This is a genomic window from Methylobacterium sp. Leaf466, from assembly GCF_001425565.1.
Lineage (GTDB): Bacteria > Pseudomonadota > Alphaproteobacteria > Rhizobiales > Beijerinckiaceae > Methylobacterium.
In genome coordinates this window covers 169,796-285,138 of the sequence record NZ_LMRC01000001.1, presented here as the reverse complement: position 1 = coordinate 285,138, position 115,343 = coordinate 169,796, and the positions used below count along the sequence as shown (strand labels likewise).

The window sequence follows — 115,343 nt, the reverse complement described above, 5'->3', positions numbered from 1 at the left end:
GGCGCGGGCGAAGCGGCGGGCCGGGGTGAAGTCGGGACGGTCTCTTCACCTTCGGGCGCCGCACGGGTCGACACCGACGATCCCGAGGGTCAGAGCAGCGGGTCGAGGATGAAGGGGTCCTTCGGGATCGTATAGCCGCGTTTGGCGCCCCGCGACGTGGTCAACGGCGTGTCGAAGCCACCGCCCGCCACCGCTGCCGGGCTCAGCTCGTCGCCGTCCTGAACCGCGGTGGGCACGGCGACGGCAGCGGCGGGAAGGGCGCGGCTGGTCGCCGGGCCGGGGGGCGCGGAGCCGTTCGGCGGCGCTTCAAGGCCGCCGCGTCGCCCGCAGGCCGAAACGGCGAGGGCGACGAAGCCGAGCGCGACGAGAGGGGTCAACGGGCGGAAACGAAGAGGCATCGACGACGGGGTCCGGCAGTGACAGGCGAACACCTTAGCCGTTGCCGGGCCGCGAGGCGAGGACGACGACCCGGCTTTGCGATGGCCGGACGTCCCGGCGCGGGAGAAACCGGGGATGAGCCCGTCGCGCCCGCGTCATCGCCGCCGAGCCGAGGGCCGTCGCGACCGGAACCGCCCGTGAGTCAGCCCTTCTTCTCGGCGCCCTTCTTGTCGCCGCCCTTCTGGTAGGCGTCGATGGCGCGGCGGCAGTTCTCGCTCAGCTTCGTCCAGTTGGTCTGGAAGCACTTGTCCATGGCCGGGTCGTCCGGGGACAGGTTGCCGCAATAGCTCAGGTAGTCGCCGGTGCAGTATTTCTTGAGGGTCTCGTTACCGCGCTTGGTCTGCGGAGCCGCCTGGGCCATCGCCTGGACGGCGGGCAGGGACAATCCGGCAGCGAGGATCACGGCGAGCGATGTCAGCTTCAGGGACATATGAGGTCGGATCCGTCTCGAAAGGGCGTGGCTGATGATCGTGGGCCTGCGCGACCCGATGATGGGCCGTCATGGTCGAAACAAGGCGCCGGGGTGGTGATGCCGTGAACTGGCGGCCTTCTACGCCGCGACCCCCGGTCGCCGCAACGGTCCGATCCGATCAGGGCGGTGACGATCGGGTCGCCGGGCCGGGCATGGTGAACGCCGCCACGGAGGGCAGGCGTTCGGAGCGGACCAGGGCCTCGGCCACCGCCACGATGCTCTCGCGCAGCGCCGCGTTCTGTGCCTCGATTCCCGTTCCGGCATGGCGCGTGGCCGCTTCGGCGACGGCCAGGCGCGCACGCAGGGCCTCGCACTCGGCCGCGAGTTCCGCGATCCGCATCTGCGGGTCGGTCGCCGGTTCGAGGGTCGCGACGGGGAAGGGCCCGTAGGATCTGGCCGTCGCATCCCGGTTCGTCGCAGGCGCTTCAAGATCCTGCGCCTCGTGATCCTGGGCGTCGGAATCCTGCGGCTGCGGGCGACGGCGGCTCAGGAGGAGTTCGTCCAGCAGCGTGCGATGGGCCTCCTCGAGGATGCCGAGGGTCGCGACGCCGACGGCGAGATCGGAGCGGGAGGTGGCCAGATCGCCCGCGATGCCGTCGCGCTCGCTCCGGACGGCGGCGATCTCGCCCTCCCTGACGGTGATAAGGGCCTCGCGCTCCGAGATGGTCCTGGCCAGCGCCGCGGCCTCCAGGGTGCGCACGCCGATGGTCGCCATGTCGGCGTGCTTGGTGGCCCCCACCGCCTGCATGCGCTGCTCCATCCGCGTCCGCTCGACGGCGAACTGCGCGCGCAGGTAGTCCTTCTCGGCGGCGGCCTCGACGCCGGTGAGCGGGAACAGCGTCGCCATCCGGCGCCGGGCGAGCCGCCCGGCCCGGGCATTCACCGCAGGCAGCAGGAGGAGCGCGGTCAGGCTTGCCAGGAGGAAGCCGAACGCGAAGATCAGGATGGTTTCGATCACGCGGAAACGCTCATCACACCCGTGCTGGTGACCATCGGCCGACGCGACGCCCGACGCGCCCGGACGATCCTTAATTCACGTCGGCGCGCGGCGGGCAAGTCGGCCGGCCACACGACCCATTCCGACCTCGGCGGGTTCGCGTCGGCACGCCAACGCTTTACCTTGCTGGGATCCGTGTTCTGTCGCAGGTCTTCGCCGCAAGACCGGTGACCGCTTTTGCGCAACCCGCTTCGTGCTCAGAACGGGTTCCAGGTCGGCCGGCTCGTGAACTTGAGATAGCCGATGTTGATGCCGAAGCGGGCGCCGACACCCGTCCGGATCGGCACGACGATGATCCCGTCCGAGGTGGTGGCGCTCATGCCGATCCCGCCGACGAGGAAGGCCGAGCCGTCGACCCCTCCGAAGCGGCGGTAGAGCTTCGCCACCGACGGCAGGTTGTAGATCAGCATCATCGTCCGGTCGCCGTCGCCGCCGACGTCGAAGCCGATGCTAGGACCCTGCCAGTAGATCCGGCGCTGGCCGGCGTTGCGGGTGTAGAGCGTCCCCTCGCCGTAGCGGACACCGCCGACGATGGCGCCGGAGGCCTCCTGCCCGAGAATGTAGCCGTTGGGCTCGCCCCACCGCTTCGTCGCCTCCTCAACCGCGCGTCCGAGGCCGCGCGACACCGAGCCGAAGAACCGGTGGCCGGAGTCGACGATCTCGCGGGGGCGGAACGAGCCCGGGTCGCCGTCGTCCGCCGGCTGTGCGGCCACGGCTCCGGCGCCGTAGAGATAGGCCGCGGCGGCGAGCAGGGGCAGGCCCAGGAGGCGACGCCGTCCGCGATCGAGTGGGGCAGGGCAGGTCCGTTGATCCGACATCGGTCTCGTCATCCGCGCTGGGGACCGTTCCGAACGGGCAGGGTCCGCGTCACAAGGGCCACGTGAAGGGTATCTCGCCGGTGAGGTCTGAGGGATACGCCCGGCGGGGCGTCGAACCGGCGGGTCCGCCATCGGACCCCACTCTGAATTGATGACTCGGGACTCGGCAAGATGTGGTTAACAAGGCGTGGTTGCATGGGGCTGTTCGGCGCCGCGGCGTGGCCGCTCCGGCCTTCGGACGGCCATTCCGCGTCGCCGCCCGTCGCCCCGGCCGATCTCCTCGCCCTGCGCGGGTTCGACGTGGTGACCTATTTCCTCGACGGGGCGGCGCCGAGGCCCGGACGGCCCGATCTCGAGTTGGCCTGGAAGGGGCGCGCCTGGCGTTTCGTCAGCGCCGCCAACCGCACCGTGTTTCGCGAGGCTCCGGCCACCTATGCCCCGCGCCTCGACGGGTTCGACCCGGTGGCGATGGCCCAGGGGCGCCTCGTCGAGGCCGACCCGCTGGTGTTCGCACGCCTGCCCTTCGGCGCAGCAGAGCCGCTCTACCTGTTCCGCCACGACGCCAACCGTGCCGCCGCCCGGCAACAGCCGGGCATCGTCGCCGAGGCCGAGGCGCGCTGGCCGTCCCTGCTGCGCGGCCTCACCGACCTTCGGTTCCCCGACTGACCGATCCCACCCGTCCTCAGACCATCTGCTTGCGGGCGAAGACCGAGAGCGAGAAGGCGATCCCGGCGCCGGCGACGATGAGGCTGGTCATGAGGAGGCGGCGCGGCTGCTGGGCGGACTGGGCCATCACCGGCTCGACGACGGTGGTGAAGAACTCCACCTGCCGCGACGCGACGATGCGGGAGCGCTCATAGGCCGCCAGCACCTTCGCGTAATACTTTTCGGCATCCTTGCGGTCGTTGTCCAAGGCCTCGAAGCGCGTCAGGGCATCGGCCAGGATTCGGCGGCGCTCGGGCGCGACGCTGGTCGACTGCTGCTCGATGCGGGCGATGTTGTCGTCGAGGTCCCTGATCTGGGACTTGATGTCCTGGATGCGGCGCGATTCCGGCCCGAGGTCGCGTTGGCCGAGGCTGAGCTGTACCGCGAGGTTGATGCGGGCCGTGCGCAGATCGCCGATGACCTTGAGGTTGGCCTCGTTGGTCTTCTGCGCATCGAGCACGCCCTCTCGGTTTCGCAGGGCGGCGACCTCGATGCGGATCTTCGTCATGCGCTCCTCGGCGAGCTTCAGCTCGCGGGCGCTCTCGGCGACGGCATCCTCCCGCGCCTTGACGCTCAGCGCGTTCACCATGCGCTCGCTCTCCGCGAGGATCGCCTGCGTCAGCGCCAGCGATTCGGCGGCGTCGAAGGCCGTCACCGACAAGGCGAGAATGCCGGAATTGGTCTCGATCTCGATCTCGACGCGCCGGTTCCAGTACTTGAGGAATCTCTCGATCGGCTTGTCGATGTTGAAGCGCGACAGGTAGTCGATGTCGTCGCGGGCGAACATCTGGCGCACGGGCAGGGTGGCTTCGAGGGCCTCGATCATCGGGCGGCTGCTGATGTAGTTCATCACCAGCAGGCTGTCCTGGACGACCATCAGGGACGAACTGGTCCCGTTGTTGGTGCCGACCTGGTCGGGACTGGCCTTCTCCACGTTGCCGAGCGCGGGGCGCAGGGCGAAGCGGGCATGGGTCTCGTATTGATCCGAGGCGATGACGCCATAATAGAGCGCCCCGAGGACGGCGGGGATCAGGAACACGAACACGAACAGGATCGGGATGACCACGTCGCGCTTGACGTGGGTCTGGTAGGACCGGATGCCCTTCTTGCGGTCGACGAAGCGGGAGACCCGGGCGACCTGCTTGAGCGATTCGGCGACCGCGTTCGAGCGGTCGGCGGTGCTCAGCGGCTGCCCCTGGGGGTTGCGGATGTCGATGGTCATGAACCCCGGTCTTCCGATCTGTTGGTCACGGGCAGGGTCTCCGCGTCAGGCTCGCGCTGCACGCCCGGCACGTTCGGCCTCGCGAGGCCACCGAGCGTCGCCGCAGCCTCCGCCTAGGGGCAGCACGCGGCAAAACCATGGCCGGATCGCGGCCGGCCGGGCGGTCAGGCGTTCAAGCGCCGGTAGACCTCGACCGCGTCGTTGATGTCCTCGTAGACGATCGCCCGCCCGTTGATGATCACGATGCCCTGGGTGCACCATTCCCGCAGGGTCTCCATGGAGTGCGAGACCATGATCACGTCCGCGTTCTGTCGACGGGCGGCGAAGGCCTCGGTGCAGCGCCGCTGGAATCGGGAATCGCCTACGGCCGTGACCTCGTCGATGAGATAGCAATCGAACGGGATCGCCATGCTCATGCCGAACGCGAGGCGCGAGCCCATGCCTGAGGAATAGGTCTTGATCGGTACGTCGAGGTAGCTGCCGAGCTCGGAGAAATCCTCGACGAACTCGAGCACCTTCCTCGGGTCCTCGCCGTAGATCCTAGCGACGAAGATGACGTTCTCGCGGCCCGTCATGGCGGGATGGAACCCACCGGCGAACCCGAGCGGCCAAGACACCCTCAGGTTGCGATGGATCTTCCCCCGCGTCGCGTCCTCCGTACCGGAGATCAGCCGCATGGTGGTGGACTTGCCGGCACCGTTGATGCCCAAAATGCCGTAGCTGGTTCCGGGCCGAAGGGTGAAGGACGCTCGCTCCAGGATGGTGCGGCGATGGCCGTTGGTCCGGTAGATCTTGGTGACGTTCTCGAAGCGGATCACCGTCGGATATGCTCCTGAAGGCGACGCGGCTCACCGGAGTCGGATCGCGTGGCAGACTCATGCTGCGATGAAAGCGGCGATTCTGAGAATGTCCGGTCCGCCCCTCGGCTTGGACGATCGGCTCCGGTCGCTGGCGTCTCTTGCTCGCGAGCGCCTTGCACCAGAGCGCCGCGCCTTGTACAGCACGCCACCCGATGCCGAGGCGTCGCCGCTGCGACGCGGCGGTCGCATCCCGCATAGGGCCCGGAGGGGTGGCCGAGTGGTTGAAGGCGCACGCCTGGAAAGTGTGTATACCGGAAACGGTATCGCGGGTTCGAATCCCGCTCCCTCCGCCAAGTGGCTATAAACCACTGTCAATAGCCGTCCTTTAGCGCCCGACCTCGACCCACGCGCCGACACGGTGTCACCTTGGCCGTCGGGAGCGATGCCAACGGTGCCTTCGCCGATTATCTGCGATGTCGCTGGGCCGTCCGCCTGCGGGTTCCCACTCATCTCGTAGCTCACCGTGGGGCAGCAGCACCTCGTCAGAGCCCTCGACACCGCCAGCGAAGCGGTAGCGCGCCAGCGACGCCGGATTGCGCTCTCATCACTGTGGGATTGGAGCAGCGCTCAGACCGTCTGACACCGTTTCAGGTTGATGAGTTCGGCCTGGCAGGCCGTGGCCACCGGCGGACGAGTGTGGTGGCTCTCACGGTGTCTGGCTGAGCTCCGAGGTCGCGGCAATGTTGCTCGATGCGGTCTTGGATCTCGGTGAGGCGGTCGAAATACCGGTTGACGATGGGTTCGTCGCCGAGCCGCCAGAAGTGCTTTGCCGGCTGGAATTCGGGCGTGCAGGGCGGCAGGGAGGCGAACCGCAGACCTTTCCACGCGCGGTCCGGGTTCAGTGTCCCAGCCGGCATCATCGAGCGGCAGGGTGATGGTGCGTCGTGGATCTGCGCCGGCCTCGCGGGCGAACAATGCCGACAGGCGCTCGACGACCGGCTTGGTGACGCCGTTGCCGAAGCCAGCGCGACACGCAACCGGTCACGGCGGCCACCTCCGGCATCGTCTGTCCCCGGACCCCGGAAGCCAGATCGCCTGGTCGTGCAGCGCCGCGCACGCGTCCTTATTCGTACGCGCCCGCCGGCCCGATTCCTCGACGCTCGGATGGTCGACGATGTGAGCCTTGTCCGCCTCCGCAAGACAATGCCGAGGCTAGATCCATGATCCCCTGAAGAGGAATCCCACCCGGATCAATCCGCCGAAACCAGTGTCATTCCCACTCGATCGTGCCGGGGGGCTTCGAGGTGATGTCGTAGGTCACCCGGTTGATGCCCTTGACCTCGTTGATGATCCGGGTGGCGACCCGGCCGAGGAAGGCCATGTCGAAGGGATAGAAATCCGCCGTCATGCCGTCGACGGAGGTGACCGCGCGGAGCGCACAGACGTGGTCGTAGGTGCGGCCGTCGCCCATCACGCCCACCGTCTTGACCGGCAGGATCACCGCGAAGGCCTGCCAGATGGTGTCGTAGAGGCCGGCCTTGCGGATCTCGTCGAGATAGATCGCGTCGGCCTTGCGCAGGGCGTCGAGCTTCTCGCCCGTGATGACGCCGGGGCAGCGGATGGCCAGCCCCGGGCCGGGGAAGGGGTGGCGGCCGACGAAGGCCTCGGGCAGCCCGAGTTCCTTGCCGAGCACCCGGACCTCGTCCTTGAACAATTCACGCAGGGGCTCGACGAGCTGCATGTTCATGCGCTCGGGCAGGCCGCCGACGTTGTGGTGGCTCTTGATGGTGACGCTGGGGCCGCCGGTGAACGAGACGCTCTCGATCACGTCGGGGTAGAGGGTGCCCTGGGCGAGGAAGCGGGCGCCGCCGATCTTCTTCGCTTCGGCGTCGAACACGTCGATGAACAGGCGCCCGATGGTCTTGCGCTTGATCTCGGGGTCGCTGACGCCCTCCAGCTCGCCCAGGAACAGGTCCTGCGCCTGCACATGCACGAGCGGGATGTTGTAGTGGTCGCGAAACAGTCGCACGACCTCCTCGGCCTCGCCCATGCGCAGCAGGCCGTGGTCCACGAACACGCAGGTGAGCTGGTCGCCGATGGCCTCATGGATCAGGACCGCCGCCACCGAGGAATCGACGCCTCCCGAGAGGCCGCAGATGACCTTCTCCGTGCCCACCTGCTCGCGAATCTTGGCGATCGCCTCCTCGCGGTAGACGCCCATGGTCCAGTCGCCCGAGCAGCCGGCGATGTCGCGCACGAAGTTGCGAATCAGGAGCGCCCCGTGGGGCGTGTGCGCCACCTCCGGGTGGAACTGGACCGCGTAGTAGTTCCGCGCCTCGTCCGCGACGGCGGCGAAGGGCGCGTTCTTCGACATGGCGACGGTGGTGAAGCCGTCGGGCAGCTTGGTGACGCGGTCGCCGTGGCTCATCCAGACGGGGTAGTGCTCGCCAACGTGCCAGACGCCCTTGAACAGGGGGCAATCCGACAGGATCTCGATCTCGGCGCGGCCGAATTCGGCATGGTGCCCGGCCTCGACCTCGCCGCCGAGCTGGGCCGCCATGGTCTGCTGGCCGTAGCAGATTCCGAACACCGGCACGCCCGAATCGAAGATGACCTGCGGCGTGCGGGGTGAGGCGTCCGTCGTCACCGATTCCGGCCCGCCCGACAGGATCACGCCCTTGGGGATCGCATCCGCGAAGGCTTCGGCCGCTTTCGTGAAGGGCACGATCTCGCAATAGACGCCCTCCTCGCGCACCCGCCGCGCGATGAGCTGCGTCACCTGGGAGCCGAAGTCGACGATGAGGATCTTGTCGTGGTCGGTATTCATGGACCCGGAGTTAGACGAGGCGCCTCGCGGGTGCAACGCGCCCGCTCACGTCCGCGCGACCGAGCCCGAGGATTAATCGGGCGTTCATGCCCGGTCGGCGAAACGGCGCCCCCCAGCAACGAACAGGAGCCTCAGTCCATGAGAGCAACCATCCTCGGGATCGCCGCCATCGCCCTCGCCGGTCTCGCCATGCCGGCCCAGGCCGCGCCCTTGAGCGTCGGCACCGGGTTCGCGCCGGACAATGCCATCGAACAGGCCCGGGTCGTGCGGCGCACCGTGGTGCGTGGTCCCCGCTGCAAGACGGTGATTACCAAGCGTCGCGGGCCGCTCGGCCGCGTCACGGTGGTGCGCAAGCGCCAGTGCTTCTAATCGATGCGGCGCCGTCCCGAATGACGGCGCCCCACCCATGACGAGGATGGTCCCGTCACCACGGGGCCATCCGATCCGGCCCGGGCGGATGTCCCTCAGGCGGAGTCCGACACCCGCCGCGACGGCGTCTCCGGCGCGGCCTTGGACTTGAACAGCCCCATCACCTTAGCGGCCACCGGCACGATCAGGTACTGGGCGACCGGGATCGTCGCCGCCCCGATGGCGAGCCCGAGCACCCCCGACAGGGCGGCCGTGACGAGCCATTCCACGACCGCGGCCATGGCCGGGACCAGGCCCGCCGCCCACAGGGCCGCCGCGTGGACGATGTGGCTCGGCCCCTTCACGCCGTAGTCCTCGAGGCCGTGCAGGATGATGCCGCCGCCGACCCAGAGCATCGCCGCCGTGCCCACGATGGCGAGGACGGTGAGGAAATACGGCATGGCGACCACGAGGCCGCGCCCGAACCCTCGGGTGATCGGCGCCAGGCCGCGATCGGCTCCCGAGGGAGCGGCCGTGACCGGAACGGTCCGCAGGCCGAGCAGGCTCGAGGCCGGACGGTCGTTCACGGCCAGCGCCATCCCGGCGTCGTCGGCCTTCACGATGAGGGCCACGAACCCGTAGACGAGGAGGGTCACGCCCAGCGCCACGACGGCGAGGATGGTCGCCTGCATCGTCACGGACGTCGTGCCGAGGGAGGCGAGCGTCAGGGCCATGACCTCGGCCGAGAGGATGAAATCGGTCTGGATGGCGCTGCGGACGCGCTGGTCCTCCTGGGCCTTGGCGTCCTCCTTGGAGGCGCCGATCGCCGTCTCGTGGCGTTCGGCCTGATGCGGCATGACGGCGTGCAGCACCTTCTCCGCGCCCTCGTAGCAGAGGTAGATGCCGCCGAGCATGAGCAGGGGCGTGATCGCCCAGGGCGCGAAGAAGCTCAGCGCCAGGGCGCCGGGAAGCAGGAACAGGAACTTGTTCTTCAGCGATCCCATCGCGATCCGGCCGACGATCGGCACCTCGCGGGCGGCGGCGAAGCCGACGACGTAGCGCGGCGTGACGGCGGCGTCGTCGATGACGATGCCCAGCGCCTTGGTCCCGGCCTTGGCCGATTGCGCGGCGACGTCGTCCAGGGAGGCGGCGGCGACCTTGGCCAGCGCCACCACGTCGTCGATGATTGCGATCAGCCCGATACTCAACGGCGTTGTCCTTCAAATCTGTCTGCGGCCGGCCGGCGGCCGCCCGGTGCGCACGAACAACGAGACAGGCCGCCGAAAGATCGATGGCGTCATGGTCTTCGTTGTCCGCTCGTCTGCATAGCCCCTTATCGCAACGTCGGGAGGGTCGTCGCGATCAGAACGAAGCCCGAGGCGGTCAGGAGCGACAGGATCACGGTGCGAAAGGTCTCCTCGCTGAAGCGGCGGTAGAGCCGGGCACCCACGAGGGCGGGACACAGTACGGCGAGGGCGACGGCCGGGAACAGCGCGAAGGCCTCGGCCGGCACGGCATCGACCGCGACGTAGGTCGTCAGGGTGACGGCGTGCATCACCAGGTTGAACCCCTGGAAGACACCGCGCTGCGTGTCGCGGTCCCAACCGCGCAGGGTCGCCCAGAGCGTCGGAGCCGGCCCGGTGAGGCCGCCGAGGCCACCCATGATGCCGCCGACGACACCCACCGCACTGTCCGCGATGCGACCGCCCCAGGCGATGCGGGGCAGGTCCCGCGCAAACAGCATGATCGGGCACCAGACCGCCAGGAGGATGCCGATGGCGAGCTTGAAATGGCGCGGGTCGACCACCTGCAACAGGGCGACGCCGATGGGGACGCCGAGGATGCCGCCCGCCACGAAGGGCAGGAGGCGCTTCGGATCGAGACTCCGCCGGATCGCCCCGAGCGAGAGGAGCTGGCCGATCAGCGAGCCGAACACCACCAGGGGCCCGGTCAGCACCGGATCGAGGGACCACGCCCAGACCGCCATCGTCACGAGCCCGAACGAGGTTCCCGACAGGCCCTGGACGAAGCCGCCGGCGGCGGCCCCCAGCATCACGATGCCTGTCTGCGGGTCCATCGGGTCTCCTCGACATGGGCGTAACGCGTGCGGCAGGGGGCGTCGGCGGCCTGTGTCGCGCGATTCCACATCCTCACGCGCGTAAGAATCCGCGTCGGCGCATCCAGGTGAGGAACAGCCCCGGCCAGGCCGCCGCCGGCGAGCCCGGCACGCCGAGGCCGTAGCCGTGGCCGCCCCGTTCGAACAGGTGCAGTTCGACGGGGACGAGGGCGCGGCGCAGGGCCGAGAACATCACGAGGGAGTTGTCGACGACCGCGATCGGGTCGTCGGCCGATTGGGACAGGAAGATCGGCGGACCACGCTCGCGCACGTGGCTGTCGACGGAATGCGCCGCAGCCTCTTCCAATGTTGGGGACTCGCCGACGAGGACGCGGCGCGTCGAGGTGCGGTCGAAGGGCGGCCTCAGGGTGATGACCGGGTAGATGAGGCCGGCCAGATCGGGCCGGGGCGAAACGTCGTCCCGCGCATCCACGGCGGCGTAGAGGGCATCCGCCGAGCGGACCGCGGCCTCTCCCATCAGGTGGCCGCCCGCCGAGAAGCCGAGCACGCCGATCCGCTGCGGGTCGACGGCAAAGCGGGAAGCCTCGGACCGCACGAAGCGCAGGGCCCGCTGCACGTCCTGGATCGGCGCGACCGGCCCCGCCGCCCAGCCCTCGCCCGGCAGCCGGTAGATCAGGACGAACGCGGTGACGCCGGAGGCGGCCAGCCAATTGGCCACGGGAACACCCTCGTTGCCGATGTCGATGCGGCGGTAGCCGCCGCCGGCGGCCACCAGCATCGCCGCGCCGTTGGGTCTGGCCGCCCGCATCACCAGGAGGCAGGGGCGGGTCACGTTGGTGATCACGCCCTCGCGGGTCTCGTCGAAGCGTCCGTCGGCGGCAACGGGGCCGCCGCCGCCGGGGGGCGGGCCGGGCCAGAGGTCGAGGATCTCGAGGTCGGCACCGGGGGAGGCCAGGACGCCCGATCGCGGTGGGACGGGGGACGGCGCCTGAGCCTGCGCTTCCCGGGTCGTCGACAGGGCCGCGGCCAGGCCGGTGATGACGTCGCGACGGGCGAGCCTCATGCGGGTTCGCGCGATGTCGGATGGGCGGATGAAAGGCACGGGAGCGGACGCTCGGGGGGCCGGGAGTCTCCGCGCCGCACCTCCCGCATCAGCGCACCCGCTCGAGGGTGGCGACGTAGAAGCCGTCTGTTCCCGTCAGGCCCGGGCTCATCTGAAGCCCGAAAGTCGTCAGCCTGACGGCAGGACGAAGCGCGTCCCCGACGATGCCGGCGGCGGGGACGATGGCGAAGGCGTCGTCGTGTCGCCCGAGGAAGCCGGCGATGGCGCCGTCGTTCTCGGCCGGGAACAGCGAGCAGGTCACGTAGGTGATGCGCCCGCCCGGCCGTACCAGCCGCGCCGCCCGGTCGAGGACGCCGGCCTGGTCCTGGAGGCGGGCGGCCAGGGCGCCGGGCCTGACGCGCCACTTGGCGTCCGGATTGCGCCGCCAGGTGCCCGAGCCGGTGCAAGGCGCATCCACGAGTACGCGGTCGACCTCACCGTCGAGGTCGCCGAGGACGTCGGCGCGGGCGCGCCCGGCGCGCGGCGTCCTCACCTCGGCGACGGCGCCGGAGCGGCGCAGGCGCTCGTGGATCGGGGCGAGCCGGCGGGGATCGTCGTCGCTGGCGATGAGCCGGCCGGCATTGCCCATGGCGGCGGCCAGCGCCAGGGTCTTGCCGCCGCCGCCGGCACACAGATCGACCACCGTCTCGCCGGCCCTGGCGCCACAGAGGAGCCCGGCGAGCTGCGAGCCTTCGTCCTGGATCTCGTACCAGCCGTCGAGAAACTCAGGCTCCACGTGGAGGGCCGGCCCGCGCCCGTCCTCGCCCAGCGGGATGCGCAGGCCGTGGGGGGCATGCGGTGTCGGCTGGGCGGCCAGATGCGAAAGACCCGCCAGCGCCTCCCCGCGGCTGCGCTGAAGCGTGTTGATCCTGATATCGAGTGGCGCACGTCGGCCGAGCGCCCGCAATTCGTCGTGGAGCGCGTCGCCGAACACGTCCGTGAGGGCCGGCAGCACCCACTCCGGCACGTCGCCGGCGATGGCCGGAGGGGCCTCGGCCAACGAACCTTCGGTGAGGGCCCGGCGCTCGTCCGTCGTCAGGGGAGGGGGGGCGAAACGCTCACCCGAGAACAGGCCGGCGATGATCGGTTCGGCGAGCCCGTACTGAAGCCGCAGCATGCCGGCGACGACGGCGCGCGGCGTGTCCGCCCCCATGATCCAGGCGGCCGAGGCGCGCCGGCGCAGGGCGTCGTAGACGAGGCTGGCGATGGCGGCCCGGTCGCCGGAGCCGGCGAAACGGTGGCCGAGCCCCCAATCCTTGAGGGCGTCGGCGGCAGGGCGGCGGCGGTCGGCGATATCCGCCAGGATGTCGATGGCGGCGGACAGGCGGGCGGGTGGGGTCAGCGGTCGATCCTCGAAACGGCGTCGTCTGCCGCGATACGGCCACGCTTACGCCCAAAGCCCAGCATAGGCCGTCCTGGTGTCCGGTGCGAACCGCGATCGGACGCGGGGCCGTTTTTGCCTGTGACCATCCGGAGCTGCGAAGCCACCATGCCGTCCGTCATCCTGCCGCCCGTCGTCAAACTCACCGTCGCGAGCCTCGCCCTGGTCGCGCTCGCCGCCTGCGCCAGCGCGCCGCCGCCGGACCTGACCCCGCCCCCGGCCAAGCCCTACGACGCCAAGACCCAGCTCGAATACGGCGGACCGCGCAGTCCGCGCTCCTGAGCCTCAGGCCTTCGCGCGCTCGCGGCGGCGCTCGTAGGCCTTGAGATGGGTATAGGCCTGCCCCAGGAGGGGGCAGGCGGCGGGATCTGCCGCCCGGGCGATCAGGTCGCCGACGATGTGGTCGGCCTCGATTCTGGCCCCGTTCTCGATATCGCGCAGCATCGAGGCGGTGAAGGCCGAGCCCTCCGCCGTGAGGATGCCGCGCCCGCTGCGCACGGGCTTCTCGCGTGGGGTCCGGCCGGCGGCGGACGCGATGGCGATGCACTCGTCGTAGAGCCCGTTGACGAAGGCGAGCCCGCCCGGTGCGCCGACGATATCGCCGATGGTGGCGCGCATCAGGCAGGTCGATCCGGCCAGCGTGGCCAGGAAGACCCATTTTTCCCACATCTCCAGCACGATGGTCTCGCTCAGGCGCGGCTGGAAGCGCACGCCCTCCATCAGGGCTTCGACGGCCAGGATGCGCGGCGTGCGAGAGCCGTCGCGCTCGCCGTAGGTCAGGGTATGGAGGTCGTTCATCTGCCGGATCTCGCCGGCCGGTCCGAGCGTCGAGACGATGGCGCATGAACCGCCGAGCACGCGACCCGGCCCGAATGCGGCGTCGAGGGCGTCGAGGTGGCGCATGCCGTTGAGGATCGGCAACACGGCGGTGGCCTCTCCGACCGCCGGCGCGACGTCGGCGATGGCGCCGTCGAGATCGTAGGCCTTGCAGCTCAGGAGGACGAGGTCGAAACCGTCGCCCCGCCCGGCGGCGAGGTCGGCCGCGATGACGGTCTTGGGCGCCGGGATATGGATGTCGCCCACCGGGCTCTTCACGACGAGGCCGTCGGCCGCCAGGACTTCCGCTCGGCGCGGCCGGACCAGGAAGGTGACGTCGCGGCCCGCCTCGGCCAGGCGCGCTCCGAAATATCCACCGGTGGCACCGGCGCCGACAACGAGCACGCGCATGGGAGGCTTTCCGACAAGACCCTGACTGGGCCCTCCTTATCGGAGAAGGCGCGCGGTGTTCCAGGCCGGGCGCTCAGATTCCGGCAGGCGCCAGGACGATTCGGACGGCGAAGACGATCCACATGGCCGCCAGCGCCACGAAACCCGCCAGATAGGCGCGGAAGCGGTGAGGGATGTGGTTCGTGGTGATGTAGACGCCCGCATGGACGACGCGGGTCGCCACGAACACCCACGACAGCACCACGAACAGGAGGTCCGCCTTCTTCGTGAGAATCGCGAGCGGCACCAGCACCAAGAACAGCACCGGGAGCTCGAACTGGTTCGAGAACGCGTTGGCGGCCTGCTGCGCACGGGCCGGCCAGTTGCGCTGGCCGAGACCGACGTCTCCGGCCTCGACCGTGCCGGCCCTGACCTCCGCGAAGCGGACGCGCCCCATCCACAGCAGCAGGGCGAAGATCAGCGCGACCTGAACGAAGACGGGGGCGAGGACGGCCTGGATGGTCATGACCGCATCACGCCCGTCCGGGATAGTTCGGGCTCTCGCGGGTGATCGTCACGTCGTGGACGTGGCTCTCGCGCAAGCCGGCGTTGGTGATGCGCACGAACTGGGCCTTGTCCTGGAACTCGGGGATCGTCGGCGCGCCGACATAGCCCATCGCGGCGCGCAGGCCGCCGGCGAGCTGGTGCAGCACCGCCGCCACGGGGCCCTTGTAGGGCACCTGGCCCTCGATACCCTCCGGCACGAGCTTGTGGGTGTCGCTGACCTCGGCCTGGAAGTAGCGATCGGCGGAACCGCGCGCCATGGCGCCCACCGATCCCATGCCGCGGTAGCTCTTGTAGGAGCGGCCCTGGTGCAGGAACACCTCGCCCGGGGCCTCGTCGGTGCCGGCGAGCAGCGAGCCGAGCATGGCGACGGAGGCGCCCGCCGCGATCGCCTTGGCGAGATCGCCGGAATATTTGATGCCACCGTCGGCGATCACCGGCACGTCGGCGCGGTCGGCGGCCTCCACTGCCTCCATCAGGGCGGTGAGCTGGGGCACGCCGACACCGGCGACGATGCGGGTTGTGCAGATCGAGCCCGGCCCGATGCCGACCTTGATCGCGTCGGCGCCAGCATCGATCAGCGCCTGTGCCCCGTCGCGGGTGGCGACGTTGCCGGCCACGATCTGCACGGTGTTGGAGAGCTGCTTCACCCGGCGCACGGCGTCGAGCACCTTGATCGAGTGGCCGTGTGCGGTGTCGACCACGATCACGTCGCAGCCGGCATCGATCAGGCGTTCCGCCCGCTCGAAACCGTTGTCGCCTGTGGTGGTGGCGGCGGCCACCCGCAGGCGGCCCTGCTCGTCCTTGACCGCGCCCGGGTAGGCGACCTGCTTCTCGATGTCCTTGACGGTGATGAGGCCGATGCAGCGGTAGTGATCGTCAACGACGAGCAGCTTCTCGATCCGGAACTGGTGGAGCAGGCGCTTGGCCTCGTCCTGGTTCACCCCCTCGCGCACTGTGATGAGACGGTCGCGGGTCATCAGCTCGGCCACCGTCTCGGACGGGTTGGTGGCGAAGCGCACGTCGCGGTTGGTGAGGATGCCGACGAGTTTGCCGCGCGAGCCGTTGGGGCCGCGCTCCACCACCGGGATGCCGGAGATGCGGTTGCGCTTCATCAGGGAGAAGGCGTCGGCCAGGGTCTCGTCGGGGTGGATGGTGATGGGGTTGAGCACCATGCCCGACTCGTATTTCTTGACGAGGCGGACCTGCTCGGCCTGCTCGTGCGGCTCGAGGTTGCGGTGGATCACGCCCATGCCGCCGTTCTGGGCCATGGCGATGGCCATCGGCGCCTCGGTGACGGTGTCCATGGCCGAGGCCAGGATCGGCAGGTTGAGGTAGATCGCCCGCGTCAGGCGGGACGCGACGCTGACCTCCGTCGGCATCACCGATGAGGCGGCGGGGCGCAGAAGCACGTCGTCGAAGGTCAGGCCCTCGGTGATCGAGTCTGCTGTGATGCGGGCCATGAACCAACTCCCAAAAGGGTGAGCGACGCCGCCCCGCGCGGGCGGGTCGGCGTGAATGAGTTGGCACGGGGCGATATCATGGCGCCTGCGGCAGCGCAAAGCTCCGAATGTCGCGACGGCACAGGAAAGATGCCCTCGCAGGGCACCCATGCTTCGACCGCTGCATCACCGTCAATCGACGAAGGGCCGTGCGCCCTTGTCGGTCCAGTCGGGCGGTAGGCCGAGATAGTCGCCGATGATGCCGTCGATGCCCGGGGCACGACCGAACCGCTCGCAATCGGGATCGAGGGGGCGTTCGCCGAGCACGGTGACGCGGATGCGGTTGAGGTTCGGGATCGCGTAGGGCGCCTTGAACGGATCGACGCCGGTGGCGAGGAAACCGCCGAAGTCCTGGCCGAACTCGCCGGCCAGATCGTAGGCGTCGCTGGCGGGCGAGAACCGGGCCTGGTTGGTGAAGGCGTTGGCGGCCCCGCCCCAGACCATGGCGGCGCGCTGCTGGTTGCGCCGATCGAGCGCCTCGGCCTCCACGGTGAGGCTGCCCAGGCCGATCGGGATGCGCGGAATCGGCACGCGTCCCACGGAGGTTGCGAAACCGACGCCGAGCTGCGAGGCGACGCTGATCCCCGCCGAGGTGGCGATGGTGGTCCCGGCCGCCGGGACGTTGGTGCTGGCAAAGCGTGTGACCACCGCACGCACGGTGAGGTCGGCCTTCCGGGTGGAGACCACGTCGTAGCGCAGCGAGAGCTCGTAGCAGAGCGCCCGGTCGGCGGCATTGGCGATCAGGCGGCGTTCGACGTCGTCGATGTCCGGCCCCGCGACGGAAACGGGAAACTCGGCGGGAATGATGCGGACGGTGCGGGCCTCGGCCAGCGCCGCGGTGTCGACGTAGAGCCTGGCACGGGTGGTCGATTCCGAACTCGCCTCGAGTCGGTCGTAGCGCGTCAACGATCCGGTCTCGTTGAGGAGGATGGTGCCGCATCCGGCAAGCAGCGCCGTCACGCCGATACCGGCCGCGGCCTTCGCCCATCGCCCACGGCCTTCGAACCTTCGCAACATCCACATACTTTCGCCGGACTCAAGGTCGCTTCGTGGTGTCAGCGGGTGCAATGCGCCATGGCGCAGGGCAACGACCGGACGGCCACGTCGCGTCTTTCCACAATCTATCCACGCCAAGCTTGCGCGGGAAGGTGACCCGACCCCACCCCGGCCCTCCTAGCGCGCGGCTGTGTCCATCGGGCAACGCCATGCCCCCGCACGTCCGGTCGCCCGCGGTCATCCAGGGCAACCGTGAAAGCCCCGTTTTGCGTTAGGAGATCCCCCCGTCCGGCGTCGATCCCGCGACACCGGCGTCCCTGCCTCCGCGAAAGCCGCTTCCCACCGTCCGATGCGAAATTCCCAGATCGTCCCCCTTGTCGTCGCCACCGCCCTGTTCATGGAGAACACCGATTCGACGGTGATCGCCACGGCACTGCCGGCTATCGCCGCGAGCCTCGGGGAGGACCCGATCGCCCTGAAGCTGGCGCTCACCGCCTACCTCGTCAGTCTCGCGATCTTCATCCCGATCAGCGGCTGGATGGCCGACCGCTACGGCGCGCGCACCATCTTCCGGGCGGCCCTCCTGGTGTTCATGGCCGGTTCGCTGGCCTGCGCCGCATCGAACTCCCTGTCCCAGTTCGTGGCCGCGCGGTTCCTGCAAGGGCTCGGCGGGGCGATGATGGTGCCGGTGGGGCGCCTCGTGATCCTGCGCAGCGTGCCCAAGAACGAACTCGTCAGCGCGCTCGCCTACCTCACCATCCCCGCGCTGATCGGCCCGATCATGGGGCCGCCGCTGGGCGGGCTCATCACCACAAGCCTCGACTGGCGCTGGATCTTCTTCATCAACATCCCGATCGGCATCGCCGGGATCGTGCTCGCGAGCCTCTACTTCGAGAACCTGAAGGAGCCCGAGCGTCCGCCCCTCGACGTCGTCGGTTTCCTGCTCTCGGGATTGGGCCTCGCCACGCTCATGCTCGGCATCGCCTCGAGCGGCCGGCACCTCTTGCCGGAGGGCGTGTCCTGGGGCTGCCTCGGTGCCGGCGTCGTCCTGCTGGCGCTCTACCTGCGCCATTCGCGCCGGGTCGCCCATCCGGTGATCCGCCTCGACCTCCTGCGCCATTCGACCTTCCGCGCGGCGGTGACCGGGGGCAGCCTGTTCCGGATCGGCACCGGGGCGATTCCGTTCCTGCTGCCGCTTCTGTTCCAGATCGGGTTCGGCCTCGATGCCCTGCAATCGGGCCTGCTCACCTTCGCGGCGGCGGCCGGTGCGCTCCTGATCAAGCTCATCGGCCCGCGTATCCTGCGGGCCTACGGCTTTCGCCGGGTCATGCTGGTGAACGCGATCCTCGCCTCTGCCTTCCTCGCGGTGAATGGGCTGTTCACGGCGCAGACGCCGCACGGCGTCATCGTCGCCGTTCTTCTCGTGGGCGGCTGCGTGCGGTCGCTGCAGTTCACCTGCGTCAACGCCCTGGCCTACGCCGATCTCGACAACCGCGACATGAGCGCGGCCACCAGTCTCGCCAGCGTCGCCCAGCAGCTGTCCCTGAGCCTCGGCGTCTCCATCGGAGCGCTGGCCCTGGAGGCGGCGGCCGGACGGGACGGACGCACCGCGATCGCGGCGGCTGACTTCTGGCCGGCCTTCGTCACGGTCGCGCTGATCTCGGCGACCTCGTTCCTGTCGTTCCGGCGCCTGTCGGCGGATGCGGGATCCGAGGTCTCGGGCCAGCGTCCCGCTCGCGACCGCGCCTGACTCAGGCGGCGGCTCTCGCGGGCTTTCGGCCGCTCGACGGCGCCCGGGTTCCGCGCCCGGCGGCCTTGGCCGGCACCGCCCGGGCGGCGGGACGCGATTCGCCCGACTCGCGACGGCGCCAGCCCTGCCAACTCCACCCTCCCGGACCGGCGAGGGCATAGAGGAGGAAGCCGCCCGCGAGACCGAGGTCGGCCAGAAACAGGGCGCGTTCGGTGAGGAAGTTGGCGCCCGAGAACTGCCAGAACGGATGCAGGAGCACCGCCATCGCCGCCGCGAAGGCCGCCAGCGCCACGCCGCTGATCGCCGGCAGAACGCCGAGGACGATCGCCAGCGGCCCGAACACCTGGACGATCACGGCGGCCGTGGCGACGCCGTTGGGCATCGGCACCCCGGCCCCGGCCAGCGTCAGGGCGAAACCCGAGACGTTGAGGGCCCGTGCCACCCCGGTCGGCAGCAGGGCGGCGGCCAGCAGCAGCCGCGAGGCGAGCAGCAGGAGGTTGTGGCTGCGACCGGTCACGTGGCGTCTCCGTCGGGGTTTTTCGAGCGGCCGCAGGATCGACGGTTTCCTTGAAGACCGCGTTAAGGATCAGCCCGCGACGCCCCCGCGAAACAGCCGGCCGCGCTCGGTCCAGGCCACCACCGCCAGGGCGAGGCCGCCGAGCACCGCATAACCGATGCCGATCGGCAGGACGCTGCCATCGAAGGCCTGGCCGATCACGAAGCCGCACATGGCACCCAGCAGCGTCGTGTAGAACCCCAGGACCGACGAGGCGGTGCCGGCGATCTCGCCGAGGGGCTGCAGCGCGAGCGCATTGAAGTTCGGCATCGCGAAGCTGATGAGGAACTGGTTGGCGCTCAAGACGGCCAGGAACAGGCCGAGCGGTGGCCTGCCCTGGTAGGCGAGGCCGAGCAGCACCTGGACCACGGCCACGGCCACGAACAGGCCGAGGCCGGCATGCGACAGGGTGCGCATGCCCAGACGCCTGACGATGCGGGCATTGACCAGCGTCGCCGCTCCCATCGCGCCGGCCACCAGCCCGAAGGCGAGGGGGAACAGCCCGCCGAGGTGATAGAGCCCGGTGTCGAACACCTGCTGGGCCGAGCCGACGTAGCCCATGATGCAGCCGGTGAGCAGGCCGAGCGCCGTGGCGTAGCCCACCGCGACGCGGGTACGCAGGGTCAGCCGCACGGCCTCGACCACCGCGGTCAGGGAGAACGGGCGGCGGTGCTGCGGATGCAGCGTCTCGGGCATCCGCATCGAGAACCACAGCGCCAGGATGCCGGCCAGCGCCAGCATCGAGACGAAGACGTAGTGCCACGAGCCGAGCAGGAGCATGGCGCCGCCGATGGCGGGGGCGATCATCGGCACGATCAGGAACACCATCATGATCAGCGACATCACGCTGGCCATCTCGCGGCCCGTGAAGCGGTCGCGCACGATGGCGCTCGAGAGCACCCGCCCCCCGGCCGCACCGATACCCTGGACGACGCGGGCGGCGAGCAGCCATTCGAAGGTCGGCGCCACCATGGCGAGGCCGCAGCCGGCCACGTAGATGACCAGGCTCCCGAGGAGGATCGGCCGGCGCCCGTAGGTGTCCGAGAGCGGCCCGTAGGCCAGTTGCGCCACACCGAACCCGATCATGTAGACGTAGATCAAGAGTTGCAGCCGGTTGGGGTCTGACAGGCCGAAGTGCGACTGCATGGCGGGAAAGGCCGGCAGCAGGTTGTCGATGGAGATCGCGGTCACCGCCATCATCAGCGCGACGATGCCGACGAATTCGCCGAAGCCCGGGCCCCTCCACTCGGGCCGCGTGCGTTCGGGCGCGGATGCCTCGACGATCGCCCGCATCTCGGGCGACGTCGCGACAGGTTCGCTCTGGAGCGAGGCCCCGCGTTCGGGCCGGGCCGCGATGACGGTCACGATGGGGGCGATCCTTTGGGGGCAATCCTTGCGCGGCGGGTCTTCCCCTGGCGCGGCGGTTCTTCGAGGCGAAAAGGTCGAGGCGCCGGCGAAGCGATGCCACGCCGGTCCATCCATCAATTCGGTCGATCGCCTGACGGATGCATCTATGTCCCGGCCCTGCACGGCCGGGTGCGCCCGCGCACAGGAGGTTCGGCTCGTGCTGCGGCTTTCCGGTCTTCTCCAGCCGGCCTTGCCACCTCAGAACGACCGCGCATCGGCCCCCAGGCGATCCGCCGGTCCGTGGACCGTCTGGTCTCACGCGCGCTTCACCCCCTCGGGACAGCCTCACCGCTCGCCGAGAGGCAGCGCCGATAGAGCGTGCTGCGGCTGATCCCGAGACGACGGGCGGCCTGCGAGACGTTGCCGCCACAGGCCGCCAGGGCCGCGCGCATGGCCTCCAAGGCGATACCGTCGAGCTGCCCGGGAGCGGCGGGAGCAGGCGCTTCGGCCTGTCGCTTCAGGTCGGCGGGCAGGGCGTCGCGGGTCAGCGTCTCTCCGGGGTCCGCCAGGGCGCGCAGGGCGCGCAGGGTACCCACGAGCTGGCGGAAGTTGCCGGGCCAGTCGCAGGCCGCGAGCGCCGCCTCGCAGCCCTCGTCGAGGACGACGTCGCCGCCCAGGTTGCTCCAGAGCCGGCGCACGAGGGCCGGGCGGTCGGGATAGGCCCGCAGGGGCGGCAGGCCGACGGTATAGGTGGCGATGCGGAAGTACAGGTCGGCGCGGAAGGCACCTGCCGCGACGAGGTCGGGTAGCCGGCGGTGGGTCGCGCAGATCACGGCCACGTCGAGGGGGATCGGCCGGCTCGCCCCGACCGGCGTCACCTCCCGCTCCTGCAGCACCCGCAGCAGGCGCGACTGCAGGGTGAGGGGCATGTCGCCGATCTCGTCGAGGAAGACGAGGCCGCCCTCGGCTTCGCGCAACAGGCCGCGGGAACCGGCCTTGCGCGCGCCGGTGAAGGCGCCCGCCTCGTAGCCGAACAATTCGGCCTCGATCAGGCTCTCGGGTAGGGCGGCGCAATTCACCGCGACGAAGGGCTTTGCCCCCCTGCGGCTACCGGCGTGGGCGGCACGGGCGAACACCTCCTTGCCGGTGCCGGTCTCGCCCTGGATCAACACCGAGACGCCGGCATCGAGAAGGCGCACCGCCCGCGCGAGATCCCGGCGGGTCTCCGGCGACAGCGCGATGTCGGGATCGGGCACCACGGTCGCCGCCGCCGGGAGATCAGGCCGCGAGAGTCTTCGCGTGGCCGGAGGCTCGCGGTCGATCCGGGCGTGGAATCCGCGCCCGGCCCGGTCGCGCAGCATCGCCACGCCGGCGCCGGGGCGGATGGTGTCGGGAAACAGCGCGGCGAGGGCGAGGTGGTCGAGGCCGGCCCAGTCGAGGCCGAGCAGGCTCAGCCCGTGCCGGTTGGCCGCCACCAGGCGCCGGTCGTCGAACACCAGCACGCCTTCGCGGGGCGTGCCGACGAGCGCCGGGTCGGAATGAAGCCGCAGGATTTCGCAGCCGGGAAACCCGGTCGTGAGGGCGCGATGCTCGACGCCGTCGACGGCGCGTCGCAGCAGCTCCAGGGCGTGCGAGGGATGCGCCGAGGCCGGTCCGGATAGGTCGAGCACGCCCAGCGTGTTGCCGCGCGGACCGAGGATCGGCATGGCGGCGCAGCTCAGGATGCGGTGGCCCTCGAAGTAATGCTCCACGCCGTGCACCGATACGGCCTGGCGCTCGATCAGGGCCGCGCCGATGGCATTGGTGCCCGTGGACGATTCCGACCACGGCACGCCGGGGCGCAGGGCGACCTGCACCGCACGGGCGGCGAAATCCGTGCTGCCGAGACTGTCGAGAATGATTCCGTCGGGATCGGCGAGGACCACGATCCCGCCGCCGGCGACGGCCTCGGCATGCAGGGCCTCGACCTCAGGCCGGCATAGCCGGCGCAGGTCGAAACTGCGTTCCACAACCTGGCGCAAGGCATGGTCGGGCATCGGCTCGAGGGTAGGGCGCACGGCGCTGTCGAGCCCGGCTTCGGCACAGCGCAGCCACGAACGCAGGACCGGTTCCGACGGGCGACGATCGCCGACGAGCGACCGCCGTGCGGCCATCAGCGTTTCCGCGGTCACGGACGGGGATTCTTCCATCGCTCGCGCCGTTCGGGCTCCAGCTGCGACACCCGTCGCAATTTGCGACGGGTGTCGCAGCTGTCGCAGCACAAGTCCAGCGTAAGGGCGTCGAAAGGCCTTTCGCCGTTCCGGCGAGCAAGGATGCCCGCCTGTGGTAGAATGAACAAGTAACGAATATCTTCAACGTCTTACCGCGACGCACAAGAGACGCTCGACCGTACCGGTTTCATTTGGCATGGACCCTGCCATGGCGTATGAGGTCTCAACACAACAACAAGGAGGATTCGCCATGAACAAGCCGGAGTTTCTCGCGTCCAGCCTGAAGGCCCCGTTCTCGGCCCGTTACGACAACTTCATCGGTGGCCAGTGGGTCGCGCCGGTGAACGGCCGCTACTTCGAGAACACCTCTCCCATCAACGGGCGGGTGATCTGCGAGGTCGCCCGGTCGGATGCGCAGGATGTCGACAAGGCCCTCGACGCCGCCCACGCCGCCAAGGACGCCTGGGGCCGCACCTCCGCCGCCGAGCGCGCCCTGATCCTCAACCGGATCGCCGACCGGATGGAGGACAACCTCGACCTGATCGCCCGGGCCGAGACCTGGGACAACGGCAAGCCGATCCGCGAGACGACGCATGCGGACATTCCGCTCGCCATCGACCACTTCCGCTATTTCGCCGGCTGCGTGCGCGCCCAGGAAGGCTCGATCTCCGAGATCGACCACGACACGGTGGCCTACCACTTCCACGAGCCGCTCGGCGTCGTCGGCCAGATCATCCCGTGGAACTTCCCCATCCTGATGGCGGTGTGGAAGCTGGCGCCCGCGCTCGCCGCCGGCAACTGCGTCGTCCTCAAGCCCGCCGAGCAGACCCCCGCCTCGATCCTCGTGGTGGCCGAACTCATCGCCGACCTGCTGCCGCCGGGCGTGCTCAACATCGTCAACGGCTTCGGCCTCGAATGCGGCAAGCCGCTGGCCTCCTCGCCCCGCATCGCCAAGATCGCGTTCACCGGCGAGACGACGACGGGCCGGCTCATCATGCAGTACGCCTCGCAGAACCTGATCCCGGTGACGCTGGAGCTCGGCGGCAAGTCGCCGAACATCTTCTTCGCCGATGTGGCCAACGAGGACGACGATTTCTTCGACAAGGCCCTGGAAGGCTTCACGATGTTCGCCCTCAACCAGGGCGAGGTCTGCACCTGTCCGAGCCGGGCGCTGGTGCACGAGTCGATCTACGACCGCTTCATGGAGCGGGCGATCAAGCGGGTGGAGGCGATCACGCAAGGCTCTCCGCTCGATCCCACCACGATGATCGGCGCCCAGGCCTCCTCCGAGCAGCTGGAGAAGATCCTCAGCTACGTCGATATCGGCAAGCAGGAAGGTGCCGAGTGCCTGACCGGCGGCGAGCGCAATGTGAAGGACGGCGACTTCGCCGAGGGCTTCTACATGAAGCCGACGGTGTTCAAGGGCCACAACAAGATGCGCATCTTCCAGGAGGAGATCTTCGGGCCCGTGCTCTCGGTCACGACCTTCAAGGACGATGCCGAAGCGCTCTCCATCGCCAACGACACCCTCTACGGGCTCGGCGCCGGCGTCTGGACCCGCGACGGCAGCCGCGCCTACCGCTTCGGCCGGGCGATCCAGGCCGGCCGCGTCTGGACCAACTGCTACCACGCCTATCCGGCGCATGCGGCCTTCGGCGGCTACAAGCAGTCCGGCATCGGCCGCGAGAACCACAAGATGATGCTCGACCACTACCAGCAGACCAAGAACATGCTGGTCAGCTACTCGTCCAAGAAGCTCGGGTTCTTCTAGGCCGTCCACGCCTGTCGCGAAGCGCCCCGACCGGACGGGCCGGGGCGTTTCCGCGTGGCATATCTGCGATCGTTCACCTCGCGACCTGATCCTGAGGCAGCGGCGCGAAGCGCGGCCCTTCAGGACGGGCTGGCGTGCTGGTCCGAGGCCGATCTCACCTGAGCGAAAGACGACCGACCATGACCGACCCCAGCACCGCCGACCAAGCCGGCGCCGACGGTACGCCCCTGCGCGTCACCGCGACCCCGGCGGCCGTCGCGTTGATCGACGAACTGCGCGCCGAGCACGGGCCGGTGATGTTCCACCAGTCCGGCGGCTGCTGCGACGGCTCCTCGCCGATGTGCTACCCCGTCGGCGACTTCCTCACCGGTGACAGCGACGTGCACCTCGGCGAGGTGGCCGGTGCCGACTTCTGGATCAGCCGGCCGCAGTTCCAGGTCTGGAAGCACACCCACCTCATCCTCGACGTGGTGCCCGGGCGCGGCGGCATGTTTTCTCTCGAGAACGGTCGCGACAAACGGTTCCTCATCCGCTCGCGGCTGTTCACGCAAGCCGAGAACACCGCCCTGGAGGGCGCCTGCCGGCTCTGATCGCCGTCGCTCAGGTCTCGGTGGCCTCATCGGTCTGGGACGTCGTCCCACGATACCCCGTCGCCAACACGTACAATTCGCTCGAATCGGCCCGGCTCGCGTTCGGCTTGACGTGTCGCACCAGGGCGAAGTCGCGCTTCAAGTCGGCGAGCAGCGTGCCCTCGGTGCCGCCCTGGAACACCTTGGCGAGATAGGCCCCGCCCGGCGCCAGGATCTCGCGGGCGAACTCGGCGGCGGTCTCGGCCAGTCCGATGATGCGCAGGTGGTCGGTCTGCTTGTGGCCGGTGGTGTTGGCGGCCATGTCGGACAGGACGAGGTCGGCCCGGCCGCCGAGGAGCGTGGTCAGGCGTTCGGGCGCGCTCGGATCGAGGAAGTCGAGGGTGATGAACTCGACGCCCGTCATCGGCTCGATCTCGAGAAGGTCGATGCCGACGATGCGCCCTTCCGCGCCCACGATCTTGGCCGCCACCTGCGACCACCCGCCGGGGGCTGCGCCGAGATCGACGATCCGCTGGCCGGGCTTGATGATCTTGAAACGCTCGTCGATCTCGATGAGCTTGAAGGCGGCCCGCGAGCGATATCCCTCACGCTTGGCACGGGCGACGTAGGGATCGTTGAGCTGGCGTTCCAGCCAACGCTTCTGAGACGCCGTGCGGCCTCGCCCCGTCTTCACCCGCTGCTTGAGTTCGCCCCGCAACCCGCCGCTGGCACCGCGCCGATCGGTCAACGGTGGCCCCCGCGGCGCCAGACGCCGTCCTCGCGCATCATGTTCATCAACAGTCCTTCGCGCAGGCCACGGTCGGCGATGCGCAGGCGTTCGGAGGGAAAGGCCCGGCGGATCGCCTCGAGGATGGCGCAGCCCGCCAGCACGAGGTCGGCCCGGTCCCGGCCGATGCAGGGGTTGTCGGCGCGCTGGTCGAGGCGCGTGTCGAGGAGGTCGTCGATGGCGTCGGAGACCTCGCCGTCGCTCATCCAGAGGCCGTCGACCCGGCGGCGCTCGTAGCGCACGAGCCGCAAATGCATGGCCGCCAGCGTCGTCACCGTGCCGGAGGTGCCGAGCAGGTGGAAATGCCGGGCGTTGGCGGCGGGTGCCGCCCGGATCGCGAAGCGGGCGAGGAGGTCGGCGACCTCCTCCACCATGCCCTCGAACATCAGCCGCGTGACCTCCGCCCCGCCATGGCGTTCGGCCAGGGTGACGACACCGACGGGCAGGGAATCCCAGGCGCGGATGCGCAGGGTGGGGTCCGTCGACGGATTGGTGGCCGCCCCGTCGAGCCAGGCGATCTCGGTGGAGCCGCCGCCGATATCGAAGATCACCACCGATTCGGCGTAAGGGTCGGCCAGCGCCGCGCAGCCGGTGACGGCGAGATAGGCCTCGGTCTGCCGGTCGACGATCTCGAGATCGAGTCCGACCTGCGTGCGGACCCGTTCGACGAAGTCGGCGCCGTTCACCGCGAGCCGGCACGCCTCCGTGGCGATGATCTTGGCCCGCACGACGCCGCGGGTCTCCATCTTGGAGCGGCAGATCCGAAGGGCGTCGAGGGTGCGCAGGATCGCCGCTTCGCTGAGGCGGTCGGAGGTGCCGAGCCCCTCGCCGAGGCGTACGATGCGCGAGAAGGCGTCGATGACGCGAAAGCCATGGGAGGCCGCTTCGGCGATCAGCAACCGGCAATTGTTGGTGCCGAGGTCGAGGGCCGCATAGGCGTTGCGGCGTCCGAGCCGGAACGGGGCGGCGGGTGCGGCACTGCGCGAGGTGGACACCCCGTCGATCGCTGGCTGGCCGGCGGGCGGGGCCGGCAGGGTCGCCGCACTCTCTTCCCTCATCGGGGGACACGGTCCTCGGTCGCGGCCGCGGGCATGCCGCCCGGCCATCGTTCACGTCGAAACTACAGGGCTTACGAAGAACTGCAAAGACTTCATCCCGGCCGGTATTCCCCATCCCCCGCCACGTGCGCGGCGCGGCAGCCGAAAGCGCCTTGCCGCAGCGCGAAGGCGTGCCGATCATGGAAAGTTCGCCTCGCTCGAAAGCTGCATCGCGCGATCGTCGGCCGTGGCAACGCCGGATTCCGTTGCCCCACTGCATCGCCTGCGCATCCCATGACCCCGAGACGCTCCCGCCACCTTGCCAAGGTCGGACCGGCCGGGTAACACCGCGCAGTGCCGGCTCGCTCGACGGTCCAGCGCCTGTGCCGCAATAGCTCAGCTGGTAGAGCACCTCATTCGTAATGAGGGGGTCGGGGGTTCGAATCCCTCTTGCGGCACCATTCCCGACCTAGGTTGCAAGCCGTTACTCGACTTTTGCCCGTCTGCGACGGCAGCGGGGGACAGTGTCGTCGAAGCTGACGGTGCGCTGGGCATCCGATCATCGCCCGACTTCACGGATAGGGGGCGCTCGCGTTCTGTTCGGCTTGTTCGGTCGTGAGGTAGCCGAATGGAAGCGTTGCCGTTCGCAGCAACCTGCGATCTCGGCGAACGTGTCGCGTCGGACCTCGTCTCGGGCCGCCCATCGTCGCTGGCTGACGCGTTCGATCTTGAGGATGTGGAGAAAGCATTCCAGCGGGGCGGTGCCGGCGCAACAGCCAGGCTGCCTTTGGCCGCGACGCCATTTCGATCCGCGCTCCCGTGAGGGAGCGACGATGTCGGTGGCGACCTGGCCAACGGTGCGGATGTTTCGATCCACGCTCCCGTGAGGGAGCGACCGACCGCCTTCCCCTAACATGCGACCGGAATTGATGTCTTCAGCCTGTCTGCGCGAACCGTCGGGGGCGAAGGTGTTTGAGGCCGGTGGCGTGAGGGCGTCGGGACGCGAAGGTGTTGTCGGGTAAGGTGTTGTCCGATGTGCGAACCTCTGAACGACGGTCCGTCCGCTCTGGGTTCGCGCGTGCCACTCCGTGCATCGCTGGCGCGACCGTCGAGAACGGCAGCGGATCGGGTCTTCGGCCGGGTAGGCCGCGTGCGAGCCCCAGGCGGAGGGCATCGACGTTCGCCGAACCGGTCACCACGACGAAGCGAGGGGCGGGAGCGGCCGAGTCCGGTCCTACTGGTCTACGCTCACAGGTCCTTCATGAAGCCGGCGAGGCGCATCAGGCCCTCGGGCCAGGGGCCGTGCCCGCTGGCGATGTTGATATGGCCGGAATGTCCGGCATCGACCGTCGTCGCGCCCCAGGCGAGGGCGAAATCCTCGGCGCGCGCGTAGCTGCAATAAGGGTCGTCGCGGCTCGCCACGACCAGGGCCTGGAACGGCAGGGGCCGGCGCGGGATCGGGGCGAACCGTCGGACGGCGTCGGGCAGGTTCGGTGTCGTCTCGACGTCGGGCAGGGCGACGAGAACGGCGCCGCGCACCACGCCGGTCGGGAAGGCGGGAACGGCCAGGATCGTGGCCACGACGCCCAGGCTGTGGGCGATCAGGATCACCGGCCGCGTCGCCTGCGTCACCGCCTCGACGATGCGCCCGCACCAGGCCTCGGGATCGGGATTGTGCCAATCGGCCTGCTCGACGACACGACCCGTCGACAGGCGGGAGGCCCAGCGGACCTGCCAGTGGCCGTCGTCGGAGCCCCCGAGGCCCGGCAGGATCAGGATGTCGCAATCGGCCGTCTTCATGGGCGCGTCGATAGCCAACTCCGGCCGGCCCGTCGAGGGCCGGTGCGCTCATGGGGTCGAGGCGAGGGCGTCGACGGCATCGCCGGCCAGGTTGGCGCCGCCCAGGCATTCGGCCTCTGCGACGGCCACGTCTCGGAGCGACCCCGGCAATGCCGCGATCTCGCGCGACCGGGCGCGAGCGGCCGCCGTCGCCTGGGCGAGATCGACGATGGCGAAGCGGACGGCATCGCCGGGCCGCCGTTGCGCCAGCCGGCGCAGGTCGGCCGAGACGACCGTCGCGATCTTGGGGTATCCGCCGGTGGTCTGCCGGTCCACCATCAGCACGATCGGGTGGCCGTTGCCGGGCAACTGGATCGAGCCGGCCACCGTCCCGTCCGACACGATGTTGTAGCCCTTCCCGCCATGGGCGATCGACGGACCGTCGAGGCGGTATCCCATGCGATCGGCCTGATGCGAGACCGTCAATCCCTCGCCGAGGAACACCGCCCATCCCTCCGGCGAGACGTGGTCGTCCTGTGGACCGAGCATGATGCGGATCGCCCTATGCCCATCGTGTGGGCGCGCAGGCATGGCCCTGTCGATACCGCCCGGATCGGCAGGCACGTCGAGCCGGTCGCCGGGCCGGAGGGGACGTCCGTCGATTCCGCCGATGCCGGCGCGCAGGTGGAGGGCGCGGCTGCCCAGGACGGACGCGCCGCCGATTCCGCCGGCCACGGCCAGATAGCCGAAGACGCCACGATGTGGCGGCGCAATGGTGAGGCATTGGCCCTTCGCGAGAACGAAGGAACGCGCCCCGATCACCGGAGAGCCATCGCATGCGACCATGCCCATGGCACCGGCGACAGCCAGGCGGACGTCGCCGTCCTCAACGCGAAACTCGCCGCCGCCGAGACCGAATTCGATGACGGTTTCATCCGCCTTGTTGCCGACCAGGGTGTTGGCCATCGCCATGGCGAGCGGATCCATCGCACCGGACGGCGACAGGCCGTAGCGCTGATGGCCCCGGCGTCCGCCGTCCTGCAGGCTCGCCAGGCCATGGCAGCGCAGGACGACGAGCGCACATGCTCCGGTCCCGCTCACGCCGAGATCGACTCGGCGACGCAGTCGCCGGCCTCCTCGGCACGGTCGAGGTCGTCCCAACGGTCAGGATCGATCGGTACGAACCGCACCCTGTCTCCGGGTTCGAACAGGAAGATCGGGTCGGCCTCCGGACGAAAGGTCCGCACGGGCGTGCGTCCGAGGAGATGCCAACCGCTGGGCGCCGCGATGCTGGCGACCAGGGCCTGGGCACCACCGATCGAAATCGTGCCGGCCGGTGTTGCGGAGCGTGGATTCTCACGCCGGGGCAGGGCCAGGCGCGGGTCGAGCCCGCTGAGATAGGCATAACCCGGCAGAAAGCCGAGCATCGCGACCCGGTAATCACCGGAGGCATGGCACGCGATCACCGCCTCCGGCGTCAGCCCATGCCGCTGCGCCACGGCGTCGAGGTCCACCCCGAACGCGCCGCCGTAGACCACGGGGATACGCCAGATTCGGGTCGGTCGACTGGCTGTGGTGCACCGTCCGGCCAGGGCGAGCACGTCGGCGGCGAGTCGTGCGGGATCGACGGCGATGGGATCGAGGTGCACCGTCAGGGAACGATAGGTCGGTACGACCTCGACGAGGCCGGGCAGCGCCACCTCCTTCAAGAGGCCATCGAGCGCCAGGACCCGGCTTGTCAGCGCATCGTCGATGCTATCGCCGAACGTGATCGTGAATGCGGTGTCGCCGCACCAGAGAAGCCGCGCGTCGGGTCCTTCCATCTCCCTTCGGCCCATCTCCCTTGGCCCCACGGCACCGGCGACCGCGGTGCGCACGACAAAGCACCGCGTGCAGGACGGGGATCATCGACGAAAAAAGGGCGGTGCCAAGCCCGGCACCGCCCACGTCGTCGTCTACGGAGCTACCGCAACGTCAGTGCGGACGCGGACGGTTCGCGCCGGCGTTCGGCTCGGCGGCCTCGGCGACACGCTGCGCAGCGGCGTTGATCGCCTCGGGGTCGAGGGCGCTCTCAACGAACTCGCGGCCCTTGCTGGTGATGTCGCGTGCATACCGGAGACCCTGGTCGCGTACCTCGTCGGCCCACGGACCCACGGTCTCGTCCTCCTTGCGGGTGCGGGGCAGAAGGGCTCCGAGGAGCAGCCCCGCCGCAACGCCGACGACGCCGACGAGGAGGGGGTTCTCGGACACGAAGGTCTCCACGGCGCTCTTGCCCTCGCGAAGGCGCTCGGCTCCCCGATCCGACAGGTCGGACAGCCGCCGACGCTGGGCCTCACTCTGCTCGCTGGCCCAGTCGCGGGTCTCGTCGTAGGTCCGGCCGGCCCGGTCACGCAGGTCCCGCGCGGTCTCCGCGGCGCGTCCCTTGGCATCGGACGCAGCGGAATAGACCCGCTCCTTCGCCTCGTCGAACGTGTCGGACGCCTGCTCGGCGAGGTGCGCGGCGCGGCTCTTCAGCCCCTCGGCGGTGTCGCGAGCATCGTCGACGGCATCCGCCGTCTCGGCTCGGGCCCGGTGGAGGCCGGCGGCGGTATCTTTGTGCAGGCGATCATGCAGAGAATGCTCGGTGGTCGAGCCGTGAGGCAGGCCGGCCGCGGCCAGGATGTCTTCGGGCGTCGTACCCGGGCCGCCGATGGTGCTCTTGCTGGTGTTCATCTGGCAAACTCCTCGTGCGTTGTGCCGGCTCCTCTCCAGAGAGGAGGCATCGATCTCGACCAATGAGTCCGGATATTCGGGCTCGATAACGGAGGGTGACGAAAGTCGTACCGCGATCGGAGCGGGCGTGTACTGTAGACAGAACTCGTCTTCCGCAGCCGATGGGTCCTGTCGCCGACGATGACGTCTCCGATAGGCTCGCGGGTTCAGATCTGGGTCTCGTCGCCGATCCCATTGACGGAGCGTCGGGTCGGTTGGTCCGGATCGTAGGTCCGATCGGCGCCGTTCTTCAGGACCGGCAGATCCTCGGCCGCCCGCTGGACGCGGCGCCGCTCGGCATCGCGCATGACGTCGCCCGACATCCGGTGCAGCAACCAGCCCACGCCCGCGGTGATCAGCAGAACCGGGACCGGGTTCCGGCGGACAGCTGCGAGAACACCGTCGTAGGCGCCGGACAGTGGCGTCTTGCGAGCGTTCCCGAGCATCTCGTCGACGATGCTCGATACGGTGAGCCGACCCTGGATCTTGTCGATGGTCTCGTCGAGGCGAGCGCGGCTCGCTTCGATGTCCTTCTCGAGGTCGTTGAGCGAACCGGTCATCCCGAAACCCTTTCGGACAATGTACGAGCGTCTTCGCGGACCTGCCGGGTCGTGCGCGTCGGAGCGAGGGTGGAGATCGACATCGCGCTGCGGCCCCACAGCGCGAGGCCGATCGCGACGACGAGCAGGACGCCGCCGACGATGAGGGCGGCCAACGCTTCGGAGTTCACCACCGTCGCCAGCCACTTCACGAGGGCGTCGACGAGGACCAGCATGGCCACGACGCCGAAAACGGCGGCGCCGACGAGCATCGCCATTCCGAGGAACAGCGAGCGGATGTTGCTCGTCATCTCGTTCCGGAAGAGAGCGATCTCCTTGCGCGCCAGCTCGTTGGTCTCACGGAGCGCATCGCCGATGAGCCCCTGGATGCTGGATGGATTGCCGTTCGACATGGGCCCGCGACCTCAGGCGCCATAGCCGTCGTAACGATCGCCCTTCGGCGAAACGCTCGACGACTTGATGAAACGCGCGACCATGAAGCCGGTCACGAAGGTCGCGACGGCCACGGCGACCGGCGCCCGGCGAGCGAAGGCCTCGGCGTCGTCGTAGAAGTCGGCGAAGCTCCGCGACTCGATCGATCCGCCGAGCTGCTCCAAGCCCTCGGCGGCACTGTCGAAGAAAGCCTTGATGTTGGGCTTGTCGTCGAACGTCTTGCTCGAGTCGCGCAGACCCTTGGCGAGGTCGTGGACCGACTGGGCGGCGTCGCCCTTGCGCCGATCGACGTAGTCGGTCACCTGGACCTTGGCGGCTTCCACGAACCCGCGGCCGCGCTCGACGGCGAGGTTGGCAATACCGTCGACGTCGCTGCGCAGGGCCTTGAGATCGGGGGGAGCCGTATTGTCGCCGGACAGGGACTCGTTGGCGTGTTGGCCTGGGGCGTTGATGCCGCTCACGGGTGTCACTCCTTCACTGGCGCGCGCGACGGCCGCAGGGCACGACGGCGTCGCAGGTGCTATGTTGTGGCGGTGTAACATTCCCCGTGGGCGCCGGTTCCTTCTATGGAGCCCGGCGTTTTCCCGCTCGCGCCGGCAGCCGACCGTGAAGCCCGAGAGAGGTGACGCGGGGAAGCCGGTCGGTCCCTGTCGCTCGGGTCGCGATCAGGCTCCGTTCATCGCGCCCAGGGCATGAAAGCCGAGCTTGGCCGGTCAGGACATCGACCCGGTGGACGCTTTTCGGCGGGAGTTGTGTGCCATTCTGCCAAACGATCGGTCCGGCGTCGGCGATGCCTTGACCGACGAGGCTCAAAGGCGCTTGGCTGTAGGCACGGATCACGAACGGTCTTTGCGCGTTCACGTAAGCATTTCATTGATGGCGAAGCGCGGTGGTCGCGCCGAGCCCTGAGGACCGGAGCCCACATTCGTGGCACGCCTTGTCATCGTATCGAACCGCGTCGCGATCCCCGACGAACAGGGCAAGGCGGTGGCAGCCGGCGGATTGGCCGTCGCCGTCAAGGAGGCTTTCACCGCCTACGAAGGGCTCTGGTTCGGCTGGAGCGGAACCGTCACCGAAAACCCGTCGCCCGAACCGACCCTGATCGACCGCGGCCACATCCAATATGCGGTCGTCGATCTGTCTCCCCAGGACCACCGGGAATATTACAGCGGTTTCGCCAATCGCGCCCTCTGGCCGATCATGCATTACCGGCTTGGTCTCGGGTCTTTTTCGCGCTCGGACTACGCGGGTTATCTCCGGGTCAATCGGATTTTCGCGCGTACCCTGGCCAAATTGATCGAGCCGGATGACATCATCTGGGTGCACGACTACCACATGTTGCCGCTGGCCTCCGAGTTGCGTGGCCTCGGCATCGCCAACCCGATTGGTTACTTCCATCACATCCCATGGCCGGCCGCGGACGTGTTCAACACGCTGCCCGCCAGTGGCGAGCTCCTGCGCGCAATCGCCGATTACGACCTCATTGGCCTGCAGACGGACCCGGACGTCCACAACCTCTCGCGCAACCTCATCGACGAGCTGCGGGCGATCCCGCTCGGTGGCGGTTCGCTCATGGTGGAGGGGCGGCGTACCCGCATCCGCAGCTTCCCGATCGGTATCGACGTGGCCGGCTTCAAGGAGGCCGCCGAGAACGCCGGTGCCAACAAGGTCGTGCGCGAGACGTTGTCCGGCCTGCGCACCCGCAAGCTCCTGATCGGTGTCGATCGTCTCGATTACTCGAAGGGCGTGCCGGAGCGGATGGAGGCGGTCGACCGCTTCTTTGCTTCGAATCCCGATCAGCGTGGCAACGTCGTCTACATTCAGATCACCCCGAAATCGCGCACCGAGGTCCCGGAGTACGAGGAGCTCAGCCGCGAGGTGAATCAGACGGTCGGCGAGATCAACGGGTCGCTGGGCGAACCGAACTGGACGCCGATCCAGTACGTCACGAAGGCCTATCCGCGCCCGGTCCTCGCCGGGCTTTATCGTGCCGCCCGGGTCGGGCTGGTGACGCCGATGCGCGACGGCATGAACCTGGTGGCCAAGGAGTTCGTCGTCGCCCAAAGTCCCGAAGACCCTGGCGTCCTCGTGCTGTCGAAATTCGCGGGCGCCGCACGGCAGCTGCCGGAAGCTCTGCTCGTGAATCCCTACGACCGATTCGAGGTCGCCGAGGCGATCAGGACCGCGCTGTACATGCCCCGCGGCGAGCGGCTCGAACGCTGGACCCCCATGGTCGAGCGGATGACCCGCGAGGATGTGGATTGGTGGGCGCGCAACTTCATGACCGAGCTCGAGAATTTCCGTACGATCGAGCGTGAACCGCCCCGCGCCGCGGCGGCCGCGGAATAGCCGAAGGGTACCGTCGGACGCCTTTGCTCCGCAGCGGCGGTAGGACTAAGGTCACGCTTCTTTCCTCGGAGCGTGGACAAGTTTCGGCATGATCGGCATCGATGACGGCGTGCCTGCCCCGCTGGGCGCGCATTTCGATGGCCGCGGCGTCAATTTCGCGGTGTTCTCGGAGCACGCCACGGCCGTGGATCTGTGCCTGTTCGAAGCGGGCGAACGCCACGAACACCAGACGATCCGGCTGCCGTGCCGCACCGACGATGTCTGGCACTGCTACCTGCGCGGCGTGTTCCCCGGCCAACTCTACGGCTACCGCGTCCATGGCCCGTGGGACCCGGCGCAGGGCCACAGGTTCAATCCGGCCAAGCTCCTGCTCGATCCCTATGCCCGCGAGATTCGTGGCCGGCTGCGCTGGCACGACGCGCTCTACGGCCACCGCCGCGCATTGCAGCGCGAGGACCAGATCGATCGGCGCGACAGTGCCATCCACATGCCCAAGGCGGTGGTGACGGCCCCCGATATCGCCGCGCAATCGCACGCCGTGAGCCGTCGCCCGCTCGCCGAGACGGTGATCTACGAGGCACACGTCAAGGCGTTGACCCAGCGCCACCCGGCGGTGCCCGAAGCGGAACGCGGCACCTACGCCGCGCTCGCCCATCCGGCCATCATCGAGCACCTGCTCAAGCTGGGCGTCACGGCCATCGAACTCCTGCCGATCCAGTCGTTCGTCGACGATCGTTTCCTCGTGGAGAAAGGCCTGTGCAATTTCTGGGGCTACTCGCCCCTCAACTATTTCGCGCCGGAGCCACGCTACCTCGGTCCGACCGGCATCGGCGGCTTGAAGGCGGCGATCCGCGAGTTGGCGGCGGCCGAGATCGAGGTCTATCTCGACGTCGTCTACAACCACACGGCCGAAGCGGATCGGCTTGGGCCGACATTGTCGTTTCGCGGCATCGACAACGCCAGCTACTACAAGCTCGACCCCGCCGACCGGCGGCGTGACCTGGATTGTACCGGGTGCGGCAACACCCTCGACCTCGATCATCCCCGCGTGATGCAACTCGTGCTCGATTCCCTGCGGCACTGGGTGACGGCCTATGGAGTTGCGGGTTTCCGGTTCGATCTCGCGACCTGTCTTGGCCGGACACCGCACGATTTCTCGCGCAAGGCGGCCTTCTTCCAGGCGGTGGCGCAGGACCCGGTACTGGCGTCCATCAAGATGATCGCCGAGCCCTGGGACATCGGAGCCGGCGGCTACCAGCTCGGCGGCTATCCGAAGGGCTGGAGCGAATGGAACGACCAGTTCCGCGACAGCGTCCGCGGATTCTGGCGCGGCGATCCGGGGATGCTCGCGAAGGTGACGCAGGGGTTGTCGGGCTCTCGCGAGATCTTCGGGCCCTCAGGCCGGGCGCCCCAGGCGAGCATCAACTACGTGGCGAGCCACGACGGCTACACGCTCGCCGATGTCGTCGCCTACGAGGACAAGCACAATCTGGCCAATGGGGAAGACAACCGCGACGGCCACGGCCACAACCTGTCCCGCAACTATGGGGTCGAAGGCGAGACCGAGGATCCGGCCATCCTCGCCCTTCGCCATCGGCAGAAGCGCAATCTTCTCGCGACAATCCTCCTCGCCCAGGGCGTGCCCATGCTGCTGATGGGCGACGAGCGTTCCCGTAGCCAGAAGGGCAACAACAACGCCTACGCCCAGGACAACGAGACCAATTGGGTCGATTGGGAGAATGATCCCGATCCCGGCCTGGCGAGTTTCGTCGCCAATCTCACCCGCCTGCGGCGCGAGCAGCCGGCACTGCGCCGCCGCGCCTTCCTGACAGGCAACCCGATCGACCCCGACGAGGCCCTGCGCGACGTCCACTGGCTGTCGCCGAACGGCGAGGAAATGGATGCTCGCGATTGGGGGGACGACAACCGCCAGACCTTCGGGATGCAGATCGGCAACGACCTTCCGGAAGCCGACCGGTTGCTGGTGCTCGTGAACGCCGCCGAGGCCGCCTGCGACTTCACCCTGGCTCTCGTCGTCGGCGGTCCCTGGGTGGCCATCTTCGACACCACGCGGCCCATCGGTCAGGTTCAGGGCGCCCAGGCCCTGTTCCTGCCGGGCACCCGCATCCGCCTCGACGGACGCTCGCTTCTCGTCCTGCGCGCCCGCCCCGCGGCGGCCTATGGTGCGGGATTCGCCAGGGGATAGCCGAACCGCCGGGTCGGGACGCTCCGTCCCGCCCGGCGGCTTGGGACGGCGTCGCCCTACGCGGGCACGCGTCCGTCCGGCGTGTACTGGTCGATCGCCTTGGGCAGCTCGCGCGACAGCCGGGAGAGCAGCTCCTCCCGCGACAGGCCCGTCTGCTGCGACAGGGTCGCGAGAACGTCGGGACCGATCGCCTGTTCGAGCTGGGGCGGAGCGATCTCGCGGTTCGGGCCCTGCTTGACCCAGGAGTCCGCGGTCTCGCCCTGGCCGGCCTGCCGGAACCGGTCGACGAGTTCGCCGACGCCGCCGCCGAGGAAGCCGCCGGCTCCCGCGCCGGCCCCGGCACCGCCCAGGGCGCCGGCGATGCTGCCGAGAATTCCGCTCAATCCACCCTGCTCGACCGGCTGTCCCGGCTGCCCTTTGCCGAGGCCGCCGAGCATCTCGGCGATCTTGTCCCTGTTCTGGAAGCCGGCTACCGCCAGCAGGCCCAGCAATGCCGTCATCGACGGATATCCACGGCTCATCGTTCTCTCCCAGGCGCGAGTGGCGCAAGGTAAGAATTCCGGCCGGGCGTGGGTTCCGTGACCGGTCCTGCCTTTGTCGGTTCAGAGCGGCCGGGGCTCGCCCGCCGATCGGCCGGAGGCGGGTGGGCGTCCTCGAAATGCGGTGCAACATTCCGCTGCCCGTGCGGGTTGTCGCGGTGTGGCCACGCCATAGCTCGGATGCGGGAACCAGACCGCGCCGGGCCGCCTTCTCAACCAATCGGTGCTGTGCACGCTCCGGCGCCGACGTTCGGATGCCACAACCATGATGATCGAGGATGCCGCCTGATGCAGCGTGCCCATACGATGCCCTTCGGCGCAGAGACGACCAAGGATGGGACCCGGTTCGCCCTCTGGGCCCCCACCGCCGAGCGGGTCGCCCTCGTGCTCGACGGGGTCGACCACGACGTACCCGATGTCGGCGGCGGGTGGCGCGTCCTGACGGTCCCCGGCATCGGCAGCGGCGCACGCTACGGGTATCGCATCGACGGTGACCTCGTCGTTCCCGATCCGGCTTCGCGTTTCCAGCCCGACGACGTGTCTGGCCTCAGCGAAATCGTGGATGGACACGCTCACGTCTGGACCGATGCCGCCTGGAAGGGCCGGCCGTGGGAAGAGGTCGTGCTCTACGAACTCCACGTCGGCACCGCGACGCCGGAGGGCACCTACGCCGCCCTCGCCGACAAGCTCGAGGATTTGTGCGATCTCGGCGTCACCGCCATCGAATTGCTGCCACTCGCCGACTTCAAGGGCACCCGCAACTGGGGCTACGACGGCGTGCTGCCCTATGCACCCGACGCCGCATACGGCACGCCCGACGATCTCAAGCGCCTCGTCGAACGCGCGCACGGCCTCGGGCTGATGGTCTTCCTCGACGTCGTCTACAATCACTTCGGCCCGGCCGGGAACTATCTCAACGTCTACGCAAAGACCTTCTTCACCGAGCGTCACCAGACACCCTGGGGGGCCGGCATCAACGTCGACGGCCAGGACAGTGGCCGCGTCGTGCGCGACTTCTTCTTCCAGAACGCACTCTACTGGCTGGAGGAATACCACTTCGACGGCCTGCGTTTCGATGCGGTCCACGCGATCCTCGACGATTCCGAGACGCATTTCATCGGTGAGCTTGGCGAGACGATCCGGGCCCGCCTGCCCGGCCGGCAGGTCCATCTGGTGCTCGAGAACGAAGCCAACCAGGCACGCTGGCTCGAACGGGGTGCGGACGGGAAGGCCAGGCAGCACGACGCGCAATGGGCCGACGACCTCCACCACTGCTGGCACGTGCTGCTGACGGGCGAGGACGCCGGCTATTACGCCAGCTTCTCCGACAAGCCCGTCGCGCATCTGGCGCGCTGCCTGTCGGAGGGCTTCGCCTATCAAGGCGAGCCGTTCCCGACCCTCGACAACCATCCGCGCGGCGAACCCTCGGCCCATCTGCCGCCCTCGGCCTTCGTCACCTTCCTCCAGAACCACGATCAGGTCGGGAACCGGGCCCTCGGCGAGCGGCTGAGCGCGCTCAGCGACCCGAAGAAGCTCGCGCTGGCACGGGCAGGGCTGCTGCTCGCGCCGCAGATCCCGATGCTGTGGATGGGCGAAGAATGGTCGGCCACTGCCCCGTTCCTGTTCTTCGTCGATTTCGCGCCCGACCACGACCTCAACAAGGCGGTTCGCGAGGGGCGCCGGCGCGAGTTCAAGAGCTTCGCGGCATTCGCCGACGACACCTCCGTGATCCCCGATCCGACCGAGGAGGCGACGTTCCTCGACTCCAAGATCGACTGGGCCGAGCGTGACCGGCCGGGCCACCGCGAGGTCTGGGCCGATACCCGCAATCTCCTGCAGATCCGCCGCCAGTCGGTGGTGCCGCTGACGAAGTCCCGCTATCTCGGGGCGCAGGTCCACCTGCCGCGGCCCGACGTCGTGGATTGCACTTGGCGATACGAGGCCGGCTCTCTGCGCTTCCTCGCCAATCTCGGCACCGACGACTTCGAGACGCCGTCGGACGGCGGTCACATCATCTGGTCCAGCGACGCTGGCGATTCGACGATACTCCTGCCGTCCTGGACCGGCATCTTCCTGACGAAAGCCGCCCAATGAGCGCCGACCTCGAAAAACTCGCCGATCTCGTCGGCGTCGCGAACGGCTACACCGACGCATTCGGGCAGCCCGTCGAGACCAGCCTCGAGACCCGCCGCGGCATGCTCGCCGCCCTCGGGATCGCGGTCGACGACGACGCGGAGATCGCGGCGAGCCTGTCACGGGTGGAAGACTTGCGGTGCGGCCTGATCCCATCGCTGCTGCCGGTCGAGTCGCGGCGCGCGGCCAGCATCCCGCTGCGGGTGTCGTCGGCATCGGGCCATGTCGCCTGGAAGCTCGTCGACGAGCGCGGTCAGGTCCGCGAGGGCCGCGCCGCCCTCGGCGAAGGCGAGGACGCCACCTTCTCGCTCCCGCCCCTTACGCCGGGCTATCACCGCCTCACCGCGTCCCTCGGTGACCGGCGCGGGCAGGCCTGGGTGATCGCGGCGCCCAAGCGCTGCTGGCGCCCGCGGGCCTATGCCGACGAGGGCGCCCGGGATTGGGGGCTGGCCGCCCAGCTCTACGGGCTGCGCTCGCCGGACAACCTCGGCATCGGCTCCTATGCCGATGCGGGACGCGCCGCCCGCGACGCGGGCCTGCGGGGCGCATCGTTCCTCGGCCTCAGCCCGGTCCATGCCTTGTTCGAGTCGGACCGCAGCAAGATTTCGCCCTATTCACCGTCTTCGCGCCTGTTCCTCGAGACACTGTTCATCGAGCCGGGGACCCTGCCTGGGTTCGCGGGCTCACGCGCCGCGGCACGCCTCGCCGAGATGGCGCCGCGGGTCGAGGCGCTGCGCGAGGCGGCCCTCGTCGACCACGCGGGCATCTGGGCCGTGCTATCGCCCGTGCTGCAGGCCCTGTGGGAGGATTCTCCGGCGCGCAGGGGCCGGGACGCAGACTTCCAGGCCTTTCGCGAGGCCGGCGGCCCCGACCTTGAAGCGCATGGGCGCTTCGAGGCGCTCTCGGCCTTCTATCAGGCCCGCGGCGCCCATTGGGTCGGCGATTGGCCGGAGGAGATGCGGTCCGCCGGCTCCGATGCGGTGGCGGCTTTCGCCCGCGAGAACGCGGAATCGGTCAGCTATCACGTCTGGCTGCAGTACCTCGCCGATGTCCAGCTCGGGGCAGCGTCGCAGGCCGCATTGGGGGCGGGGATGAGGCTCGGCCTCTATCGCGATCTCGCCGTCGGCGCGGATCGCGGCGGCTCCGAGGTCTGGTCGCACCCGGATCGGTTCGCCCTGGGCGTGTCGATCGGCGCTCCGCCCGATCTCCTCGCCCCCAAGGGCCAGGATTGGGGCCTGCCGGCCTTCGATCCCCTGGCCATGGAGCGCGATGGCCTCGCCGCGTTCCGCGCCCTGGTGCAGGCCAACATGCGCCATGCCGGTGCGATCCGCATCGACCACGCCTTCCAGCTCGCCCGCCTCTTCCTGATTCCGTCCAACGGATCGGCCCGCGACGGCGCCTATGTGGCGATGCCCTTCGACGCCATGCTGGCGGTGTTGCGGCTCGAGAGCCACCGCGCCAAGTGCCTCGTCATCGCCGAAGATCTCGGCACCGCGCCTGACGGGTTCTCCGACGCCTTGATGCGTGTCGGCATCCTGAGCTACCGCATCCTCGCGTTCGAGCGTGAGAACGACGGACGCTTCAAGCCGCCGGCCGCCTATCCGCGCGACGCGCTCACCGCCATCACCACCCACGACCTGCCGACCTTCGTCGGCTGGTGGCGGGTGGTCGACACCGACACCCGCCAGGCTCTCGGGCTGTACGATGCCGAGCGGGCCGAGGCCGAGCGCCTCGGCCGCGTCACCGAGCGGGCCAGACTGACGGAGGCCCTGGCGGCAGATCAGCTGTTGCCGAGCTACGATCCGCCCGAGGCGGCTCCCTTCGAGGCCGCCGCTCGCTACCTCGCCCGTGCGCCGTCGATGCTGACGGCGGTGCAATACGAGGACGTGGTCTCCGAACTCAGCCAGGCCAACGTGCCCGGGTCGACGGAGGGCTATCCGAACTGGCGGCGCAAGCTCGACCGCAGCCTCGAGGCCATCGCCGCCCCCGGCGGGCCCCTGGCCAAGCTCGCGGCTTCCCTGTCGGCCGAAGCGCGTGGGCCGCGTTCGGGTGCGGCACGGCTCGCCTCGGCGCCGCCGCGGGCGACCTACCGCCTGCAGTTCCACGAAGGTTTCACCTTCGCGGACGCCGAGCGGATCATTCCGTACCTGGAAAAGCTCGGGATCAGCCACGTCTACGCATCGCCGATCCAGAAGGCGCGGCCGGGCTCGACCCATGGCTACGACATCGCCGACCATGCCACCATCAATCCGGAGCTTGGCGGCGAGGACGCCTTCGTCCGCTTTTCCGAAACGCTGCACGGGCACGGCCTCAAGCTGCTGCTCGATATCGTGCCCAACCACATGGGCGTCGGCGGCGCCGACAATCCATGGTGGCTGTCGGTGCTCGAATGGGGCGGGCTGTCGCCCTTTGCCCATGCCTTCGACATCGACTGGTCGCGGCTCGGCGCCAACAACAAGCTGGTGGTTCCCTTCCTCGGGGACCGCTACGGCGAGGCCCTGGAGAGCGGCAAGCTCGACCTGAAGTTCGACGCCGCCAAAGGCGCCTTCAGCGTCTGGCACTATGAGCACGCCTTTCCGGTCTGCCCGCTGCAGTATCCGTCGATCCTCAACCGCGCACTGGCTGCCCTGAACGAAGTCGGCGACGCCGCCGCCTTCGAGGTCCTCAGCATCTCCGAGCAGTTGCGGCTGATGGGCGAGGAGACGAGCTTCGAGCGTCGGCGCGGTTTCCCGGCCGAGGCGGAAGAGCTCAAGGAGCGCCTGGCGGAGGCGGTGGCGGCGTCCTCCGCCCTCGGTGACGCGATCGAGCGGACCCTGCGGTTGTTCAACGGCGCCGAGGGTTATCCCGACAGCTTCGGCCCCCTCCACAGGTTGCTCGAATTGCAGTCGTACCGTCTCGCCCATTGGCGGGTCGCGGCGAGCGACATCAACTATCGTCGCTTCTTCGACGTGAATTCCCTGGCGGGCCTGCGCGTCGAGAAATCCGACATCTTCCAGCGCTCGCACGAGACCATCTTCCGGCACATCCGCGAGGGCCGCATCGACGGGCTGCGCATCGACCACATCGACGGCCTGGCCGATCCCCTCGGCTACGCCCGCGCGCTGCAGGCGGCGGTCGGCCCCGGCTTCTACGTGGTGGTGGAGAAGATCCTGGAGCCCGGCGAGAAGCTGCGTCCATGGCCTGTCGCCGGCACCACCGGCTACGATGTGCTCAACCAGCTCGACGGCATCCTCGTCGACCAGGGCCGACGCACGGACGTGCGCAAGCTCTACGAGGCGAGCACCGGGTTCGACGAGCCCTACAAGTTCATGCTGCGCGCGGCCAAGGCCGAGATCCTCGAGATCAGCTTCGCCAGCGAGCTCGAGGTGATGACCTCCGACCTGAAGCAGATCGCCGACGCCGACCGTCGCACCCGCGACTTTTCGGTGAACGCCATCCGCCGCGCCTTGATCGAGATCATCGCGCGCTTCCCGACCTACCGCAGCTACCTGCCCGGCGACCTCGACGAAAGCGACGTGGAGGACGAGGACATCCGCCTGATCGAAGGTGCTGTGAAGAAGGCCAAGCGCTGGAGCGCGCTGCCGGATCGGTCGGTTCACGACTTCGCGGCGGACGCGCTGCTCGGACGCATCGACACGGCGGCTCCCGGGCGTCCGGACCCGGCGGTGATCCTGCGCTTCCGTCGTCGCTTCCAGCAGCTCACCGGCCCGGTGATGGCCAAGAGCCTGGAAGATACTCTATTCTATCGCTACGCGGCCCTCCTCGCCCTTAACGAGGTCGGTGGCGATCCGGGCGAGTACGGCCTGTCGGTGGAGCATTTCCACGCGTTGCAGGTGGCGCGCGCCCGCGACTGGCCCAACGCGATGATCACCACGGCGACCCACGATACCAAGCGCGGCGAGGATGCCCGCACCCGACTGCTCGCCCTGTCCGAGATTCCCGAGGAATGGGCGCAGGCCTGGGCGAGCTGGCAGGAGATCGCCGCTTCGCACCTGACCGTCATCGACGACGAGGCCGTGCCTGACGCCAACGACCAGTGGATGTTCTTCCAGGCGATCCTCGGGGCCTGGCCGCTTGAACTGCTTGAGCGCGACGACGAAGCGGCCATCACCGATTTTCGCGAGCGGCTCGGCGCCTATTCGGAGAAGGCGCTGCGCGAGGGCAAGCGCCGGTCGAGCTGGGTCAACGTCGACGAGGCTTACGAGGGCGCGGTCAAGGCGCTGTTCGCCAAGCTGATCGCACCGGGGTCGGACTTCCTCGACCGTCTGCGTCCGTTTGCGCGCCGACTCGCCCACCTCGGCATGATCGCCAGCCTCGGCCGCACCGTCCTAAAGGCGACCCTGCCTGGCCTTCCCGACACCTACCAGGGCACGGAGAACTGGGATTTTTCCTTCGTAGACCCCGACAATCGCCGCCCGGTGGACTATTCGGCGCTGTCACAGGCCCTCTTCGGCGAGGCGGACGTGGCCTCTCTGCTCGGCACCTGGCCGGACGGGCGGGTCAAGCAGGCGACGCTGGCGCGACTTCTCCAGGATCGCGCGGCCCGGCCGTCCTTCTACGCGGACGCCGACTACATCGCCGCTCCCGCGGCCGGTGACATGGCCGGGCACGTCATCGCCTTCACGCGCTCGGCCAGCACCAGTGGCGAGGGTGATCTGATCGTGGCGGTTCCACGTCTCGTATCGGGCTTGCCGGGAGATGGCGTGTGGTCGGCGTCGCGCTTTGCCGGGACCGTTCTCCCGGTGCCGGGTGAGAGCCGGTGGACCGACCTCGTCACCGGACGCGACGTGGCGGTCGGTGACGGCCGGCTCGATGTCGCCGATCTCTTCGCGCAACTGCCATACGCCGTCCTTAAACGGACGGGTTGAGACAATCCGAACCCTTCCCCGACGCAAAGGGGGAGGGTGCCTCGCCGCGGGCGGGGCATGAGGGGGACGCCGACCGGGTCAGAGTGATCGGGTTGGTCACCCTCGAACTCTCAGTGCGCGGCCCCCTCTCTCGCAGAGGCCCGAGGGCGCGCGACGACCGATAGGACGAAGACATGAACGCTCCCAACCCCGCAAGGACCTCCGCGCAGCGGGCCGACGCCGGCCTCGTGGCGCTGCCCGCCACACTGGCGCCCCGGGCCGAGGGGCCGCGGATCTACAACCTTTTCCCGCTCCTGGTTGGGCCCGTCTCCGCCTGGACCGCCGAACTGCCGCGCATCGCCGCGATGGGGTTCGACTGGATCTACCTCAATCCGTTTCACCAGACCGGCGGTTCGCGCAGCCTCTATGCCGTCTCGGACATCGAGCGCCTGGACGAGCGGTTCCGCGACCAGGACGGAACGTCCGACGACGACCAGGTCCGTCGCTTCTGCGCGGCGGCGCAGGAACTCGGTCTCTCGGTGATGACCGATCTCGTCATCAACCACACTGCCAAGGACGGCCCCCTCGCACGCTCGCGGCCGGATCTGTTCGTCCTCGATGAACACGGGCATCCCGAAAGCCCCTATGCGGTCGATCCCGACGACCCGACGATCCGCACCGTCTGGGGCGACCTCGCCGAATTGAATTATCATTCGGAAGCTGCCGCCCATGAGCTGACCAAGCTCTGGGCCGCCTACATCAGCCGCCTGCAGGACCTCGGCGTGAGTGGATTCCGCTGCGACGCCGCCTACAAGGTGCCGCCGGAGGTCTGGCGTGTCCTGATCCAGTCGGCCAAGGCGATCGAGCCGGACTGTTTGTTCGCAGCCGAGACGCTGGGCTGTACCTTCGAGGAGGCGCAGGCCACCGCCGGCTCCGGCTTCGACTACCTCTTCAACTCCTTTGCCTGGTGGGATCTCAAGGCGCCGTGGGCGCTGGAGCAGTACGAGCGCCTGCGCGTCATCGCGCCCTCGATCGCGTTCCCCGAGAACCACGACATGCCGCGCCTCGCGGCGCAGGCGCCGGGCGACGCCGCGGCGATCGCCCGCCATCTCAAGGCCCGCTACACCCTGGCCGCGTTCTTTTCGGCCGGTGTCTTGATGCCGATCGGCTACGAGTGGGGCTACGCGCGTCCGCTGCACGTGGTCGAGACGACGCCTGAGGCACGCGAGACCGCCACGGGGGTGGACATCTCGGCCTCCATCGCCGCCATCAATGCGTTGCGGGCCGAGTTGTCCGCCGCCAACGTCGAGGGCGCCCAGGCGCGGATCTCGGCGCCGGACGCGGCGGTGGTCGCGCTGATCCGCTTCGATACCGGCCACGCCGCCTCGGCCCGCCATGCGGTGCTGGTGCTCCACAACCCCACTGACGCGCCGGCCGTGGTGGAGCCCGGACCTCTTCTGGCCCGTACCGGCGGCATGCTCGGCACCTTCGTCGATCGCACCCCCGAGGTGGAGCCGATCGCTTTCCGGGCCGGTGGGGTCGTCACCCTCTCACCGGGCGAAGTCCGTATCCTGGCGGCCGAGCGACCCAAGGTCTCGCGCTGGCCGACACCGACCAACCCGGACGGTCGCGGCCGCGTCGTCATCGAGGCCGTGAGCCCGGAAATCGACGGCGGCCGTTCCGCGGTCAAGCGCGTGGTCGGCGAGCGCGTGGCGGTGGCCGCCGACGTCTTCAGCGACGGCCACGACATCATCGCCGCCGCGATCCTGTCGCGCCCGGCCGGCGAGACCGAATGGCGCCGCGATCCGATGACCTTCGTCGACAACGACCGCTGGGGAGGGTCCTTCCCGCTGGAGCGCAATGCCCGCTACGTCTTCACCATCGAGGCGTGGCGAGACGGCTTCGCCTCGTGGATGCGCGACACCCTCAAGAAGCGCAACGCCGGCGTCGACGTGCGCCTGGAGACCATCGAGGGCGTCGCCATCGTCCAGGATGCGGCGAGCCGCGCCGAGGAGCCCGATGCCGCAGCACTCGAATCCCTGCTCGTCGCCCTCGACCTGGAGCAGGCGGGGTCGGCGGAGCAGCTCGACCTGATCCTGGCGCCCGAGACCGCCGCTCTCGTTCAGCGCAATGCCGAGCGCCTGAACCTCTCGCGGTATCCCGTCGAGGTTCCGGTGATCGCCGATCGCCTGGCGGCGCGATTCTCGGCCTGGTACGAAATCTTCCCGCGCTCGCAATCGGGCGACGTCAACCGCCACGGCACCTTCGACGACGTCATCGCGCGTCTGCCGCAGATCCGCGAACTCGGCTTCGACGTGCTGTACTTCACGCCGATCCATCCGATCGGGCGCACCAACCGCAAGGGCAAGAACAACACCCTCAAGGCGCTGCCCGGTGACGTGGGCTCGGTCTATGCCGTGGGTGCGGAGGAGGGCGGCCACGATGCGGTCCATCCCGACCTCGGGACGCTCGAGGATTTCTCGCGGCTGGTCGCGGCCAGCCATGCCTACGGCATGGAGATCGCGCTAGACTTCGCGATCCAGTGCTCGCCCGACCACCCCTGGATCAAGACCCACCCGGAATGGTTCGAGTGGCGGCCCGACGGCACCCTGAAGTTCGCCGAGAACCCCCCGAAGAAGTACGAGGACATCTCGAACGTGCATTTCTACGGCGGCGCGCTGCCGTCGCTGTGGATCGAATTGCGCGATATCGTCATGGGCTGGGCCGAGCGCGGCGTTCGCATCTTCCGTGTCGACAACCCCCACACCAAGCCGATCCCGTTCTGGGAATGGATGATCGCCGAGGTCAACGACCGCTATCCCGACGTCATCTTTCTGGCCGAGGCCTTCACGCGGCCCAAGATGATGAAGAAGCTCGCCAAGGCCGGCTACCAGCAGAGCTACACCTACTTCACCTGGCGCGACACCAAGGCCGACCTCATCGCCTATTCCACGGAATTGGCCGGAGAGATGGGCGAGTACTATCGGCCTAATTTCTTCGCCAATACGCCGGACATCAACCCGATCTATCTCCAGACCAGCGGTCGGGCCGGGTTCGTCGTGCGCGCCACGCTGGCGGCGACCCTGTCGTCCGTCTACGGCATCTACAACGGCTTCGAGATGTGCGAAGCCGAGCCCTATCCGGGCAAGGAAGAATATCTGAACTCGGAGAAGTACGAGCTCAAGGCGTGGGATTATCACCGCCCCGGCAATATCCGTGAGCACATCATCAAGCTCAACCGCATCCGTCGCGACAATCCCGCATTGTGGGATTTCCGGAACGTCGTCTTCACGGCTGCGGGCGACGACGAGATCGTGGCCTATGCCAAGACCACGCCGGAAGGCGACAATTGCATCTTCGTGATGGTCAACCTCGATCCGCGCAACCGTCGTGAATGCACCTACGAGGTCCCGCTCTGGCTGCTGGGCCAGCCCGACGACGGCGCGGTCGAGGTAGAGGACCTGTTGCAAGGATACACGTTCGAACTGCGCGGCAAGTCGCACCGCATCGCCCTCGACCCGGCCGAGCGGTCGTGTGTGATCTGGCGCTTGAGGGCACCGCGACGGGTTGCGTGACGGGAATACCCGTGTCAGCGAGGCGAGGCCGTCACGCCGTCGCCAAGATGATGGCGCAAGCCCCCGACGAACCCGGGATCGACGGCTGGCCAACAGGCCGGCCGTCGCGTTCCGCACCGAATTTTCCGCCCGGCGCAACCCACCGGCTCATCGAATCCGTACCGTCACGTCAGGGCTTCGCACGCGAACCCGAATTCCAGGAGCCGCCGATGGCGCGGGCAGGGGACGTCACCCCGCCTCTGGATTTCGGGGTCCGTTGCCGGCCATTCGGGGCGGGGCAAGGACGCGATGACCGGTACGATGATCCGGAACCCTTGAATCAGATCCGCAAGGCAGTGACACGATGATCGATCGTAGCGATCCGCAATGGTACCGCGACGCCATCATCTACCAGATCCACGTCAAGTCGTTCTTCGACGCGAACAACGACGGGATCGGTGATTTCGAGGGGCTGACGCAGAAGCTGGACTACGTCCGCGACCTCGGCGTCACGGCGATCTGGCTGATGCCTTTCTATCCCTCGCCGCTGCGCGACGACGGCTACGACATCGGCGACTACCGCGAGGTGAACCCTTCCTACGGCACGATGGAGGAGTTTCGTCGCTTCGTGGACGCGGCGCACGAGCGCGGCCTGCGCGTCATCACCGAACTCGTGATCAACCACACCAGCGACCAGCACCCCTGGTTCCAGCGCGCCCGCGAGGCGCCGGCCGGCAGCCCCGAGCGCGATTTCTACGTCTGGTCGGACACCGACACCCCGTATTCCGACACGCGCATCATCTTCCTCGACACCGAGACGTCGAACTGGACCTGGGATCCGGTCGCCAAGCAATACTTCTGGCACCGGTTCTACAGCCACCAGCCGGACCTGAACTTCGACAACCCGGCCGTGCTCGCGGCCGTGATCGAGGTGATGCGCTATTGGCTGGACATGGGCGTCGACGGCCTGCGGCTCGACGCGATCCCCTACCTGATCGAGCGCGACGGCACGAACTGCGAGAACCTTCCCGAGACCCACACGGTCATCAAGGCGATCCGTGCGGCGCTCGACGTGAGCTATCCCGACCGGATGCTGCTCGCGGAGGCCAACCAGTGGCCCGAGGAAACCGCGCAGTACTTCGGCGACGGCGACGAATGCCACATGGCGTTCCACTTCCCGCTGATGCCGCGCATGTACATGGCGATCGCCCGGGAAGACCGGCACCCGATCACCGACATCATGCGCCAGACCCCGGAGATCCCGGAGGGCTGCCAATGGGCGATCTTCTTGCGCAACCACGACGAGTTGACGCTCGAAATGGTCACGGCGGAAGAGCGTGACTATCTCTGGTCGTTCTATGCCGCCGAACGCCGCGCCCGGATCAACCTCGGCATCCGTCGCCGCCTCGCGCCGCTGCTGGAGAACGACCGCCGCAAGATCGAGCTGATGAAGTCCCTCGTCCTGTCGATGCCCGGCACGCCGGTCCTCTACTACGGCGACGAGATCGGCATGGGCGACAACATCTACCTCGGCGACCGCGATGGCGTGCGCACCCCCATGCAATGGTCGCCCGACCGCAACGGCGGTTTTTCGCGCGCCAATCCGGCGAAGTTGTTCCTGCCGTCGGTGCAGGACCCGATCTACGGCTTCGACGCCATCAACGTCGAGGCGCAGACCCAGTCGCAGACCAGCCTGCTGAACTGGACCCGGCGCATGATCGCCATCCGCAACAATTCCGTCGCGCTCGGCCGCGGCGCGATCCAGTTCCTGTATCCGTCGAACCGCAAGGTCCTCGCCTGGATCCGCGAGTTCGAGGGCGAGCGGGTCCTGTGCGTCGCCAACCTGTCGCGCGCCCCCCAGGCGGTCCAGCTCGACCTGTCTGAGCTGCGCAGCGCCGTGCCGATCGAACTCACCGGCGGCTCCGAATTCCCGCCGATCGGCGACCTGCCCTACCTGCTGACGCTGCCCTCCTACGGCTTCTACTGGTTCGGGCTGAGCGCGGCCAACGCCGGTTCGATCGGGCCGCAGCCCGAGACGCCCGAACTGTTCACCCTCGTCCTGACCGGCGGCATCGAGACGTTGATGGCCGGGCGCGAGCGCATCGCCTTCGAGCGCACGGTGGCGCCCCGCTTCATCGCCACCCGCCGCTGGTTCGGCGCCAAGGGCTCGCGCATCAAGTCCGTCCAGGTCATCGACAGCGCCATGCTGACCGATGCCGGCGGCGAGGCGAAGTTCCTGCTGCCGCGGGTCGCGGTCCACCTGGCCACCGGCGAGCGCCAGGACTACTTCGTGCCGGTCGCCGTCGACGAGGGCCGCGAGGACGAGACCCTGATGCCGTTCGCGGTGGCGCGGGTGCGCCGCGGTCCCCGCACCGGCCTCCTGTTCGGGGCGGCGGCGGCACCGGCCTTTGCCGTGGCCATCATCGAGGGGATGCGCAACGGCGTCTCGATGCCCAGCGAATCCGGCCGCCTCGAGTTCTCGACCACCTCCGCCTTCGATTCCGAGGTGTCGGTCGACATCGGCGAGGTCCGGCGCCTTTCGGCTGAGCAGAGCAACACCTCCATCGCCATCGGCTCCAAGATGATGCTCAAGCTGCTGCGGCGGCTCCAGACCGGCATCCATCCCGAGATCGAGGTCGGGCGCTTCCTCACGGAAACGGCGCGGTTCGCCAACACGCCCGCCCTGCTCGGCGTGATGGAGCATGTGGCCGCCGACGGCACCCGGACGGCGCTCGCCGTCCTCCAGACCTTCGTACCGAACCAGGGCGACGCCTGGACCCTGATGCTGGAAGGACTGCGGCGCGACTTCGACACGGTGGTGCTGGCGCCCGAGAGCGAGGCGCCGGAGGCCCTCGACACCTTCGCGGATCACCTGCGCTGGGCCATCCTGCTCGGACGGCGCACCGCCGAGATGCATCAGGCCTTCGCCATCGAGACGGACGACGCGGCCTTCGATGCCGAGCCGTTCACCCACGACGACCTGCGTGCGCTCGGCGAGGACACGCGCCTCCAGGGCGAACGTGCCTTCCGCGGCCTGGAATCGCTGGCCGGCCGTCAGGCGAACACGGCGAGCACCGAACTGATCGGCCGGCGTCGCGAGGTCGAGGCGGTGATCGAGGATCTCATCGCCAAGGCGCCCAAGGGGGCCATGAAGACCCGTATCCACGGGGACTACCACCTCGGGCAGGTCCTCGCCTCCGAGGGCGACCTCGTCATCGTGGATTTCGAGGGCGAGCCGTCACGGCCGGCGGACGACCGCCGCCGCAAGGCGACGCCGTTGCGCGACGTCGCGGGCATGCTGCGCTCGTTCGCCTACGGCGCCGAGACCGTAACCCGCGAGATCACCGCCCGCTTTGCCGATTCGCAGGTCCGGGCGCGGCGCGCGGCGGCGGAATGGCGCGGCATGATCGATGCAGCCTTCCTCGACGGATACCGGGAGGCGGTCGCCGACAGCAGGGCCGCCGTGACCGATCCGGAGACGGAAGCGCGCCTCCTCAAGCTCTGCTTGCTGACCAAGGCCCTCTACGAAGTCGATTACGAAGCCAATAACCGTCCGGACTGGATCGAAATCCCCGCGCGAGGGGTTCTGACCATTCTGGACGACATCAAGAGAGGCATTTGAATGACGGATATCGACGAGACGTTCGCGACGCGGACCCCCACATCTTCGGGCATCTCCGGGTCCGCGGACGTCACGCCGGTGGGCGGGACGTCGCCCCGGACCGTCTCGCAGGAGGCCATCGCCGCGATCATGTCGGCGACCCACGGCGACCCCTTCGCCGTCCTGGGCCCGCATGAGGTGTCGCCCGGTGTCTGGGAGGTGCGCGCGGTCCTTCCCGAGGCGAAATCCGCCACGCTGCTCGTGGCCGGAAACCGGGTGGCCTTCGAGCGCCGGCATCCCGAGGGGTTCTACGTCGCGCGCCTCGAGAGCGAGGGGCGTCCGCTCTACGAAATCGCGTACCAGACCTGGGACGGCGTCGAGCACAAGCGCCACGACCCCTACGGCTTCGGCTCGTCGTTGCAACAGGCCGACATCGACGCCCTGCGCGAGGTCGGCAGCGACGTCACCTATCGCGTGCTCGGCGCACAGGCCCGTACCGTCGACGGCATCGAGGGGTTCCGCTTCGCGGTCTGGGCGCCCAATGCGCGCCGGGTCAGCGTCGTCGGCGACTTCAACGATTGGGACGGCCGGCGCCACCCCCTGCGCCTCTGGCAGAACGGCGGCGTCTGGGAGCTGTTCGTTCCGGGCCTGAAGGCCGGCGCCCATTATAAATACGAAATGAGTGGCCCCGACGGCGGGTTGCTGCCGCTCAAGGCCGATCCGGTCGCCTTCGCCGCGCAGCAACCGCCCGAGACCGCCTCTGTCCTCCAGGGCACCAGCGAGCCGGTCTGGAGCGACGAGGCCTGGATGACCACCCGCGGCGCCGTCGATCCGCGGCATGCGCCGATCTCGATCTACGAGGTCCACCTGGGCTCGTGGGCGCGGGTGGCCGAGGAGGGCAACCGCTTCCTCACCTACAAGGAACTCGGCGAGCGCCTGATCCCCTACGTCAAGGAGATGGGCTTCACGCATATCGAGATGCTGCCCATCACGGAGTTCCCGTTCGACGGGTCCTGGGGCTACCAGCCGGTGTCGCTGTTCGCACCCACCAGCCGCTTCGGCAGCCCGGACGACTTCGCAGCCTTCGTCGACACCGCCCACAAGGCCGGCATCGGCGTGATGCTCGATTGGGTGCCCGGCCATTTCCCCCTGGACGCCCACGGCCTGGGCCAGTTCGACGGGACGCATCTCTACGAGCATGCCGACCCGCGCCAGGGCTTCCACCAGGACTGGGGCACCTACATCTACAATTTCGGCCGGGTCGAGGTGGCGACCTTCCTCGCCGCCAATGCGCGCTTCTGGCTCGAGCACTATCATCTCGACGGCCTGCGCGTGGATGCCGTCGCCTCGATGCTCTACCTCGACTATTCGCGCCGGCAGGGCGAGTGGATCCCCAACCAGTACGGCGGCAACGAGAACCTCGACGCGATCCATTTCCTGCGCAAGACCAACGAAGCGACCTACGCCAACGCCCCGGGCACCATCACGATCGCCGAAGAATCGACCTCGTGGCCGGGCGTCTCGCACCCGACCTACACCGGTGGGCTCGGTTTCGGCTTCAAGTGGAACATGGGGTGGATGCACGACACCCTGAACTTCGTCTCGAAGGAGACCATCCACCGCCGCTACCACCACCACGACCTCACCTTCGGTCTCCTCTACGCCTTCAGCGAGAACTTCATCCTGCCGCTGTCCCACGACGAGGTTGTGCACGGCAAAGGTTCGCTGCTGGGCAAGATGCCGGGTGACCGCTGGCAGAAGTTCGCGAATTTGCGCGCTTACTTCGGCTTCATGTGGGGGCACCCGGGCAAGAAGCTGCTGTTCATGGGCGGCGAATTCGGCCAGGAGCGGGAGTGGAACCACAACCAGAGCCTGGACTGGCATCTGCTCGACGATTCCCTTCACGCCGGAGTCAAGGATCTCGTCCGCGACCTCAACCAGCTCTACCTGACCACCCCGGCCCTGCACGCCCGGGACACGGAAGCCGGCGGGTTCCAGTGGCTGGTGGCCGACGACCAGGACAACAGTGTCATCGCCTGGGCCCGGAAGGGCCGCGAGCCAGGCGATGTCGCGGTGGTGGTGTCGAACTTCACGCCGATTCCACGGGACGGCTATCGCATCGGCGTGCCCGAAGCGGGCTTCTACCGCGAGGCGATCAACTCGGACGCGGGCCGCTACGGCGGCTCCAACATCGGCAACATGGGCGGCCTCCAAACGGAAGCCGTCAAAAGCCACGGCCAGCCGTACTCGCTCGTGCTGACGGCGCCGCCGCTGGCGACGACGATCTTCGTGCGAGAGGGGTAAAGACTGACGGCATTAGCCCGTCGTCGGATCGTCGAGGATCCGACGACGGGCTCGTGGCTGTCGCAACGGCGCCAAGTGGCTCGACGCGTCACACCATCCGTGTACGCAGGCTCGAACCGTTGCCTAGCGCGCGCGCGTACAGCGCCGAGTAGTCGACGGCGGCATGGTCCCAGCCGAAGGAACGGGACATGGCGCGCCGCCGCATGGCGTTGAGGCGCTTCTTGGCCCCGAAAGTGTCGAGAGCCCGACGCACCGCTGCGATGAAGGTCTTGGGCGAGGCGTCCCCGAAGGTGAAACCGGTCACCCCATCCTCGACCGTATCGGCAAGCCCGCCGGTGCGGTGCACGATCGGCAGCGAGCCGAACCGCTGGGCGTACATCTGGGCGAGGCCGCATGGCTCGAACCGCGACGGCATCAGCAGGAAGTCGCTGCCCGCGAACATCCTGCGCGCATCCTTCTCGTCGAACCCGACATGGACCCCGACCGCGGAGGGATGCCGCCGCGCGAGCTCGCGCAGCGCGTCCTCGAAGCGGCTCTCGCCCTGACCGATAACCACGAGTTGTCCGCCCTCGGCGACGATCGTCTCGGCCGCCGCCAGGCTGAGATCGATGCCCTTCTGGTGGACCAGCCGCGATACGATGGCGAAGAGTGGTCCGCGCGAGACGGCGAGGCCGAACTGACGGCGGACCATCTCGGCGTTGGCGCGTTTGCCGCGCCAGTCGTCGGCCTCGAACCGCGTCGCGAGATGCGGATCGGTGCGCGGATCCCAGCTCTCGTCGATACCGTTCAGGATGCCGGCGAGCCTGCCTTGCGCGGCGCGGGTGCGCAGCAGCCCGTCGAGGCCGCAGCCGGCCTCCGGCGTCATGATCTCGCGGGCGTAGGTTTGGCTGACCGTGGTGACCTGCGAGGCATAGAACAGGCCGGCCTTGAGGAAGGACAGGTGGCCGTAGAACTCGACCCCGTCCATCTGGAAGGCGGCATCGGGGACGCCGAGGCGCCCGAGGGCTTCCCTGGCAAACAAGCCCTGGTAGGCCAGGTTGTGAATGGTCAGGACGCTCGGAACCCGGCGCCCGGCCCAGGACAGGTAGGCCGGGGCGAGGGCGGTCTGCCAGTCGTTGAGGTGCAGGAGATCGGCGCTCCAGGCCGGATCGGCGCCCCCGGCGATCTCGGCGGCGGCCAGGCTGAGCCGGCCGAACCGGAGGTCGTTGTCGCGAAAGTCGCCTTGGTCGTCGCCGTAGGGCGACCCGTCGCGCTGGTAGAGATCGGCGCTCAAGAGGACATAGACCTGCAGGCCGTCGCCGGTCTCGACGAGGCCGAGGTCGCAGGGGGGAATGCCGGCCCTGCCTTGCAGCCGCGCCACCACGGGAATGTGGTCGAACCGCTCCACCACCTGCCGGTAGCCGGGAATGAGCACACGGACGTCGTAGTGTCGGCGCAACGCGCGGGGCAGGGCCCCGGCCACCTCACCGAGCCCGCCCGTCTTGACGAAATCCGCCATCTCGGGCGTTGCGTAAAGGATGCGCGGCCGTAGCGAACGCCCGGAATCCCTCGTGAAATCGGCCGCCCCGCCAGAATGGACGGCCTGCTTCAGCCCGGTCCGGTCGATGTCGTCCATCGCTGCCATCCCGCTGCTTCGAGGCTGTGCGATCGTGATGGTGCCGGAAAGAATCGGGTTCGACATCGTCTGCCTTCGCGGCTCATCCATCGTATCGCAATGCACAATCCAAGCCATCAAGGCGGTTAATGGATCATTGACGCGTTGCGCCGCAGCGACGATTGCATCGCCGCCGTCGAAGGTTGGGCGCAGCCGGGCCGCAGCGCGGCCATAGTTCCGTCTCGCTCCGAGGTCAGCGTGACGCTCGAGCGATTCGGCCGACAGTGAGGCACGGGGTTTGCGAACGGCGCCAGCGAGCGGTGTCGCACCGCGACCGACGCCGGACCGACGAGGCGTCCACGCGGACCCACCATGCCGGTGCAAGCGTCCGGAACGATGAACAGCCAGGGGAGCGGGCCGGCTTTTTGGGCTTCCTGCACAGTCCGGCAGCGAAGAGAGGGAATGATACGTGCTGAACGATGTCCTGACCGTACCGGACCGTAGCCGCACCGCGGCCGATGCCGAGCCCGTGGCCGGCATGCCCAAAGCTCCGGCCTGGGCAACGCCCGCGCGGGCCGTCTCCGGTGATCCGGTCATCGATCTGCGCGAGGCGATCCTGGCCAAGCTCGCCTACGTCGTCGGCAAGACGCCGGACATCGCCCGCGAGCGCGATTGGTTCGCCGCCACGGCCCTGGCCCTGCGCGACCGCATCGTCGACGCCTGTATGGCGTCGAACAGCGAAGCGATCCCCAACAAGCGGGTCTACTACCTCTCCCTCGAATTCCTGATCGGGCGTCTTCTCTCGGACGCCATGAACAACCTCGGCCTCGTCGAGACCACGCGGGCGGCGCTCGCCGACCTCGGCATCTCCCTCGACACCGTCGAGGGGGCCGAGCCCGACGCGGCCCTGGGCAACGGCGGCCTCGGACGCCTGGCCGCGTGCTTCATGGAGAGCATGGCGAGCCTGTCGATCCCCGCCATCGGCTACGGCATCCGCTACGACCACGGCCTGTTCCGGCAATCCCTCGAGGACGGCTGGCAGAAGGAGGCGCCGGAGACCTGGCTCGCCGAGGGCAACCCCTGGGAGTTCGCCCGGCCTGACGCCACCTACACCATCGGGTTCGGCGGCCACGTCACCATGTCGTCGATCGGCGAGGGCGTGATCCGCCGCCATTGGCAGCCGGCCGAGACCGTGCGGGCCGTGGCGCACGACGTGCCGGTGGTCGGCTGGCGTGGCTGCCACGTGAACACCCTGCGCCTGTGGAAGGCGGAGGCCGAGTCGCCGATCGACCTCGGCCGCTTCAACGGCGGCGATCACGTCGGCGCGGTGTCCGACCGGTCGCGGGTCGAGGCGATCTCGCGGGTGCTCTATCCCAGCGACTCGTCGGATTCCGGCCAGGAACTGCGGCTGCGCCAGGAATACTTCTTCACATCCGCCTCGCTCCAGGACCTGGTGCGCCGCCATGTGGCCGAGCGTGGCGACCTGCGCTCGCTGCCCGACCACGCCGCGATCCAGCTCAACGACACCCACCCGGCGATCGCGGTGCCGGAGCTGATGCGCCTCCTCCTCGAGGACCACGGCTTCACGTGGGAGGACGCCTGGCACGTCACCACCAACACGCTGGGCTACACCAACCACACCCTCCTGCCGGAGGCCCTCGAGACCTGGCCGGTGGGCCTGATGGAGCGGCTGCTGCCGCGCCACATGCAGATCATCTACCTCATCAACTGGATGCATCTCGAGGAGCAGGGCAAGCACGGTCATTCCGACGCCGCCCATCTCGCCTCGGTGTCCCTGATCGAGGAGACCCACGGCAAGCGCGTGCGCATGGGCCATCTCGCCTTCCTGGGCGCCCGCCGGGTCAACGGCGTCTCGGCCCTGCACACCGACCTGATGCGCTCGACGGTGTTCAAGGACCTCCACGCCCTCGACACCGACAAGATCGTCAACAAGACCAACGGCATCACCTTCCGGCGCTGGCTGCACAACGCCAATCCGGAGTTGACCAAACTCGCCGTCGAGATCGTCGGCGAACGTGTGCTCGACGACCCGTCCGCCCTGATGGACCTCGCCGGCCATGCCGAGGATTCCACCTTCCAGTCCCGCTACGCCGCGATGCGGCTGGCCCGGAAGGAGGCGCTCGCCCGCGTCGTCGCCGACCGTACCGGCATCGTGATCGACCCGACCGCACTGTTCGACGTGCAGATCAAGCGCATCCACGAGTACAAGCGCCAGCTCCTCAACGTCATCGAGACCGTGGCGCTGTATCAGGCCATCAAGGCCGAACCGAACCGCGATTGGACGCCGAGGGTCAAGATGTTCGGCGGCAAGGCGGCGCCGAGCTACGTGCAGGCCAAGCTCATCATCAAGCTCGCCTGCGACGTCGCCAAGGTCGTCAACGACGATCCCGACGTCGCCGGCCGGCTTAAGGTGGCGTTCCTGCCGAACTATTCCGTGAGCCTCGCCGAAGCGATCATCCCCGCTGCCGACCTGTCCGAGCAGATCTCCACCGCCGGCATGGAGGCTTCGGGCACCGGCAACATGAAGCTCGCCCTCAACGGCGCTCTGACCATCGGGACCCTCGACGGCGCCAACATCGAGATTCGCGACCACGTCGGGGCGGACAACATCTTCATCTTCGGCCTCGACGCCGCCGGTGTCGCGGAGCGGATGACCGAGGTGAACTATCCGGCCAAGGCCATCGCCGCCTCGCCGCGTCTCGCCGCGGCCCTCGATCTCATCGGGTCGGGCGGCTTCTCGCCGGACGACCGCAGCCGCTTCCGGCCGCTGGTGGACGACCTGCGCCACAACGACCGGTACCTGCTCACCGTCGATTTCGACGACTATTGGCGGGTTCAACGCGAGATCGACGCCGCCTGGGGCGACCCGAAGGCGTGGTGGAAATCGGCGATCCTGAATACCTCGCGGATGGCGTGGTTCTCCTCCGACCGCTCGATGCGCGAATACGCCGAGGAGATCTGGCGCGTGAAGGTCGCCTGAAGCGAGGGATCCCGCCCTAACGAAAGAGAAGGCCCGGCGCTCGAAAAGCGCCGGGCCTTCTTCTTTCTTGGTCGGCAGGCCTCGGACTGCAGGCCTTGGACTTACGGAGCGAGCAGGACGGGATAGCAGCGGGCGCCGGCCGCCGCGGCCAGGACTTCGACCGCACCCACCGTCGAGGCATCGCCGACCACGTGGACCACGTCGGTGGTGCGCAGGGGAGGCAGGTGCGCACTCAACGGGCCCGGGCGCACGTCCGGCGGGCGCTGGCGCGAACGGTCGGCCACCAGGACGATACGGCCGATGCCGGTGGCCCTCAGCCAGTCGAGGGAAGGGCGCATGTAGAGGTCGAGGGGGTCGCGAGCGCCGGCGACCAGCACCACGTCGCGCGCCGGCTCGATGTAGCGTGCCGCCCTGGCGATGGACCAGATCGGCGCGAAGCCGGTTTCTGCGGCGACCAGGACAAGACGGCCGCCGCCGGGGCGGTAGAAGCCGCGTCCGACCGGCCCCTCGATCTTCACGTCCGTGCCCCGGGGCACCGTCTCGCCAAGGGCCGAGGCGAGGCAGGCTTCGCCCGGGTGCAGGGGCAGGTGGAAAACGAGTTCGTTGAGCTCCGCCGCGCCGTCGATCCGCAGGGTCGGACTGAGGGTCAGGGGCTCGTGGCCGTGGATCGTCACCACGACCTGATGGCCGGGCTGGATGTCGAGACGTCGCGTGACGGTCACCACCATCTCGACCACGTGCGGTCCGAGCGGACGGATGTCGGTGATCGTTCCGCTGCGCCGCACCGGCGCGCCGGCCTGCAGGGCAGGGGTGGCGCAGAGGGTCGGCGCCGTCCGCGGCAGGGAGGGGACGAGGCTCTCGGCCCGATGGCCACGGGGTTTCGCCCGGCGCGCCGCCGGCCCGCCGCCCTGGCCGAACGCCGCCGCTCCGTTCAGTCCGGAACCGATCATGCCCTCGGCCAAAGCCGCCTCCACCGGGGTCTCGCCGGTGGAGATGCGTACGGCCTTGCCGTTGACGACGAGCGAGCAGCGGGCGCTCATGGCCGTCTCCCGATGACGTGTAAGGGCGATGAAGCGTCAGCACGCACGGGAGGCCCGACCTCCTGTCGCCGCTCGCTGCGGTCGCAGGACGAGGGGCGAAGCCCGGATATCCGGGCTCGCGCTGCGTGTCCCGTCGTGGAGACGATCAACGCGGCTGGCGCAGAAGCTGATCGACCAGGACGGCCCAGCGATCGCGCACCAGGCGGACTTCCTCGCCGGTATTCCCGCGCGCGCTCATCTGCGAGCGCAGTGTCTCGTTCTCGGTGCGCTCGGCCTTGAGGACCGCTTTCATCAGCGTGACCTCCGTCTGCAGCCGCATGACGTCGGAGGCGTCGACCTCCTCCGTCTCGTCATCGTCGCGATCGACCGCCGCTACGGCCACCATCGGGATGATGGTGGCGCCGACGGAACCGCTCGGCTCACGCAAGCGAAGCTGACGCGCCACGACCCGCCGGACGATGTCGGTCTCGGTCTCCGCCTGCACCTGCCACGCCGCTTGCGCCATCGCACCCGTCCCCCGTCCGGTATCCGGCCGCTCCGTGCAGCCGATCGAACCCGGAGATGACGATGCAAGATCATGGTTAAGGGAGGTTTAAGTACGGCCGCGATCCCGACCCCGATGTCCGCGCTCAGGCGGCTTCCGGTGCCGCCCCGACCAATTGGCGCGCCTGGAGCATCGACATCGGCTCGCCGAAGGCGAAGCCCTGCGCGTAGTCGCAGCCGAGTTCGGCCAGGGCCTGGGCGTCGGCTTCGCTCTCGGCACCCTCCGCGACGATGGCGAGGCCCAGTTCCTGGGCCATCTTCACGATGGATCGCAGGATCACGGTACGGCCCGTCGCGATCTGGCGCACGAAGGACCGGTCGATCTTGATGGTGTCGAAGGGGAACCGCTGGAGGTAGGACAGGGCCGAATAGCCGGTCCCGAAATCGTCGAGGGACAGGCCCGCGCCGAGGTCGTGGATGCGCGTGAGCATCTGGGCGGCGTATTCCGGGTTCTCCATCACCAGGCCCTCGGTGAGTTCGAGCTTGAGCGAACCCGGCAGTACGCCGGACCGGGCCAGCACCGTCTTGACGTCGTGCAGGAGGTCGTGGCGCAGGAGCTGGCGCGAGGAGACGTTGACGGAGGCGAAGATCGGCGGGTCGACATCGAGGGAACGCTGCCAGGCGGCGAGTTCGAGGGCGGTCCGCTCCATCACGAAGTTGCCGAGGTTGACGATGAAGCCGGTCTCTTCCGCGATGGGGAGGAAGGTGGCGGGCGACAGCCGTCCGAGCTTGGGATGGTCCCAGCGCAGCAGGGCCTCGAATCCGGCCACCGTCCGGTCTTCGAGGCGCACGATCGGCTGGAACAGGACCTTCATCTCGTTGCGGTCGAGGGAGCGGCGCAGGTCGCCCTCCAGCAGCAGCCGGTCGCCGCGCTCGTTGCGCATAGTCGCGCGGAACACCTCCGACCGGTCGCCGCCCTGGCGCTTGGCCTGGATCATGGCGATCTCGGCGTTCTTGAACACCTCCTCGCGCTTCTGGTTGCCGCCCGCCTCGTGGAGGGCGATGCCGACGGAGACGGTGAGGAAGATCTCGCGCTCGGCATAGGTGATCGGGGTGGCGATCGCCTTCCGGATCATCTCGGCGAACGCCAGGATCCGATCCGGCTCCCGCTCCGAGAGCAGGATCAGGCCGAATTCGTCGCCGGCGATGCGCGCCAGGGTGTCCTGCGGCCGCAGGCGCCGCCCGAGCCGGCGCGACAACGTCAGCAGGATGGAATCGCCGGCCGAAAGGCCGATGGCGTCGTTGATCGCCTTGAAGCCGTCGATGTCGAGCAGGATGATCGTCGGCTTCAGGCGCAGGTCCTGGCTGGCGAAGGCGAGGGCCGCGTCGAGCCGGTCGTGGAACAGTTCCCGGTTGGGCAGGCCCGTCAGGCTGTCGTGCACGGCGTCGTGCAGCAGGCGTTCCTCGGCGGCCTTCAGCTCCGTGACGTCGGCGATGGTGCCGACGATTCGCACGACCTCGCCGTCGCTGCCGATCACCGGACGGGCCTTGAGTCGGTACCAATAGTAGGGGCCGACGTGCGAACGCAGACGGAAATCGTGCAGGATGCGGCCGCGGCGTTCTTCGATCACACCGTCGAGGGCGGCCGAATAGCGGTCGACGTCGAAGGGATGCAGCAGTCCCAGCCAGTTCGAGGCGGGGCCTTCGAGGGTGCCGCGCTTGAGGCCGAGCTGCGACTCGATCTCCGGACCGGCGAAGACCCGGTCGCCCGGCACGTCCCAGTCGAACACCACGTCGCCGGCCCCGGTCAGGGCCAGCGCCCGGCGCTCGGTGTCCGAGACCAGGGCGTGGGTGAGGCCGCCGCCCGCAAAGGCGTGCTGCATCACCGTGAAGCCGATCAACATGACGATGAGGACGAGGCCGCCGATCAGGGCCGGCTGGACGAGGTCGCTGCCGATCTGCCCCGTGATGGCGAAGCCCGCCGCCACCACCCAGATCAGCAGCAAGACCCAGGTCGGCACCAGCAGGATGGCGCGGTCGTAGCCGTTGTGGGCGGCCAGGTACACGATCAGGAGGAGGCCGACGCCGGCCACCGCGGCGATGGAGATGCGGGCGACGCCCGCCGCCACCGGCGGGTCGAACACGGCGAGACCCACGAGGCCCGCCAGGAAGGCGAGCCAGAAGAAGGCGACGTGGCTGTAGCGCACGTGCCACCGGCTGAGATTGAGATAGGCGAACAGGAACACGAGGAGGGTGGCGGCCAGCACCGCCTCGGCCGAGGCCCGGTAGACCCGTTCCGCGACCTCCGTGAGGGGAAACACCCTCTGCAGGAAGCCGAAGTCGATGCAGGCATAGGCGAGCACCGACCATGCCAGCGCCGCGGCGGCGGGGAAGATGATCGCCCCCTTCACCACGAAGATGATCGTGAGGAACAGCGCCAGTAGGCCCGCGATGCCGATGATGATGCCCTTGTAGAGCGTCAGACCGGTGGATTTCTTGCGGTAGGCTTCCTGGTCCCACAGGTAGACCTGCGGGATGTTCGGCCCCCTCAGCTCGGCGACGAAGGTCACGGTGGAGCCCGGGTCGACCGTGATCATGAACTGATCGGCCTCGGGGTTGTCCTCCCGGTCGGGCCTGATGCCCTGGCTCGCCGTGATCGCGGCGATGCGCGACCCGCCCAGGTCCGGCCAGATCACGCCCGACCCCACGAGTCGGAAGTGCGGCGCGACGAGGAGGCGGTCGATCTGTTCGTCGGTGTCGTTGGTGAGCGCGAACACCATCCAGTCCGGCCGCGCGCCGGTGTCGCGTGCCTTGACGACGATGCGCCGGACGATGCCGTCCTTGCCGGGGGCCGTCGAGATCTGGATCAGGTCGCCGTCAGAACGGTAGCGCTCGATCATCGGCGTCAGGTCGATGGCCGGCGCGTCGAGGGTCAGGCGCACGGCTTCCACGGCCGCGGCCGGGCGCGGCATGGCCATGGCGGTGAGGAAAGCCGTCAGGACAGCGGCCAGGACGAGGGTGGTTATACGCAACGGGCGAGTGTTCCGGCCGGAGGGCGCATCCCGGCATCTACGGCTCAGGTTGATCCAAGTCGTACCGATGGGGCAGGGCGCGGGCAAGGTGCGCGGCGACGGTGCGGGCCGAGACCCACCGCAACGTGACAAGGCCCGGCCACACGTTCGATTGCGCCGCTTTGCGGCCAAAACAAGCCGCCGGGCGCGAAAGCCACGGCATCGGCGGTGGGCGCCTCGCTTCGGCGTAACGTTCCGCCCGTCAGGCCGCCTGCAGCACCTGTCGCACGTGATCGAGCGACGGCAACGTCTTGATCGGTCCGATCGCCGCCAGGGTGGGGGCGCCCGAAAGGAGCTTGCGGCCGGCCGCACGAACGTCGTCGACGGTGACCGCGTCGACCTTGGCGATGACGTCCGCCGCCGGGATCACCCGGCCCCAGGCGAGGAGCTGGCGGGCGTTGCGCTCGATGCGCCCGCCGGGGGTCTCCAGGGCGGAGAGCAGCGCGACCTTCAGCTGCGCCTTGGCGCGGACGATCTCGACGGTGTCGAGGTCGCGCACCGCCTTGACCGTCTCGGCCAGGGTCACGTCCACGAGTTGCGCGAGATCGGAGCCGGACGTTCCGGCGCCGATGCCGAACAGGCCGCAATCGGAGAACGGCCAGTGGAAGGACTGGATCTCGTAGGCGAGGCCGCGGGTCTCGCGGACCTCGTGCCAGAGCCGCGAGGTCAGGCCGCCGCCGAGGATCTGCGCGAACATGTGCAGGGCATAATAGCCGTCGTCCCGGAAGGAGAGGCCGGGCAGGCCGATCACCACGTTGGCCTGCTCGAGCTTCTTCTTCATGCGGCGCTCGCCGCCGCCGTAGACGCCCGGCACGGTCGGGGGCGCCTCGGTGGCCTTCAGACCTCCGAAGTGCCGCTGGGCAGCCGCGACGATGGCGTCGTGACCGACCGCACCGGCGGCCGCCAGGACGATGCGGTCGGGCGTGTACTCGCGGGCGATGTAGCCCTCGATCGCGGTGCGGTCGAAACTCTTGATGGTGCTGGGCGTGCCGATGATCGGGCGGCCGATCGGCTGGTCGGGGAAGGCGGCCTCGGTGAAGGCCTCGTAGACCACGTCGTCGGGCGTGTCCTCGATGGCGGCGTATTCCTGGAGGATCACGCCCTTCTCGCGGGCGAGTTCACCGGCGTCGAACAGCGAGTTCGTGAGGATGTCGCCGATGACGTCGAGGGCGACGCCGACATCCTCGCCCAGCACGCGGGCGCTGTAGCTCGTACCCTCGGCGCTGGTGGCCGCGTTGATGTCGCCACCGACGTCCTCGATCTCCTCGGCGATCCGCCGCGCGGTGCGGGTCGCGGTGCCCTTGAAGGCCATGTGCTCGATGAGGTGGGAGAGCCCGTGCTCGTCGGGCCGCTCGTGGCGCGAGCCAGCCCCGATCCAGACGCCCAGGGTGGCGGTCGCCACCCCCGGCATCGCCTCGGTCACCACCGTCAGCCCGTTGTCGAGCCGCGTGACCTTGAGGTCGGGAGAGGCGCCGTGCGTGGCGAAATGCTGGTTCATCGGGGTGATCTTTCCGGGCCGCGTCTCGACCCCGTTCCCATCCAAATGAGGGGGCGCCGCCGCATCATGGGGCCGCTTCCCTTCACGCGTCAGGCGCCCCGCGTGATGCGGGCATGCTCGCGCACGAAGCGCTCGACCGCGCCCTGGTCGTTGGCGACCCGCGAGAACAGCTCCTTGCGGTCCATGAGATCGGCCAGATGCGGCGGCAGGGCCGGGCGAAGTCCGCCGGTGGCCTGCGCCACCGCATCCGGGAACTTCGCCGGGTGGGCGGTGGCCAGGGCCACCACCGGAGTGCGCGGGTCCGTCTCCAGCAGGCGGCGCCCGGCATGGACGCCGATGGCGGTGTGCGGGTCGAGGATCTGCCCGGTCTCGGCCTGGGTGCGGGCGATCTCGGCCATCACCGCGTCCTCCGGCACGCAGGTCGCATCGAACTCGTCGCGCACGCTCGCCAGCACCGCCGGGTCGAGGCTGAACCCGCCCGACTGCTTGAGGCCTGCCATCAGGCGGCCCAGGCCGGAGGAATCGCGGCCCAGGGCCTCGAACAGCAGACGCTCGAAGTTCGACGAGATCTGGATGTCCATGGACGGCGAGGTGGTCGGCTGGACGCCGCGAACCTCGTAGGTGCCGTGTTCGAGGGTGCGCGCCAGGATGTCGTTGGCGTTGGTGCCGATCATCAGGCGGCCGATCGGCAGGCCCATGCGCTTGGCGACCCAGCCGGCCAGGATGTCGCCAAAGTTGCCGGTGGGCACCGCGAAGGACACCGGGCGGTGGGGGGCACCCAGGGCCACCGCGCTGGTGAAGTAATACACCGCCTGCGCCGCCACCCGCGCCCAATTGATGGAATTGACCCCCGACAGGCGGACCTCGTCGGCGAAGTCGCCATGCTGGAACATCGCTTTGACGATGTTCTGGCAATCGTCGAAATTGCCATCGATGGCGATGGCATGGACGTTGTCGGCGCCCACCGACGTCATCTGCCGGCGCTGGACCTCCGAGACGCGCCCCTCCGGAAACAGGATGAAGACGTCGACCCGGTCGAGCCCGCGGAACGCCTCGACCGCGGCGCTGCCGGTATCGCCCGAGGTGGCGCCGACGATGGTGGCGCGCGCGCCGCGCGCGCGCAGCACATGGTCCATCAACCGCCCGAGGAGCTGCATCGCCACGTCCTTGAACGCCAGCGTCGGCCCGTGGAAGAGTTCGAGCAGGAACAGGTTGTCGTCCAGCTGCACCAGCGGGCAGACCGCCTTGTGCCGGAAGGTGGCGTAGGATTCCTCGATCATCGCATCGAGGGCCGCATCCGCGATTTCCCCATCGATCAGCGGGCGCAACACCTGCTTGGCCGCATCGGCGTAGGGCACGCCCGCCAGGGCCGCGATGGTCTCGCGCGAGAGCTGCGGCCAGGTTTGGGGCACGTAGAGGCCCCCGTCGCGGGCGAGGCCGGCGAGGAGCGCGTCGGAAAAGCTGAGGGGCGCCGCGGCGCCGCGGGTCGAAACGTGTAGCAAAGGGGCCTCCGGGAAGGCGCTCCGTCTACACGATGTGGGTGGGCGTGTCGAAAAGAGGTTTCGTGCGGCGGTCCCCGGCCGCTCGGCCGTTCCACTGGGCTATCTCAGGCATTACTACCCGGCGCCTTGACCAGGCGACAGCCGTTGATCCGCCATTCCCCGTCGGACTGCTTCTCGAGGGTGTAGAGCGCCATCCAGTCGACGCCGTCCTCGTCCTGGAGCTTCACGCCCAGCGCCATCCCGCCGTCGCCGGCGTCCTCGATCCGGTCCACGCTGAAGCTGCGGGCACGGGAGACCGCCGCGTAACCCTTCCTGACCATCGCCAGGAAGGTCTCGGGGGATGGAAACATCGTCTGGATCGCAGGCGCCGCCTGGGCGTAGGCGGTGGAGGCATCACCCTTCCGGAAGGCCTCGATCTGCCGCTCCACCGTGGCGCGGGCCTGGGACCGAGCGGCCTCGTCGGCGGAAGAAGCCGGGCCGGTGAGCAGGGCGAGGGCGGAATGTCCGAGGACGAAGGCAGCAGTAACGGCGCGCATCAGGACACTCCGCAGCAAGGTCGGCCACGACCCTCATTCCAGAGTAGCGCGGCCGACGCTTGAGACAAGCGCAAGACTTTGGACAAGCGCAAGTCTCTTGCCGAGCGGCCGAGAGCAGGACTTTTGCCGAGCGCCGTCCTGTCGCTCATGCTGGGCGCGAAGCGCGCGCTTACGCCCCGGTCACCTCACGAAACCGCTTCCAGGCGAACACGCCGAACACGCCGATCAGGCAGCCCGCGATGCCGAACCACGTGAAGGCGTATTGGAGGTGGTTGTTCGGCAGGTCGACCCGCAACTGCCCGCCCTTGGGCCAGCCGCCCGGATTGGCGGTGGCGTCGGCCTCCACCAGGAAGGGCGGGACGTCCACGAGATCCTTGGCGGCGGCGATGCCGGCGATGTCGCGGTTGTACCACTCGCCCCGCGCCGGATCGGGCGCCGGGACGAACATCGTCCGCGGTTCCGAGCCCCGCAGCATTCCCGTCACCGTCGTTTCGCCGGCGATCTGGCCCGCGGCCCGTCGTGCAGGATCCCTAAGATCGGTGGGGACGAAGCCGCGGTTGACCAGCACCGTTCCACCGTCGTTCCGCGCCAGGGGCGTCACCACATAGAAGCCCTGCAGCGCCCGGCCGGGCACCGCACCGGCTGCGAGCCCGTGGACCAGGGTCTCCTTGTCGTGGAGGAGGCGTCCGGCGACCCGCACCCGTCGGAATTCGTCAGCGGCGGGATCCCAGTCCTGAGGACGCGGCAGGCCGGCCGGCGGCTCGACCTGGGAGCGTGCGATGATCTGAGCGATCAACGCTTCCTTCTCCGCCTTGCGGCGCAGCTGCCAGACGCCGAGCCCCAGGAGGATCGCGAGAACCACGGCCGCCGAGATTCCTGGGATCAGGAGCGACCGCCACCCGCCCCGCGATGCCGCAGCCGTGGTCACCGAAAGCGCCCCTGCTCGGCCTTGTTCACGAACTGCAAGGCCGCCAGCACGCCTTTCAGCGGCCGTACCAGCAGGAGGCTGAGGCCGATCGTGAGCCCGCCTCCAACGATCCCATGCACCCACATCGGTGGTTCGTAGGTCACCTCGAGCCACAGGGCGATGCCGACGACCACGAACCCGACGATCGACATGACGAAGAAGGCCGGGCCATCTCCCGCGTTGAAGGCGTCGTAGCTGAGGCCGCAGGCCTCGCAGGACGGCCGGAAGGTCAGAAAGCCGTCGAACATGTGGCCCTGTCCGCAACGCGGACAGCGGCCGCGCAGGCCGGTGGCGATCGGCTCAGGCGTCGTGCGGGGCTCGCTCAAAGCGGTGGTCTCCTCGGCCGCGGGATCGGGCCACTGGGGTCCATATGGGGAGGCAAACGGGTGTCCGACGCGAAAAGGGCGGCTTTCGCCGCCCTTTTCCAGAATTCGACCGTGGCGGCGATTGGCCGCCGGTTATCAGTGTGCCGAAGCGCCGGCACCCCAGACGTAAATCGATGCGAACAGGAACAGCCATACCACGTCGACGAAGTGCCAGTACCAGGCGGCGAACTCGAACCCGAGGTGCTGCTTGGTCGTCATCTGGCCGAGGTAGATCCGGTAGAGACAGATCGCCAGGAAGACCGTGCCGATGATGACGTGGGCGCCGTGGAAGCCCGTCGCCATGAAGAAGGTCGAGGAATAGATGCTGCCGGCGAAGCCGAAGTGGGCGTGGCTGTACTCGTAGGCCTGGCAAGCGGTGAACAGCACGCCGAGGATCACGGTCAGCCACAGGCCGTACTTCACGCCCTTGCGGTCACCGTGCAGCAGGGCGTGGTGCGCCCAGGTGATGGTGGTGCCGGAGGTGAGCAGGATCAGCGTGTTGAGCAGCGGCAGGTGCCAGGGATCGAACGCCTCGATGCCCTTGGGCGGCCATGTGCCTCCGGTGAAGGCGAGGCGCGAGGCCTGGATCGGATCGGCGGTGTAGAGAGCCGCCTCGAAATAGGCCCAGAACCAGGCGGCGAAGAACATCACCTCGGAGGCGATGAACATGATCATGCCGTAGCGGTGGTGGAGCTGCACCACGCGGGTATGGTCGCCGGTGTTCGCCTCGTGAACCACGTCGCGCCACCAGGCAAGCATCGTGTAGAGGACGCCGAGGGTACCGGCACCGAAGATGTAGGGACCGACGGCCAGGGTGCCGATGGTGAGGCTCTTCATCCAGAAGACGGCGCCGAAAGCCATCAGGAAGCCGGAGAAGGCGCCGATCAGCGGCCAAGGACTCGGACTCAGGATATGGTAATCGTGATTCTTGGCGTGCGCCTCGGCCATCGAAACTACTCTCCTCGCCCCCGACCCTGTGCCGTCCCGGCATCGGGCTCTTGATCGTCTGAGGAACCGGACGACGCCCGGCTCCGCTGTTCGAACCCATAATGCGAGCGGCGCGACCTTGTCACGCCGAACCCGTCAGAAATTCGTCTTCGTCCCCGCCCCCGCGGGTGTCGCGAGCGCAGCCGTGGGCTGACCGTTCTTCGACGCGAAGTAGGTATAGGACAGCGTCATCTCGGTGAGATGGTCAGTGTTCGAATCCTTGCGCACGGCGGGATCGATATAAAACACCACCGGGAAATCCATCGTCTCGCCCGGCTGCAACGTCTGCTCGTTGAAGCAGAAGCACTGGATCTTGAAGAAATATCCCCCCATCAGCGCGGGCTGGACGTTGAAGGTCGCGATCCCGGTGGAAGGGGTGGAAGCGGTGTTCTTGACGCGGAAGAACACCGTCTTGGTCTCGCCGAGTTTCGCCGTGATCTCCCGGGTCTCGACTTGGAACTTCCACGGCAGCGAGGCGGCGACGTTGGTGTCGAACCGGACGAGCATGCTGTCGTCTTCGACGGCCGTCATCCCGACGCCGCGGCGGGGCGTTCCATCGAACCCGGTCGCTTTGCAGAACATGTCGTAGAGCGGCGCCGACGCGAAGGCGAGGCCGGTCATTGTCAGGACGAGGGCCAGACAGGCGAAGGCAGTGCGTGCGGCGCCCGTGTTCCTGGCCGCACCGTGGCGGTCGTCGCGGCCTGCATCCGACATACGGTCCATTCCTCAGATCGGTCGATTGAGAATCTGCGGTCCGAGCTTGGCGATCGTCAGGACATAGAAGATCAGGACGAGGGCGCCGAGAACGAAGGCGATGGCCATCGACCGCTTGCGGCGGCGCTCGGCCTGCACGGCGTCGAGGGATTTGGGCACGACGTCGCCGCCGTCCGTCTCGCGGCTCACGCCAGGACCCCGCCGAAGGAGACGCTACGGTAGAGGCCCAGGCCCTGTTCGGCCAGCAAGGCCGAGAACAGCAGGAACAGGTATAGGATCGAAAAGCCGAACATCCCGAGAGCCGCGCGCTTCTCGGCCTCGCCCTCGCGGTTACGCATCACATGGACGCTGAAGGCGATCATGCCGAGGCCTCCGACGAGGCCGGTGATGCCATAGAGCAAGCCACCGAAGCCCAGCGCCACCGGCGCCAGCCCCACCGGGAACAGGAGCAGGGAATATCCCACGATCTGGCGACGGGTGGAGGCCGGGCCGGCCACGTTGGGCATCATCGGGATACCGGCCTTGGCGTATTCGCCAGCCTTGATGAGCGCGAGCGCCCAAAAGTGCGGTGGCGTCCAGATGAAGATGATCAGGAACAGGACGATCGACTCGATCCCGACCGTACCGGAGACCGCCGCCTGGCCGATGATCGGGGGGAGGGCGCCCGCCGCGCCGCCGATCACGATGTTCTGTGGCGTCGCGCGCTTCAGCCACATCGAATAGATCACGGCATAGAACACGATAGTGAAGGCGAGCAGCGCCGCGGCCAGCCAGTTGGCGGCGAGCCCGAGAATCATCACGGACCCCGCCGACAGCACGAGGCCGAAGGCCAGGGCCTCGCCGGGCTGGATGCGCCCGTCCGGGATCGGGCGCTTGGCGGTACGGGACATCACCGCGTCGATGTCGGCGTCCCACCACATGTTCAGGCACCCCGAGGCACCGGCACCGACCGCGATCATCAGGAGGGAGATGGTCGCCACCACCGGCTGGACGTGGACCTGCGAGACGACCATGCCGACGAGCGCCGTGAAGATGACCAGCACCATCACCCGCGGCTTGAGCAGCGCGAAAAAGTCGGAGACCTCGCCCTGGCCGGCGACCGACGGGAAGGTCTGCGGCTCGGCGCCAGCGGGAAAGCTGTTCAACAGGCTCGTCATGGCCACCATGCTTGGATTCGACGGTCGGAAGATCGGTCGCGCCGGTTGGCGTCGCCCCTTGCCGGATCTCCCCAAGGCGAAGGGGAGATCCGGGAAAGAGCGAGGACCGCCGGAGCGGTCCTCGCAACCCTTGTTCGAAGTCGGAAGAGCCTCAGTGGGCCGGCTCTTCGACGATAGTGGGCAGGGTCTCGAACTGGTGGAAGGGCGGGGGGGACGAGAGCGTCCACTCCAGTGTGGTCGCGCCGGGACCCCACGGATTGTCGGCAGCGCGGGTCTTCGAGCGGAAGGCGAGGACGACGCCGATGACGAACACCACCATGCCGAGGGCGAAGACGTGCCCGCCCCAGGTCGAGACCTTGTGCCAGCCGGCGAAGGCTTCCGGGTAGTCGGCGTAGCGCCGCGGCATGCCGGCGAGACCCAGGAAGTGCATCGGGAAGAACAGGATGTTCGCACCGATGAAGGCCAGCCAGAAATGCAGCTTGCCGGCCCATTCCGGGATGACGTGACCGGTCATCTTCGGGAACCAGTAGTAGACACCGGCGAAGATGATGAACACCGCGCCAAGCGACAGCACGTAGTGGAAGTGCGCCACCACGTAGTAGGTGTCGTGCAGGTACTTATCGACGGCGGCATTCGCCAGGACCACGCCGGTGACCCCACCGACGGTGAACAGGAAGATGAAGCCCACGGCCCAGTGCATGGCGGCGGTGAAGCGGATCGAACCGCCCCACATGGTCGCGATCCAGGAGAAGATCTTCACGCCGGTCGGCACCGCGATGACCATGGTCGCGAAGACGAAGTACGACTGCGTCTGCAGGGACAGGCCGACGGTGTACATGTGGTGCGCCCACACGACGAACCCGACGACGCCGATGGCGACCATGGCGTAGGCCATGGCGAGGTAACCGAACACCGGCTTCTTCGAGAAGGTCGAGATAATGTGGGAGACGATGCCGAAGGCCGGCAGGATCATGATGTAGACTTCGGGGTGGCCGAAGAACCAGAACAGGTGCTGGTAGAGCACCGGATCACCACCACCGGCCGGATCGAAGAAGGTCGTGCCGAAGTTGCGGTCGGTGAGCAGCATCGTGATCGCGCCGGCGAGGACCGGGAGCGACAGGAGCAGCAGGAACGCGGTCACCAGCATCGACCAGGCGAACAACGGCATCTTGTGCAGGGTCATGCCCGGCGCGCGCATGTTCAGGATGGTGGTGATGAAGTTGATGGCGCCGAGGATCGAGCCGGCACCAGAGAGATGCAGCGCGAAGATCGCAAAATCGACGGACGGACCAGGGTGCCCGCTCGTGGAGAGCGGCGGGTACACCGTCCAGCCGGTGCCGGCACCGGCGGCGCCTGGGGCGCCTTCGACGAACAGCGAGCAGACCAGGCTGAGAAAGCCGGCCACCGTCAGCCAGAACGAGATGTTGTTCATGCGCGGAAACGCCATGTCCGGCGCGCCGATCATCAGGGGCACGAACCAGTTGCCGAACCCGCCGATCAGCGCGGGCATCACCATGAAGAACACCATGATGAGGCCGTGGCCGGTGACGAAGACGTTGTAGGTCTGCGGGTTGGCGAAATACTGAAGGCCGGGCTCTTCCATCTCCATGCGGATGCCGAAGGAGAGGAACGCGCCGATCATGCCCGCGCAGAACGCGAACAGGAGGTAAAGGGAGCCGATGTCCTTGTGGTTCGTCGACAGGAACCAGCGAGAGAAGAACGACGGCGTGTGAGATGCGTGGGCGTCGTGCCCGGTGTGTGCTGCGGCGGTAGCCATGCGATGCAGACCTTGGTTCAGGTGCCTGATGATCTCGTGTGGTTCTGGCGGTCCAGGACCCGGTTCAGCGCCGGGCGTCGGCGAACTTGGCGCCGTCGTCGATGGCGGCGAACTTCGTCTTTCCTTCGACGAGCCACTGCACATAGGCCTCGTCGCTCACCACGCGGACGGTGATCGGCATGTAGGCGTGGCGTGTGCCGCAGAGCTCGGAGCACTGCCCGTGGAAGACGCCCTCGCGGTCGGCCTTGAACCAAAACTGGTTCAGGCGGCCCGGAACGGCGTCGATCTTGAAGCCGAACGACGGCATCGCCCAGGAGTGCATGACGTCGGCAGCGGTGACCTGGATCTTCACGATCTTGTTCACCGGCACGACCATCTCGTTGTCGACGTTCAGGAGCTTGGGAGCCTTCTCCTCGTCGAGGTTCGCGTCGAACTTGAAGCCGCCGCCGTTCTCCACCGCCGGATATTCGTAGGCCCAGTACCAGGCATGGCCGGTCACCTTGACGATCACGTCGGCCTTGGGATCGGAGAGCTGGGTCCGCAGCAGGCGGAACGACGGGATCGCCACCGCCACCAGGATCAGCACCGGGACGATCGTCCAGGCGACTTCGATCATGGTGTTGTGGGTGGTCTTCGACGGCGTCGGGTTGGCCTTCTCGTTGAAGCGGAAGACGCAATACAGGATCAGGCCCAGCACGAACAACGAGATGACGAAGGAGAGCCAATGAAGGCCGACCTCGAACGACAGGATCTCCCGCGCGTTCTCCGTCACCGGAATCTGCCGAGCCATCTGCCAGGGCTCGGGCTGACCGAGGCCGGCGGCGAGTCCCGACGACGACATTGCGAGGAGCGTGCCGAAGGCGCCGATCATCCCCATTGGAAGGTATTGCGTCCGCGTCCTGCGCATCTGCCTCTCGTGGCTCCGCTCGAATTTCATGGCCGGTGTCTCGGCCGGTCGCGCCCGCTTTAACGCCTGCTGCGCGATGCGCAATCCAGATGCCGCGAACGCCGCAACGGCTGCGTTGACCCGCAGCCTTGTTCTGTGTCGGCGTGTCAGACCACAATGGAGTTGACGGCGCAACCGCAACAGCGTCGCACAGGCGGGCCGAACGACCCTGTGGACAGTCCTCAGCGGTACTGACCTCGTTCTGCGTTCGGGCTGCGAAAATCTCTCCGTTCACACCCCACGACGTGCGAGGAACTGGCGCCACCGACCACGCCGGTGAAGGATACGCTTGGCTGAGGTGCTTCGCATCGTGCCCGGTGTGGGCACGGGCCAGGATGGCGTTGTCCGGGTGGGGCGGCCGAACGAGGAGCGGGTACCTGCGGTGATCGAGCGACTGGAATTCATCCTCGCGCTGGCGCGGGAGCGCCACTTCGGGCGGGCGGCCCAGTTCTGCAACGTCTCGCAGCAGACGCTCTCGGCCGGCGTCAAGCAACTGGAGGAGCGGCTCGGGGTGATGCTGGTCCAGCGCGGCTCGCGTTTCCAGGGGTTCACGCCCGAAGGCGACCGCGTGCTCGAATGGGCGCGGCGGATCGTGGCCGATGCCCGCGCCATGCGCCAGGAAGTCGCGAGCCTACGCCGCGGCCTCACCGGCATGCTCAGGCTCGCGGCGATCCCCACGGCGACGCCGGTGGTCGCCCTGTTGACCACGCCGTTCCGCGGCCGCCACCCCGACGTCTGCTTCTCCGTGCAATCGACGACCTCCACCGAGATCGGCCGCCTGATCGCCGACCGCGAGATCGATGCCGGCATCACCTACCTCGAGAACGAACCCCTGGGCCGCGTGACGACGGTCCCGCTCTACCGGGAGCGCTACAAGCTTCTCACCGCGCTCGACGGCACCCATGGCGCCCGGGACGCCGTCACCTGGGACGAAGTCGGCCGCCTGCCCCTGTGCCTGCTGACGCCGGACATGCAGAATCGCCGGATCGTCGACGCGCATCTGAACCCGGACGGGCGGCCGACGGCGCCGCTGCTCGAATCGAACTCGATGATCGTGCTCCTCAGCCATGTGCGGACGGCCAAATGGGCCAGCGTGATGCCGGCGGTGCTCGCCGACAGCTTCAGGCTGGGCGACCGGGTGCGGGCCGTGCCCATCGTCGAGCCAGACGTTAGCCACGTCGTCGGTCTGGTCATGCCCGAGCAGGAGCCGATGACGCCGCTGTGCGCTTCCCTCCTGGTGGAGGCCCGCGCTGCCGCACCGACCATCGCGGATTCCATTGCTTCGCTCTGACTTTTTGCAGCGCAACATGAAGTTTTGACAAAAATGCCTTGTCGACCAACGGAACCGCGCGATTGATTCAGGAGTGGTGATATACGACTTAGAGCGAGACCAAACTGCAACGGGTTGGAACAATGGTGCCGCAAGAGCCCTGGAGCGCGACCCGCGCCGCGGGAATTATCGCCGAACACACCCACCTCGAAGGGGCGACGCTGCCGATCCTGCACGCGCTCCAGGAGACGTTCGGCTATGTCGACGAGGGCGCAGTGCCGCTGATCGCCGACGCGCTGAACCTGTCGCGGGCCGAGGTTCACGGCTGCATCACCTTCTACCACGACTTTCGCCGTCATCCCGCCGGGCGCCATCAGGTCAAGCTGTGTCGCGCCGAGGCGTGCCAGGCGATGGGGTCCGACGCCCTTCATGCCGAGATCCTCGGGCGCCTCGGCGTCGATTGGCACGGGACCACGTCCGACGGCCGCGTCACCGTCGAGCCGGTCTATTGCCTCGGCCTCTGTGCCAACGGCCCGGGCGCCCTCGTCGACGACCTGCCGGTGGCGCGCCTCACCGCCGATGGTCTCGAATCCGCCCTGACGGAGGTCGCCTCGTGAGCGTCACCCTTTACGTTCCCCGCGACGCCGTCGCCCTCGGGCTCGGGGCCAACCGCGTCGCCAAGGCCATCGCCGCCGGCGCCGAGCGGCGCGGCCTCGCGGTCGAGATCGTCCGCACCGGCTCGCGCGGCATGCTCTGGCTGGAGCCGATGGTCGAAGTCGCCACCCCGGACGGGCGCATCGCCTACGGGCCGGTGACGCCCGGCGACGTCGAGGCGCTGCTCGATGCCGGCCTCGCCGAAGGCGGCGCCCATCCGCTCCGCCTCGGCAGGCCCGAGGACATGCCCTATTTCGCCCGCCAGCACCGCCTGACCTTCCAGCGCTGCGGCGTCGTCGATCCGGTGTCCGTGCTCGATTACCGCGAGCACGGAGGCTACCGCGGCCTCGAAGCCGCGCTCAAGCTCGATGCCGAGGGTATCGTGGCCCAGGTGCGCGAGTCCGGCCTGCGCGGTCGCGGCGGCGCCGGCTTCCCGGCCGGCATCAAGTGGAACACAGTGATGCTCGCCAAGAGCGAGCAGAAATACGTCGTGTGCAATGCCGATGAGGGCGACTCCGGCACCTTCGCCGACCGGATGATGATGGAGGGTGACCCCTTCAACCTCATCGAGGGCATGACCATCGCGGCGATCGCCACCGGGGCGACGCGGGGCTACATCTACCTGCGCTCCGAATATCCGCAGGCCTTCGCGACGCTCAAGGAAGCGATCGCCAATGCCGAGAAGGCGGGCTTCCTGGGCGCCGATGTGATGGGCTCAGGTAAGGCGTTCCATCTCGAAGTCCGGCTGGGAGCGGGCGCCTACATCTGCGGCGAGGAGACTTCGCTGCTCGAGAGCCTCGAGGGCAAGCGCGGCATCGTCCGGGCCAAGCCCCCGATCCCCGCGCTAAAGGGCTTCCTCGGCCAGCCCACCCTCGTGAACAACGTGATGACGTTCACGGCCGTGCCCTACATCCTGGAGCACGGCGCCAAGTCCTATGCCGACTACGGCATGGGTCGGTCGCTGGGCACCCTGGCGATCCAGCTCGCCGGCAACATCAAGCACGGCGGCCTCATCGAATACGCCTTCGGCATCACGCTTCGCGAGATCATCGAGGATTTCGGCGGCGGTACGCAGAGCGGTCGTCCGGTTCGTGCGGTTCAGGTCGGCGGCCCGCTCGGCGCCTACTTCCCCGACCACCTCCTCGACACGCCCCTGGATTACGAGGCGATGGCCGCCAACAAGGGCCTCGTCGGCCACGGCGGCATCGTGGTGTTCGACGATACGGTCGACATGGCCAAGCAGGCCCGCTTCGCCTTCGAGTTCTGCGCCGTCGAATCCTGCGGCAAGTGCACCCCTTGCCGCATCGGCGCGACCCGCGGCGTCGAGACCATGGACAAGGTCATCGCCGGTACCGATACGAAGCGCAATCTGAGCATCATCGCCGACCTTTGCGACGTCATGACCGATGGGTCGCTCTGCGCCATGGGCGGGCTGACGCCCATGCCCGTCATGAGCGCGATCACCCATTTCCCCGAGGATTTCGAGCGTGGCGGACAGATGTCCGTCGCCGCCGAGTAAGGAGGCGCGACCCATGGCCCTCATCAAAGAGATCGACTACGGCACCCCGATCCGGGTTTCGGAGCAGACCGTCACCCTCACCATCGACGGCATGAGCGTCACCGTGCCCGCCGGCACGTCGGTGATGGCGGCGTCGATGCATGCGGGAACGCAGATCCCGAAGCTCTGCGCCACCGATTCGCTGGAAGCCTTCGGCTCCTGTCGCCTGTGCATCGTGGAGATCGAAGGCCGCCGCGGCACGCCCGCCTCCTGCACCACCCCGGCCGAGAACGGCATGGTCGTCTCGACGCAGACGGACAAGCTCGCCAAGCTCCGCAAGGGTGTGATGGAGCTCTACATCTCCGATCACCCCCTCGACTGCCTGACCTGTGCGGCCAATGGCGACTGCGAGCTTCAGGACATGGCCGGCGCGGTGGGCCTGCGCGACGTGCGCTACGGCTACGACGGCGCCAACCACGTCAAGCCGACGTCGGACCAGTACCTGCCGAAGGACACGTCCAACCCGTATTTCACCTACGACCCGTCGAAGTGCATCGTCTGCAATCGTTGCGTGCGCGCGTGTGAGGAGGTGCAGGGCACCTTCGCGCTGACCATCGAGGGTCGCGGCTTCGACAGTCGCGTCGCCGCCGGTCCGACCAACTTCATGGAGTCCGAGTGCGTGTCCTGCGGCGCCTGCGTGCAGGCCTGCCCGACGGCGACGCTCCAGGAAAAGTCGATCATCGAGCACGGCCAGCCCGATCACTCCGAGATCACCACCTGTGCCTATTGCGGCGTCGGCTGCTCGTTCAAGGCCGAGATGCAGGGCACCCGCATCGTGCGCATGGTCCCCTACAAGGGCGGCAAGGCGAACGAGGGCCACAGCTGCGTCAAGGGCCGCTTCGCCTACGGCTACGCCACTCACGCGGACCGCATCACCAAGCCGATGATCCGCGACAAGATCACCGACCCCTGGCAAGAGGTGACCTGGGAGGTCGCCATCGATCGGGCGGCGTCCGAGTTCAAGCGCATCCAGGCCAAGTACGGCAAGGATTCGGTCGGCGGCATCACCTCGTCGCGCTGCACCAACGAGGAGGCCTACCTCGTCCAGAAGCTCGTGCGCGCCGCCTTCGGCAACAACAACGTCGATACCTGCGCCCGCGTCTGCCATTCGCCCACGGGCTACGGCCTGATGTCGACGCTGGGCACTTCGGCCGGCACTCAGGACTTTGCCTCGGTGGCGCATTCCGATGTGATCCTGGTCATCGGTGCCAACCCCACCGACGGCCACCCGGTCTTCGCGTCGCGCATGAAGAAGCGCCTGCGCGAGGGTGCCAAGCTCATCGTCGCCGACCCGCGCAAGATCGACCTCGTGAAGTCGCCTCACATCGAGGCCGATTTCCACCTGCCCCTGAAGCCCGGCTCCAACGTCGCTTTCATCAACGCGATGGCGCACGTCATCGTCACGGAAGGACTCGTCGACGAGGCCTACGTTCGCGAGCGCTGCGATCTCGCCGATTTCGAATCCTGGGCCCGGTTCGTCGCCGACGAGCGGCATTCGCCCGAGGCGCAGGAGCGCTTCACCGGCATCGATCCGGCCGAGCTTCGCGGTGCCGCCCGCCTCTACGCCAAGGGTGGAGCCGCCGGCATCTACTACGGTCTCGGCGTCACCGAGCACAGCCAGGGCTCGACCATGGTGATGGGCATGGCCAACCTCGCCATGGCCACCGGCAACATCGGCATGCTGGGTGCCGGCGTGAACCCGCTGCGCGGCCAGAACAACGTCCAGGGCTCGTGCGACATGGGCTCGTTCCCGCACGAGCTTCCGGGCTACCGGCACGTGTCGGACGACGCCACCCGCGAGACCTTCGAGTCGCTCTGGGGCGTGTCCCTCGACAAGGACCCGGGCCTGCGCATCACCAACATGCTCGACGAGGCCGTCGATGGTTCCTTCAAGGGCATGTACATCCAGGGCGAGGACATCGCACAGTCCGATCCCGACACGCACCACGTCACCGCTGGCCTGATGGCGATGGAGTGCATCGTCATCCAGGACATCTTCCTGAACGAGACCGCGAAATACGCCCACGTCTTCCTGCCGGGCGCCTCGTTCCTCGAGAAGGACGGCACCTTCACCAACGCCGAGCGCCGCATCTCCCGCGTCCGCAAGGTAATGCCGCCGCTGGCCGGCATCGGCGACTGGGAGGGCACGGTGCTGCTCTCCAATGCGCTGGGCTACCCGATGAACTACAGCCATCCGTCCGAGATCATGGACGAGATCGCCTCGCTGACCCCGAGCTTCTCCGGCGTCAGCTTCGACAAGCTCGACGAACTCGGCTCGATCCAGTGGCCGTGCAACGAGGCCGCCCCGCGCGGTACCCCGATGATGCACGTCGACCGCTTCGTTCGCGGCCTCGGCAAGTTCATGATCACCGAATACGTGCCGACCGAGGAGCGTACCGGGCCGCGCTTCCCGCTCATCCTCACCACCGGCCGTATCCTGTCGCAGTACAACGTCGGCGCCCAGACGCGCCGCACCGAGAACTCGCGCTGGCACGAGGAGGACGTGCTGGAGATCCATCCGTTCGACGCGGAGGTCCGCGGGATCGTCGATGGCGACCTCGTCGCCCTCGAGAGCCGGTCCGGCGACATCGCCCTCAAGGCGATCGTCTCCGAGCGGATGCAGCCGGGCGTGGTCTACACGACCTTCCACCATGCCAAGACCGGCGCCAACGTCATCACCACCGACTACTCGGACTGGGCCACCAACTGCCCCGAGTACAAGGTGACGGCGGTGCAGGTCCGGCGCACCAACCGGCCGTCGGATTGGCAGGCGAGGTTCTTCGAGGAGGACTTCTCGCTGACCCGGATCGCGACGCAGCTGAATGCCGCCGAATAGCGAGCCTTCGAACGCGGCGGCGGAGACGGTCCGCCGCGTTCCCACCCTGGTGGTGGCCTACGACGATCCGCAGGCGCGGGTCGGCGAGCGGCCCCTCGCGGTGGAGATGCCGGTCAACCTCGTCTACGGCAGCGTTCCCTACGCGGTCATGATGACGACGCCGGCCGATCTCGAGGACTTCGCCTATGGCTTCAGCCTGACCGAGGGCATCGTCGCGTCGTCGGACGAGATCCGAGGCGTCTCGGTGGAGGATGGCGAGGGTGGCCTGCGCCTTCTCGTCGACCTGGTTCCGGGGCGGTTGCGCGAACATCTCGCCCGCAAGCGCGCCATCAGCGGCAGGACCGGCTGCGGCGTCTGCGGCATCGACGATCTCGCCGCCCTTCCCAAGGCCGAGCCCCGGACAGGACGGGAGCAGACCGTGACGGTCGGAGCGGTGCAGCGGGCGTTGACGGCACTCGGCGAGGCGCAGGTGCTCAATCACGAAACCCGTGCCGTCCACGCCGCTGCCTGGGCCGACCGCGACGGTACGCTCGTCGCCGTTCGTGAAGACGTCGGGCGCCACAACGGGCTCGACAAGCTGATCGGCGCCCTGATCCGGACGAACACCGACCCCGCCGAGGGGTTCGTCGTGATCACGAGCCGTTGTTCGTTCGAGATGGTGGAGAAGACGGCCTCGTTCGGTGCGTCCGTCCTGGTGGCGATCTCGGCTCCGACGTCGCTGGCCATCGAGCGGGCCCGCCTTCACGACATCACCCTCTGCGCCATCGCGCGGTCGGATACCCTGACGCTGTTCACCGGCCGCGAACGGCTCGTCCTCGCGGAGCCGTCGGTGTCCGGCCAAGGCGTCGACCCCGTATCGGCGCTTTAACCGTCCCTCGATACCAGACCCGTCTCACGTCATCGAAAGCCCGAGCCATGAGCGCCCTCACCACCGACCAGAAGCTCGTCCGCATGGCGAACCAGATCGCCGGCTTCTTTCGTTCGTATCCCGATGAGGAGGCGGTGGCGGGCATCCACAAGCACATCGTGGCGTTCTGGACGCCGAAGATGCGCCACGCGCTGCACGCCTATGGCCCGAAGCCCGAGAGCGGCCTCGATCCGCTGGCATTGCAGGCGATCACGAGCGAGCCGGAAGGCGAAAGCCCCATCCGCGCCGCCACCCACGACCCGCAGCTCCAGGGAGCCGGCGCCAGCGACGCCGGCTGACGCGACTTTCGCGCACCGTCCTCATCGCGGGGCGATCCCGTCGATCGATGACGTCGGGGCGTCAGTCCTGGGTCGCAGGAGACTTATCCCCGGCGCCGGGAACCACCGTCGCGCCGTCGATCACGCGGACCGGCCGCTTGGCGTCGGCGGGAGGGTCCTGCCAAGACGGGGCGCCAGACTTGGTGTCGCTCGTCGCGGGCGTGACACTTTGGGCCGGCGGCTGGACGGCGGCCGGCGTCGTTGGCGTAACGGCGGCAACCGGGGCCTCCGGCTTGGTGGCCGGAACCTCGCCGGGCCGTAGCGTCGGGGCCGTTGCCGCCGGCGTCGCGCGGACGGCCGGTGTCGTTCCGGCGGCATTGGGGCTGCGATCCCGCCCCCTGGCCTCGGCGGGCCGTGCCGGCGGGTTCAGGCGGCTGGTCCTGCGGGCAGGGTCACCGTTGCGCCTGGCCGCATCGGGGTTGAGACCGAGCGCATTGGGATCGCCGGGTTCCACCCGCCTCGGTACGTCCGAGCGCAAGGGGACGCCGGGCAGGGGAGGGCCGAGATCGGCCCGCCTTTGCCTATCCGGGGTCCGCCCATAGGGGATATCACTGGGGGGAATCGTCCGTTCGGCCTCGCGGCGGCGCGGCGCCACGTCCTCTTCCGTCCAACCGTAGGGACCCCGCGGCCGGTCGACGCGGAGTGGCGGCGGGACAAGCGGCTCCGACAGCCGGACGCGCCCGAGGACGGCCCCGTCGCGCGGGTCGAGGATCAGCCGTACTCGCCCGCCGTTCGGGCTTTCGGCCTCCACCACATAGGCGCGTCCGTCGAAGCGCGGCCGGGTGACCTCCGTGAAACCGCGGTCGTTGAGGCGCCAGACCACCGCGCGCGGCGGCATCACGTCGTCGAAAGGGTCGAAATACTGCGCGTGGGCCGAGCTTGCGCCGATCGTCACGGCGGCAACGAGCCCGAGCGCGAGGCAACGAAGAGGGGAAGATGAGCGCACAAGCGCCCTGCGACTCGTCGGCATGGGCTCGTTCATCCAATCATGGAAACCGGTGATCCGGAGGCCCGCTGTTGGCTCGGGTCCTCCGGCTCGGTCGGCGCGAGGTCCCGCGCCGCATTCCCGCCGTCTGTGCTCGGCGTGTCATGGTAGAGCGTCGGATTGGGGCAGCAATGCGGGACGATCCTGGCAACATCGCGCCACCGCTCCCGGGAGGAGGGAGGCAATCTTCCATACGCGCCCTTTCCGGCCTGCGGCGATGTCACGCCCATCCAGTGGAGACTTCGGGCCGGAAAAGCAGACGTCGCCCGCCTCGGAACCCTTGCTGGAATCGTGAAAATCTGTCATCCCGACGTTAGGACAGCATGGCTGTCCCATTTCGTCGTGAGCATCGTGGTCGAACCGCCCCATCCGACGATCGTTCGGAGTCCGGGCGAGACGTGGAGCCGGGCGCGTCAGCGGGACGGGTCGCGGCTCGCAGCGATGACCGGTACGGTGTCCGTCGGTATCGGATCGCATCCCGACCGGTGCCCGTCCGCGATCACGCGAAGATCGGTGCCGGACCACCCTGCCATCCGATGGTGGCAGGGCACGAAACATGCTCGTCGAGCGGGCAGACCTTTGACAGACGGGGGATGGTGAGCGTGACCGCATCTGCTGATTTCGGAACCCGCCAGGCGTCAATTCCCGCCACCCGCGACGGCGGCAAGCCGTTGACCGTCCGTGACGGCGCGCTTCCGCTCGCTCAGGGTCTCTACGATCCCGCCCGCGAGAAGGACGCCTGCGGTGTCGGCTTCGTCGCCGACATGCACGACCGGCGCAGCCATGGCATCGTCGCACAGGGCCTGTTGATCCTAGAGAACCTCGACCATCGCGGTGCCGTCGGCGCCGACCCGAAGATGGGCGACGGTTGCGGCATCCTCACCCAGATCCCGCACGACTTCTTCAAGGCGGAATGCGAGACCCTCGGCTTCGCGCTGCCGGAGCCCGGCCACTACGGCGTCGGCATGTTCTTCCTGCCCAAGGACGAGGACGGCCGCCGCGTCGTCGAGGACATCGTGGCGCAGGTGCTCGCCGACGAGGGTCTGCCGCTGCTCGGCTGGCGCGACGTGCCGGTGGATTCCGAGGATCTCGGCGTGCGCGTCAAGGAGACCGAGCCGCATCACCGCCAGGTCTTCATCGGCCGCCCGGCTTCGGTGACGGAGGAGGATGCCTTCGAGCGCCGCCTGTTCACCGCCCGCAAGGTCATTTCGAGCAAGGTCTACGGGCTCAACGAGCCGCGGGTGAAAGCCTATTACCCGGTGTCGCTGTCGACCCGCACCATCGTCTACAAGGGCATGGTGTTGGTGACGCAGCTCGGCCGGTACTACCGCGACCTGCAGGACGAGCGCTTCGTCTCGGGCCTCGCTCTGGTCCACCAGCGCTTCGCCACCAACACCTTCCCCACTTGGCAGCTGTCGCACCCCTACCGGATGGTCGCCCACAACGGCGAGATCAACACGCTGCGCGGCAACGTCAACTGGATGGCCGCGCGCCAGGCGAGCGTCGATTCCGAGCTGTTCGGGAACGACATCTCGAAGCTGTGGCCGATCTCCTACGAAGGCCAGTCGGATACCGCCTGCTTCGACAACGCCCTCGAGTTCCTGGTGCAGGGCGGCTACTCGCTCGCCCACGCCATGATGATGCTGATCCCGGAGGCCTGGGCCGGCAATCCGCTCATGAACGACGAGCGCAAGGCGTTCTACGAGTACCACGCCGCCCTGATGGAGCCGTGGGACGGCCCGGCGGCCGTGTGCTTCACCGATGGACGCCAGATCGGCGCGACCCTCGACCGCAACGGCCTGCGTCCCGCGCGCTACCTCGTCACCGACGACGGTCTCGTCGTGCTCGCCTCCGAGATGGGCGTGCTGCCGATCCCCGACGAGAAGATCGTCGAGTCCTGGCGCCTGCAGCCGGGCAAGATGCTGCTGATCGACCTGCAGAAGGGCCGCATCGTCTCCGACGAGGAGATCAAGAGCGAGCTCGCCGCGGCGCATCCCTATGCGCAGTGGGTGAAGAACACCCAGATCGTTCTCGAAGACCTCAAGCCGGTCATCCCGCGCGCCTCGCGATCCGACGTCTCGCTGCTCGATCGCCAGCAGGCGTTCGGCTACAGCCAGGAAGACCTCAAGCTCCTGATGGCGCCCATGGCCGTGACCGGCCAGGAGGCGGTGGGCTCGATGGGCACCGACACGCCGCTCTCGGCGCTCTCGGACAAGCCGAAGTCGCTCTACACCTACTTCAAGCAGAACTTCGCGCAGGTGACCAACCCGCCGATCGACCCGATCCGCGAGGAGGCCGTGATGAGCCTCGTCTCGTTCATCGGGCCGCGGCCGAACCTGCTCGACATGGAGGGCGCCTCCCGCAAGAAGCGTCTCGAAGTACGCCAGCCGATCCTCACCAACGGCGATCTCGAGAAGATCCGTTCGATCAGCCATTTCGAGGACCGCTTCGACACCAAGACCCTCGACATCACCTTCCCGGCCGAAGCCGGGGCGGCTGCCATGGAGGGCGCCCTCGATCGCCTCTGCGACCGGGCCGAGGTGGCCGTGCGCGGCGGCTACAACATCATCATCCTGTCCGATCGCGGCCTCGGGCCCGATCGGATCGCGATCCCCGCGCTGCTGGCCACCGCGGCCGTCCACAACTACTTGATCCGCAAGGGGCTTCGGACCTCGGTCGGGCTCGTGGTGGAATCGGGCGAGCCGCGCGAGGTGCACCACTTCGCGTGCCTGGCCGGGTATGGCGCGGAAGCCATCAACCCCTACCTCGCCTTCGAGACGCTGATCGCGATGAAGGACGAGTTCCCGCCGGACCTCACCGACGACGAGATCGTCTACCGCTACATCAAGTCGATCGATAAGGGCCTGCTCAAGGTGATGTCCAAGATGGGCATCTCGACCTACCAGTCCTATTGCGGCGCGCAGATCTTCGATGCGATCGGCCTCAACTCGGCCTTCGTCGCCCGCGACTTCTTCGGCACCGCGACGACCATCGAGGGCATCGGCATGGCCGAGGTCGCCGAGGAAACCGCACGGCGCCACGCCGACGCCTTCGGCGACGCGCCCGTCTATCGCCACGCGCTCGATATCGGCGGCGAATACGCCTACCGCCTGCGCGGCGAGAGCCACACCTGGACGCCCGACAGCGTCGCCACGCTCCAGCACGCGGTGCGCCTCGGCCTTCCCGAGCGCTATCGCGAGTACGCCCGGCTCGTGAACGAGCAGGAGAACCACCTCAAGACGATCCGCGGCCTGTTCCGCATCCGCCAGGCGGCCGAGCTCGGCCGCGCGCCGGTCGACATCTCCGCCGTCGAGCCGGCGGCCGACATCGTCAAGCGGTTCGCCACCGGCGCCATGTCCTACGGGTCGATCTCGAAGGAGGCGCACGAGACGCTGGCGATCGCCGTCAACTCGTTCGGCGGTCGCTCGAACTCGGGCGAGGGCGGCGAGGAGGTCGAGCGCTTCAAGCCGATGGCGGACGGGCGCTCGCGCCGCTCGGCGATCAAGCAGGTGGCGTCGGGCCGCTTCGGTGTCACCACCGAGTACCTCGTCAACGCCGACATGATGCAGATCAAGGTGGCCCAGGGCGCCAAGCCCGGCGAGGGCGGCCAGCTGCCCGGCCACAAGGTCGACGCCAAGATCGCCAAGGTCCGCTACGCCACCCCCGGCGTCGGTCTGATCTCGCCGCCGCCGCACCACGATATCTACTCGATCGAGGATCTCGCCCAGCTGATCTTCGACTTGAAGAACGTCAATCCGGCCGCCGACGTCTCGGTCAAGCTCGTGTCGGAGGTGGGCGTCGGCACCGTGGCGACGGGTGTCGCCAAGGCGCGCGCCGACCACATCACCATCTCGGGCTTCGACGGCGGCACCGGTGCCGCACCGCTCACCTCGATCAAGCACGCCGGCGGGCCCTGGGAGACCGGACTCGCCGAGACGCAGCAGACGCTGGTGCTCAGCCACCTGCGCGGACGCGTCGTGCTCCAGGCGGACGGCGGCATCCGCACCGGGCGCGACGTGCTCGTGGCGGCACTGCTCGGCGCCGATCAGTTCGGCTTCTCCACCGCGCCGCTGATCGCGGCGGGCTGCATCATGATGCGCAAGTGCCACCTCAACACCTGCCCGGTGGGCGTCGCCACCCAGGACCCGGTGCTGCGCAAGCGTTTCAAGGGCACGCCCGAGCACGTGGTGAACTACTTCTTCTACGTGGCCGAGGAGTTGCGCGAGCTGATGGCCGGCATGGGCTTCACCAAGCTCGAAGACCTCATCGGCCGGGCGGACTTCCTCGATACCCTCGAGGTCATCGCGCATTGGAAGGCCAAGGGGCTCGACTTCTCGAAGCTGTTCCACCGCCCCGACGTCGGTCCCGAGGTGGCGATCCGGCACATGGAGAAGCAGAAGCACCCCATCGACGAGGTGCTCGACCGCCGCCTCATCGCCAAGGCTGGGCCGTCCCTCGAGTCCGGCGAGGCCGTGGTCATCGAGGACGTCATCCGGAACTCGGACCGCACGGCGGGCGCGATGCTCTCGGGTGCGGTGGCCAAGCTCTACGGCCACGAGGGCCTGCCCGACGACACCATCGTCGTGAACCTGTCCGGCACCGCCGGCCAGAGCTTCGGCGCCTGGCTCGCGGCCGGCGTCACCGTGAAGCTCACCGGGCACGCCAACGATTACGTCGGCAAGGGCCTGTCCGGCGGTAAGCTGATCATCCGGCCCTCCGACGCGTTGAAGGCGCCTGCCCATCACACCATCATGGCCGGCAACACCGTGCTGTACGGGGCGATCGCGGGCGAGTGCTACATCCGCGGATCGGCCGGCGAGCGGTTCGCCGTGCGCAACTCGGGCGCCATCGCGGTGGTCGAGGGCATGGGCGACCATGGCTGCGAGTACATGACCGGCGGCGTCGTGGTCTCGATCGGCGAGACCGGACGCAACTTCGCGGCGGGCATGTCGGGCGGCATCGCCTATGTGCTCGATGCCGACGGCTCGTTCGCGGCCCGCTGCAACCTGTCGATGGTCGATCTCGAACCGGTGGAGGAGGAGGACGACGTGATGCGGCGCTTCCATCAGGACGGCGACCTGGAGACCAAAGGTCGTGTCGACATCCTCGCCGACATGTCGGGCCACGACGAGGAACGCCTGAGCCAGCTCATCACCAACCACCTGAAGTACACGGGCAGCCCCCGCGCCAAGGCGATCCTCGACGATTGGGCCGGTTACCGCACCAAGTTCGTCAAGGTGATGCCGGTGGAGTATCGTCGGGCGCTGCGCGAGATGGAGATGGCGCGGATGCCGGTGGCGGCGGAGTGATGTCGACCGGATCGTAGCTGGGCTCCCGGCGGGGAGGGCACCGACGATCCGGGCAGGTGCGATGGGACGGCGGTGGCATGCAGAGGCGGTCCCTCGCTTCCCACCGGTGTCCTTGCGGAAAGGGGGGGGCTCCTTGTGCCACCGGTGAAAGGGCGGCGAGGTACCCTTCATCGTCGACCGCGCGTTTGTCGCGCACGACCTAGGGATGCGGACGCCGGATTCGGTCTCACTTCGCGCCCGGAGACCCGGGGTTGGCTCACCGGTTGCACCGTTGACCTACGGGCGGGGCGGAACGGCGCTGCCACTGGTTTCACATCGGTGATGCGCCGATCATAGACGACACGGGCTACTTGAGCGGCGGCGGCCCTGCGCCCTGCCTCTCGACGGATCAGACAGACGCGCGAAAGACGGGCACGATGGGCAAGGTCACTGGGTTTCTCGAATTCGACCGGCAGGAGCAGAAGTACCAGCTCGCCGCCGACCGCGTTCGCCACTTCCGCGAGTTCACGCTGCCGCTCGACGAGCACGACCTGAAGAAGCAGGCGGCGCGCTGCATGGATTGCGGCATCCCCTTCTGCCACGGCGATACCGGCTGCCCGGTCCACAACCAGATTCCGGACTGGAACGAGCTCGTCTTCCAGACCGATTGGGAGGAGGCGGCGCGCAACCTGCACTCCACCAACAACTTCCCCGAATTCACCGGCCGCATCTGCCCGGCGCCCTGCGAGGAGGCATGCACGCTCAACCTCGAGAACCAGCCGGTCGCCATCAAGACGATCGAGCAGGCTATCGCCGATCGCGCCTGGAACATGGGCTGGGTCAAGCCCGAGCCCGCCGAGATCCGGACCGGCAGGAAGGTGGCGGTGATCGGCTCGGGCCCCGCCGGGATGGCGGCGGCCCAGCAGCTCGCCAGGGTCGGCCACGAGGTCCATGTGTTCGAGCGTGAGCTCAAGGCCGGCGGCCTGCTCCGCTACGGCATTCCCGACTTCAAGATGGAGAAGCGGCACATCGACCGGCGCGTGACGCAGATGGAGGCCGAGGGGGTCAGATTCCACTACGGCGTCAATGTCGGCGTGACCAAGCCCCTCGACGAACTCACCGCCGAGTTCGACGCGGTGCTCTTCGCCGGCGGTGCCGAGGACCCACGCAATCCGCAGCTTCCCGGTCAGGAACTCGCCGGGGTGCATTACGCGATGCCGTTCCTGGTCCAGTCGAACCGCCGCGTCGGTGCCGAGCCGATGCCGGGCAACGGCGAGCCGCCGATCCTGGCGGCGGGCAAGAACGTCGTCGTCATCGGCGGCGGCGACACCGCATCCGATTGCGTCGGCACCTCCTTCCGCCAGGGTGCCCTGTCGGTGACGCAGCTCGACATCCGGCCGCGTCCGCCTGAGCGCGAAGACAAGCTCAGCGTCTGGCCGTACTGGCCGACCAAGATGCGGACCTCGTCGAGTCAGGCCGAAGGCGCCGAGCGGGAGTTCCAGGCGGCGACGCTGCGGCTCGAGGGCAAGAAGGGCAGGCTCACGGGTGTCGTCTGCACCCGCGTCGACGAGAAGCGCCAGCCGGTGCCGGGCGGCGAGTTCGTGCTTCCCGCCGATCTCGTATTCCTGGCGATCGGTTTTGCCGGGTCCGTCCGCAAGGGCCTTCTGGAGGAATCCGGCGTCGTGATGGACAAGCGCGGCAACGTCACCGCCAACGAGCGCGACTATCGGACCTCGCACGAAAAGATCTACGCCGCCGGCGACATGCGGCGCGGCCAGTCCCTCGTGGTCTGGGCGATCCGCGAGGGCCGTCAGGCAGCGCGCTCGATCGACGAGGCCCTGATGGGAGCCAGCGTCCTTCCCCGCTGAGGCCGCTTCAGCTCGGCGGCCAGCGGAAGTCGTCGGCCCGGCCGGGCTGGGGCGGCGGTGCCGCCCCGCGCTGGAGGGTGCGCTCCACCGTTCCGCTGGCATCGGGTTCGCGCGGCCTGCCATTCATCAGGGCGCCGCCCGGGGAGATCTCGGCGCGGCTCAGCGGCACCACCGGCCCCGCCGCCGGCTTGACCGGCAGGGCGGGGATGCCGGGCGGTTCGGGCAGGCTCGGCAGCATCGCCGTGATCAGCTTGTCGATCGCGGCGGTGTCGTCGAGCTTGGGCGGGTCGGCGTTCAGGGCCGGGCCAGAGGGCGTCGTCGCGATCGCGGCGGCAGGCTGCTCCGACAGCGGCGTACCGGCTCCCATCATCCGCTTCAGTTCCACATCCGCGAAATGCGCCACCTTGCGGGAGCCCGCACCGGTAAAGTGGACTCCATCGGCGGTGCGCAACTTGGCCGGCTGTCCCTCGAGGTCCGGGCCGGTCGCCGCGTAGCGGTTGCGCTCGTCGACGAAGCCCGGCCAGATATCGACGTAGGTTCCGCCTGCCCTTGCCACCCGCTCGCGATAGATGTCGTTGAGAGTGGTGAGGTCCTTGGTCAGGCTGTCGCTGCGCATCGGCGGCGTGCCGACCCAGATCAAGGGGATCTTGCGATCCGCGAACACCTTCACGAGGGCGTCGACCCGGTCACGGTAGATGTCCCGCCAACGCTCGCTCAGGACCTCGACGGTCTGGTCGCCCTCGCGAATCGGCTGGCGATCGTTGGCGCCCAGCATGACGAGGGCGTAGGCCGGCTTGGGCCCGGTCTTCAGATACTCCTCGGCGACCTTGGGCCAATCGACCACGTCCTTGCGCACGAGGCCGCTGTCGGCCTTCGAGCGGTCGACGACCTCGACATCGGCATTGTCCTCGAAGACGTCGTCGAGGCCGCGACCGAGGTAGCTCGCCAGGGAATCGCCGAAGACGGCGAGCCGCGTGGTGGGCTCGACCTTGGGTGCGGTCGGCTTGGGTTGCGCCGCCACCGCTGGCGCCGGTCGGGGGCGTCGGGCCGCGGGTGAGGCCGGCGCACGCCGGTCGTCGCTGTAGGTGCTCGGGGGCGGGGCGCTACGCGGCCGGGTCGGCCGTGCCGACGGGACCGGCGCCGGCTGCGCCTGCTGCGGCCTGTCCTCCCAGGGCCAGAAGAACTGCCGGGGCGCCTCCTGCGGCTGAGGGGCATAGCGGCGTCCGGTCTGGCGGCCACCGCCGCCATAGCCCCCGTCGTCCCGGTAGTAATCAGGGGCTCGGCGTCGCGGCACGTCGTCGTAATCGCCCCATTGCGCGAGGGCCGGAGACACGATCCCCATGAAGCCCGTGGCCACGATCGCGCACAGGACGATGCGTCCGTGCCGATGGGCCGTGGTCGCGCGAAACGTCGTGGCTGTCATCGGCACGCGGTCCCATCGTCGCGGGTCCGTTGACGCGGCCCGACTTCGTCAGGGCGGCAGTATAGGCGGCATCCGGCGGGGCGGCGAATCCCTCGTCTGTCAGCGGACTGCCTTCAGGTGCGCCAGCAGGCTCGCGCTCGCGTAGCCGTCGGCGGCGAGGCCGGCGCTGATCTGATAGCGCAGCACCGCCTCGCGCAGCTTCGGCCCGGCCCGGCCGTCGGCATTGCCATCGTAGAAACCCTTCGCGGCGAGCACCTCCTGCAGCGCCTGAAGGCCCGTCTTGTCGAGACGGGTCGCCGCATTCGGCCAGGGCGCCGACAGGGCAGGTCCGCCAGCCAGCCGGTCGGCGAGATGACCGATGGCGAGGGCATAGGAATCGGAGGTGTTGTAGCCGCGGATGACCTCGAAATTGCCGGTGACGAGAAAGACCGGGCCCCCCGCCCCGCCGGGCAGGAACAGGCTGGCCTCGCCGCTGCGGGGGAGGTCGCGGCCGTCGACGCGCCGGACGCCGCGGGCGCCGAAATCCGCCAGGTCGCCGCGATATCGCCCGAGATCGTACCCGGGCGGCAGCGTGACGGCGTAGCCCCAGGAGAGGGCGGGGTTCCAGCCGAGGCTGCGCAGGAAGGCAGCGATCGAGGCCAGCGCATCGGCGGGCGACGTCCAGATGTCGCGCCTGCCGTCGCCGTCGAAGTCGACGGCGTGCTTGAGGTAGTTCGAGGGCAGGAACTGCACCTGTCCCATGGCGCCCGCCCAGGAGCCTTTCATGGCTTGGGGGGTGATGTCGCCCTGTTCGAGGATGGCCAGCGCCGCCAGCAGTTCGTCTCGAAACAGGGTGCCACGGTGCTTCGCCTGCGCCAGGGTCGCGAGGGAGCGGACCACCGGCAGCGTCCCGCCGCTGGCGCCGAAATCCGATTCGACGCCCCAGATCGCCAGGATCACCCAGCGCGGCACGCCCGAGTCGGCTTCGATGCGCGCCAGCGCGGCGTCGAGCCGCGCCGCCTCGGCGCGCCCACGCGCGATCCGACCGGGCGAGACGGCGCCCACGAGATAGTCCCACACCGGGCGTCCGAACTCGCCCTGCGCCTTCGTCCGCGCGAGGACGGACGGGTCGGGTTCGCGCACGTCGGCGAAGGCCCTGTCGAAGGTCGCATCGGAGATGCCGCGGCTGCGGGCGTCCGGCCTCAGGGTATCGAGGAAAGCGCGGAACGCCAGGGCCCCGGCCTGCACCGAATCCGCGGGGGACGCGGGGGCCGCCTCGACGCGACCCGCCGCCATGACGGCGAGCGCGATCGCGAGGATCGGGGCGGACGGGCCGATCACGTCCGGTTACGCCTGGTCAGGGCGTCCTCCCAGGCCAGTGCCTGGGTGACGATGCCCGTGAGATCGTCGTGGCGCGGCCTCCAGCCGAGCCGGTCGCGGATCCGGTCCGCCCCGGCGACGATGCAGGCGGGATCGCCGGCCCGGCGCGGCGACAGGCGCACGGGGAAGTCGACGCCCGAGACGCGCTTGACCACGTCGATCACCTCCAGCACCGAATAGCCGCGCCCGTAGCCGCAATTGAGCGTCAGGCTCTCGCCGCCGGCCCTCAGGTGGTCGAGGGCGAGGCGATGGGCCTCCGCCAGGTCCGACACCTGGATGTAGTCGCGCAGGCACGATCCGTCCGGGGTCGGATAATCGGTGCCGAACACCTCGAGGTGCGAACGCTGCCCGAGGGCGGCCTGCGTCGCGACCTTGATCAGGTGGGTGGCGTTGGGCGTCGACTGTCCGGTGCGTCCGCGCGGGTCGGCGCCCGCGACGTTGAAGTAGCGCAGGATGACGTAGCTGAAGCCATGCGCCTTGGCCGCGTCTGCGATCATCCATTCGCTCATCAGCTTGGAGCGACCGTAGGGATTGATCGGCGAGGGACCGAGGTCTTCGGGCACCGGCACCGTCTCCGGCTCGCCGTAAACCGCGGCGGTGGAGGAGAAAATGACGTGTTTCACGCCCTGCGCGACCGCGGTCTCGATGAGGGCGCGGGTCTTGACGGTGTTGGCGAGGTAGTAGCCGAGCGGGTCGGCGACCGAATCCGGCACCACGATCCGTGCCGCGAAATGCGCCACCGCGTCGACGCCGTGGCGGCGGATCACGTCGGCGACCAGGGCCTGGTCGGCCACATCGCCCACCACCAGCCGCACTTCCGGCGGTAGCGCCCAGTCGAACCCGGTGGAAAGGTCGTCGAGGACGACGATGTCGTCATGGCCCGCGTCGATCAGCGCGAGGACCATGTGGCTGCCGATGTAGCCGGCGCCCCCCGTCACCAGAACCGCCATGTGGAACTGCCTTTCGATATCGCCGCGTGACCGCCCGGAGCGAGCCCTCCGCGACGAACCCGGGAAAGGGCAGGCGACTTATCCTGCCGGACAAGCGGACGTTATATCGAAAATGCACCACATCGTTTATGCCGCATGAGGGATCGTGATGGCAGGCAGGGCTGGTCCATCCGAGACGACACGTCCACCGTCCGCCTTTCCACCTCTCCGCACCGGGTTCCGCTCGATGAAACCGATTCGCAAGGCCGTCCTTCCTGTCGCGGGCCTCGGCACCCGCTTTCTTCCTGCGACGAAGGCCGTCCCCAAGGAGATGCTGACGGTGGTCGACCGGCCGGTCGTCCAACACGTGGTCGACGAGGCGCGCGAAGCGGGCATCGAGCACTTCATCTTCGTGACCGGCCGCAACAAGGCGGTGATCGAGGACCATTTCGACATCGCCTTCGAACTCGACCAGATGCTGCGCGAGCGCGGCAAACAGGCGGCCTACGAGGATTTGAAGCGCGACCTGCCCAAGGCCGGCCAGGTCAGCTTCACCCGCCAGCAGGCGCCGCTCGGCCTCGGCCACGCCGTCTGGTGCGCCCGCGAGATCGTCGGCGACGAGCCCTTCGCCGTTCTCCTCCCCGACATGCTCAGCCGCGGCTGCATGGGCCAGATGCTCGCCGCCTACGAGCGCCACGGCGGCAACGTGATCGCCGTCGAGGAGGTCGCCCCCGAGGAGACGCATCAGTACGGCATCGTCGGCGTCGGGGAGACCTTCGGCCAGACCTTCGAGATCAACGGCATGGTCGAGAAGCCCAAGGCCGGCACCGCGCCCTCGAACTTCATCATTTCCGGCCGCTACATCCTCCAGCCCGAGATCTTCTCGATCCTGGAGCGTGGCGAGAAGGGGGCCGGTGGCGAGATCCAGCTCACCGACGCCATGATCGCCCTGTCCCAGCAGCAGAGCTTCTACGGCATGCATTACGAGGGGCGGACCTACGACACCGGTTCCAAGATCGGCTTTCTCGCCGCCAACATCGCCTACGCCCTCGAGCGACAGGATCTCGCCGGCCCGCTCAAGGCCGAGATCGCGCGGCTTCTGCGCGAAGACTGAGTGCGTCCCTGTGCGAGAGGAGTGCCGGACTCGCTGCCTGACCGGCACCCCGATGGGGGCCGGGCAGGCACGAGCCGAACCACCGACATCCTCCGGCTCGACCACAATGGGGATCGCTGCGCTTAACGCGGCGGGGGCATGCGCACAGCGCAGCCGGAATATGCGAAACGGCTCTTGTGTTTTGTGCGACGCAAATTAATTATTGCATTGCGAGATCGCGATGGCGTCGCGGTCTCGCAGCCCTTCTTGGGCGTTTCCTCCCTAGACTTCGGGCCGCTCTTCGGAGCGGCCTTTTTTGTTGGGCGCACGCTTTGTCGAGTGATGTCCTGCTCCGGGGGCGCACGAAACCCTCTGCTCCCGTCCCTCGACCCGCCGGGACGCGGCCCTATTCGGCGGCGATGCGGCGAGGCGCAAGGTCCGTGATCTCGGCGGCCACCGCGACGACCATGCCCCGCAGTTGCCAGACGAGGTCGGAGAACCGGCCGGTCACCGCCAGCGACGCCTCGTTCATGTAGAGGCCCCGGTTGATCTCGATCTGGAGGGCATGACGGCCGATGCCGGGCTCGCCGTAGTGCTCGGTGATGAAACCGCCGGCATAGGGCTTGTTGCGAAGGACCTTGAAGCCGCAGGCGCGCAGGTGGTGCTCCACCAGCCCCGTGAGCAGGGGCGAGCAACTCGTGCCGAAGCGGTCGCCCAGCACGATGTCGGCCCGGCCGGCCTCCTCCCGCCCGAGGCTCGAAGAGGGCATCGAGTGGCAATCGATCAGGATGGCATGGCCGAACTGCCGCGCGGTGCGCTGGATCAGGCCGCGCAGGGTGCGGTGATAGGGCTTGTAGAGGCCTTCGATGCGGGCGATCGCCTCCTCCACGGGCAGGCGCCCGCGGTAGATCTCCTGCCCGTCCGCGACGACCCGCGGCACGGTCCCGAGCCCGCCGGCTACCCGCATCGACCGGGTGTTGGCGAACGGCGGCAGCCGGCCCTCGAACATGCGCGGGTCGAGCTCGTAGGGCTCGCGGTTCACGTCGAGATAGGCCCGCGGGAAGTGCGCGCGCATCAGCGGCGCGCCGAGATCGACCACCGGTGCGAACAGGCGGTCCACATGCGCGTCCTCGGAGCGGCGAAGGGCCAGGGCGTCGAGGCGCGAGGCGGTCAGGAACGGACGGGGATAGACCGAGCCGGAGTGGGGCGTGTTGAAGACGAACGGGAGGGTATGCGTCCCCGGCTCGTCCACGACGAAGGGCGGGTCGAAGGCGATCGCGGACGGGGTCTGGTTCGAAAAGGGCTCGGTCATCGCGCTGTCGACGGGAGAACGCACGCCCTCACTTTGCTGGCTCCCATCGTCACTGTCCACTCAAGATCGTCGCGTGCGAGATGCAGGGGCCGCGCCGTCTCAGGATGTGCCCCGTCGCACCGGCCGTGGCGCGGATCTCAACACCTTGTTTACCAAGTCGACGCTTTATGGGAGGAACACAGCGATTCGAAGGGTATGGGACGCCGCGCAATGAAGATTCTTCTGGCGGAAGACGACAACGACATGCGCCGCTTTCTCGCCAAGGCGTTGCAGAACGCCGGCTACGAGGTGCTGTCCTTCGACAACGGCCTGTCGGCCTACAACCGCCTGCGCGAAGAACCGTTCGAGCTGCTTCTGACCGACATCGTGATGCCGGAGATGGACGGGATCGAACTGGCGCGTCGCGCCACCGAGCTCGACCCCGACATCAAGGTGATGTTCATCACCGGTTTCGCCGCGGTGGCCCTCAATCCGGATTCGAAGGCTCCCAAGGACGCCAAAGTCCTCTCGAAGCCGTTCCACCTGCGTGACCTGGTCAACGAGGTCGAGAAGCTGCTCGCCGCCTGACGCGGCATGCCCCGTTCGCGAGAAGCGCCCGATGACGGCTTTCGCCGCCATCGGGGCTGACGCAGGCGCCTTCGTTCGACCGTCCGGATCATGGCCAGGCGCTCTCGTCCACGTCGTTTCCGGCTTCGCCGCCAGCACCGGCGCCGTTAGAAGGCAGTGCGGCTGCGGATGGCGGCCGAGAGCGTCCCCTCGTCGAGGTAATCGAGTTCTCCCCCCACGGGGACGCCATGGGCGAGCCTAGTCGTCGTCAAGCCGAGATGGGCGAGCGACTGGGTGACGTAATGAGCGGTGGTCTGGCCGTCGACGGTGGCGTTCAGGGCCAGGATGATCTCCTTCACCGCCGGGTCGCTCGCACGCTCCACGAGGCTCTGAAGGTTCAGGTGCTCGGGCCGCACTCCGTCGAGCGCGGACAGCACGCCGCCGAGTACGTGGTAGCGCGCGCTCACCGCCCCCGACCGCTCCAGCGCCCATAGATCCGAGACGTCCTCCACCACCACCAGGGTCGCGGGGTCGCGGTTCGCGTCCGCGCAGACGGTGCAGGGATCGCAGGTATCGACGTTGCCGCAGTTGCCGCACACGACGATGCGCTCGACGGCCACGCGCATGGCCTCGGACAGCGGCCCGAGCAACGTGTCCCGCTTCTTGATCAACGTCAGCGCGGCGCGCCTCGCCGAACGGGGGCCGAGTCCCGGTAGCCGTGCGAGGAGTTGGATGAGGCGCTCGATCTCGGGACCGGCGACGGCTTGGCGCATGGGACTTCCGTGTTGGGATGATGAAGGGCCGCAGCCCCCGACATAGGGCATCCGGCGGCGGTCTGCCGCTTCGTTCGGCGTCCCGAGGGCGATCGATCGGCGTCGAACCGGGCGGCTGACAATCCTCGGCAGACGTCTCCCGTCCTCCTCCCGGATCGGTTGACGACCCTTCTTTGCGGTCTATGCCAGACAGGACCAAGCGACGACGCGGTGAACCTGCGCGCGGCGGACCTGACCGACCGCGCGGACGCATCGTCGATACGGATCGCGGCGCCACGGCGGTGCCACGACCCTTCGGACAGCGGCGCGATCAGGGGCCCGAGGAGAGACACGTGAACGACATCGGTGACATCGACGCGGGCCCCATCAACAGGGACCACGGGGCCGAGGCGATCGGCCTGCGCAACCTGAAGGCCGTGCACTGGAACCTGGAGGCACCGCGGCTCTACGAGGAATCCCTCGCCCGCGGCGAGGCCAAGCTCGCTCGTGGAGGCGCCCTCGTGGCCACCACCGGCAGCCATACCGGCCGCTCGCCCAAGGACAAGTTCGTGGTGCGTGACGCCAGCACGGAAAACGAGGTCTGGTGGGAGAACAACGGCGCCATCACGCCCGAGCAGTTCGACGCGCTGCTGTCCGACTTCCTAGCCCACGCCGAGGGTCGCGAACTCTTCGCGCAGGATCTCTACGGCGGCGCCGACCCGGCCCACCGGGCCCAGGCCCGGGTGTTCACCGAACTCGCCTGGCACTCCCTGTTCATCCGCAACCTGCTGATCCGGCCCGAGCGGGACGCGCTGGCCTCCTTCGTGCCCGACCTCACCATCATCGACCTGCCGAGCTTCGAGGCCCAGCCGCACCGCCACGGCTGCCGGTCGAAGACGGTGATCGCCATGGATCTCACGCGCGGGATCGTCCTCATCGGCGGCAGCGCCTATGCCGGCGAGATGAAGAAATCGGTCTTCACTTACCTCAACTACGTGCTGCCCGAGGCCGGGGTGATGCCGATGCATTGCTCGGCCAACGCCGGCCTCGACGCGACCGGCGATTCAGCCCTGTTCTTCGGCCTGTCGGGCACCGGCAAGACCACCCTCTCCAACGATTCCTCGCGCCAGCTCCTGGGCGACGACGAGCACGGCTGGGCCGGGGACGGGATCTTCAACTTTGAGGGCGGCTGCTACGCCAAGACCATCCGCCTCTCGCGCAACGCCGAGCCCGAGATCTACGCCACCACCGAGCGGTTCGGGACGGTGATGGAGAACGTGGTGATCGATCCCGAGACCCGGGTACCGGACTTCGACGACGCCTCGCTCACCGAGAACACCCGCTGCGCCTACCCGCTCGACTTCATCGCCAATGCCAGCGCCACCGGGCGGGCGGGGCACCCCAAGAACATCGTCATGCTGACCTGCGACGCCTTCGGGGTGATGCCACCCATCGCCAGGCTCACCGGGGCCGAGGCGATGTACCACTTTCTGTCTGGCTACACCGCCAAGGTGGCGGGCACCGAGCGCGGCTTGACCGCGCCGGAGGCGACCTTCTCCACCTGCTTCGGCGCGCCCTTCATGCCGCGCCACCCGAGCACCTACGGCAACCTGCTGCGCGACCTCATCGCCCGGCACGAGGTCGACTGCTGGCTCGTCAACACAGGCTGGACGGGCGGCGGCGTCGGCACCGGCCGGCGCATGCCGATCCGCGTGACGCGGCGCCTGCTGAGCGCGGCCCTCGACGGGTCGTTGGCCAAGGTCCCGTTCCGCAAGGACCCCTATTTCGGGTTCGCGGTGCCGACCGCCGTGTCGGGCGTCGAGACGCATGTGCTCTCGCCTGTGGACACCTGGAACAACAAGGCCGCCTTCGCCGAGACCGCGACCCGCCTCGTCGGCATGTTCCGGGAGAACTTCAAGCGGTTCGAGGCGCATGTGGACGCCGACGTCCGCGCGGCCGAGCCGGTGCCGCGGGTGATCGCGGCCTGAACGGCCGGTGGGCGGCTGGATTTCGATCAGGCCGCTCGGTCCATGATGGCCTGCCGCACCTTGGTCGCCAGTTGCTCGAGGGTGTAGGGCTTGCCCAGCAGCCGCACGTCCGCATCGACGATGCCGTTGTGGACGATGGCGTTTCGCGAATAGCCCGACGTGTAGAGGACCCTCAGATCGGGACGCTTGCGCCGGGCCGCTTCCGCCAGCCGGCGACCGTCGAGGTCGGGCATGACCACGTCGGTGAACAGCAGCGACACGGTCGGATGGCTGTCGAGCAACGTCAGGGCGCCGGCCGCGCAATCGGCGTGGATCACCGTGTAGTTGAGGTCGCGCAGGGCCTCGACGGCGACGCGCCGCACATCGTCCTCGTCCTCCACAACCAGGATGATCTCCTGCGGCGAGCCCGCGGGCAGGGGCGCCGCGGCGTCGGCCAGCGGATCCGGGCCGTCGCGGTCGAGCCCGACGAGCCGCGGCAGGTAGATCTTCACCGTCGTGCCGTAGCCGGCCTCCGAGTAGATCTTCAGGTGCCCGCCCGACTGCTTGACGAAGCCGTAGACCTGGCTGAGCCCGAGCCCGGTCCCGCGCCCCACCGCCTTGGTCGTGAAGAACGGATCGACGGCGCGGTCCGCCACCTCGGGGTCCATGCCCGAGCCGTCGTCCGTCACCGCGATGAGGACGTATTGTCCGGGCGCCACATCGGTGTGGCTTTGGGCATAGGCCTCGTCGAGGTGGGCGTTGGCGGTCTCGATGGTCAGCCGCCCGCCCTCGGGCATGGCATCGCGGGCGTTGACCGTGAGGTTGACGATCGCGCTCTCCAATTGGCTGGCATCTGCCATCGTCTGCCAGAGGCCGCTGGCGAGCACCGTCTCGATGTGGATGGTCTCGCCGAGGCTGCCCCGCACCAGTTCGGCCAGGGTCGCGATCAGGCGGTTGCAGGCTAGCGGCTCGGGTTGGAGCGGCTGGCGGCGGGCAAAGGCTAGGAGACGGCGCGTCAGGGTCGCGGCCCGTTCCGCCCCCTCCAGGGCGTGATCGATGTAGCGCTCGATCCGGATCTCGCCGCCCTCGACCCGCCGCCGCATCAAGCACAGGTTGCCGATCACGATGGCGAGCATGTTGTTGAAGTCGTGGGCCATGCCACCGGTGAGCTGCCCCAGCGCCTCCATCTTCTGCGCTTGCCGCAACTGCTCTTCGAGCACGTCGCGCCTGGCGGCGGTGGAAACGAGGGCGCGGTTGGCCTGCGCGAGGGCAGCCTGAGCCTGGGCCATGCTCCGTTGCCGGCGCCGGGCCTCCGACAGGACGAAAGCGCCCAACAGGACGACGAGGACGATGGCGGCGGCCACCGTCGCTTGTAGCCAGGCGGCGGCGGAACTCGCAGTCCTCTGCCGGTCGACGGCGATCTGGTCGTTGGCGGCATACAGGCGATCGCTCGAGGAACGGATCTCGTCCATCACCGCCTTGCCGCGGTCGGTCCGCACCAGGTCGAGGGCGTCGCCGATCCGACCGTCGGCGTACAGCCCCACCGACTCCCTCAGTTCTGCGAGCTTGGCGTCTGCCAGCGCGGAGAGGCGCGCGACGTCCGGACGCATCGGCGCATCGACGGCGCCCGAGATCGACGCGAGGCGCCGGCCGATGCCGCCGATCGCCTGCTCGTAGGGGGTCAGGTAGGCGGGGTTGCCCGTCAGAAGATACCCGCGCTGCCCGGTCTCGGCATCCTGGAGACCGGAGAACACATCGGTCAGATCGCGCCTCAGATCGATGACCCGTCGCAGCTCGGCGGAGTTGCGGGCCTGCACCGACACCAGGGCCGCGGTGGTGACGACGACGGCGACGAGCAACCCGAGGATGGCCACGACCGGAGCGACCCCACGCAGCCTCGATTCGTGGGGGACCGCCCCGATCGCTTCGACCGGGGGCAGCGTATCGTCGTGTGTCATGACAGGGGTCTGGTGGCGCTGTGGTGAGCCACCGTTTCACCCGGACGTCGCGACGGCAACATGCCGACGCCGACGGACGTCGATCTTCCGAAACTTTACAAATGATCGTGTGATCGGATCCACAGGTGCCGACCCCGGCTTTGCCGGAGCAAGGGCCGGGGAGCCGACGCCGTTCAGAACAGCTTCATCCCCGGCGGGATCGGCAGGCCTTGCGTGAGTTCGGCCATGCGCTCCTGCATGGTCGCGTCCGCCTTGGCGCGGCCGTCGTTGAGGGCGGCCACGAGGAGATCCTCCAGGATCTCGCGCTCGTCGGGCTTCATCAAATCCGGGTCGAGAGCCACGGCCTTGACCGCGCCCTTGGCCGTCATGGTGACACGCACCGCCCCGCCGCCGGAGGCGCCGGAGACCTCGATACGGTCGAGCTCTTCCTGCAGCGATGCCATCTTCTCCTGCATGGCCTGAGCCTGCTTCATGATCCCCATGAGGTCGCGCATGTCTCGAATCCCGGCGTTGGTGACGGTGACGGTGACGGTGGAGCGGATGTAGGTCGGGCCGATGTCGCGCGCTACGGCTCGTCGCCCTCGGTCTCGGCATCGCCGGAGGGAGCGGGCGCCACGGGCGCTTCGACGGCCTTGTCGCGGACGTCGACGATCTGGGCACCGGGAAAGCGCGACAGTACCTCGCGCACCAGCGGGTGTGCGGCGGCGTCCTGATGACGGGCTTCAAGAGCCACGCGGGTCCGGGCCTCGACCGTGGCCTCGCCCGCCTCCTTGGAAAGGGCGACGATCCAGCGCCGCCCGGTCCAGGTGTCGAGGGCGCGGGCCAGGTCGTTGGCGATGCTCTGGCGCCCGCCATCGGCGAGGCGGAATTCGATATGGCCCTCCTCGAACCGCACGAGGTGCACCGAGCGTTCGAGCGCCATCTTGAGGCCGATGTCACGCCGGGCCTCGGCCATGGCGATCACGTCCTCGAACCGGGTCAGGCGCGGCCCCTCGGGGGCGGTCGCACGCGCCACCGCCGGCACCGCACCGGCTTCCGGTCGGGGCGTGGAGACCATGGCGACGTGGGCGGTGCGTGGTCCGCCGCCGCTCGCCAATGCGAGCGGCGGCCTGCCGGGAGCCATCTCGGGTGCGGTCGGATGTGGTGCCGGAGCAGCGTCGAGGGCGTCGGCCTTGAGCCTGCGCAGGGCCTCGTCGGGCGTGGGAAGGTCGGCGGCGTAGGCGAGGCGCACCAGCGCCATCTCGGCGGCTGCGAGGGGGCGGGCTGCGGCTTGGACCTCTGGGATCGCCTTGAGCAGGATCTGCCAGGTGCGCGACAGGACGCGGATCGAGAGGCGCCGGGCGAAATCGCCTCCGCGGACGCGTTCCGCCTCGCTCAGCGTCGGATCGGCGGCGGCGGCCTCGGGGACAAGCTTGAGGCGGGTGACCAGATGCGTGAAGCCCGCCAGGTCCGACATCACCACCGCCGGATCGGCACCGGACTCGTATTGCGAGCGCAGTTCGGAAAAACAGGCCGGGATGTCGCCGCGCATCGCCGCCTCGAACAGGTCGACGATGCGGCCGCGGTCGGCCAGCCCCAGCATGTCGCGCACGCTGGCGCTGCCCACGAGGCCGGCGCCATGGGCGATGGCCTGATCCAATAGCGAGAGCGCATCGCGCACCGAGCCTTCCGCGGCCCTGGTGATGGCAGCGAGCGCCTCGGCCTCGGCCTCGACGCCCTCGGCGGCGCAGATCTTCGAGAGGTGGGCGGAGAGCACATCCGCCTCCACCCGGCGCAGGTCGAACCGCTGGCAGCGCGAGAGGATCGTCACCGGGACCTTCCGGATCTCGGTGGTCGCGAAGACGAACTTGGCGTGGGGCGGCGGCTCTTCCAGCGTCTTCAGGAACGCATTGAAGGCGTTCGTCGAGAGCATGTGCACTTCGTCGACGATGTAGACCTTGTAGCGGGCCGACACCGGCGAATAGCGGATGCCGTCGACGATGGCGCGGATGTCGTCGACGCCGGTGTGGGAGGCGGCGTCCATCTCCAGCACGTCCATGTGCCGGGATTCCATGATCGCCTGACAATGGCGACCGAGTTCCGGCATGTGGATCGTCGGGCCGGTGTCGGGATGGCCGTCGCGGACGTAGTTGAGGCCGCGGGCCAGGATGCGGGCGGTGGTGGTCTTGCCGACCCCGCGCACGCCGGTCAGCATCCAGGCCTGCGGGATACGGTTGGCGGAGAAGGCGTTGGCCAGGGTCCGCACCATGGCGCCCTGGCCGATCAGGTCGTCGAAATCCTTGGGCCGGTACTTGCGCGCCAGCACCCTGTAGGGCGCCGCAGCGGCAGATGGCGGTTCCAGGCCCGCAAGGCCCGGCGCGTCGCTCTGAGGACCGGAAGTCGCGTCCATGCCGTCCTGATCACGCCGCCTTGATGATGGTTGCGCGTCCCCGATGGGGAGGCCCGACGCAGGACGGTGCCGAGGTGGGAGGCTGGACGAAGACCCGCTCGGTCTCGTTAGGGCTGCTTCCTTCCGGACCTGACCCGGTTGGCGAGTGAAACGTCCCTCGCCAACCTCCCAGGCGCTATATGGCGGGCGCGCTTCGCGAACGCAAGCGCGCCGTCCGGCGTGGCGCTATTCGGCCTTGCGCTTGGTGATGGCGTAGGTCTTGGGGTCGAGCTCGATGTCGAACTGCTTGCCGTTGGCGTCGATGGCGTCGTCGATCTCGATCTCGTCGTCCTCGACCTCGATCTTCTTCCACTTGGTGAAGCCTTCCTTCTTCAGGACGGCTTCGATCTTGGTCAGTTCCTCGGGGGTCGGCTCGCGGTCAGCGAAGGCGGCGCCGGTGAAGGCGAAGCCGAGGGCGGCGGCGAGAAGGCCGGTGGTCTTGATCGACATGGAAAAAGCTCCTTGAGGTCGAAACGTCGTCTCGTGACGCCCTGCGAACGATTGCCGCCCCAACCGGGTTCCACGCCAGCTTCCGGCGCGATGCACGCCGGAGTTGTCTCCGCCGGAGCTGCGCCTTAGGCTGGAACCCGGGGCACCGGCTCGGAGGAACCATGGTCACGCGCGTCGCTACCGTCGCCTTCGAGGGAATCGAGGCGCGCGCCGTCGACGTGCAGGTCCAGATCGCCAACGGGGCAGTCGCCTTCATGGTGGTGGGTCTCGCCGACAAGGCGGTGGCGGAATCGCGCGAGCGGGTGCGCTCGGCCCTCATCGCCTCGGGCCTGGCCCTGCCGGCCAAGCGCATCACCGTCAATCTCGCGCCCGCCGACCTGCCTAAGGAGGGCTCGCACTACGACCTGCCAATCGCATTGGCGGTGATGGGTGCCATCGGCGCCCTGCCGGCCGATGCGCTCGCGGGCTATTGCGTGCTGGGCGAACTGGCCCTGGACGGCACCATCACCGCCGTCTCCGGGGTGCTGCCCGCCGCCATGGCCGCGGGCGCCCGCGGTCTCGGCCTGATCTGCCCGGCGGCGACCGGACCGGAGGCCGCCTGGGCGGGCGGTGACATCGACGTCCTGGCGCCACGCTCGCTCGTGCAGCTCGCCAACCACTTCAAGGGCAGCCAGGTGATGGCGCGGCCGGAGCCGGCCATGGCCGCGCCGCCCTCCAACCTGCCGGACCTGCGCGACATCAAGGGCCAGGAGGGCGCCAAGCGCGCCCTGGAGATCGCCGCGGCCGGCGGCCACAATTTCCTGATGAACGGCCCGCCCGGGGCCGGCAAGTCGATGCTCGCGGCCCGGCTGCCGTCGATCCTGCCGCCGCTCAGTCCCCGCGAACTCCTCGAAGTCTCGATGATCCAGTCGGTGGCGGGCGAGTTGAAGGGCGGTGCCCTCTCGAACCGGCGCCCGTTCCGGCAGCCGCATCATTCGGCCTCGATGGCCGCCCTGGTCGGCGGCGGCCTCAACGCGCGCCCCGGCGAGGCCTCGCTGGCCCACGGCGGCGTGCTCTTCCTCGACGAGTTGCCGGAGTTCACGCCCCAGGTGCTCGATTCGCTGCGCCAGCCGATGGAGACCGGTGAGGTCATGATCGCGCGGGCCACCTCGTATTGCGATTCCTCACCTTCTGTCTCAGCGTGCTAACTCTGTGAGGCGTCAAGGAGTTAGAGATGGGCGAGGCGGTCCGATACGCGATATCGTATTCGCGGTTCAGCCACGAACGGCAGGCTAAAGGCTCGACCATCGAGCGGCAGGAAAAGGCGCTCAACGACTACCTAGCCCGGAATCCGGACGTGCACCTTGTCCAGCACCTCTCCGATGACGGGGTATCCAGCTTCAGGGGTAAGCACGCGCGTGAGGGTGCGCTGTCGCGCATCATTGCGGGGCTGGAGCAAGGTGATTTCCCCAGGCCATTGATCCTGATCGTCGAGTCGCTGGATCGTCTGAGCCGTGAGCCCTTCATGGACGCCTTCGACAGGTTCAGCACGATACTGAAGCACGATTGCACAATCGCGATCTGCGACATGAATCAGGACTTGTCCCGCGAGAGCCTGAAGAAAGAGCCTAACCGGATTTGGGAGATCATTGGCGCGATGAATCGGGCGCACGGCGAGTCCGCGCGCAAGAGCGACCTCGTCACGAGTGCATGGCGCAGCCGCATCAAGCTTGCTCTCAAGACGGGCTGCGCGATTAAGGGCTATCTCGGCCCTCCATGGGTTTCAATCGACCCGGTCACGAACCGGTACGTCGTCGGCCTGGACGAACTCAGAGTCGTCGAGACCGTGAACCTAATCTTCGAGTGGCGGGCTGATGGAGTGAACGACCACTCCATCGCTAAGCGCCTGAACGAGCAGCGCAGAGAAGTGTTTCGCGCCAGTGTCGGCAAAGATCACAAGAGGCAAGGGTGGTATCAGAGCTACATCTCGAAGCTTCTCCAAAATCGGCAGGTACTGGGTGAGATGACTATCCGTGGTGTGGAGATGCCGAAGGGGTACATTCCAGAGATTATCACCCCCGAACTGTTTCACCGGGCGCAGGCGGCCAGAAGTCCCCGCGAAGGCAAACCCGGACGCAAGGGGCTGACCCTTTCAAATCTGTTCACTGGGGTGGCGAAGTGCAGCCACTGCGGCGGTACTATGGAGATGACCCGCAACCGCGCACAGACTCAGGACGGACCCGCACCAATCAAGTTTCTGATGTGCTCCAGCCGAAAGCGCCGTTTCAAGTGCGAGAGCCAGGGGATGATCAACTATGAAAAGCTGGAATCTGCCGTGCTCGGATTTCTAAGCAAGATTCCATGGACGGAGATCGTCAAGGCTGAGAATCCCGACAACCCTCTACCGGCGATCGAAGACGCCATAGCCCGCACGGAGATCGAGATCGCGGCCCTCACTGAACAGCGGGATCGAGCTATCGCCATGATCTTGAAGGAAGCCGGATTCGAGGAGGAGTTCGGCCCCGTTATTGATAGGCTTCGTCCCGTACTGAGGGACGCCCAGGCACGCCTCAGCGACCTGAAAGCCGATTCCAATCGCGAAGCCCATGCTTGGAGGGCACGTCCTGGCTTGATCAACAACGCAATCGAGTTCTTTGAAAAGATGAACATTGCCTCGGACGCCGAACGCTTGGTCATTCGCAATCGCCTAGCTGACGCGCTCGCTCAAATGATCACTCAGATGAAGTGCGATACGTCGGCCAAGCGAACCAAGATTGAGGTCGGCAACTACTGGTTCAGTGTTGAAACCCCTAATCGGAGCCATGTGACCACCCGTGGCGGATTTGGAGAGAACGCAGCCTTATTGCACCAAAAACAGACGGCTGCGAGCAGGCTTTAATCATTGGCCTGCGAAGATCACTGGTGCGCGGTTCGAGGACCTCGGCCTAAGAAAACCTCTCGAAGAACCGGCTGCGCGCCATCCATTGAACCATCACCAAGGAACCGCGGAAGGTCGTCTTCAGCCTGCGCCACCGCGTTCACATCCACCTGAGCGAGATCGAGTACCCCGACGACCTCCAGAACGAGATCGTTGGTCACGAGAACGGAGATCACGGCGACGACGGCAAGCTCCCCATCCCTGTACTGAAGCGCTGGATCGATCCGATCGGCTATTGAAAACCACCATGAGTTCGTTTGACAGCAGCCTCTCATCATCCCTCTGGCACGGTGCTGCTCAAAGGCCGTTTGCGACGCACCCATCCTGTGCAAAGGCGCAAGACCGCCCGTGTTCACCAGGCAGAACTCCTCGACTTTTTCAAGCGCATAGGGGAGGGTGCCCACCACCGAAATGGATGTGACCATTGAGGCACGGATAATGAAGTCACCTGTATCTTAATCAGGACGGATGTTCGCGTATCAGGAATAACAATGTTATGATTGGTTCTTCGAAAGGAATCTGAGTGTCCGGTGAAGTTAAAATTGTTGCCTGCGTTAATTTGAAAGGCGGAGTTGGGAAGACTGCACTTGCGGTTAATTTCGCCGCTTATTGTGGCATGAAGAATCTCAAGACCCTGCTGATCGATCTCGACCCTCAAACGAACGCGACATTTTCGTGCATTTCGCCTGAGGATTGGCAAAAGCATGCAGCAGAACATGGAACTGTCGCAGACCTACTTGGTGTTCGGAACCACGCCAGCGCGGAGGGAGCAGCAAAGGACCCAGCCAGTGTAATCAAAAGGGGGGTATTCCAGAATGTTGATTTGATACCTTCTCACCTAGACTTGTTTACGATTGATCTCGATCTTGGTGCTGCTAATGCGAGGGAGACTAAGCTTCGCAGGGCACTAAAAGATATCGTTGATAATTACGACATTGTTATATGCGATTGTCCGCCAAACTTAACAGTTCCAACACAAAATGCTTTGGCGCTCAGTACGCATTACGTTGTTCCAGTCTCCCCAGATTTCTTATCCGGCCTTGGGATTGCGTTGCTACTCACTCGTGTCGCGAAATTTTCCGATGAACTTGAGTCGCCTATCGAGCACGTCGGCATAGCTATGTCGAGGGTTGGCCGACCGTCCTACTATCGTGCTCAGACCATGGAGTCGCTTCGTACCACATTCGGCGACAAGGTATTTCAGACCGAGATTCGAGAGCGATCGGCGGTCAGTGAAGCCACCTCAAAAAATGTGTCCGTTTTTCAGATGAACGATAAAGATGCAGCGAACGAGTTTGCCGCTCTTAGCGCTGAGATACTTGCGGAGCTTGGCCTATGAAAACGCATGAGCTTGCCGCGGCACTCGAAATTCTCGCCCGAATCCTTCGCTCATCCCCAAACGGTGAGGTTGAATCACTGGATTTTAGCTCGAAGAAATCGAAGATCGACCAGTCTAATGCTCTGCCTGCGTTAAACATGCTAGTCGCACTATCCGAGTTTGATAAAAATCAATGGATCACATTGATCAAAGAAAACAAGTTTGATGTTCCGGTGAATCAGAAAGATTCGTCGAGAAATATATTGGGACGACTGCTTAAGTTTCTGGAGAGTAACCCAGAAGCTAGAAACGTGCTGACGAAGGCTACCGAGAAATCCCGGTCAAGCACATCCCCAGAACTAATGAAAGCTCTGCAATTTCTGATGACAGTTAGATGAGTGCATTCGAAGATGAGTTGAAGGCGAATTTTGATAAGTTTAGTGCTGGGTGGAAGCAGCAAGCGAGCGCGAATGTTAAGGCTCTGGAGATCAACAAGTTTTATCTTGAAAGCTATCGTAGGATCAGCGCTTTAAATGGAATCAAGCACGACATTATAATGCCGAGCCTTTCTCCAGAAAGCGCTAAGTTTTTCTTTGAAGCTCACAACGACACCCTTGTTTCTCATGTAAATGCCTCAGTTGGTAGTTGGCGATCTGCACTTAAGGCTTTGCGCAGCTTTATTGAAAATTGTTTGGCCGCGCTGTATTTCAAGGATCATCCAATCGAGCTTGAGCTTTGGAGCCATGGAAAATTTCGCATTGGCTTTACGGACCTGATGAAGTACTTCCTTGATCATCCTTCCCTGCAAGGTGTTCCGGCAGCTTTATCTGGTTTGGAAGCGATAAAGGATGAGTATGCTACACTTTCGCAGGCTGTACATGGTTCCGCTGCGAGCTTTCGAATGACCGACAGTGCTTCAGAAATCTTACTATGGAAGACGGACGCAGCAAAGGTGGGAATGTGGGCCGCACGTGAGAGAAAGACAATCGAATCTGTCGTACTCCTGATTGTTTCTCTATATCGCGACAAGCTAACCGCAACTCAGTTACCCGCGCTTAGGCAAATTTTGTTCTACGCGATTTCTGAGGCGAAGCGAGCAAAACTGAAAAGCGAACTAAAGATTACGGTCAAATAGCTTGCTTCTTGTGATGAGGATGATATCCAAGAGACTCAGTTGGCAGTCAGGGATCGGCTTTAACGTTTAGATTACGTCCTAATCGCGCATTGTTGCGGATGTATAGACAGTGCTCGGTTCGTTGCGCGTCTGACGGCTGACTATAAATTCCAGACCCTGGATGCTGCCGGTTCTTTGCGAGACTGGTGTGGGTAGACACCTTGCGCGGAAAGCTGATCCACAAGCCTCGACGGCTACTTCCGGGGCGCTTTCTTCAAAATAGCCGACTTCGCTATCTACAGGCCGATCTCAGCAGTGAGGTTCTCGCTGAACAACACGCCATCGCGAACGTAGCGGCGCAAGGTCGTGAGGCTCGCATGCCGGGTCTGGCGGGCGATCTTGATCTCGCCCATCCCAGCCTGCGCGGCGCTGGTGGCGAAGCCCGCCCGCAGCGAGTGACCGGCGTAACTGGCGGGCGCATCGAGCCCGGCGGTGCTGGCCCGGCGCTGGACGATCAGGGCGACGGCCTGCCCCGAGAGCCGCCCGCCGAGGCGGCCATGCCGGTCCACCCCGCGAAACACCGCCCCCTCGCTGATTCCCGCGGCGGCCAGCCATGCCTCGTAGGCGGCGGCTGGGCAGGTCGCGCGGCCGGTGCGATTGACCGGCAGCACCGCGCCTTCGCCGCCCTGGTCGGTCTTCGAGCGCCGGATCACGATCCGCAGGCCCTCGGGCTGCACCGTGATGTCGGCGACATCGAGGGCGACGAGTTCGGATCGGCGCAGGGCGGCGGCCATGCCGACGAGGAGCAGGGCGCGGTCGCGCCGATCGCCGAGCTTGTCTCCTATCTGATTCAGGACCTGTTTGAGCCGGGGAATTGTCAGCGCCTCGGCGTGGCGCTGAGCGCTGCCGTGCCGGTTGCGCAGGCCGCGCATCACGTCGGCGATGGCCGAGTGCCGAGTGTCCATGAGGAATCCGGCCATGCGGTGGGCCACGGCGATGGCGGAGAGTCGCCGAGTCAGCGTCGCGACCGACAGGCGGGTCTCGTGCGCGGCGAGATAGAGCCCGACCGTCGCGGGCGCGGCCGGGAGCAAGGGGAATCCCTGTGCCGTACACCAGCGTTCGAAGTCCGCCCAATCCGAGCGGTAGGCCCTTCTCGTGTTTGCTGACCGGGCGTTCTCGGCGAGCCCGGCGGCGCGGGCGGCCAGCGCATCGAGGTCGAGGGCAGGGCCAAGGGTACCCTCGGACGGAATCAGAAGCGCGGTCATGCCTGGACCGTCCGGGTGGGGAGGCGGCTCCGGTGTCCGCGCATCACGTCCAGGCAATCGCCGAGTGCGTCGAGGAGCAGCCGGGCGCGGGTGGTGTCCTCACCCTGCGCACGCAGGTGCACGAGGCGGATCATCTGCTCCCGATGATAGCGCATCCCGTCACCAATGAGACGGCCGAGTCCGTCGTGCGTGCCTTCACCCGATCCTGTCATGCCGCCGCGCGCCGCAGGCGCCCTCCCTCTGGGCTTCGATAACCGACATTATCGCGGGTCAGAGTCCGTTGCAACACCTGATATCAGAAATCTCACTTCTGATACTTGAAGTCAGTTTAAACCGGGCTATCTTCCTGATACCCGATGACAGGCATCGGACATCAGGAATCACATTATGGATGCGACCACCGTCTCCGAAATCCAGGCCATCGCGGAGGCCGCGCGCGCGCAGGAGGAGGGCGCGCGCAAGCTCGCCGAGCGCGCCGAGCGCCTGCTGACTCTCATCACGAAGCAGGCGGCCAACTCACCCGAGACCGCCGACCTCAAGCGCGCCGATGGCCGCCTCACCGAGGCGGGCGTCGCCGCCGTGAACGCGGCCTTCGATTCCGGTGCGACCGTCACCGAGGTCTCCAAGCAGTTCGGCATCCACGTCTCGGCCGCCTCGAACCGCCGCACGATCTGGCTCGCTCACAAGGCCACCAGCCTCAAGGCGTAGCGCCGCTCATCCATCCCGTTCGCATCAGCCAGGAGCCGCATCCCATGATTCGTACCGCCAAGGCCAGCACTCTGACGGCGCTCACCATGACCATGAGCAAGGCCCGGCGTCTCGGTGGTCCCGAGGCCGCCGCCCTGCGGTCCGCCGCCGCCGTCAGACTCCAAGACCGCTTCCGGCAGGCTCATCCCGATCCCGTCGCCGGGGCCTGCCACGGCACCATCGCTCTGATGGATCACTGCCGCTACGAGCAGACCGGCACGCGCCGGAAGTCGAACCGGAGCCGACAGGCGATCAAGAACCACGGCGAGATCGGGTTCATGACCCTGGTCGCGCTGTGCAAGAGCGAGAGGTCGGGCTTCACGCTGCTGGTCACGGGCGGCCTCGGGGTCTGCACCATCGAATCCCTCGTGCTGGCGCATTTCGAGCGGTTCCCGACCAAGGCTGTCGCGGCGGCCAAGGCCTACCTCCTCGCCCACGGCATCCCGCTACCGCACTGAGGAGAGTCCGATGGCTCATCGTCAGACCCTGAAAGACGCCCGGTTCCGCGTGCTCGGATACCTCGACACGGATTTGGATGGGGGACAGGCCCTCTCCGATGCGCAGTTCCGTCGCCTCGGCACGTACGATCCGAAGACCAACGTCACGAAGGATTCGCAATTCCGGAAGATCGGGCAGGGAAATCTGCTCACCACGCTTCTGCCAGGGCGGTAACACAAGTGCTGCGCCGGATCATTTGCCAAATTTCGAAGCTTCGGAAATCAAGGCGTCCAGCACTTTGGAAAGTTTAGACATGTCGTATGAACCGGACGCCAGCGTTGAAGCATCTTGTTTCATAAAGTGGCGATCATAAGTTTCTTTGTACTCTAGCGCCCCATGCCACATGTTGATGTCTTTTTTGTAGTTGCTCCAGATTACCCGAGCCGTAGGGTATTCGGGCAGATCAAGATCGAGATAGCACTCAATGGCGGCCGCTCTCCCGTTGATGTCGGAATTCAAAAGCCCCTCGGGACCGAGCGCTGGGAAGCTGCGCAGTTCGTCGATCTCAGGTAAGACCATCGACCGCAGATTGCTTGGCATTTTCAAGTCTTGAAGCTTGCGGTAAGCGTCAATCCCCTCCGCATCATTGTCGAGTAAGAAAAGTACTTGGTTCTGAATATCGATACGCAACAAGCCTTCGGCAAACCGAACAAGGTTGCCGGTTCCCCAGAAGTGGTGTCGTTCGTCGCCATCAATAAAGCGGAAAAAATCCGTCACGTCAGGACGTAGAAGGTCGAGCGCCCGGCGCAAGATGCGTGCATCCGATGCACCTTCAGTTGCAATTAAAATTGATTGTGTTCGGCGCACACCAGCGTCAAACACTTCGCGGTTAACCCATCCTGAATCCACAATATCACCGAACTGCCACAACACTTCGGCGTCAGCATTTTGTATATTAAGCGCAAAAATCAGCAGCATCGATGGAGCGCTAAGTAAGCAAATCTTCGCGGAAAGGAAACTGGATTCAGACCAATACATGTCAGAATTTTCGGCCCAGGGCACACGAGCAAAGCTTTTGGAGTGCGCTACAAAGCGCCCTTGGGAGACCGTGTCTCGATCGTCGGTTTCGTAATCAATATAAGTGCTGGCGAGACTGTTTAGCGGAAAAAGGTTAGCGAGAGCGCAAAATTCATCAAAGGCTAAGTATTCCGTTTTATATTCGTCGCCCATCAATTCTGTAATTTTTACCGCCTCGGCGACAGCGGCCTCGTACTCCAAGCGGGCGCTCCCCAACGTGTGCCCAAGGACTTCTAACCTTGGAATGACCCGAGCAAGAGGCCGCCTGAAGGCAGTCTCACGCTCAGCTAGATCGTCTTCCTCCTCAATGGGATGGCGATTGTAGTCGTAGTTATCTCCATCATACGCCCGACGAACGACATCAGTTTTTTGAAATAAATAACCGTAGTCATTCCCCATAATATTTTTGGCGTAGTCAAGCGAGACTCCGCTTACCATCAATTCTATAGACGTACCCATGGTGCACCTCGGTTCGTACGATCTCTGGACCAACGTCACGAAGGACGCGCAATTCCGGCGGATTGGACACGGGAATCTCCTCACTACGCTCCTGCCCCAGCGGTGACGCGGGTGTAGGCCCGGCGGGTGTTCCGCGCTCAGGCGCTCTCGGAAAGCCCAGCCGTGTTGCCGAGGCGACAGGACAAGCCGCAAGCTTCTGACGTTCAAGCGGCTGCGGCCGCGACAGCCGCATCCTGGCTGCTCTCCCAGGTTCTAAGGCGGTCGATGCCTGTCCGGTGGTACCGGGGGCTAACTTCGATGGATACGAACCCGCGGCCGTTCCGGACTGCTGCCACCGCGGTGGTACCGGAACCGCCAAAGGGGTCGAGTACGACACCACCCGGACGGGAGCAGGCATTCACGATGCGCTCGACCATTTCGACTGGCTGTGGGCAGGGGTGATCGGGTCGCGCCTTGGCGTTGTGCACGAGGCTGGTGAAGCTCCAGAGGTCGCTCGGATTGGCACCGTAGGGGTTGGTACGTTTGCCAGTGGTTTTCGGCGGCACACGCACCGCATCGAGGTTCCAGACGAACCCCTTCGCCCGCTTTGTACACCAGAGCCATCGCTCCGTGAGTTGCGTGAATTTTGCAACCTGCGGCAGTCCAGTGTGATGGTGCCAGACGATAGTTTGGACGAGGGTCAACCCAAGGTTCTTGATAAGGGGCCAGTACAGGTACTCAAGTGGCAATGTCCCGCCATCTGGGTCCCGCGTGTTGCCTACGTTGAGCCAGAGGGAGCCATCGTCGGCAAGCAGGCGAACCGCCTCGGTCAGCCATGCCTGCGCAAAGGCCCGGTAATCCACCAGGGGGAGCTTGTCCCGGTAGGAGTGATAGCGCTTGCCGAGATTGTAGGGCGGCGAGGTCACGATCAGATTGACCGAACGTGCCTCGATTCCACGCATCACGGTGATGCAGTCGCCCTGCACGAACTCGCGCCTCGGTGCGAAGTCGCTGTTTGCCGAACCAGACTGGTATTCGTCCTCGTCCGCCCGGAGCGCGATGGGCAACCCCATTGCCGACATGCAAGCAGTGAGCGTTTTGAGGTGACCCCGGCCGTGCTCGACCGCAATGATTGCAGGTTTGGAGATTCCGGCTCGCTCACTCAACACCCGTTGCGAAATCCGCAGACGCTTCCGGTGTGACACCAGCCAAGAGCCAACACCGGTATTGGTCGGCTGCTCCAGAAACCGATGCTCCAGCACGGACAGCACCAGCAGAAGCGGAGCGAGAGTACCACGGCCGCCCTCCAGACTCTGGACCGTGGCGACATCTACCCTGGCCCGCGATGCGAGCGCCTTCTGGGTCAGCTTACGGCGATGTCGCGCGGCACGGAGTTCAGTACCAAGCGTGCTGGAGGCGGGATTCGCAGAGGGTAGATTCATTGACCGCGCGAACCCGGACAGAGCGTGAAATGTAAGGGCTCATACGGTAGAAACCTTGACCATTCATGGCGCTGAGTCTTCGAAGCTATCGAGCGACGCGATGCGGCTGCGTAGGGGCGGTCTACGCCGATGAACCCTGTTACTCACGCGAGTAACAGGACGCTCAGCTTGCAGGCATATGCCGAACCATCGGCAATAGAGGCAATCGCATAAATATCGGATGCGCTTCAGCGAAATCTTCAATCTCACCGAAACCGAAGCAACGGGCATTATTGAGCCCATTGCACCATCCGAATCCCGGCCCGCTTCCCATCAGTTCAAATCGGAGCCCAAGCAACGCTACCAGGGCGTAAAGGGGGATTCCCGCTGGCAGACGCCGCCGAAGCGTCGTGAGCCGACAGCCCCGGTGCCGATGACCTGAAACAGGGGATCACAGAGATCGAATAACTTGAGCGTCATCTCGCCACGAGCACACGACGTGGAGGAGCCAG

General features: G+C 67.6%; 90 protein-coding genes, 2 tRNA genes, 1 other RNA gene and 3 pseudogenes. 36 read left to right on the top strand and 60 right to left on the bottom strand.

Annotated features, from left to right (window positions below; translation table 11 throughout):
- Window positions 1-89: 89 nt before the first annotated feature.
- The 4 genes from ASG59_RS01145 to ASG59_RS01130 all read right to left on the bottom strand — a co-directional run bounded on the left by ASG59_RS01145 (window position 90) and on the right by ASG59_RS01130 (window position 2,725).
- Window positions 90-398 (bottom strand): lipoprotein, encoded by a 309-nt coding sequence (locus ASG59_RS01145; protein WP_056406490.1) that lies wholly within the window; start codon window positions 396-398, stop codon window positions 90-92.
- A gap of 182 nt (window positions 399-580) precedes the next feature.
- Complete coding sequence (locus ASG59_RS01140) at window positions 581-868, bottom strand: hypothetical protein (RefSeq protein ID WP_055884083.1); 288 nt, start codon at window positions 866-868, stop codon at window positions 581-583.
- A gap of 160 nt (window positions 869-1,028) precedes the next feature.
- Entirely contained in the window at window positions 1,029-1,868 is an 840-nt protein-coding gene (locus ASG59_RS01135) for a hypothetical protein (protein ID WP_056406487.1), read from the bottom strand.
- A gap of 236 nt (window positions 1,869-2,104) precedes the next feature.
- Window positions 2,105-2,725: a DUF1134 domain-containing protein gene (locus ASG59_RS01130; RefSeq protein ID WP_056406485.1), complete on the bottom strand. Its 621-nt coding sequence runs from the start codon at window positions 2,723-2,725 to the stop codon at window positions 2,105-2,107.
- A 195-nt stretch (window positions 2,726-2,920) separates the two neighbouring features.
- Here ASG59_RS01130 and ASG59_RS01125 point away from each other — a divergent pair, with 195 nt between their 5' ends.
- A complete protein-coding gene (locus tag ASG59_RS01125; RefSeq protein WP_056406483.1) occupies window positions 2,921-3,391 on the top strand; it encodes a hypothetical protein in 471 nt (156 codons plus the stop codon).
- Between the two features lie 16 nt (window positions 3,392-3,407).
- Here the strand turns inward: ASG59_RS01125 and ASG59_RS01120 are convergent, their stop codons facing one another.
- A complete protein-coding gene (locus ASG59_RS01120) occupies window positions 3,408-4,652 on the bottom strand; it encodes a hypothetical protein (RefSeq protein ID WP_055884070.1) in 1,245 nt (414 codons plus the stop codon).
- A 164-nt stretch (window positions 4,653-4,816) separates the two neighbouring features.
- The gene (locus ASG59_RS01115; RefSeq protein ID WP_055884068.1) at window positions 4,817-5,470 is read right to left on the bottom strand and encodes an ABC transporter ATP-binding protein; all 654 of its coding nucleotides are present in this window, start codon (window positions 5,468-5,470) and stop codon (window positions 4,817-4,819) included.
- A gap of 245 nt (window positions 5,471-5,715) precedes the next feature.
- On the opposite strand from ASG59_RS01115, the gene ASG59_RS01110 reads away from it, so the two are divergent.
- Window positions 5,716-5,805, top strand: a tRNA-Ser gene (locus tag ASG59_RS01110).
- A 917-nt stretch (window positions 5,806-6,722) separates the two neighbouring features.
- Here ASG59_RS01110 and guaA read toward each other — a convergent pair.
- Window positions 6,723-8,279, bottom strand: coding sequence for a glutamine-hydrolyzing GMP synthase (guaA, locus tag ASG59_RS01105; RefSeq protein ID WP_055884065.1), 1,557 nt, complete (start codon window positions 8,277-8,279; stop codon window positions 6,723-6,725).
- A gap of 138 nt (window positions 8,280-8,417) precedes the next feature.
- Between guaA and ASG59_RS01100 the strand changes: the two genes are divergently transcribed.
- On the top strand, window positions 8,418-8,648 hold the full coding sequence (locus tag ASG59_RS01100) for a hypothetical protein (RefSeq protein ID WP_055884062.1): 231 nt from the start codon (window positions 8,418-8,420) through the stop codon (window positions 8,646-8,648).
- A gap of 95 nt (window positions 8,649-8,743) precedes the next feature.
- Here ASG59_RS01100 and ASG59_RS01095 read toward each other — a convergent pair whose 3' ends face one another.
- The 4 genes from ASG59_RS01095 to ASG59_RS01080 form a co-directional block, all read right to left on the bottom strand.
- Entirely contained in the window at window positions 8,744-9,835 is a 1,092-nt protein-coding gene (locus ASG59_RS01095) for a DUF808 domain-containing protein (RefSeq protein WP_055884059.1), read from the bottom strand.
- A gap of 125 nt (window positions 9,836-9,960) precedes the next feature.
- Window positions 9,961-10,704: a sulfite exporter TauE/SafE family protein gene (locus ASG59_RS01090; RefSeq protein WP_055884056.1), complete on the bottom strand. Its 744-nt coding sequence runs from the start codon at window positions 10,702-10,704 to the stop codon at window positions 9,961-9,963.
- A gap of 73 nt (window positions 10,705-10,777) precedes the next feature.
- Entirely contained in the window at window positions 10,778-11,767 is a 990-nt protein-coding gene (locus ASG59_RS01085; RefSeq protein WP_056406482.1) for an alpha/beta hydrolase, read from the bottom strand.
- 88 nt (window positions 11,768-11,855) lie between these two features.
- Window positions 11,856-13,148, bottom strand: coding sequence for an RsmB/NOP family class I SAM-dependent RNA methyltransferase (locus ASG59_RS01080; protein ID WP_056406480.1), 1,293 nt, complete (start codon window positions 13,146-13,148; stop codon window positions 11,856-11,858).
- A gap of 147 nt (window positions 13,149-13,295) precedes the next feature.
- On the opposite strand from ASG59_RS01080, the gene ASG59_RS20855 reads away from it, so the two are divergent.
- Window positions 13,296-13,469: a hypothetical protein gene (locus ASG59_RS20855; protein ID WP_200945903.1), complete on the top strand. Its 174-nt coding sequence runs from the start codon at window positions 13,296-13,298 to the stop codon at window positions 13,467-13,469.
- A gap of 3 nt (window positions 13,470-13,472) precedes the next feature.
- Here the strand turns inward: ASG59_RS20855 and panE are convergent, their stop codons facing one another.
- The 4 genes from panE to ASG59_RS01055 form a co-directional block, all read right to left on the bottom strand.
- Window positions 13,473-14,414 (bottom strand): 2-dehydropantoate 2-reductase, encoded by a 942-nt coding sequence (gene panE / locus ASG59_RS01070; protein ID WP_056406477.1) that lies wholly within the window; start codon window positions 14,412-14,414, stop codon window positions 13,473-13,475.
- Between the two features lie 73 nt (window positions 14,415-14,487).
- Window positions 14,488-14,919 (bottom strand): MAPEG family protein, encoded by a 432-nt coding sequence (locus ASG59_RS01065; protein ID WP_056284836.1) that lies wholly within the window; start codon window positions 14,917-14,919, stop codon window positions 14,488-14,490.
- Window positions 14,920-14,926: 7 nt separating this feature from the next.
- Entirely contained in the window at window positions 14,927-16,420 is a 1,494-nt protein-coding gene (gene guaB / locus ASG59_RS01060; RefSeq protein WP_056406474.1) for an IMP dehydrogenase, read from the bottom strand.
- A gap of 171 nt (window positions 16,421-16,591) precedes the next feature.
- Window positions 16,592-17,476, bottom strand: coding sequence for a DUF3313 domain-containing protein (locus ASG59_RS01055; RefSeq protein ID WP_055884716.1), 885 nt, complete (start codon window positions 17,474-17,476; stop codon window positions 16,592-16,594).
- Between the two features lie 316 nt (window positions 17,477-17,792).
- Between ASG59_RS01055 and ASG59_RS01050 the strand changes: the two are divergent.
- A pseudogene (locus ASG59_RS01050) lies at window positions 17,793-19,205 on the top strand (DHA2 family efflux MFS transporter permease subunit); the annotation flags it as partial.
- Between the two features lies 1 nt (window position 19,206).
- Here the strand turns inward: ASG59_RS01050 and ASG59_RS01045 are convergent.
- The 3 genes from ASG59_RS01045 to ASG59_RS01035 form a co-directional block, all read right to left on the bottom strand.
- On the bottom strand, window positions 19,207-19,722 hold the full coding sequence (locus ASG59_RS01045; protein ID WP_056406470.1) for a DoxX family protein: 516 nt from the start codon (window positions 19,720-19,722) through the stop codon (window positions 19,207-19,209).
- A gap of 69 nt (window positions 19,723-19,791) precedes the next feature.
- The gene (locus tag ASG59_RS01040; RefSeq protein ID WP_244475591.1) at window positions 19,792-21,126 is read right to left on the bottom strand and encodes a multidrug effflux MFS transporter; all 1,335 of its coding nucleotides are present in this window, start codon (window positions 21,124-21,126) and stop codon (window positions 19,792-19,794) included.
- A gap of 308 nt (window positions 21,127-21,434) precedes the next feature.
- A complete protein-coding gene (locus ASG59_RS01035) occupies window positions 21,435-23,261 on the bottom strand; it encodes a sigma-54-dependent Fis family transcriptional regulator (protein WP_244475590.1) in 1,827 nt (608 codons plus the stop codon).
- Window positions 23,262-23,568: 307 nt separating this feature from the next.
- Here ASG59_RS01035 and adh point away from each other — a divergent pair, with 307 nt between their 5' ends.
- Window positions 23,569-25,089, top strand: coding sequence for an aldehyde dehydrogenase (gene adh, locus ASG59_RS01030; protein WP_056406465.1), 1,521 nt, complete (start codon window positions 23,569-23,571; stop codon window positions 25,087-25,089).
- Between the two features lie 179 nt (window positions 25,090-25,268).
- Complete coding sequence (locus tag ASG59_RS01025; RefSeq protein WP_056284846.1) at window positions 25,269-25,679, top strand: DUF779 domain-containing protein; 411 nt, start codon at window positions 25,269-25,271, stop codon at window positions 25,677-25,679.
- Window positions 25,680-25,689: 10 nt separating this feature from the next.
- On the opposite strand, the gene ASG59_RS01020 is transcribed toward ASG59_RS01025, so the two are convergent.
- Window positions 25,690-26,406 (bottom strand): RlmE family RNA methyltransferase, encoded by a 717-nt coding sequence (locus tag ASG59_RS01020; RefSeq protein ID WP_055884018.1) that lies wholly within the window; start codon window positions 26,404-26,406, stop codon window positions 25,690-25,692.
- A complete protein-coding gene (locus ASG59_RS01015; RefSeq protein WP_056284851.1) occupies window positions 26,403-27,503 on the bottom strand; it encodes a Ppx/GppA phosphatase family protein in 1,101 nt (366 codons plus the stop codon). Before ASG59_RS01015 ends, ASG59_RS01020 begins: the two co-directional genes overlap by 4 nt.
- A 364-nt stretch (window positions 27,504-27,867) precedes the next feature.
- Here ASG59_RS01015 and ASG59_RS01010 point away from each other — a divergent pair.
- Window positions 27,868-27,943 (top strand) — tRNA-Thr (locus tag ASG59_RS01010).
- Between the two features lie 111 nt (window positions 27,944-28,054).
- Here ASG59_RS01010 and ASG59_RS21125 read toward each other — a convergent pair.
- The 8 genes and pseudogenes from ASG59_RS21125 to ASG59_RS00975 all read right to left on the bottom strand — a co-directional run.
- Window positions 28,055-28,266, bottom strand: a pseudogene (locus ASG59_RS21125) (IS3 family transposase); the annotation flags it as partial.
- 464 nt (window positions 28,267-28,730) lie between these two features.
- Entirely contained in the window at window positions 28,731-29,282 is a 552-nt protein-coding gene (locus ASG59_RS01005) for an alpha/beta hydrolase (RefSeq protein WP_056406462.1), read from the bottom strand.
- A 48-nt stretch (window positions 29,283-29,330) separates the two neighbouring features.
- Window positions 29,331-30,362, bottom strand: a complete 1,032-nt coding sequence (locus ASG59_RS01000) for a biotin-dependent carboxyltransferase family protein (RefSeq protein ID WP_056406461.1) — start codon at window positions 30,360-30,362, stop codon at window positions 29,331-29,333.
- Window positions 30,359-31,084: a 5-oxoprolinase subunit PxpB gene (gene pxpB / locus ASG59_RS00995; protein ID WP_056406459.1), complete on the bottom strand. Its 726-nt coding sequence runs from the start codon at window positions 31,082-31,084 to the stop codon at window positions 30,359-30,361. Before pxpB ends, ASG59_RS01000 begins: the two co-directional genes overlap by 4 nt.
- Before the next feature lie 151 nt (window positions 31,085-31,235).
- Window positions 31,236-32,036, bottom strand: coding sequence for a hypothetical protein (locus ASG59_RS00990; protein WP_244475589.1), 801 nt, complete (start codon window positions 32,034-32,036; stop codon window positions 31,236-31,238).
- Window positions 32,037-32,179: 143 nt separating this feature from the next.
- Window positions 32,180-32,572 carry a DUF3618 domain-containing protein gene (locus ASG59_RS00985; protein ID WP_055883997.1) on the bottom strand — a complete coding sequence of 131 codons (393 nt, stop codon included), beginning with the start codon at window positions 32,570-32,572 and terminating at the stop codon, window positions 32,180-32,182.
- A complete protein-coding gene (locus ASG59_RS00980; RefSeq protein ID WP_055883994.1) occupies window positions 32,569-32,964 on the bottom strand; it encodes a phage holin family protein in 396 nt (131 codons plus the stop codon). Before ASG59_RS00980 ends, ASG59_RS00985 begins: the two co-directional genes overlap by 4 nt.
- 12 nt (window positions 32,965-32,976) lie before the next feature.
- Window positions 32,977-33,423: a hypothetical protein gene (locus ASG59_RS00975; protein ID WP_244475598.1), complete on the bottom strand. Its 447-nt coding sequence runs from the start codon at window positions 33,421-33,423 to the stop codon at window positions 32,977-32,979.
- A gap of 508 nt (window positions 33,424-33,931) precedes the next feature.
- Here ASG59_RS00975 and ASG59_RS00970 point away from each other — a divergent pair.
- Window positions 33,932-35,353, top strand: coding sequence for a trehalose-6-phosphate synthase (locus ASG59_RS00970; protein WP_055883992.1), 1,422 nt, complete (start codon window positions 33,932-33,934; stop codon window positions 35,351-35,353).
- A gap of 88 nt (window positions 35,354-35,441) precedes the next feature.
- Complete coding sequence (glgX, locus tag ASG59_RS00965) at window positions 35,442-37,559, top strand: glycogen debranching protein GlgX (protein WP_056406457.1); 2,118 nt, start codon at window positions 35,442-35,444, stop codon at window positions 37,557-37,559.
- Window positions 37,560-37,615: 56 nt separating this feature from the next.
- On the opposite strand, the gene ASG59_RS00960 is transcribed toward glgX, so the two are convergent.
- Window positions 37,616-38,080 carry a YidB family protein gene (locus ASG59_RS00960; protein WP_056406455.1) on the bottom strand — a complete coding sequence of 155 codons (465 nt, stop codon included), beginning with the start codon at window positions 38,078-38,080 and terminating at the stop codon, window positions 37,616-37,618.
- Window positions 38,081-38,386: 306 nt separating this feature from the next.
- On the opposite strand from ASG59_RS00960, the gene treZ reads away from it, so the two are divergent.
- The 5 genes from treZ (at window position 38,387) to glgB (ending at window position 54,537) form a co-directional block, all read left to right on the top strand.
- The gene (gene treZ, locus ASG59_RS00955; protein WP_056406453.1) at window positions 38,387-40,192 is read left to right on the top strand and encodes a malto-oligosyltrehalose trehalohydrolase; all 1,806 of its coding nucleotides are present in this window, start codon (window positions 38,387-38,389) and stop codon (window positions 40,190-40,192) included.
- Window positions 40,189-45,099: a malto-oligosyltrehalose synthase gene (locus ASG59_RS00950; protein WP_056406451.1), complete on the top strand. Its 4,911-nt coding sequence runs from the start codon at window positions 40,189-40,191 to the stop codon at window positions 45,097-45,099. The genes treZ and ASG59_RS00950 overlap by 4 nt, the downstream gene beginning before the upstream one ends.
- Window positions 45,100-45,272: 173 nt before the next feature.
- Window positions 45,273-48,653, top strand: a complete 3,381-nt coding sequence (locus ASG59_RS00945; protein WP_056406449.1) for a maltotransferase domain-containing protein — start codon at window positions 45,273-45,275, stop codon at window positions 48,651-48,653.
- 343 nt (window positions 48,654-48,996) lie between these two features.
- Window positions 48,997-52,254, top strand: coding sequence for a maltose alpha-D-glucosyltransferase (gene treS / locus ASG59_RS00940; protein ID WP_056406447.1), 3,258 nt, complete (start codon window positions 48,997-48,999; stop codon window positions 52,252-52,254).
- Entirely contained in the window at window positions 52,255-54,537 is a 2,283-nt protein-coding gene (gene glgB / locus ASG59_RS00935) for a 1,4-alpha-glucan branching protein GlgB (RefSeq protein ID WP_056406446.1), read from the top strand.
- Between the two features lie 88 nt (window positions 54,538-54,625).
- Here the strand turns inward: glgB and glgA are convergent, their stop codons facing one another.
- A complete protein-coding gene (gene glgA / locus ASG59_RS00930) occupies window positions 54,626-56,152 on the bottom strand; it encodes a glycogen synthase GlgA (RefSeq protein ID WP_082528564.1) in 1,527 nt (508 codons plus the stop codon).
- Window positions 56,153-56,669: 517 nt separating this feature from the next.
- On the opposite strand from glgA, the gene ASG59_RS00925 reads away from it, so the two are divergent.
- Window positions 56,670-59,132 (top strand): glycogen/starch/alpha-glucan phosphorylase, encoded by a 2,463-nt coding sequence (locus ASG59_RS00925; protein WP_156399074.1) that lies wholly within the window; start codon window positions 56,670-56,672, stop codon window positions 59,130-59,132.
- A gap of 101 nt (window positions 59,133-59,233) precedes the next feature.
- On the opposite strand, the gene ASG59_RS00920 is transcribed toward ASG59_RS00925, so the two are convergent.
- The 14 genes from ASG59_RS00920 to coxB form a co-directional block, all read right to left on the bottom strand.
- Window positions 59,234-60,172, bottom strand: a complete 939-nt coding sequence (locus tag ASG59_RS00920; protein WP_056406442.1) for a ferredoxin--NAD(+) reductase — start codon at window positions 60,170-60,172, stop codon at window positions 59,234-59,236.
- 145 nt (window positions 60,173-60,317) lie between these two features.
- Complete coding sequence (locus ASG59_RS00915; protein WP_056284887.1) at window positions 60,318-60,677, bottom strand: hypothetical protein; 360 nt, start codon at window positions 60,675-60,677, stop codon at window positions 60,318-60,320.
- Between the two features lie 124 nt (window positions 60,678-60,801).
- The gene (locus ASG59_RS00910; protein ID WP_082494587.1) at window positions 60,802-63,633 is read right to left on the bottom strand and encodes a sensor domain-containing phosphodiesterase; all 2,832 of its coding nucleotides are present in this window, start codon (window positions 63,631-63,633) and stop codon (window positions 60,802-60,804) included.
- Window positions 63,634-63,928: 295 nt separating this feature from the next.
- On the bottom strand, window positions 63,929-65,224 hold the full coding sequence (locus ASG59_RS00905; protein ID WP_055884701.1) for a pitrilysin family protein: 1,296 nt from the start codon (window positions 65,222-65,224) through the stop codon (window positions 63,929-63,931).
- 89 nt (window positions 65,225-65,313) lie between these two features.
- Window positions 65,314-66,726, bottom strand: coding sequence for a threonine synthase (thrC, locus tag ASG59_RS00900; protein ID WP_056406440.1), 1,413 nt, complete (start codon window positions 66,724-66,726; stop codon window positions 65,314-65,316).
- A 104-nt stretch (window positions 66,727-66,830) separates the two neighbouring features.
- Window positions 66,831-67,262, bottom strand: a complete 432-nt coding sequence (locus tag ASG59_RS00895; protein ID WP_055883952.1) for a DUF4864 domain-containing protein — start codon at window positions 67,260-67,262, stop codon at window positions 66,831-66,833.
- A 169-nt stretch (window positions 67,263-67,431) separates the two neighbouring features.
- A complete protein-coding gene (locus ASG59_RS00890) occupies window positions 67,432-68,190 on the bottom strand; it encodes an SURF1 family protein (RefSeq protein ID WP_056406438.1) in 759 nt (252 codons plus the stop codon).
- Window positions 68,187-68,555 carry a DUF983 domain-containing protein gene (locus tag ASG59_RS00885; RefSeq protein ID WP_055883946.1) on the bottom strand — a complete coding sequence of 123 codons (369 nt, stop codon included), beginning with the start codon at window positions 68,553-68,555 and terminating at the stop codon, window positions 68,187-68,189. Before ASG59_RS00885 ends, ASG59_RS00890 begins: the two co-directional genes overlap by 4 nt.
- Before the next feature lie 135 nt (window positions 68,556-68,690).
- A complete protein-coding gene (locus ASG59_RS00880; RefSeq protein ID WP_055883944.1) occupies window positions 68,691-69,542 on the bottom strand; it encodes a cytochrome c oxidase subunit 3 in 852 nt (283 codons plus the stop codon).
- A 135-nt stretch (window positions 69,543-69,677) separates the two neighbouring features.
- Entirely contained in the window at window positions 69,678-70,295 is a 618-nt protein-coding gene (locus ASG59_RS00875) for a cytochrome c oxidase assembly protein (RefSeq protein ID WP_056406436.1), read from the bottom strand.
- A gap of 12 nt (window positions 70,296-70,307) precedes the next feature.
- Window positions 70,308-70,484: a hypothetical protein gene (locus ASG59_RS20205; RefSeq protein WP_156387634.1), complete on the bottom strand. Its 177-nt coding sequence runs from the start codon at window positions 70,482-70,484 to the stop codon at window positions 70,308-70,310.
- On the bottom strand, window positions 70,481-71,452 hold the full coding sequence (locus ASG59_RS00865; RefSeq protein ID WP_056406696.1) for a heme o synthase: 972 nt from the start codon (window positions 71,450-71,452) through the stop codon (window positions 70,481-70,483). Before ASG59_RS00865 ends, ASG59_RS20205 begins: the two co-directional genes overlap by 4 nt.
- Before the next feature lie 151 nt (window positions 71,453-71,603).
- Window positions 71,604-73,229, bottom strand: coding sequence for a cytochrome c oxidase subunit I (ctaD, locus tag ASG59_RS00860; protein WP_055883938.1), 1,626 nt, complete (start codon window positions 73,227-73,229; stop codon window positions 71,604-71,606).
- Window positions 73,230-73,293: 64 nt separating this feature from the next.
- The gene (gene coxB / locus ASG59_RS00855; protein ID WP_244475597.1) at window positions 73,294-74,100 is read right to left on the bottom strand and encodes a cytochrome c oxidase subunit II; all 807 of its coding nucleotides are present in this window, start codon (window positions 74,098-74,100) and stop codon (window positions 73,294-73,296) included.
- Window positions 74,101-74,557: 457 nt separating this feature from the next.
- Here coxB and ASG59_RS00850 point away from each other — a divergent pair, with 457 nt between their 5' ends.
- From ASG59_RS00850 to ASG59_RS00825, 6 genes are all read left to right on the top strand, one after another.
- Window positions 74,558-75,466: a LysR family transcriptional regulator gene (locus tag ASG59_RS00850; protein ID WP_055883935.1), complete on the top strand. Its 909-nt coding sequence runs from the start codon at window positions 74,558-74,560 to the stop codon at window positions 75,464-75,466.
- A 122-nt stretch (window positions 75,467-75,588) separates the two neighbouring features.
- The gene (locus ASG59_RS00845; RefSeq protein WP_055883932.1) at window positions 75,589-76,062 is read left to right on the top strand and encodes a formate dehydrogenase subunit gamma; all 474 of its coding nucleotides are present in this window, start codon (window positions 75,589-75,591) and stop codon (window positions 76,060-76,062) included.
- Window positions 76,059-77,618, top strand: a complete 1,560-nt coding sequence (locus ASG59_RS00840; protein ID WP_055883929.1) for a formate dehydrogenase beta subunit — start codon at window positions 76,059-76,061, stop codon at window positions 77,616-77,618. Before ASG59_RS00845 ends, ASG59_RS00840 begins: the two co-directional genes overlap by 4 nt.
- 13 nt (window positions 77,619-77,631) lie before the next feature.
- A complete protein-coding gene (fdhF, locus tag ASG59_RS00835) occupies window positions 77,632-80,493 on the top strand; it encodes a formate dehydrogenase subunit alpha (RefSeq protein ID WP_055883925.1) in 2,862 nt (953 codons plus the stop codon).
- Window positions 80,480-81,361 (top strand): formate dehydrogenase accessory sulfurtransferase FdhD, encoded by an 882-nt coding sequence (fdhD, locus tag ASG59_RS00830; protein ID WP_056406433.1) that lies wholly within the window; start codon window positions 80,480-80,482, stop codon window positions 81,359-81,361. Before fdhF ends, fdhD begins: the two co-directional genes overlap by 14 nt.
- A gap of 47 nt (window positions 81,362-81,408) precedes the next feature.
- A complete protein-coding gene (locus ASG59_RS00825) occupies window positions 81,409-81,699 on the top strand; it encodes a formate dehydrogenase subunit delta (protein ID WP_055883919.1) in 291 nt (96 codons plus the stop codon).
- Between the two features lie 61 nt (window positions 81,700-81,760).
- On the opposite strand, the gene ASG59_RS19605 is transcribed toward ASG59_RS00825, so the two are convergent.
- A complete protein-coding gene (locus tag ASG59_RS19605; protein ID WP_244475588.1) occupies window positions 81,761-82,633 on the bottom strand; it encodes a hypothetical protein in 873 nt (290 codons plus the stop codon).
- Window positions 82,634-83,364: 731 nt separating this feature from the next.
- On the opposite strand from ASG59_RS19605, the gene gltB reads away from it, so the two are divergent.
- Window positions 83,365-88,032: a glutamate synthase large subunit gene (gene gltB / locus ASG59_RS00820; protein ID WP_244475596.1), complete on the top strand. Its 4,668-nt coding sequence runs from the start codon at window positions 83,365-83,367 to the stop codon at window positions 88,030-88,032.
- Between the two features lie 416 nt (window positions 88,033-88,448).
- Window positions 88,449-89,879, top strand: coding sequence for a glutamate synthase subunit beta (locus ASG59_RS00815; protein WP_056406429.1), 1,431 nt, complete (start codon window positions 88,449-88,451; stop codon window positions 89,877-89,879).
- A 7-nt stretch (window positions 89,880-89,886) separates the two neighbouring features.
- Here the strand turns inward: ASG59_RS00815 and ASG59_RS00810 are convergent, their stop codons facing one another.
- The 3 genes from ASG59_RS00810 to galE all read right to left on the bottom strand — a co-directional run bounded on the left by ASG59_RS00810 (window position 89,887) and on the right by galE (window position 93,611).
- Entirely contained in the window at window positions 89,887-91,221 is a 1,335-nt protein-coding gene (locus ASG59_RS00810) for an SGNH family hydrolase (RefSeq protein WP_244472422.1), read from the bottom strand.
- Between the two features lie 180 nt (window positions 91,222-91,401).
- Window positions 91,402-92,577 (bottom strand): lytic murein transglycosylase, encoded by a 1,176-nt coding sequence (locus ASG59_RS00805; protein WP_082528575.1) that lies wholly within the window; start codon window positions 92,575-92,577, stop codon window positions 91,402-91,404.
- A gap of 41 nt (window positions 92,578-92,618) precedes the next feature.
- Complete coding sequence (gene galE / locus ASG59_RS00800; RefSeq protein WP_056284908.1) at window positions 92,619-93,611, bottom strand: UDP-glucose 4-epimerase GalE; 993 nt, start codon at window positions 93,609-93,611, stop codon at window positions 92,619-92,621.
- A gap of 226 nt (window positions 93,612-93,837) precedes the next feature.
- On the opposite strand from galE, the gene galU reads away from it, so the two are divergent.
- Window positions 93,838-94,704: a UTP--glucose-1-phosphate uridylyltransferase GalU gene (gene galU, locus ASG59_RS00795; RefSeq protein WP_055883899.1), complete on the top strand. Its 867-nt coding sequence runs from the start codon at window positions 93,838-93,840 to the stop codon at window positions 94,702-94,704.
- A gap of 385 nt (window positions 94,705-95,089) precedes the next feature.
- On the opposite strand, the gene ASG59_RS00790 is transcribed toward galU, so the two are convergent.
- On the bottom strand, window positions 95,090-95,995 hold the full coding sequence (locus ASG59_RS00790) for an N-formylglutamate amidohydrolase (RefSeq protein ID WP_055883896.1): 906 nt from the start codon (window positions 95,993-95,995) through the stop codon (window positions 95,090-95,092).
- 210 nt (window positions 95,996-96,205) lie between these two features.
- Between ASG59_RS00790 and ASG59_RS00785 the strand changes: the two genes are divergently transcribed.
- Entirely contained in the window at window positions 96,206-96,562 is a 357-nt protein-coding gene (locus tag ASG59_RS00785; protein WP_055883891.1) for a response regulator, read from the top strand.
- A gap of 146 nt (window positions 96,563-96,708) precedes the next feature.
- Here the strand turns inward: ASG59_RS00785 and recR are convergent, their stop codons facing one another.
- Window positions 96,709-97,314 (bottom strand): recombination mediator RecR, encoded by a 606-nt coding sequence (gene recR / locus ASG59_RS00780; RefSeq protein WP_056406428.1) that lies wholly within the window; start codon window positions 97,312-97,314, stop codon window positions 96,709-96,711.
- Between the two features lie 350 nt (window positions 97,315-97,664).
- On the opposite strand from recR, the gene ASG59_RS00775 reads away from it, so the two are divergent.
- Window positions 97,665-99,281 (top strand): phosphoenolpyruvate carboxykinase, encoded by a 1,617-nt coding sequence (locus ASG59_RS00775; RefSeq protein ID WP_156399073.1) that lies wholly within the window; start codon window positions 97,665-97,667, stop codon window positions 99,279-99,281.
- A gap of 26 nt (window positions 99,282-99,307) precedes the next feature.
- Here ASG59_RS00775 and ASG59_RS00770 read toward each other — a convergent pair whose 3' ends face one another.
- From ASG59_RS00770 to ASG59_RS00755, 5 genes are all read right to left on the bottom strand, one after another.
- Complete coding sequence (locus tag ASG59_RS00770) at window positions 99,308-101,218, bottom strand: CHASE3 domain-containing protein (protein WP_082528563.1); 1,911 nt, start codon at window positions 101,216-101,218, stop codon at window positions 99,308-99,310.
- A 173-nt stretch (window positions 101,219-101,391) separates the two neighbouring features.
- The gene (locus tag ASG59_RS00765; RefSeq protein ID WP_055883883.1) at window positions 101,392-101,712 is read right to left on the bottom strand and encodes a YbaB/EbfC family nucleoid-associated protein; all 321 of its coding nucleotides are present in this window, start codon (window positions 101,710-101,712) and stop codon (window positions 101,392-101,394) included.
- Window positions 101,713-101,783: 71 nt separating this feature from the next.
- Complete coding sequence (locus tag ASG59_RS00760) at window positions 101,784-103,607, bottom strand: DNA polymerase III subunit gamma/tau (protein ID WP_056406424.1); 1,824 nt, start codon at window positions 103,605-103,607, stop codon at window positions 101,784-101,786.
- A gap of 72 nt (window positions 103,608-103,679) precedes the next feature.
- An RNA gene (gene ffs / locus ASG59_RS19600) (signal recognition particle sRNA small type) lies at window positions 103,680-103,778 on the bottom strand.
- 54 nt (window positions 103,779-103,832) lie between these two features.
- Entirely contained in the window at window positions 103,833-104,096 is a 264-nt protein-coding gene (locus ASG59_RS00755) for a PepSY domain-containing protein (RefSeq protein WP_055883878.1), read from the bottom strand.
- 161 nt (window positions 104,097-104,257) lie between these two features.
- Here ASG59_RS00755 and ASG59_RS00750 point away from each other — a divergent pair.
- Window positions 104,258-105,241: pseudogene (locus ASG59_RS00750) on the top strand (ATP-binding protein); the annotation flags it as partial.
- Between the two features lie 68 nt (window positions 105,242-105,309).
- Window positions 105,310-106,974 (top strand): recombinase family protein, encoded by a 1,665-nt coding sequence (locus ASG59_RS00745; RefSeq protein WP_056406423.1) that lies wholly within the window; start codon window positions 105,310-105,312, stop codon window positions 106,972-106,974.
- 17 nt (window positions 106,975-106,991) lie between these two features.
- Here the strand turns inward: ASG59_RS00745 and ASG59_RS00740 are convergent, their stop codons facing one another.
- Complete coding sequence (locus ASG59_RS00740; RefSeq protein WP_056406421.1) at window positions 106,992-107,438, bottom strand: hypothetical protein; 447 nt, start codon at window positions 107,436-107,438, stop codon at window positions 106,992-106,994.
- Window positions 107,439-107,536: 98 nt separating this feature from the next.
- On the opposite strand from ASG59_RS00740, the gene ASG59_RS19595 reads away from it, so the two are divergent.
- From ASG59_RS19595 to ASG59_RS20195, 3 genes are read left to right on the top strand one after another with little or no spacing between them, the layout of a single operon-like run.
- The gene (locus ASG59_RS19595) at window positions 107,537-108,352 is read left to right on the top strand and encodes a ParA family protein (RefSeq protein WP_082528562.1); all 816 of its coding nucleotides are present in this window, start codon (window positions 107,537-107,539) and stop codon (window positions 108,350-108,352) included.
- Complete coding sequence (locus tag ASG59_RS20200) at window positions 108,349-108,729, top strand: hypothetical protein (protein WP_156399064.1); 381 nt, start codon at window positions 108,349-108,351, stop codon at window positions 108,727-108,729. The genes ASG59_RS19595 and ASG59_RS20200 overlap by 4 nt, the downstream gene beginning before the upstream one ends.
- Window positions 108,726-109,466 carry a hypothetical protein gene (locus tag ASG59_RS20195; RefSeq protein ID WP_156399063.1) on the top strand — a complete coding sequence of 247 codons (741 nt, stop codon included), beginning with the start codon at window positions 108,726-108,728 and terminating at the stop codon, window positions 109,464-109,466. Before ASG59_RS20200 ends, ASG59_RS20195 begins: the two co-directional genes overlap by 4 nt.
- 275 nt (window positions 109,467-109,741) lie before the next feature.
- On the opposite strand, the gene ASG59_RS00735 is transcribed toward ASG59_RS20195, so the two are convergent.
- Together ASG59_RS00735 and ASG59_RS20190 are read right to left on the bottom strand one after the other, a co-directional pair.
- Window positions 109,742-110,710 carry a site-specific integrase gene (locus tag ASG59_RS00735; protein ID WP_082528561.1) on the bottom strand — a complete coding sequence of 323 codons (969 nt, stop codon included), beginning with the start codon at window positions 110,708-110,710 and terminating at the stop codon, window positions 109,742-109,744.
- Entirely contained in the window at window positions 110,707-110,865 is a 159-nt protein-coding gene (locus ASG59_RS20190) for a hypothetical protein (RefSeq protein ID WP_156399062.1), read from the bottom strand. Before ASG59_RS20190 ends, ASG59_RS00735 begins: the two co-directional genes overlap by 4 nt.
- 232 nt (window positions 110,866-111,097) lie before the next feature.
- Here ASG59_RS20190 and ASG59_RS00730 point away from each other — a divergent pair, with 232 nt between their 5' ends.
- The 3 genes from ASG59_RS00730 to ASG59_RS00720 are packed head-to-tail and all read left to right on the top strand — an operon-like array spanning window position 111,098 to window position 112,129.
- Window positions 111,098-111,418 carry a hypothetical protein gene (locus ASG59_RS00730; RefSeq protein WP_056406417.1) on the top strand — a complete coding sequence of 107 codons (321 nt, stop codon included), beginning with the start codon at window positions 111,098-111,100 and terminating at the stop codon, window positions 111,416-111,418.
- Window positions 111,419-111,462: 44 nt separating this feature from the next.
- Window positions 111,463-111,915, top strand: coding sequence for a hypothetical protein (locus ASG59_RS00725; RefSeq protein ID WP_056406415.1), 453 nt, complete (start codon window positions 111,463-111,465; stop codon window positions 111,913-111,915).
- Window positions 111,916-111,925: 10 nt separating this feature from the next.
- Window positions 111,926-112,129, top strand: a complete 204-nt coding sequence (locus ASG59_RS00720; RefSeq protein WP_056406413.1) for a hypothetical protein — start codon at window positions 111,926-111,928, stop codon at window positions 112,127-112,129.
- A gap of 18 nt (window positions 112,130-112,147) precedes the next feature.
- Here the strand turns inward: ASG59_RS00720 and ASG59_RS20185 are convergent, their stop codons facing one another.
- Window positions 112,148-113,431: a HEPN/Toprim-associated domain-containing protein gene (locus tag ASG59_RS20185; protein WP_156399061.1), complete on the bottom strand. Its 1,284-nt coding sequence runs from the start codon at window positions 113,429-113,431 to the stop codon at window positions 112,148-112,150.
- A 203-nt stretch (window positions 113,432-113,634) separates the two neighbouring features.
- Window positions 113,635-114,852: a DNA methyltransferase gene (locus tag ASG59_RS00715; protein WP_082528560.1), complete on the bottom strand. Its 1,218-nt coding sequence runs from the start codon at window positions 114,850-114,852 to the stop codon at window positions 113,635-113,637.
- Between the two features lie 220 nt (window positions 114,853-115,072).
- Here ASG59_RS00715 and ASG59_RS20180 point away from each other — a divergent pair, with 220 nt between their 5' ends.
- Window positions 115,073-115,273 (top strand): hypothetical protein, encoded by a 201-nt coding sequence (locus ASG59_RS20180; RefSeq protein ID WP_156399060.1) that lies wholly within the window; start codon window positions 115,073-115,075, stop codon window positions 115,271-115,273.
- Window positions 115,274-115,343: the final 70 nt, after the last annotated feature.

Excerpts from the sequence above, each read along its gene's own strand:
- ASG59_RS01145 (WP_056406490.1), bottom strand. The coding sequence starts at position 398 with ATGCCTCTTCGTTTCCGCCCGTTGACCCCTCTCGTCGCGCTCGGCTTC.
- ASG59_RS01140 (WP_055884083.1), bottom strand. The coding sequence starts at position 868 with ATGTCCCTGAAGCTGACATCGCTCGCCGTGATCCTCGCTGCCGGATTG.
- ASG59_RS01130 (WP_056406485.1), bottom strand. The coding sequence starts at position 2,725 with ATGTCGGATCAACGGACCTGCCCTGCCCCACTCGATCGCGGACGGCGT.
- ASG59_RS01125 (WP_056406483.1), top strand. The coding sequence starts at position 2,921 with ATGGGGCTGTTCGGCGCCGCGGCGTGGCCGCTCCGGCCTTCGGACGGC.
- ASG59_RS01120 (WP_055884070.1), bottom strand. The coding sequence starts at position 4,652 with ATGACCATCGACATCCGCAACCCCCAGGGGCAGCCGCTGAGCACCGCC.
- guaA (WP_055884065.1), bottom strand. The coding sequence starts at position 8,279 with ATGAATACCGACCACGACAAGATCCTCATCGTCGACTTCGGCTCCCAG.
- ASG59_RS01100 (WP_055884062.1), top strand. The coding sequence starts at position 8,418 with ATGAGAGCAACCATCCTCGGGATCGCCGCCATCGCCCTCGCCGGTCTC.
- ASG59_RS01090 (WP_055884056.1), bottom strand. The coding sequence starts at position 10,704 with ATGGACCCGCAGACAGGCATCGTGATGCTGGGGGCCGCCGCCGGCGGC.
- ASG59_RS01085 (WP_056406482.1), bottom strand. The coding sequence starts at position 11,767 with ATGAGGCTCGCCCGTCGCGACGTCATCACCGGCCTGGCCGCGGCCCTG.
- ASG59_RS20855 (WP_200945903.1), top strand. The coding sequence starts at position 13,296 with ATGCCGTCCGTCATCCTGCCGCCCGTCGTCAAACTCACCGTCGCGAGC.
- panE (WP_056406477.1), bottom strand. The coding sequence starts at position 14,414 with ATGCGCGTGCTCGTTGTCGGCGCCGGTGCCACCGGTGGATATTTCGGA.
- ASG59_RS01065 (WP_056284836.1), bottom strand. The coding sequence starts at position 14,919 with ATGACCATCCAGGCCGTCCTCGCCCCCGTCTTCGTTCAGGTCGCGCTG.
- guaB (WP_056406474.1), bottom strand. The coding sequence starts at position 16,420 with ATGGCCCGCATCACAGCAGACTCGATCACCGAGGGCCTGACCTTCGAC.
- ASG59_RS01055 (WP_055884716.1), bottom strand. The coding sequence starts at position 17,476 with ATGTTGCGAAGGTTCGAAGGCCGTGGGCGATGGGCGAAGGCCGCGGCC.
- ASG59_RS01035 (WP_244475590.1), bottom strand. The coding sequence starts at position 23,261 with ATGGCCGCACGGCGGTCGCTCGTCGGCGATCGTCGCCCGTCGGAACCG.
- adh (WP_056406465.1), top strand. The coding sequence starts at position 23,569 with ATGAACAAGCCGGAGTTTCTCGCGTCCAGCCTGAAGGCCCCGTTCTCG.
- ASG59_RS01025 (WP_056284846.1), top strand. The coding sequence starts at position 25,269 with ATGACCGACCCCAGCACCGCCGACCAAGCCGGCGCCGACGGTACGCCC.
- ASG59_RS01015 (WP_056284851.1), bottom strand. The coding sequence starts at position 27,503 with ATGAGGGAAGAGAGTGCGGCGACCCTGCCGGCCCCGCCCGCCGGCCAG.
- ASG59_RS01005 (WP_056406462.1), bottom strand. The coding sequence starts at position 29,282 with ATGAAGACGGCCGATTGCGACATCCTGATCCTGCCGGGCCTCGGGGGC.
- pxpB (WP_056406459.1), bottom strand. The coding sequence starts at position 31,084 with ATGGAAGGACCCGACGCGCGGCTTCTCTGGTGCGGCGACACCGCATTC.
- ASG59_RS00985 (WP_055883997.1), bottom strand. The coding sequence starts at position 32,572 with ATGACCGGTTCGCTCAACGACCTCGAGAAGGACATCGAAGCGAGCCGC.
- ASG59_RS00980 (WP_055883994.1), bottom strand. The coding sequence starts at position 32,964 with ATGTCGAACGGCAATCCATCCAGCATCCAGGGGCTCATCGGCGATGCG.
- glgX (WP_056406457.1), top strand. The coding sequence starts at position 35,442 with ATGATCGGCATCGATGACGGCGTGCCTGCCCCGCTGGGCGCGCATTTC.
- ASG59_RS00960 (WP_056406455.1), bottom strand. The coding sequence starts at position 38,080 with ATGAGCCGTGGATATCCGTCGATGACGGCATTGCTGGGCCTGCTGGCG.
- treZ (WP_056406453.1), top strand. The coding sequence starts at position 38,387 with ATGCAGCGTGCCCATACGATGCCCTTCGGCGCAGAGACGACCAAGGAT.
- ASG59_RS00950 (WP_056406451.1), top strand. The coding sequence starts at position 40,189 with ATGAGCGCCGACCTCGAAAAACTCGCCGATCTCGTCGGCGTCGCGAAC.
- ASG59_RS00945 (WP_056406449.1), top strand. The coding sequence starts at position 45,273 with ATGAACGCTCCCAACCCCGCAAGGACCTCCGCGCAGCGGGCCGACGCC.
- treS (WP_056406447.1), top strand. The coding sequence starts at position 48,997 with ATGATCGATCGTAGCGATCCGCAATGGTACCGCGACGCCATCATCTAC.
- glgB (WP_056406446.1), top strand. The coding sequence starts at position 52,255 with ATGACGGATATCGACGAGACGTTCGCGACGCGGACCCCCACATCTTCG.
- glgA (WP_082528564.1), bottom strand. The coding sequence starts at position 56,152 with ATGGACGACATCGACCGGACCGGGCTGAAGCAGGCCGTCCATTCTGGC.
- ASG59_RS00925 (WP_156399074.1), top strand. The coding sequence starts at position 56,670 with ATGCCCAAAGCTCCGGCCTGGGCAACGCCCGCGCGGGCCGTCTCCGGT.
- ASG59_RS00920 (WP_056406442.1), bottom strand. The coding sequence starts at position 60,172 with ATGAGCGCCCGCTGCTCGCTCGTCGTCAACGGCAAGGCCGTACGCATC.
- ASG59_RS00915 (WP_056284887.1), bottom strand. The coding sequence starts at position 60,677 with ATGGCGCAAGCGGCGTGGCAGGTGCAGGCGGAGACCGAGACCGACATC.
- ASG59_RS00910 (WP_082494587.1), bottom strand. The coding sequence starts at position 63,633 with ATGGCCATGCCGCGCCCGGCCGCGGCCGTGGAAGCCGTGCGCCTGACC.
- ASG59_RS00905 (WP_055884701.1), bottom strand. The coding sequence starts at position 65,224 with ATGAACCAGCATTTCGCCACGCACGGCGCCTCTCCCGACCTCAAGGTC.
- ASG59_RS00895 (WP_055883952.1), bottom strand. The coding sequence starts at position 67,262 with ATGCGCGCCGTTACTGCTGCCTTCGTCCTCGGACATTCCGCCCTCGCC.
- ASG59_RS00880 (WP_055883944.1), bottom strand. The coding sequence starts at position 69,542 with ATGGCCGAGGCGCACGCCAAGAATCACGATTACCATATCCTGAGTCCG.
- ASG59_RS00875 (WP_056406436.1), bottom strand. The coding sequence starts at position 70,295 with ATGTCGGATGCAGGCCGCGACGACCGCCACGGTGCGGCCAGGAACACG.
- ASG59_RS00865 (WP_056406696.1), bottom strand. The coding sequence starts at position 71,452 with ATGACGAGCCTGTTGAACAGCTTTCCCGCTGGCGCCGAGCCGCAGACC.
- ctaD (WP_055883938.1), bottom strand. The coding sequence starts at position 73,229 with ATGGCTACCGCCGCAGCACACACCGGGCACGACGCCCACGCATCTCAC.
- coxB (WP_244475597.1), bottom strand. The coding sequence starts at position 74,100 with ATGATCGGCGCCTTCGGCACGCTCCTCGCAATGTCGTCGTCGGGACTC.
- ASG59_RS00845 (WP_055883932.1), top strand. The coding sequence starts at position 75,589 with ATGGTGCCGCAAGAGCCCTGGAGCGCGACCCGCGCCGCGGGAATTATC.
- fdhF (WP_055883925.1), top strand. The coding sequence starts at position 77,632 with ATGGCCCTCATCAAAGAGATCGACTACGGCACCCCGATCCGGGTTTCG.
- fdhD (WP_056406433.1), top strand. The coding sequence starts at position 80,480 with ATGCCGCCGAATAGCGAGCCTTCGAACGCGGCGGCGGAGACGGTCCGC.
- ASG59_RS00825 (WP_055883919.1), top strand. The coding sequence starts at position 81,409 with ATGAGCGCCCTCACCACCGACCAGAAGCTCGTCCGCATGGCGAACCAG.
- ASG59_RS00815 (WP_056406429.1), top strand. The coding sequence starts at position 88,449 with ATGGGCAAGGTCACTGGGTTTCTCGAATTCGACCGGCAGGAGCAGAAG.
- ASG59_RS00810 (WP_244472422.1), bottom strand. The coding sequence starts at position 91,221 with ATGGGGATCGTGTCTCCGGCCCTCGCGCAATGGGGCGATTACGACGAC.
- ASG59_RS00805 (WP_082528575.1), bottom strand. The coding sequence starts at position 92,577 with ATGGCGGCGGGTCGCGTCGAGGCGGCCCCCGCGTCCCCCGCGGATTCG.
- galE (WP_056284908.1), bottom strand. The coding sequence starts at position 93,611 with ATGGCGGTTCTGGTGACGGGGGGCGCCGGCTACATCGGCAGCCACATG.
- galU (WP_055883899.1), top strand. The coding sequence starts at position 93,838 with ATGAAACCGATTCGCAAGGCCGTCCTTCCTGTCGCGGGCCTCGGCACC.
- ASG59_RS00790 (WP_055883896.1), bottom strand. The coding sequence starts at position 95,995 with ATGACCGAGCCCTTTTCGAACCAGACCCCGTCCGCGATCGCCTTCGAC.
- ASG59_RS00785 (WP_055883891.1), top strand. The coding sequence starts at position 96,206 with ATGAAGATTCTTCTGGCGGAAGACGACAACGACATGCGCCGCTTTCTC.
- recR (WP_056406428.1), bottom strand. The coding sequence starts at position 97,314 with ATGCGCCAAGCCGTCGCCGGTCCCGAGATCGAGCGCCTCATCCAACTC.
- ASG59_RS00770 (WP_082528563.1), bottom strand. The coding sequence starts at position 101,218 with ATGACACACGACGATACGCTGCCCCCGGTCGAAGCGATCGGGGCGGTC.
- ASG59_RS00765 (WP_055883883.1), bottom strand. The coding sequence starts at position 101,712 with ATGCGCGACCTCATGGGGATCATGAAGCAGGCTCAGGCCATGCAGGAG.
- ASG59_RS00760 (WP_056406424.1), bottom strand. The coding sequence starts at position 103,607 with ATGGACGCGACTTCCGGTCCTCAGAGCGACGCGCCGGGCCTTGCGGGC.
- ASG59_RS00755 (WP_055883878.1), bottom strand. The coding sequence starts at position 104,096 with ATGTCGATCAAGACCACCGGCCTTCTCGCCGCCGCCCTCGGCTTCGCC.
- ASG59_RS00745 (WP_056406423.1), top strand. The coding sequence starts at position 105,310 with ATGGGCGAGGCGGTCCGATACGCGATATCGTATTCGCGGTTCAGCCAC.
- ASG59_RS00740 (WP_056406421.1), bottom strand. The coding sequence starts at position 107,438 with ATGGTCACATCCATTTCGGTGGTGGGCACCCTCCCCTATGCGCTTGAA.
- ASG59_RS20200 (WP_156399064.1), top strand. The coding sequence starts at position 108,349 with ATGAAAACGCATGAGCTTGCCGCGGCACTCGAAATTCTCGCCCGAATC.
- ASG59_RS20195 (WP_156399063.1), top strand. The coding sequence starts at position 108,726 with ATGAGTGCATTCGAAGATGAGTTGAAGGCGAATTTTGATAAGTTTAGT.
- ASG59_RS00735 (WP_082528561.1), bottom strand. The coding sequence starts at position 110,710 with ATGACCGCGCTTCTGATTCCGTCCGAGGGTACCCTTGGCCCTGCCCTC.
- ASG59_RS20190 (WP_156399062.1), bottom strand. The coding sequence starts at position 110,865 with ATGCGCTATCATCGGGAGCAGATGATCCGCCTCGTGCACCTGCGTGCG.
- ASG59_RS00730 (WP_056406417.1), top strand. The coding sequence starts at position 111,098 with ATGGATGCGACCACCGTCTCCGAAATCCAGGCCATCGCGGAGGCCGCG.
- ASG59_RS00725 (WP_056406415.1), top strand. The coding sequence starts at position 111,463 with ATGATTCGTACCGCCAAGGCCAGCACTCTGACGGCGCTCACCATGACC.
- ASG59_RS00720 (WP_056406413.1), top strand. The coding sequence starts at position 111,926 with ATGGCTCATCGTCAGACCCTGAAAGACGCCCGGTTCCGCGTGCTCGGA.
- ASG59_RS20185 (WP_156399061.1), bottom strand. The coding sequence starts at position 113,431 with ATGGGTACGTCTATAGAATTGATGGTAAGCGGAGTCTCGCTTGACTAC.
- ASG59_RS00715 (WP_082528560.1), bottom strand. The coding sequence starts at position 114,852 with ATGAATCTACCCTCTGCGAATCCCGCCTCCAGCACGCTTGGTACTGAA.
- ASG59_RS20180 (WP_156399060.1), top strand. The coding sequence starts at position 115,073 with ATGCGCTTCAGCGAAATCTTCAATCTCACCGAAACCGAAGCAACGGGC.